Origin of the sequence: Rhizohabitans arisaemae (genome assembly GCF_025996515.1) — a bacterium.
GTDB classification, from domain to species: domain Bacteria; phylum Actinomycetota; class Actinomycetes; order Streptosporangiales; family Streptosporangiaceae; genus Rhizohabitans; species Rhizohabitans arisaemae.
Map to the genome: position 1 here is coordinate 903,335 of NZ_BLRH01000034.1, position 112,318 is coordinate 1,015,652.

The 112,318-nt window shown below is 70.9% G+C and carries 116 protein-coding genes and 1 pseudogene (1 of these 117 only partly in view); 61 read left to right on the forward strand and 56 right to left on the reverse strand.

Annotated features, from left to right (window positions below):
• Window positions 1–540, forward strand: the 3' portion of a protein-coding gene (locus RUR_RS19690; RefSeq protein ID WP_283136557.1) for an RNA polymerase sigma factor. It extends 69 nt beyond the left edge of the window; only the last 540 of its 609 coding nucleotides appear in the window; its start codon lies off the left edge, out of view; it ends in the stop codon at window positions 538–540.
• A complete protein-coding gene (locus RUR_RS19695; RefSeq protein WP_283136558.1) occupies window positions 537–1,169 on the forward strand; it encodes a hypothetical protein in 633 nt (210 codons plus the stop codon). Before RUR_RS19690 ends, RUR_RS19695 begins: the two co-directional genes overlap by 4 nt.
• Before the next feature lie 288 nt (window positions 1,170–1,457).
• On the opposite strand, the gene RUR_RS19700 is transcribed toward RUR_RS19695, so the two are convergent.
• Window positions 1,458–1,904: a MarR family winged helix-turn-helix transcriptional regulator gene (locus RUR_RS19700; protein WP_283136559.1), complete on the reverse strand. Its 447-nt coding sequence runs from the start codon at window positions 1,902–1,904 to the stop codon at window positions 1,458–1,460.
• Between the two features lie 153 nt (window positions 1,905–2,057).
• Here RUR_RS19700 and RUR_RS19705 point away from each other — a divergent pair, with 153 nt between their 5' ends.
• On the forward strand, window positions 2,058–2,405 hold the full coding sequence (locus RUR_RS19705) for a tetratricopeptide repeat protein (protein WP_283136560.1): 348 nt from the start codon (window positions 2,058–2,060) through the stop codon (window positions 2,403–2,405).
• Window positions 2,406–2,770: 365 nt separating this feature from the next.
• On the opposite strand, the gene RUR_RS19710 is transcribed toward RUR_RS19705, so the two are convergent.
• Window positions 2,771–3,592: an SDR family NAD(P)-dependent oxidoreductase gene (locus tag RUR_RS19710; RefSeq protein WP_283136561.1), complete on the reverse strand. Its 822-nt coding sequence runs from the start codon at window positions 3,590–3,592 to the stop codon at window positions 2,771–2,773.
• 119 nt (window positions 3,593–3,711) lie between these two features.
• Between RUR_RS19710 and RUR_RS19715 the strand changes: the two genes are divergently transcribed.
• The gene (locus tag RUR_RS19715; protein ID WP_283136562.1) at window positions 3,712–4,311 is read left to right on the forward strand and encodes a TetR/AcrR family transcriptional regulator; all 600 of its coding nucleotides are present in this window, start codon (window positions 3,712–3,714) and stop codon (window positions 4,309–4,311) included.
• A gap of 294 nt (window positions 4,312–4,605) precedes the next feature.
• Here the strand turns inward: RUR_RS19715 and RUR_RS19720 are convergent, their stop codons facing one another.
• Together RUR_RS19720 and RUR_RS19725 are read right to left on the reverse strand one after the other, a co-directional pair.
• Window positions 4,606–5,337: a TIGR03943 family putative permease subunit gene (locus RUR_RS19720; RefSeq protein ID WP_283136563.1), complete on the reverse strand. Its 732-nt coding sequence runs from the start codon at window positions 5,335–5,337 to the stop codon at window positions 4,606–4,608.
• The gene (locus RUR_RS19725) at window positions 5,334–6,368 is read right to left on the reverse strand and encodes a permease (protein ID WP_283136564.1); all 1,035 of its coding nucleotides are present in this window, start codon (window positions 6,366–6,368) and stop codon (window positions 5,334–5,336) included. The genes RUR_RS19720 and RUR_RS19725 overlap by 4 nt, the downstream gene beginning before the upstream one ends.
• 265 nt (window positions 6,369–6,633) lie before the next feature.
• Between RUR_RS19725 and RUR_RS19730 the strand changes: the two genes are divergently transcribed.
• Both RUR_RS19730 and RUR_RS19735 read left to right on the forward strand, forming a co-directional pair.
• Window positions 6,634–7,176, forward strand: a complete 543-nt coding sequence (locus RUR_RS19730) for an NUDIX hydrolase (protein WP_283136565.1) — start codon at window positions 6,634–6,636, stop codon at window positions 7,174–7,176.
• 52 nt (window positions 7,177–7,228) lie between these two features.
• Complete coding sequence (locus RUR_RS19735) at window positions 7,229–7,816, forward strand: TetR/AcrR family transcriptional regulator (protein WP_283136566.1); 588 nt, start codon at window positions 7,229–7,231, stop codon at window positions 7,814–7,816.
• Between the two features lie 147 nt (window positions 7,817–7,963).
• Here the strand turns inward: RUR_RS19735 and RUR_RS19740 are convergent, their stop codons facing one another.
• The 3 genes from RUR_RS19740 to RUR_RS19750 are packed head-to-tail and all read right to left on the reverse strand — an operon-like array spanning window position 7,964 to window position 10,022.
• Window positions 7,964–8,404 carry a hypothetical protein gene (locus tag RUR_RS19740; protein ID WP_283136567.1) on the reverse strand — a complete coding sequence of 147 codons (441 nt, stop codon included), beginning with the start codon at window positions 8,402–8,404 and terminating at the stop codon, window positions 7,964–7,966.
• Window positions 8,401–9,135, reverse strand: coding sequence for an SDR family oxidoreductase (locus tag RUR_RS19745; RefSeq protein WP_283136568.1), 735 nt, complete (start codon window positions 9,133–9,135; stop codon window positions 8,401–8,403). The genes RUR_RS19740 and RUR_RS19745 overlap by 4 nt, the downstream gene beginning before the upstream one ends.
• Window positions 9,132–10,022, reverse strand: coding sequence for an RNA polymerase sigma-70 factor (locus tag RUR_RS19750; RefSeq protein ID WP_283136569.1), 891 nt, complete (start codon window positions 10,020–10,022; stop codon window positions 9,132–9,134). Before RUR_RS19750 ends, RUR_RS19745 begins: the two co-directional genes overlap by 4 nt.
• A 570-nt stretch (window positions 10,023–10,592) precedes the next feature.
• Here RUR_RS19750 and RUR_RS19755 point away from each other — a divergent pair.
• Window positions 10,593–11,273: a lysophospholipid acyltransferase family protein gene (locus RUR_RS19755; protein ID WP_283136570.1), complete on the forward strand. Its 681-nt coding sequence runs from the start codon at window positions 10,593–10,595 to the stop codon at window positions 11,271–11,273.
• Between the two features lie 76 nt (window positions 11,274–11,349).
• Here RUR_RS19755 and RUR_RS19760 read toward each other — a convergent pair whose 3' ends face one another.
• From RUR_RS19760 to RUR_RS19785, 6 genes are all read right to left on the reverse strand, one after another.
• Entirely contained in the window at window positions 11,350–12,180 is an 831-nt protein-coding gene (locus tag RUR_RS19760; RefSeq protein WP_283137053.1) for a CPBP family intramembrane glutamic endopeptidase, read from the reverse strand.
• A gap of 259 nt (window positions 12,181–12,439) precedes the next feature.
• Window positions 12,440–13,258 carry a carbonic anhydrase family protein gene (locus RUR_RS19765; RefSeq protein ID WP_283136571.1) on the reverse strand — a complete coding sequence of 273 codons (819 nt, stop codon included), beginning with the start codon at window positions 13,256–13,258 and terminating at the stop codon, window positions 12,440–12,442.
• A 398-nt stretch (window positions 13,259–13,656) separates the two neighbouring features.
• Window positions 13,657–14,442 (reverse strand): carbonic anhydrase family protein, encoded by a 786-nt coding sequence (locus RUR_RS19770; protein WP_283136572.1) that lies wholly within the window; start codon window positions 14,440–14,442, stop codon window positions 13,657–13,659.
• A 649-nt stretch (window positions 14,443–15,091) separates the two neighbouring features.
• On the reverse strand, window positions 15,092–15,904 hold the full coding sequence (locus RUR_RS19775) for a carbonic anhydrase family protein (protein WP_346349052.1): 813 nt from the start codon (window positions 15,902–15,904) through the stop codon (window positions 15,092–15,094).
• A gap of 411 nt (window positions 15,905–16,315) precedes the next feature.
• Entirely contained in the window at window positions 16,316–17,119 is an 804-nt protein-coding gene (locus tag RUR_RS19780) for a carbonic anhydrase family protein (protein WP_283136574.1), read from the reverse strand.
• Window positions 17,120–17,546: 427 nt separating this feature from the next.
• Window positions 17,547–18,368: a carbonic anhydrase family protein gene (locus RUR_RS19785; RefSeq protein ID WP_283136575.1), complete on the reverse strand. Its 822-nt coding sequence runs from the start codon at window positions 18,366–18,368 to the stop codon at window positions 17,547–17,549.
• A 799-nt stretch (window positions 18,369–19,167) separates the two neighbouring features.
• Here RUR_RS19785 and RUR_RS19790 point away from each other — a divergent pair.
• From RUR_RS19790 to RUR_RS19800, 3 genes are all read left to right on the forward strand, one after another.
• Window positions 19,168–20,103 (forward strand): hypothetical protein, encoded by a 936-nt coding sequence (locus RUR_RS19790; protein ID WP_283136576.1) that lies wholly within the window; start codon window positions 19,168–19,170, stop codon window positions 20,101–20,103.
• 93 nt (window positions 20,104–20,196) lie between these two features.
• Window positions 20,197–20,889, forward strand: coding sequence for a hypothetical protein (locus RUR_RS19795; protein WP_283136577.1), 693 nt, complete (start codon window positions 20,197–20,199; stop codon window positions 20,887–20,889).
• 195 nt (window positions 20,890–21,084) lie between these two features.
• On the forward strand, window positions 21,085–22,041 hold the full coding sequence (locus tag RUR_RS19800) for a threonine/serine dehydratase (RefSeq protein WP_283136578.1): 957 nt from the start codon (window positions 21,085–21,087) through the stop codon (window positions 22,039–22,041).
• 270 nt (window positions 22,042–22,311) lie between these two features.
• Here the strand turns inward: RUR_RS19800 and RUR_RS19805 are convergent, their stop codons facing one another.
• Entirely contained in the window at window positions 22,312–22,821 is a 510-nt protein-coding gene (locus RUR_RS19805) for a DinB family protein (protein WP_283136579.1), read from the reverse strand.
• A gap of 104 nt (window positions 22,822–22,925) precedes the next feature.
• The gene (locus RUR_RS19810; protein ID WP_283136580.1) at window positions 22,926–23,243 is read right to left on the reverse strand and encodes an ArsR/SmtB family transcription factor; all 318 of its coding nucleotides are present in this window, start codon (window positions 23,241–23,243) and stop codon (window positions 22,926–22,928) included.
• A gap of 59 nt (window positions 23,244–23,302) precedes the next feature.
• On the opposite strand from RUR_RS19810, the gene RUR_RS19815 reads away from it, so the two are divergent.
• The gene (locus RUR_RS19815; protein WP_283136581.1) at window positions 23,303–24,325 is read left to right on the forward strand and encodes a questin oxidase family protein; all 1,023 of its coding nucleotides are present in this window, start codon (window positions 23,303–23,305) and stop codon (window positions 24,323–24,325) included.
• Between the two features lie 36 nt (window positions 24,326–24,361).
• Here the strand turns inward: RUR_RS19815 and RUR_RS19820 are convergent, their stop codons facing one another.
• Window positions 24,362–24,823 (reverse strand): hypothetical protein, encoded by a 462-nt coding sequence (locus RUR_RS19820; RefSeq protein ID WP_283136582.1) that lies wholly within the window; start codon window positions 24,821–24,823, stop codon window positions 24,362–24,364.
• A 206-nt stretch (window positions 24,824–25,029) separates the two neighbouring features.
• Between RUR_RS19820 and RUR_RS19825 the strand changes: the two genes are divergently transcribed.
• A complete protein-coding gene (locus RUR_RS19825; protein ID WP_283136583.1) occupies window positions 25,030–26,346 on the forward strand; it encodes a BTAD domain-containing putative transcriptional regulator in 1,317 nt (438 codons plus the stop codon).
• A 177-nt stretch (window positions 26,347–26,523) separates the two neighbouring features.
• The gene (locus RUR_RS19830; protein WP_283136584.1) at window positions 26,524–26,808 is read left to right on the forward strand and encodes a hypothetical protein; all 285 of its coding nucleotides are present in this window, start codon (window positions 26,524–26,526) and stop codon (window positions 26,806–26,808) included.
• A gap of 236 nt (window positions 26,809–27,044) precedes the next feature.
• Here the strand turns inward: RUR_RS19830 and RUR_RS19835 are convergent, their stop codons facing one another.
• Window positions 27,045–27,245 carry a DUF3073 domain-containing protein gene (locus tag RUR_RS19835; RefSeq protein ID WP_428847008.1) on the reverse strand — a complete coding sequence of 67 codons (201 nt, stop codon included), beginning with the start codon at window positions 27,243–27,245 and terminating at the stop codon, window positions 27,045–27,047.
• 228 nt (window positions 27,246–27,473) lie between these two features.
• On the opposite strand from RUR_RS19835, the gene RUR_RS19840 reads away from it, so the two are divergent.
• The gene (locus RUR_RS19840; protein WP_283136586.1) at window positions 27,474–27,656 is read left to right on the forward strand and encodes a hypothetical protein; all 183 of its coding nucleotides are present in this window, start codon (window positions 27,474–27,476) and stop codon (window positions 27,654–27,656) included.
• 2 nt (window positions 27,657–27,658) lie between these two features.
• Window positions 27,659–27,994 carry an ArsR/SmtB family transcription factor gene (locus tag RUR_RS19845; protein ID WP_283136587.1) on the forward strand — a complete coding sequence of 112 codons (336 nt, stop codon included), beginning with the start codon at window positions 27,659–27,661 and terminating at the stop codon, window positions 27,992–27,994.
• 8 nt (window positions 27,995–28,002) lie between these two features.
• Here RUR_RS19845 and RUR_RS19850 read toward each other — a convergent pair whose 3' ends face one another.
• Window positions 28,003–28,467 carry a hypothetical protein gene (locus RUR_RS19850; protein WP_283136588.1) on the reverse strand — a complete coding sequence of 155 codons (465 nt, stop codon included), beginning with the start codon at window positions 28,465–28,467 and terminating at the stop codon, window positions 28,003–28,005.
• Between the two features lie 102 nt (window positions 28,468–28,569).
• Here RUR_RS19850 and RUR_RS19855 point away from each other — a divergent pair, with 102 nt between their 5' ends.
• The gene (locus RUR_RS19855; protein ID WP_283136589.1) at window positions 28,570–29,256 is read left to right on the forward strand and encodes a response regulator transcription factor; all 687 of its coding nucleotides are present in this window, start codon (window positions 28,570–28,572) and stop codon (window positions 29,254–29,256) included.
• The gene (locus RUR_RS19860) at window positions 29,253–30,530 is read left to right on the forward strand and encodes a sensor histidine kinase (protein WP_283136590.1); all 1,278 of its coding nucleotides are present in this window, start codon (window positions 29,253–29,255) and stop codon (window positions 30,528–30,530) included. The genes RUR_RS19855 and RUR_RS19860 overlap by 4 nt, the downstream gene beginning before the upstream one ends.
• Before the next feature lie 294 nt (window positions 30,531–30,824).
• Here the strand turns inward: RUR_RS19860 and RUR_RS19865 are convergent, their stop codons facing one another.
• Window positions 30,825–31,655 (reverse strand): nitroreductase/quinone reductase family protein, encoded by an 831-nt coding sequence (locus tag RUR_RS19865; protein WP_283136591.1) that lies wholly within the window; start codon window positions 31,653–31,655, stop codon window positions 30,825–30,827.
• Window positions 31,656–32,098: 443 nt separating this feature from the next.
• Here RUR_RS19865 and RUR_RS19870 point away from each other — a divergent pair, with 443 nt between their 5' ends.
• A complete protein-coding gene (locus tag RUR_RS19870; protein ID WP_283136592.1) occupies window positions 32,099–32,437 on the forward strand; it encodes an ArsR/SmtB family transcription factor in 339 nt (112 codons plus the stop codon).
• Window positions 32,434–32,862: an SRPBCC domain-containing protein gene (locus RUR_RS19875; protein ID WP_283136593.1), complete on the forward strand. Its 429-nt coding sequence runs from the start codon at window positions 32,434–32,436 to the stop codon at window positions 32,860–32,862. Before RUR_RS19870 ends, RUR_RS19875 begins: the two co-directional genes overlap by 4 nt.
• 8 nt (window positions 32,863–32,870) lie before the next feature.
• On the opposite strand, the gene RUR_RS19880 is transcribed toward RUR_RS19875, so the two are convergent.
• Window positions 32,871–33,416 (reverse strand): GNAT family N-acetyltransferase, encoded by a 546-nt coding sequence (locus tag RUR_RS19880; protein ID WP_283136594.1) that lies wholly within the window; start codon window positions 33,414–33,416, stop codon window positions 32,871–32,873.
• Window positions 33,417–33,477: 61 nt separating this feature from the next.
• Between RUR_RS19880 and RUR_RS19885 the strand changes: the two genes are divergently transcribed.
• Both RUR_RS19885 and RUR_RS19890 read left to right on the forward strand, forming a co-directional pair.
• Window positions 33,478–33,951 (forward strand): MarR family winged helix-turn-helix transcriptional regulator, encoded by a 474-nt coding sequence (locus RUR_RS19885; protein ID WP_283136595.1) that lies wholly within the window; start codon window positions 33,478–33,480, stop codon window positions 33,949–33,951.
• A 132-nt stretch (window positions 33,952–34,083) separates the two neighbouring features.
• The gene (locus tag RUR_RS19890; RefSeq protein ID WP_283136596.1) at window positions 34,084–34,650 is read left to right on the forward strand and encodes a PepSY domain-containing protein; all 567 of its coding nucleotides are present in this window, start codon (window positions 34,084–34,086) and stop codon (window positions 34,648–34,650) included.
• A gap of 133 nt (window positions 34,651–34,783) precedes the next feature.
• On the opposite strand, the gene RUR_RS19895 is transcribed toward RUR_RS19890, so the two are convergent.
• Window positions 34,784–36,319, reverse strand: a complete 1,536-nt coding sequence (locus RUR_RS19895; RefSeq protein ID WP_283136597.1) for a choice-of-anchor I family protein — start codon at window positions 36,317–36,319, stop codon at window positions 34,784–34,786.
• A gap of 320 nt (window positions 36,320–36,639) precedes the next feature.
• Here RUR_RS19895 and RUR_RS19900 point away from each other — a divergent pair, with 320 nt between their 5' ends.
• Window positions 36,640–37,251 carry a hypothetical protein gene (locus tag RUR_RS19900; protein ID WP_283136598.1) on the forward strand — a complete coding sequence of 204 codons (612 nt, stop codon included), beginning with the start codon at window positions 36,640–36,642 and terminating at the stop codon, window positions 37,249–37,251.
• 122 nt (window positions 37,252–37,373) lie between these two features.
• Here RUR_RS19900 and RUR_RS19905 read toward each other — a convergent pair whose 3' ends face one another.
• The gene (locus RUR_RS19905; protein ID WP_283136599.1) at window positions 37,374–37,688 is read right to left on the reverse strand and encodes a hypothetical protein; all 315 of its coding nucleotides are present in this window, start codon (window positions 37,686–37,688) and stop codon (window positions 37,374–37,376) included.
• Window positions 37,689–38,063: 375 nt separating this feature from the next.
• Complete coding sequence (locus tag RUR_RS19910; RefSeq protein WP_283136600.1) at window positions 38,064–38,657, reverse strand: TetR/AcrR family transcriptional regulator; 594 nt, start codon at window positions 38,655–38,657, stop codon at window positions 38,064–38,066.
• A gap of 83 nt (window positions 38,658–38,740) precedes the next feature.
• On the opposite strand from RUR_RS19910, the gene RUR_RS19915 reads away from it, so the two are divergent.
• The 3 genes from RUR_RS19915 to RUR_RS19925 all read left to right on the forward strand — a co-directional run bounded on the left by RUR_RS19915 (window position 38,741) and on the right by RUR_RS19925 (window position 40,203).
• A complete protein-coding gene (locus tag RUR_RS19915; protein ID WP_283136601.1) occupies window positions 38,741–39,169 on the forward strand; it encodes a VOC family protein in 429 nt (142 codons plus the stop codon).
• A gap of 246 nt (window positions 39,170–39,415) precedes the next feature.
• Window positions 39,416–39,772 carry a hypothetical protein gene (locus RUR_RS19920; RefSeq protein ID WP_283136602.1) on the forward strand — a complete coding sequence of 119 codons (357 nt, stop codon included), beginning with the start codon at window positions 39,416–39,418 and terminating at the stop codon, window positions 39,770–39,772.
• Between the two features lie 68 nt (window positions 39,773–39,840).
• A complete protein-coding gene (locus tag RUR_RS19925) occupies window positions 39,841–40,203 on the forward strand; it encodes a hypothetical protein (protein WP_283136603.1) in 363 nt (120 codons plus the stop codon).
• An 819-nt stretch (window positions 40,204–41,022) separates the two neighbouring features.
• Here the strand turns inward: RUR_RS19925 and RUR_RS19930 are convergent.
• Together RUR_RS19930 and RUR_RS19935 are read right to left on the reverse strand one after the other, a co-directional pair.
• Window positions 41,023–41,856 (reverse strand): aldo/keto reductase, encoded by an 834-nt coding sequence (locus RUR_RS19930; RefSeq protein ID WP_283136604.1) that lies wholly within the window; start codon window positions 41,854–41,856, stop codon window positions 41,023–41,025.
• A 65-nt stretch (window positions 41,857–41,921) separates the two neighbouring features.
• The gene (locus RUR_RS19935) at window positions 41,922–43,079 is read right to left on the reverse strand and encodes a coiled-coil domain-containing protein (protein WP_283136605.1); all 1,158 of its coding nucleotides are present in this window, start codon (window positions 43,077–43,079) and stop codon (window positions 41,922–41,924) included.
• A 182-nt stretch (window positions 43,080–43,261) separates the two neighbouring features.
• On the opposite strand from RUR_RS19935, the gene RUR_RS19940 reads away from it, so the two are divergent.
• Entirely contained in the window at window positions 43,262–43,849 is a 588-nt protein-coding gene (locus RUR_RS19940) for a dihydrofolate reductase family protein (RefSeq protein ID WP_283136606.1), read from the forward strand.
• A 105-nt stretch (window positions 43,850–43,954) separates the two neighbouring features.
• On the opposite strand, the gene RUR_RS19945 is transcribed toward RUR_RS19940, so the two are convergent.
• The 5 genes and pseudogenes from RUR_RS19945 to RUR_RS19965 all read right to left on the reverse strand — a co-directional run.
• Window positions 43,955–45,391 (reverse strand): ATP-binding protein, encoded by a 1,437-nt coding sequence (locus RUR_RS19945; protein ID WP_283136607.1) that lies wholly within the window; start codon window positions 45,389–45,391, stop codon window positions 43,955–43,957.
• The gene (locus tag RUR_RS19950) at window positions 45,388–47,070 is read right to left on the reverse strand and encodes an NAD(P)/FAD-dependent oxidoreductase (protein ID WP_283137054.1); all 1,683 of its coding nucleotides are present in this window, start codon (window positions 47,068–47,070) and stop codon (window positions 45,388–45,390) included. Before RUR_RS19950 ends, RUR_RS19945 begins: the two co-directional genes overlap by 4 nt.
• Before the next feature lie 384 nt (window positions 47,071–47,454).
• Window positions 47,455–48,039, reverse strand: a complete 585-nt coding sequence (locus RUR_RS19955; RefSeq protein WP_283136608.1) for a fascin domain-containing protein — start codon at window positions 48,037–48,039, stop codon at window positions 47,455–47,457.
• 651 nt (window positions 48,040–48,690) lie between these two features.
• Complete coding sequence (locus RUR_RS19960) at window positions 48,691–49,200, reverse strand: EF-hand domain-containing protein (RefSeq protein ID WP_283136609.1); 510 nt, start codon at window positions 49,198–49,200, stop codon at window positions 48,691–48,693.
• A gap of 167 nt (window positions 49,201–49,367) precedes the next feature.
• Window positions 49,368–49,496 (reverse strand): annotated as a pseudogene (locus RUR_RS19965) (DNA-binding response regulator); the annotation flags it as partial.
• 139 nt (window positions 49,497–49,635) lie between these two features.
• Here RUR_RS19965 and pip point away from each other — a divergent pair.
• Window positions 49,636–50,598 carry a prolyl aminopeptidase gene (pip, locus tag RUR_RS19970; RefSeq protein WP_283136610.1) on the forward strand — a complete coding sequence of 321 codons (963 nt, stop codon included), beginning with the start codon at window positions 49,636–49,638 and terminating at the stop codon, window positions 50,596–50,598.
• A gap of 131 nt (window positions 50,599–50,729) precedes the next feature.
• On the forward strand, window positions 50,730–50,897 hold the full coding sequence (locus RUR_RS19975; protein WP_283136611.1) for a hypothetical protein: 168 nt from the start codon (window positions 50,730–50,732) through the stop codon (window positions 50,895–50,897).
• 61 nt (window positions 50,898–50,958) lie between these two features.
• Here RUR_RS19975 and RUR_RS19980 read toward each other — a convergent pair whose 3' ends face one another.
• Window positions 50,959–51,519 (reverse strand): DUF6506 family protein, encoded by a 561-nt coding sequence (locus tag RUR_RS19980; RefSeq protein WP_283136612.1) that lies wholly within the window; start codon window positions 51,517–51,519, stop codon window positions 50,959–50,961.
• A gap of 123 nt (window positions 51,520–51,642) precedes the next feature.
• The gene (locus tag RUR_RS19985) at window positions 51,643–52,743 is read right to left on the reverse strand and encodes a methyltransferase domain-containing protein (RefSeq protein ID WP_283136613.1); all 1,101 of its coding nucleotides are present in this window, start codon (window positions 52,741–52,743) and stop codon (window positions 51,643–51,645) included.
• A gap of 426 nt (window positions 52,744–53,169) precedes the next feature.
• Here RUR_RS19985 and RUR_RS19990 point away from each other — a divergent pair, with 426 nt between their 5' ends.
• Together RUR_RS19990 and RUR_RS19995 are read left to right on the forward strand one after the other, a co-directional pair.
• Complete coding sequence (locus RUR_RS19990) at window positions 53,170–54,402, forward strand: FAD-dependent oxidoreductase (protein ID WP_283136614.1); 1,233 nt, start codon at window positions 53,170–53,172, stop codon at window positions 54,400–54,402.
• 178 nt (window positions 54,403–54,580) lie between these two features.
• The gene (locus RUR_RS19995) at window positions 54,581–55,186 is read left to right on the forward strand and encodes a PadR family transcriptional regulator (RefSeq protein WP_283136615.1); all 606 of its coding nucleotides are present in this window, start codon (window positions 54,581–54,583) and stop codon (window positions 55,184–55,186) included.
• A gap of 136 nt (window positions 55,187–55,322) precedes the next feature.
• On the opposite strand, the gene RUR_RS20000 is transcribed toward RUR_RS19995, so the two are convergent.
• From RUR_RS20000 to RUR_RS20015, 4 genes are all read right to left on the reverse strand, one after another.
• The gene (locus RUR_RS20000; protein ID WP_283136616.1) at window positions 55,323–55,973 is read right to left on the reverse strand and encodes an LUD domain-containing protein; all 651 of its coding nucleotides are present in this window, start codon (window positions 55,971–55,973) and stop codon (window positions 55,323–55,325) included.
• Window positions 55,974–56,006: 33 nt separating this feature from the next.
• Window positions 56,007–56,360, reverse strand: coding sequence for a DoxX family protein (locus RUR_RS20005; protein WP_283136617.1), 354 nt, complete (start codon window positions 56,358–56,360; stop codon window positions 56,007–56,009).
• Window positions 56,361–56,497: 137 nt separating this feature from the next.
• Window positions 56,498–57,127 (reverse strand): hydrolase, encoded by a 630-nt coding sequence (locus RUR_RS20010; protein WP_283136618.1) that lies wholly within the window; start codon window positions 57,125–57,127, stop codon window positions 56,498–56,500.
• Between the two features lie 170 nt (window positions 57,128–57,297).
• Window positions 57,298–57,891 (reverse strand): TetR/AcrR family transcriptional regulator, encoded by a 594-nt coding sequence (locus tag RUR_RS20015; protein ID WP_283136619.1) that lies wholly within the window; start codon window positions 57,889–57,891, stop codon window positions 57,298–57,300.
• A 144-nt stretch (window positions 57,892–58,035) separates the two neighbouring features.
• On the opposite strand from RUR_RS20015, the gene RUR_RS20020 reads away from it, so the two are divergent.
• Window positions 58,036–59,790, forward strand: coding sequence for an ABC transporter ATP-binding protein (locus RUR_RS20020; RefSeq protein WP_283137055.1), 1,755 nt, complete (start codon window positions 58,036–58,038; stop codon window positions 59,788–59,790).
• 87 nt (window positions 59,791–59,877) lie between these two features.
• Entirely contained in the window at window positions 59,878–60,603 is a 726-nt protein-coding gene (locus RUR_RS20025) for a tyrosine-protein phosphatase (protein WP_283136620.1), read from the forward strand.
• 242 nt (window positions 60,604–60,845) lie between these two features.
• Here the strand turns inward: RUR_RS20025 and RUR_RS20030 are convergent, their stop codons facing one another.
• Together RUR_RS20030 and RUR_RS20035 are read right to left on the reverse strand one after the other, a co-directional pair.
• The gene (locus RUR_RS20030; protein WP_283136621.1) at window positions 60,846–61,199 is read right to left on the reverse strand and encodes a DoxX family protein; all 354 of its coding nucleotides are present in this window, start codon (window positions 61,197–61,199) and stop codon (window positions 60,846–60,848) included.
• A gap of 87 nt (window positions 61,200–61,286) precedes the next feature.
• Window positions 61,287–62,453: an NAD(P)/FAD-dependent oxidoreductase gene (locus RUR_RS20035; RefSeq protein WP_283136622.1), complete on the reverse strand. Its 1,167-nt coding sequence runs from the start codon at window positions 62,451–62,453 to the stop codon at window positions 61,287–61,289.
• A 175-nt stretch (window positions 62,454–62,628) separates the two neighbouring features.
• Between RUR_RS20035 and sigJ the strand changes: the two genes are divergently transcribed.
• Window positions 62,629–63,555 (forward strand): RNA polymerase sigma factor SigJ, encoded by a 927-nt coding sequence (gene sigJ, locus RUR_RS20040; protein ID WP_283136623.1) that lies wholly within the window; start codon window positions 62,629–62,631, stop codon window positions 63,553–63,555.
• Between the two features lie 193 nt (window positions 63,556–63,748).
• Window positions 63,749–67,090 (forward strand): AfsR/SARP family transcriptional regulator, encoded by a 3,342-nt coding sequence (locus RUR_RS20045; RefSeq protein WP_283136624.1) that lies wholly within the window; start codon window positions 63,749–63,751, stop codon window positions 67,088–67,090.
• On the opposite strand, the gene RUR_RS20050 is transcribed toward RUR_RS20045, so the two are convergent.
• The 7 genes from RUR_RS20050 to RUR_RS20080 all read right to left on the reverse strand — a co-directional run bounded on the left by RUR_RS20050 (window position 67,087) and on the right by RUR_RS20080 (window position 74,202).
• Entirely contained in the window at window positions 67,087–68,364 is a 1,278-nt protein-coding gene (locus RUR_RS20050) for a serine hydrolase domain-containing protein (RefSeq protein WP_283136625.1), read from the reverse strand. The two genes, RUR_RS20045 and RUR_RS20050, sit on opposite strands and share 4 nt — an antisense overlap.
• Window positions 68,365–68,665: 301 nt before the next feature.
• The gene (locus tag RUR_RS20055; protein ID WP_283136626.1) at window positions 68,666–69,610 is read right to left on the reverse strand and encodes a hypothetical protein; all 945 of its coding nucleotides are present in this window, start codon (window positions 69,608–69,610) and stop codon (window positions 68,666–68,668) included.
• A 137-nt stretch (window positions 69,611–69,747) separates the two neighbouring features.
• Window positions 69,748–70,707: a hypothetical protein gene (locus RUR_RS20060; RefSeq protein ID WP_283136627.1), complete on the reverse strand. Its 960-nt coding sequence runs from the start codon at window positions 70,705–70,707 to the stop codon at window positions 69,748–69,750.
• Window positions 70,708–70,720: 13 nt separating this feature from the next.
• Entirely contained in the window at window positions 70,721–71,668 is a 948-nt protein-coding gene (locus tag RUR_RS20065) for an ABC transporter ATP-binding protein (protein ID WP_283136628.1), read from the reverse strand.
• Complete coding sequence (locus RUR_RS20070; protein WP_346349053.1) at window positions 71,665–72,060, reverse strand: GntR family transcriptional regulator; 396 nt, start codon at window positions 72,058–72,060, stop codon at window positions 71,665–71,667. The genes RUR_RS20065 and RUR_RS20070 overlap by 4 nt, the downstream gene beginning before the upstream one ends.
• Window positions 72,061–72,210: 150 nt before the next feature.
• A complete protein-coding gene (locus RUR_RS20075) occupies window positions 72,211–73,089 on the reverse strand; it encodes an MBL fold metallo-hydrolase (protein WP_283136629.1) in 879 nt (292 codons plus the stop codon).
• Window positions 73,090–73,398: 309 nt separating this feature from the next.
• Window positions 73,399–74,202 (reverse strand): enoyl-CoA hydratase/isomerase family protein, encoded by an 804-nt coding sequence (locus RUR_RS20080; protein ID WP_283136630.1) that lies wholly within the window; start codon window positions 74,200–74,202, stop codon window positions 73,399–73,401.
• An 85-nt stretch (window positions 74,203–74,287) separates the two neighbouring features.
• Here RUR_RS20080 and RUR_RS20085 point away from each other — a divergent pair, with 85 nt between their 5' ends.
• From RUR_RS20085 to RUR_RS20130, 10 genes are all read left to right on the forward strand, one after another.
• Entirely contained in the window at window positions 74,288–75,091 is an 804-nt protein-coding gene (locus RUR_RS20085) for an enoyl-CoA hydratase/isomerase family protein (protein ID WP_283136631.1), read from the forward strand.
• Window positions 75,079–76,656: an AMP-binding protein gene (locus RUR_RS20090; RefSeq protein ID WP_283136632.1), complete on the forward strand. Its 1,578-nt coding sequence runs from the start codon at window positions 75,079–75,081 to the stop codon at window positions 76,654–76,656. The genes RUR_RS20085 and RUR_RS20090 overlap by 13 nt, the downstream gene beginning before the upstream one ends.
• Window positions 76,653–77,804 (forward strand): acyl-CoA dehydrogenase family protein, encoded by a 1,152-nt coding sequence (locus RUR_RS20095; RefSeq protein ID WP_283136633.1) that lies wholly within the window; start codon window positions 76,653–76,655, stop codon window positions 77,802–77,804. The genes RUR_RS20090 and RUR_RS20095 overlap by 4 nt, the downstream gene beginning before the upstream one ends.
• Window positions 77,805–77,868: 64 nt before the next feature.
• Window positions 77,869–78,612: an SDR family oxidoreductase gene (locus RUR_RS20100; protein WP_283136634.1), complete on the forward strand. Its 744-nt coding sequence runs from the start codon at window positions 77,869–77,871 to the stop codon at window positions 78,610–78,612.
• Between the two features lie 70 nt (window positions 78,613–78,682).
• Window positions 78,683–79,846, forward strand: a complete 1,164-nt coding sequence (locus tag RUR_RS20105) for a M20 family metallopeptidase (protein ID WP_283136635.1) — start codon at window positions 78,683–78,685, stop codon at window positions 79,844–79,846.
• Between the two features lie 9 nt (window positions 79,847–79,855).
• Window positions 79,856–81,448 carry an ABC transporter substrate-binding protein gene (locus tag RUR_RS20110; protein WP_283136636.1) on the forward strand — a complete coding sequence of 531 codons (1,593 nt, stop codon included), beginning with the start codon at window positions 79,856–79,858 and terminating at the stop codon, window positions 81,446–81,448.
• A gap of 2 nt (window positions 81,449–81,450) precedes the next feature.
• Window positions 81,451–82,416 (forward strand): ABC transporter permease, encoded by a 966-nt coding sequence (locus RUR_RS20115; protein ID WP_283136637.1) that lies wholly within the window; start codon window positions 81,451–81,453, stop codon window positions 82,414–82,416.
• A gap of 2 nt (window positions 82,417–82,418) precedes the next feature.
• Window positions 82,419–84,263: a dipeptide/oligopeptide/nickel ABC transporter permease/ATP-binding protein gene (locus RUR_RS20120; protein WP_283136638.1), complete on the forward strand. Its 1,845-nt coding sequence runs from the start codon at window positions 82,419–82,421 to the stop codon at window positions 84,261–84,263.
• A 94-nt stretch (window positions 84,264–84,357) separates the two neighbouring features.
• Window positions 84,358–85,122 carry an ABC transporter ATP-binding protein gene (locus tag RUR_RS20125; protein WP_283136639.1) on the forward strand — a complete coding sequence of 255 codons (765 nt, stop codon included), beginning with the start codon at window positions 84,358–84,360 and terminating at the stop codon, window positions 85,120–85,122.
• Window positions 85,119–87,044 (forward strand): CocE/NonD family hydrolase, encoded by a 1,926-nt coding sequence (locus tag RUR_RS20130; RefSeq protein WP_283136640.1) that lies wholly within the window; start codon window positions 85,119–85,121, stop codon window positions 87,042–87,044. The genes RUR_RS20125 and RUR_RS20130 overlap by 4 nt, the downstream gene beginning before the upstream one ends.
• 309 nt (window positions 87,045–87,353) lie before the next feature.
• Here the strand turns inward: RUR_RS20130 and RUR_RS20135 are convergent, their stop codons facing one another.
• Together RUR_RS20135 and RUR_RS20140 are read right to left on the reverse strand one after the other, a co-directional pair.
• Entirely contained in the window at window positions 87,354–88,028 is a 675-nt protein-coding gene (locus tag RUR_RS20135; RefSeq protein WP_283136641.1) for a TetR/AcrR family transcriptional regulator, read from the reverse strand.
• A gap of 10 nt (window positions 88,029–88,038) precedes the next feature.
• Entirely contained in the window at window positions 88,039–88,845 is an 807-nt protein-coding gene (locus RUR_RS20140) for a GNAT family N-acetyltransferase (RefSeq protein WP_283136642.1), read from the reverse strand.
• 209 nt (window positions 88,846–89,054) lie between these two features.
• Between RUR_RS20140 and RUR_RS20145 the strand changes: the two genes are divergently transcribed.
• The 5 genes from RUR_RS20145 (at window position 89,055) to RUR_RS20165 (ending at window position 92,539) form a co-directional block, all read left to right on the forward strand.
• Window positions 89,055–89,411 carry a hypothetical protein gene (locus RUR_RS20145; RefSeq protein WP_283136643.1) on the forward strand — a complete coding sequence of 119 codons (357 nt, stop codon included), beginning with the start codon at window positions 89,055–89,057 and terminating at the stop codon, window positions 89,409–89,411.
• Window positions 89,412–89,680: 269 nt separating this feature from the next.
• Entirely contained in the window at window positions 89,681–90,040 is a 360-nt protein-coding gene (locus RUR_RS20150) for a hypothetical protein (protein ID WP_283136644.1), read from the forward strand.
• A gap of 178 nt (window positions 90,041–90,218) precedes the next feature.
• Window positions 90,219–90,488: a metal-sensitive transcriptional regulator gene (locus RUR_RS20155; protein WP_283136645.1), complete on the forward strand. Its 270-nt coding sequence runs from the start codon at window positions 90,219–90,221 to the stop codon at window positions 90,486–90,488.
• Window positions 90,489–90,575: 87 nt separating this feature from the next.
• Window positions 90,576–91,916 carry an MBL fold metallo-hydrolase gene (locus RUR_RS20160; protein WP_283136646.1) on the forward strand — a complete coding sequence of 447 codons (1,341 nt, stop codon included), beginning with the start codon at window positions 90,576–90,578 and terminating at the stop codon, window positions 91,914–91,916.
• 35 nt (window positions 91,917–91,951) lie between these two features.
• Window positions 91,952–92,539 carry a rhodanese-like domain-containing protein gene (locus RUR_RS20165; RefSeq protein WP_283136647.1) on the forward strand — a complete coding sequence of 196 codons (588 nt, stop codon included), beginning with the start codon at window positions 91,952–91,954 and terminating at the stop codon, window positions 92,537–92,539.
• 20 nt (window positions 92,540–92,559) lie between these two features.
• On the opposite strand, the gene RUR_RS20170 is transcribed toward RUR_RS20165, so the two are convergent.
• The 3 genes from RUR_RS20170 to RUR_RS20180 all read right to left on the reverse strand — a co-directional run bounded on the left by RUR_RS20170 (window position 92,560) and on the right by RUR_RS20180 (window position 95,400).
• Window positions 92,560–93,177 (reverse strand): TetR/AcrR family transcriptional regulator, encoded by a 618-nt coding sequence (locus RUR_RS20170; RefSeq protein WP_283136648.1) that lies wholly within the window; start codon window positions 93,175–93,177, stop codon window positions 92,560–92,562.
• Window positions 93,178–93,197: 20 nt separating this feature from the next.
• Complete coding sequence (locus tag RUR_RS20175) at window positions 93,198–94,616, reverse strand: MFS transporter (RefSeq protein ID WP_283136649.1); 1,419 nt, start codon at window positions 94,614–94,616, stop codon at window positions 93,198–93,200.
• 235 nt (window positions 94,617–94,851) lie between these two features.
• Complete coding sequence (locus RUR_RS20180) at window positions 94,852–95,400, reverse strand: DUF6010 family protein (RefSeq protein WP_283136650.1); 549 nt, start codon at window positions 95,398–95,400, stop codon at window positions 94,852–94,854.
• A 443-nt stretch (window positions 95,401–95,843) separates the two neighbouring features.
• On the opposite strand from RUR_RS20180, the gene RUR_RS20185 reads away from it, so the two are divergent.
• From RUR_RS20185 to menC, 4 genes are read left to right on the forward strand one after another with little or no spacing between them, the layout of a single operon-like run.
• Window positions 95,844–96,884, forward strand: coding sequence for a dipeptidase (locus RUR_RS20185; RefSeq protein WP_283136651.1), 1,041 nt, complete (start codon window positions 95,844–95,846; stop codon window positions 96,882–96,884).
• Window positions 96,881–97,990 (forward strand): M20 family metallopeptidase, encoded by a 1,110-nt coding sequence (locus RUR_RS20190; protein ID WP_283136652.1) that lies wholly within the window; start codon window positions 96,881–96,883, stop codon window positions 97,988–97,990. The genes RUR_RS20185 and RUR_RS20190 overlap by 4 nt, the downstream gene beginning before the upstream one ends.
• Window positions 97,987–98,766, forward strand: coding sequence for a GNAT family N-acetyltransferase (locus tag RUR_RS20195; RefSeq protein ID WP_283136653.1), 780 nt, complete (start codon window positions 97,987–97,989; stop codon window positions 98,764–98,766). Before RUR_RS20190 ends, RUR_RS20195 begins: the two co-directional genes overlap by 4 nt.
• A gap of 47 nt (window positions 98,767–98,813) precedes the next feature.
• A complete protein-coding gene (gene menC, locus RUR_RS20200; protein WP_283136654.1) occupies window positions 98,814–99,914 on the forward strand; it encodes an o-succinylbenzoate synthase in 1,101 nt (366 codons plus the stop codon).
• A gap of 67 nt (window positions 99,915–99,981) precedes the next feature.
• Here the strand turns inward: menC and RUR_RS20205 are convergent, their stop codons facing one another.
• Complete coding sequence (locus RUR_RS20205) at window positions 99,982–100,623, reverse strand: hypothetical protein (RefSeq protein WP_283136655.1); 642 nt, start codon at window positions 100,621–100,623, stop codon at window positions 99,982–99,984.
• A gap of 160 nt (window positions 100,624–100,783) precedes the next feature.
• On the opposite strand from RUR_RS20205, the gene RUR_RS20210 reads away from it, so the two are divergent.
• Window positions 100,784–101,338 carry a hypothetical protein gene (locus RUR_RS20210; RefSeq protein WP_283136656.1) on the forward strand — a complete coding sequence of 185 codons (555 nt, stop codon included), beginning with the start codon at window positions 100,784–100,786 and terminating at the stop codon, window positions 101,336–101,338.
• A gap of 77 nt (window positions 101,339–101,415) precedes the next feature.
• Here RUR_RS20210 and RUR_RS20215 read toward each other — a convergent pair whose 3' ends face one another.
• Window positions 101,416–102,534: a serine hydrolase domain-containing protein gene (locus tag RUR_RS20215; protein WP_283136657.1), complete on the reverse strand. Its 1,119-nt coding sequence runs from the start codon at window positions 102,532–102,534 to the stop codon at window positions 101,416–101,418.
• 240 nt (window positions 102,535–102,774) lie between these two features.
• Here RUR_RS20215 and RUR_RS20220 point away from each other — a divergent pair, with 240 nt between their 5' ends.
• The 3 genes from RUR_RS20220 (at window position 102,775) to RUR_RS20230 (ending at window position 104,996) form a co-directional block, all read left to right on the forward strand.
• A complete protein-coding gene (locus RUR_RS20220; RefSeq protein ID WP_283137057.1) occupies window positions 102,775–103,581 on the forward strand; it encodes an SAM-dependent methyltransferase in 807 nt (268 codons plus the stop codon).
• Window positions 103,582–103,673: 92 nt separating this feature from the next.
• Window positions 103,674–104,465 carry a CHAP domain-containing protein gene (locus tag RUR_RS20225; RefSeq protein ID WP_283136658.1) on the forward strand — a complete coding sequence of 264 codons (792 nt, stop codon included), beginning with the start codon at window positions 103,674–103,676 and terminating at the stop codon, window positions 104,463–104,465.
• A gap of 9 nt (window positions 104,466–104,474) precedes the next feature.
• The gene (locus tag RUR_RS20230) at window positions 104,475–104,996 is read left to right on the forward strand and encodes a GNAT family N-acetyltransferase (RefSeq protein ID WP_283136659.1); all 522 of its coding nucleotides are present in this window, start codon (window positions 104,475–104,477) and stop codon (window positions 104,994–104,996) included.
• Window positions 104,997–105,000: 4 nt separating this feature from the next.
• Here the strand turns inward: RUR_RS20230 and RUR_RS20235 are convergent, their stop codons facing one another.
• Entirely contained in the window at window positions 105,001–105,777 is a 777-nt protein-coding gene (locus RUR_RS20235) for an SDR family oxidoreductase (RefSeq protein WP_283136660.1), read from the reverse strand.
• A gap of 34 nt (window positions 105,778–105,811) precedes the next feature.
• Complete coding sequence (locus RUR_RS20240; RefSeq protein WP_283136661.1) at window positions 105,812–107,152, reverse strand: DUF418 domain-containing protein; 1,341 nt, start codon at window positions 107,150–107,152, stop codon at window positions 105,812–105,814.
• A gap of 439 nt (window positions 107,153–107,591) precedes the next feature.
• Here RUR_RS20240 and RUR_RS20245 point away from each other — a divergent pair, with 439 nt between their 5' ends.
• The 3 genes from RUR_RS20245 to RUR_RS20255 are packed head-to-tail and all read left to right on the forward strand — an operon-like array spanning window position 107,592 to window position 109,961.
• Window positions 107,592–108,230, forward strand: coding sequence for a DedA family protein (locus RUR_RS20245; protein ID WP_283136662.1), 639 nt, complete (start codon window positions 107,592–107,594; stop codon window positions 108,228–108,230).
• Window positions 108,217–109,326: a sensor histidine kinase gene (locus RUR_RS20250; RefSeq protein ID WP_283136663.1), complete on the forward strand. Its 1,110-nt coding sequence runs from the start codon at window positions 108,217–108,219 to the stop codon at window positions 109,324–109,326. The genes RUR_RS20245 and RUR_RS20250 overlap by 14 nt, the downstream gene beginning before the upstream one ends.
• Window positions 109,317–109,961, forward strand: coding sequence for a response regulator transcription factor (locus tag RUR_RS20255; RefSeq protein ID WP_283136664.1), 645 nt, complete (start codon window positions 109,317–109,319; stop codon window positions 109,959–109,961). The genes RUR_RS20250 and RUR_RS20255 overlap by 10 nt, the downstream gene beginning before the upstream one ends.
• Here the strand turns inward: RUR_RS20255 and RUR_RS20260 are convergent.
• A complete protein-coding gene (locus RUR_RS20260) occupies window positions 109,956–110,588 on the reverse strand; it encodes an IMPACT family protein (protein WP_283136665.1) in 633 nt (210 codons plus the stop codon). The two genes, RUR_RS20255 and RUR_RS20260, sit on opposite strands and share 6 nt — an antisense overlap.
• A gap of 288 nt (window positions 110,589–110,876) precedes the next feature.
• Here RUR_RS20260 and RUR_RS20265 point away from each other — a divergent pair, with 288 nt between their 5' ends.
• A complete protein-coding gene (locus tag RUR_RS20265; protein ID WP_283136666.1) occupies window positions 110,877–111,860 on the forward strand; it encodes a tyrosine-type recombinase/integrase in 984 nt (327 codons plus the stop codon).
• 45 nt (window positions 111,861–111,905) lie between these two features.
• Here RUR_RS20265 and RUR_RS20270 read toward each other — a convergent pair whose 3' ends face one another.
• Window positions 111,906–112,145, reverse strand: coding sequence for an HGxxPAAW family protein (locus RUR_RS20270; RefSeq protein WP_283136667.1), 240 nt, complete (start codon window positions 112,143–112,145; stop codon window positions 111,906–111,908).
• Window positions 112,146–112,318 lie beyond the last annotated feature (173 nt).

Sequence of the window (112,318 nt, forward strand, 5' to 3'; positions counted from 1 at the left end):
GGATCCGTCTACGGATACGCCTTCCGCCACTGCGCGGACCGGACCGAGGCCGAGGACATCACCTCCATGACGTTCCTGGAGGTGTGGCGGCTACGCGGGCGGATCGACCCCGACGGCGGTTCGCTCCGGCCGTGGCTGCTCGGCATCGCCGTCAACGTCGCCCGCAACACCCGGCGCGCCGCCCGCCGATACCAGGACGCCCTCGCCCGGATGCCCCGGGAGGACCGCGTCCCCGATTTCGCCGACGACGTGGCCGGCCGCATCGACGACGCCGAACGGATCGCCGCCGTCAGGCGGGCCTACGCCGCGCTGCGCCGTCCGGAACAGGAGGTCCTCGCCCTCGTCCTCTGGTCCGGCCTCGACTACGCCGAGACCGCCGAGGCGCTCGGCGTCCCCGTGGGCACCGTGAAATCCCGGCTCTCCCGGGCGCGGGGAAAACTGGAGAAACTCGCCGCCCACCGGGAACCGGCGGCACCGTCCCGACAGGAAAGAGGTGACCGCGACACCGCGGTCCGGTCCGCCAAGGAGGCCTGCCGATGAACGCAGACGAGCGAGACGAGCACACCCGGCTGCTGCCGCATCCGGTGGTGCCGCCCCTGACACCGGACCGGCACCGGCAGCTCAAGGAGTTCATGATGACCGAGATCCGCAACGAAGCCCGGCCCACCGGATGGCGGCGCCTCCGGCCCGCCGTGGTCGTCCCGGCCCTGGCCGCCGCGGCGGCCGCGGCGGTCGCCGTACCGCTGCTCCTCGGCGGCACCGCGGCGCACGCCGTGGCCGAGCAGGCCGACGGCACCTTCCGGATCACCATCAACGAGGCCAACGACCCCAAGGGACTGCAGGAGGAGTTGCGGGAGGCGGGACTCAACGCCGTCGTGGACTACGTCCCGCAGGGCAAGCGGTGCAGCCCCCAGCCCCGGAGCACCGGTTACCTGCCCAACGAGGAGGCGGACCTCGTCAGCATCGCCACGGACGGGAACGAACCCGCCTACATCGTCGACCCAAGCGTCGTCAAGCCCGGCCAGACCGCGGTCCTGGAGTTCAACGTGACGACCGCCGGAGAGAACACGATGGCCAGTGTCTTCGGGCGTGTCTCCACCGGACCGGTGGCCGAATGCGAGCTCGTCGACAGCGACGAGGCCCCGCTCGGCCCCCTGCCCACCGGCTGATCGACGGACCGGCCACACCACCCCGATTCCGGGCCCACGGAGGCGCGGAACCCGTACGGAGGCCGGGTTCACCCTGACGGAGGCCGCGATTCGGCCCCGCGTCCGCAGGCCGTACCCGCTTCGAAACCTCAGGTGGGTACGGCCTGCGGGACGACTCGTCCGGCTCAGCAGGACTGTCCGTGGACGGGGACGCCGGATCGCGGGGCACCTGTACTTCAGCCGTAGCCGCCGATCGGCCGTACCATCCGAGCGTGAGCGGAGCCGTCCCGGGACGTACGCCGGCGGGGGTCAGCACTCGACGGAGGGCGGAGACCCTTCCTGGGCGATGCGGAGCAGGGCGAGCAACTGGGCCCGCTGGTCGGCGTCGAGGACCGAGACGACCGGCGCCCCGTCGAACAGGCGGCCCAGCAGCCGGTCCCGGATGTCCAGCCCGGTGTCGGTGAGGGTGAGCCGTTTCGCCCGGCGGTCCTCGGGGTCGGGCTCCCTGCGGACGTACCCGCACTCCTCCAGCAGATCGGCGATCCCCGTCACGTGGGAGGGTTCGCAACCGAGCTGCCCGGCCAGCTCCCCCATCCGCTGGGGGGCCGGCAGCAGCACGAGCGTCTGCGCCTGCGGGATGGTGAGCCCGAACTCGGCCGCGGTCCGCTCGAAGTGGAGGCGCAGCGCGGACTCCACGGCGAGCAGCCGTTCCACGATCTCCTGGCCCTCCGGATCCGGCCATTCGACACGCACCACGACACGGCTCCCCTGCACAGCGCTGTTTGACTTATTGAACTATCCCACGGCCCGGCTGATTCCACGACGCCTCCGGGAACGCACCGGAATACTTCGGGCGTCCCGCTGGTTGTCGGGTGACGATTCCACCCACGGCACCGCGAAGGGGTGACCATGACCACGACGACCGAGACCCTGGCCGAGCGCTACCGGCGTGGCCGCACCTACTTCGAGGCGCGTGACTACATCACGGCCGCGACGCTCCTTTCCGGCGTCGTCGAGGAGGCCCCGGACCACACCGGCGCCCGGCTGCTGCTCGCCCGCGCCTACTACCACTCCGCCCAGCTCAGGCGGGCCGAGGCCGAACTCCGCGTCGTCGTCGACCGGGACCCGGCCGACGCCTACGCGCACCTGCTGCTCGGCCGCACCCTGCAGCGGCAGAGCCGCCCCGGCGACGCCGTACGGCACCTGCGCCTCGCCGCCGCCCTCTCCCCCGACCCGGCGTACCAGGATTTCGCGTAGCGGGTATCCGGGGTTCGGCCCACAGGTGCGCGACGACAACCGGGCGACGGCTCGGGCGAGCACGCCCGAGCCGTCGCGGGACGTGCGGCAGGCGGTCTTCCCCGATCAGGCCGCGGTTCGAAGGCCTCACCCGGGAAGCCGGCTCAGCGCCTCCATGGCCTCCCGTTCGATGCGCGCGAGTTCACGAAGGATCGTGCCCGCCTGCGTGAGGTACGGCGTGTGGCCGGTCTCGCCGATCAGGGCCTAGTGCTTTTGCTTGTGCGCGGGGTTACAACCAACCCAGCACCTTTACAAAGTATGGTAGGATGATCTTCGTCGTTTCGGGCTCCGAAACCCGCCCGCAAGCCACTCCGCCCTACTCCCCGTCAGCCCGGGGCCATCCGGCTGAGGTGCTCCCACTCGTGGTAGAGCTCGGCCTGGGCTTTCCCCATCTCGTGGACGACGTCGTAGGACGCGCTCCCCACGATCAGCCGACGGGGCGGGTCGGGCAGCGCGGCCAGCTCCATGACGACCGGCGCGGCCGTGCTCGGGTCCGGGCCGGCTTCGTCTCCCCACATCTCCTCCATCTTCCGGCGCAGCGGCTCGTAGTCCGGGTGCGGCGTGGTCGCCGTGGTACCCGCCGTGAACAGACCGGTGTTGTAGCCGCCCATCTGCACGATCGTGACCTTGACACCGAACGACTCGACCTCCATGGCCAGCGCCTCGCCGACCGAGTCGAGCGCGGCCTTGCCCGCGCAGTAGAACCCGACCGTGGCCATGCCCCCGCCGGAGCCCATCGAGGTGACCTGCAGGATGCGCCCGCCGCCCTGGGCCCGCAGATGGGGCACGACGGCCTGGGACACCCAGACCGCGCCGAAGAAGTTGACGTCCAGGTGCGCCCTGATCTGGTCCTCGGTCGCCTCCTCCACCATGCCGTACAGGAACCCGCCGGCGTTGTTGACCACGACGTCGAGCCGGCCGAATGCGGCGACCGCCTTGTCCACGGCCGCGAACACGGCGTTGCGGTCGGCGACGTCCAGTGGCAGCCGTACAAGACGATCCTGATGTTTGTCGGCCAGGTCCTCGAGCGGTTCGACGTTGCGAGCGGCGGCCACGACCCGGTCACCGGCGTCGAGAGCGGCCTCGGTGAACGCCCGGCCGAGGCCCCGGGAAGCACCGGTGATGAACCATACTCTGGCGGTCGTCACAGGACCCCACCCCCTTCTGTGAAACGAGACGTCTCGTCTCGTGTTGCACCTATCCTGGATGCCGCATTCGGGTCTGTCAAGACGAACCGTTCCGTCTCGTTATCCGATAGCCTGAGCGCATGCCCGATAGCAGGAAGCCGGACCCCGCCCGCCGCAGCGAACGGTCACGGCAGGCGATCCTCGACGCCGCCCGCGAGCTGGTCTGCGAGGTGGGGTACGCGAAAGTGACCATCGAGTCCATCGCCGCACGCGCGGGCGTGGGCAAACAGACGATTTACCGGTGGTGGCCGTCCAAGGGTGCCGTGATCTTCGATTCCTTTCTGGCCCTCAGCGTGAACGCCGAGGACCAGGGGATCTCCCTGCCCGACACCGGAGACATCGAGGCGGACCTCAAGCTCGTGCTCCGCGCGACCGTGGCCGAGTTCGCCGATCCGGACTTCGAGGCACCGATCCGGGCGCTCAACTCCGAGATCGTCAACGACCCCGACCTGGCGACCCAGTACCGGGAGAGACTGGCCGCACCGGTGACCGAGGCCAAGAAGGCCCGGTTGCGCAGTGCCCAGCGAGCCGGCCAGCTCGCGGCGGACGCCGACCTCGATCTCCTCCTCGACGTGCTCTACGCCCCCGTCTTCCAGCGATGGCTCCACCGCTCGGGACCGCTCACGCCCGAGTTCGCCGACGCGCTCGTCGACGTCACCCTCAAGGCGTTCCGTCCCTGATCATCTCTCCGCAGGGGCCATCGAGACCCCGGACGACCATGCGGTACGGGCTGCGCCGGACCCTGGAGGCCGGTGCGGGATAGGCCCGGCTCAGCCCATACCGCACCGTGCCGTCGGCGGCCTGCCCGGCGTGGAGAATCCCCCGGTTTGCGTTGAGGTCGTCGCCGGTGCGCCGTGCCGAGAACGGGCCGCGCCGCCTTCAGGCCGTACCCGGCCAGGCGCAGGAGCCGCCGTAAGGCCGTACCCCTCCGGCGTCATCCGGAACCCGCCGATCGTCTCCGGGCGCGCGGCCCGTCACTCGTACGGCTCCTCCGGAGCGGGGATACGCTCCATGTCGCGGACGGTGAGCTCAGGCGCGTCCGGTCGCTCGTCGGCCCCCAGGACGACCCAGGAGCCGACCACCGTCACCCAGGTGTCGACGGGTGGCCGCTTGACGTTCTTCACCACGACCTTCCACGCCCGCGCGTCGGCCGCGCAGCAGTTCATCTGCATGCGGGTGAGATACCAGCCGCCCTTCTTGCGGGGCACGACGAAGCCGGTGAGCTCGACGTCCCAGCCGCTCAGCGACTTGTTCAACCAGGCCCGCCGGACGAACTCGCTCACCGGCATCGGCACCGGATTGCCGTCGTCGACCAGCGGCAGGTAGTCGTCCGCCTCCCAGGCGGCCGGGGCCGGCGGGGTCGGCTCACGCTCGGCCGCGAACGAGCCGAGGGCGGGCGGCGCGACCAGGAAGATCGCCAGCACCGGCAGGACGAGCAGCCACGCCACCCGTGACCCCCCTCCCCCGTGCTCGTCCCCGTCGCAGCAGTTCCCCTCGCCGCCGTGGTGCCCGCCGTCGGCCGTGTCTGTCGACCAGGATCGAACGAGGCCCACGACCCCCACGACGAGCAGGCAGAGCCCCGCGGCGATCAGGAAGAAGCGGAAGGAGGGCTTCACGTAGTTGAGATAGGACGAGGAGAACACGGAGATCCACAGCAGGGTTCCGCCGATCAGCGAGACCAGGAGGTTCCGCGCCAACGGTGTCACAGCAGCCACGCTCCCACGAGTACGCTCACGCCGACCGCGAGCACGAAGGTCAACGGCACGAAGCGGACCGCGAAGCGGCGGCCGAAGGTCCCGGCCTGCAAGGCGATCAGCTTCAGGTCCACCATGGGACCGACGACCATGAAGGTCAGCTGGGCCGTCGGCGAGAACGCCGACATGCTCGCGGCGACGAACGCGTCGGCCTCCGAGCAGATCGACAGCAGGACGGCGAGGAACGCCAGCACCAGTACCGACAGCCACGGGGAGTCGGCGACCGCGTTCGTCCACTCGGCGGGCAGGGCCACGTTCAGCGTCGCCGCGGCGAGCCCCCCGATCACCAGGAAGCCGCCCGCGCCGAGCAGGTCGTGCACCATCGTCTCCCGGAACACCGTCCACCTGCGCCCTGGCTCCACCGGCCGCCGTACCGGGATGCGCATCCAGGCCGTCCGCCCGAACCGAGCCCACACCCAGCCCACCAGCACCGCCACCGCCAGCGACGCGACGAACCGGGCGGCGACCATCTCCGGCCGCCCAGGGAACGCCACCGCGGTGGCGACCAGCACGATCGGATTGATCGCCGGGGAGGAGAGCAGGAAGGCCAGCGCCGCGGCCGGGGCCACCCCGCGGGACATCAGGCCCCCCGCGACCGGGACGGAGGCGCATTCACAGCCCGGCAGCACCGCCCCGGCCAGCCCGGCGACCGGGACCGCCGCCGCCGGATGCCGGGGCAGGGCACGGGTCCAGAACCCGGCGGGGACGAAGGCGGTGATCGCCCCCGACAGGGCCACCCCGAACACCAGGAACGGCATCGCCTGCACACAGATCGCCACGAAGACCGTCGCCCAGGTCTGAAAGCCGGGCAGCCGGATGCCGGGGGCGAGCCACAGCCGCCCGACGATCAGCACCGCCACGATCGCCGCGAACAGCCAGAGCATCCGCACCCGCGCCGAACCCGCCCGATCCGTTCCCCACGACGGGGGCGGAAGCAGATCGTCCCGTCCGGACGGCCAATCGGACGTGGTTTTGTTAGACACGGGGCAGCATCCTGGCACGCCCCCACGATCGAGACCATCGGAACAGAAGGTTCACCTCTGGACGATCACCCTCGCCTCAAGGCTCATCACACCGAGTTTCGACGGAGGCATGCCGCAGAACCACGCGCAGACGACGGCACCCACTGGACGGAGTGAGTACTCGCCCGCGTCGGGCACATCCCGGGTACGGCTTGCGATCCGGCATGCTTGAGGCGGGGCGTCCGGCGGGTGCGCCGGAACCGTGGCCGGGGTGGGAAGGTGTGACATGAAGTGGACCGTGCACGGCCGGCGTTCGATCTACGCGAGCGACTGGGTCAGTCTCGACTTCGTGGACGTCGAGCTTCCGGACGGGCAGCGGTTCGAGCAGCACGTGGTGCGGATGGCGCGACCGGTGGCGGGCACGGCGGTCCTGGACGAGGCGGACCGGGTGCTGCTGATGTGGCGGCATCGGCACGTGACCGACACCTGGGGCTGGGAGATCCCGATGGGGCGGGTGGAGGAGGGCGAGGACCCGGCGCAGGCCGCCGCCCGGGAGGTCGAGGAGGAGACCGGCTGGCGTCCCGGGCCGCTCCGTCCGCTCGTGGTGTCCCAGCCGTCCAACGGTTCGATCAAGAGTGTGCACCATCTGTTCCTCGCCGAGCACGCGGAACACATCGGCCCGCCCGTGGACGTCACCGAGGCCGAGCGGATCGAGTGGATTCCGCTCTCGGCGGTCTTCGGGCTCATCTCCGCCGGTGAGATCGTGAGTGGGCCGACACTGATCGCGCTGCTCTATCTGCTCGCCCGGCCGGTTCACGGTACCCGATGAACCCGATATAGTACTATGGACATAGTGGTATCGGCCCGGGAGTGAGATCACCATGCGCCAGAACCCGGTACGGCGGGCAGCCCTCCTCGACGCGGCCATCGAGGTCCTCGCCCGGGAGGGTGCACGGGGTCTGACCTTCCGCGCCGTGGACGTCGAGGCGAAAGTGCCGGGCGGCACCGCCTCCAACTACTTCACCGGCCGCGACGACCTGCTCACCCAGGTCGGCCACCGCTTCTACGAGCGGCTCGGGCCCGAACCCGACGTGATGGCCGCCGCGCTGGAGGGGCCGCGCGACCGTGACCGGGTGATCGAGCTCATGCACGACCTGGTGGACCGGGTCAGCCGTTTCCGCTCCGGCTACCTGGCCCTGCTGGAGCTGCGCCTGGAGTCCACCCGCCGCCCCGAGCTGCGCCGCCTGCTCACCGAACGCATCCGCGCCGACGTGGACGCCAACATCGCCCACCACGCCGAATCCGGCCTGCCCGGCGACGCGACCACCGTGGTCTCGCTGTATCTGGCGTTGAACTGGCTGATCCTGGAACGGCTCACGCTGCCCGACGTCTTTCCCGAGGACCGGATCCACGACATCGTCACCGACCTGGTGGAACGGATCCTGCCCGGCCCCCGCCGCCCCGCCTGACCACCGGAAGCCCGGGAGGGCGGGCACCGGCTCGACGCAGGTGTTCATTCGTTCCACGGCCGTGAACCGCTCGCGGCGCCGTACCGGATCCTCGGTCGTGGCCGGTGCTCCCGGTGGGGAGTCCGTCCGCCGGCGGCGTTCCGCCCCCTATGTCACCCCGCTTGCCTTCGGGCCGGGGTGCGGAGGCCGGAGCGCGAGGAGAAGCAGCCCCAGGGGAAGCAGCACGCCGACCAGCAGCACGACCGTCTGGGCGACGGCGTCGCCCGGCGGCAGCGCATCGGTGTGCGTCGCGTGGAAGACGAAGTGCGGCAGGTTGAACGCCAGGTTGGCCAGCGGCGCGACCTGGGTCAGCCGCCGGTCCATCGTGAACACCGCGGCGCCGTACACCACGGCCAGCGCCAGATGCAGGGCGCCCTGATCCCGGAGCAGATGCTCGTTGTACGGCGGCAGCGCCGCCACCCAGGCGTGCGCCGGCGTCGGAAGGTTGTCGTAGAAGTGCCGCGGAAAAAGAAGCTGCCACAGGCCGAGCACCGTCTCAACCAGCATGAACACGGCAAGCCCGAAGCGCAGCAGGCGACGGCGGCTCATGACGCGTCTCCGGTGAGGAACTCCGCGAAGGTCCGCCTGCCCACCGCCCGATCTGGGGCCAGGTGGACGCCGCGCCGGAAGGCGGAGGCGACCCTCCCGGGCACCCGGACGGGCACGACGGACCGTCGCGGTCCACGCACCCGCAGGTAGTCGCGCGCCAGGTCGGCCAGAGGACGGATCTGCGGACCGCCCAGGTCGGGCACGCGACCGGCCGGCGGGCGGCCGGTCAGTTCCGCCAGCCACCCGGCCACCTCGGCGGAGTCGATCGGCTGAAACGCGGTGCCGGCGGGCACCGGGACGAAGGGCAACCGGGCCAAGCCGCCCAGAACCCGGGCCACCAGGTCGTGGAACTGGGTGGTGCGCACGATCGTGTGGGGTGGACCGGCGGACTCGATCATCCGCTCGCAGGCGTGCTTCTCCCGGTAGTACCGGAACGGGTGCCGGTCCACGCCGACGATGGAGATGTAGATCAGGTGTGTGTCGCGACCGGCCGCCGCGAGGAGGTTGCGGGTGCGGGTCGGATCGCTCCCGCGTACACCCGTGGCGCAGTGGACGATCACGCCCGCCCCGTCGGCCGCCTCCGCGAGCCCCGAGCCGTCGTTCAGATCGCCGACCGTGCGGCCGGGGCCCGGCCGCCTGCTGAGCACCCGCACCCGGGCGGGGTCGAGCAGCGGAACGAGGTGCCGCCCCAGCGTGCCGGTTCCCCCGGTGACAAGAATGATGTCGTTCATGCGTCTTCAGACCGGATAGCCGGTCCGGAATGTGACAGCTGTCGCGCCGCGAATCGCAACTTTTCCGGATTGAGGATGGTGCGGAGTGCCGTGATGCGGTCCCCCTCGACCTCAAAGGTGACCACGGCCCACAGCACGCCGTCCCGGTAGGCCACGAGCGCGGGCGCACCGTTGATCTCCGCCGTCCCGAGCTCACCGCCCGCCGCCTTGGCGACCACGCGGAACACGGCCCGGACCAGCCGGTCCCGGCCGACCACGGGCCGCCGCGCGGCAAAGGCCTTCCCCCCGCCGTCGGACCAGGCGACGACGTCGTCGGCGAGCAGATCGTGCAGGCCCTGCAGGTCGCCGTGCCGCACCGCCGCGAGGAAGCGTTCGACGATCACCCGCTGGTGCTTCGGATCGACCTCGAACCGCCGCCGGTCCTCCCCGATCCGGCTCCTGGCCCTGCGGTGCAGCTGCCGTGAGTGGGCCTCGGAGACGTCCATGAGCTCGCCGATCTCCCGATGCGTGTAGCCGAACGCCTCACGCAGCACGAACACGGCTCGTTCCGCCGGGCTCAGCCGCTCCAGCAGGAGAAGCACGCCCGCGCTGACCGACTCCCGCTGCTCCACCGCGTCGAGGGGACCACCGGTTCCACCGGTGACGACCGGCTCGGGAAACCACGGCCCCACGTACCGCTCGCGGCGTGCCCGGGCCGAGGTCAGCCGGTTCAGGCAGAGGTTGGTCACGACCTTGGTGAGCCAGGCCCGCGGCGAGACGATCTCCTCGGCCGCGTGCCAGCGCAGGTAGGCGTCCTGGACCGCGTCCTCGGCCTCCGCCACCTCACCGAGCAGCTGGTAGGCCAGCGCGAACAGGCGGGGACGAAATTCCGCGAAATCGTCGTCCATCCCTCACGTCTACCACCCACCGGCTCCGAGCGGCTCCGACCATCCGAAGCCGGTACGGGCCCGCAGCCACCTCTGTTCCAGGTGATCGTTGTGGTGTGTGCCCACCCCGAGGCGCCCACACCACAACGATCACCGGCCCCACACCCCGTCGGTGTGGCACTCGGGTTGGTCGAGCGCCGGACGGCCGTGGAGAGAGCCGCGGTCCTCGCGCCGACCCCGGCCGGCGAGCGCTCCTGAGGGAGTTCGTGTAGACCGCGGCCGGTGGAAGGCGGGCACCTCGGCGTCGTCGTTCAGGCCGGTCAACGAATCGCGCCGGGCCGTCCACGAGGTGACGCGCGGCACCTCCGGCGGGCGCCGTGCAACCACCTTGCCGGCCTCTACCGGTCACTTCGGTTCCCGGCGGACCGGCGGCGACCTGGACGTATGCCGCGCGCAGAGTGGGTTCCCGAACGGCGTCCCAGCTAGCCGCGAATGTGCCTATTGTGGAGACACTTTCGCGCAAGCACCGTCCCACCGCCGTTTCATGCAGGCCGGTGTCTCGGTGGCGAAGCCGTACGGAGAAGGGACCACATGAACGCCGAAGGCTTGGTGTACCCGCTGTTCAAGCACGTGCTCCTCGGTCCGGCGATGCGGGCCGCCTTCCGGCCCCAGGTCAGCGGTCTGCACCACGTACCACGCCGCGGACCGGTGATCCTGGCGGCCAACCACCTGGCGATCTGCGACTCCTTCATTCTGGGGCTGATCGTCCCGCGGCAGGTGTTCTTCGTCGGCAAGCAGGAGTACTTCACCCGGCCGGGACGTACCGGCCGGGTCACGGCGACCCTCTTCCGCTCGCTCGGCGCGATCGGAGTCGACCGGTCCGGTGGCCGGGCCGCCCTCGCCGCGCTGAACGAGTGCGCCCGGGTGCTGGAGCGCGGCGACGTGTTCGCCATCCACCCCGAAGGCACCCGCTCCCCCGACGGACGGCTCTACCGAGGCCACACCGGCGTGGCCCGGCTGGCGTTACGCACCGGCGCACCCGTGGTCCCGGTGTCGTTGGAGGGCACCGACCGCGCCCAGCCGCGCGGTGCCACCGTTCCCCGGCCGACGCGGATCACCGTGAAGATCGGCCCGCCGCTGCGGTTCGCCGACCGAGGCCGACACTCCCACCGCGATGTCACCCGTACGGTGACCGACGAGATCATGCAGGCGATTCAGAAGCTGTCCGGTCAGCAGTACGTCGACGAGTACGCGTCAAGGAGCGAGCCGTAACCCCCCTGCGGCGAAGGGATCCACACGGCACCGTACGGGCTGCCGCCGCCGTTCCGGCGGCGAACGGCTTCACGGGTCAGATGTCGCCGAGGAGCATGTCGATGTAGACCAGGTTGACGACGCCGTGCGTGAAGATCACAACCCAGATGTTGCGGTAGCGCGCCCACAGATAGGCCTGCATCAGGCCGAACACGCCCTGGAAGGCGACGATCGAAGCGAGCCCGAGAGCGGGACCGAGCGCGTGCAGCCGGGTGGAGTGCATCACGGCGAACAGGAGCGAGGCGGCGAGGATCGCGGGCCATCGGCCGTACAACCGCTCCAGCCGGGTCTGCAGCCAACCCCGATAGAAGACCTCCTCCAGGATCCCCGCGGTCAGAAACGTGACCAAGGAGAGAACGGCGAGGGTGACCGGGTCGGGCAGCTTCGCGGTGAGCGGCGGGGAGAGCGGCCCGATCTCGGAGATGACGAACCAGACGGCCACCGCCGGGATCGGCGCCAGCCAGGTGACCGGGGTGGGGAAGGTCCTCGCCTTGGGACCGTCCTTGCGGAGCAGCCGGAACGCGATCAGCGGGACGGCAAGCAGGAAGAGCAACTTGAACAGGACGTACAGGTCTCCTCCGCCGACTGAAACCAGCGCGAAGACCACCACCGGGAAAAGGATCGCCATCGCGACGAGTACCTGTGTCTCCCGGACAAGCCAGGGTCGCGCCAGATCGGCCAGCGGCTCCGGTGGCGTCCGGCGCGGTGCGACCAGCAGCGTGAGCACCATCGCGGCACCGGTGGGCAGGACGGCCACCCAGAGGGAGACGTCGGGCGCGCCCTCGTCGGCGGAGAACGGGAACGCGGTGTTGCCGGTGAGCAGCAGCCAGGCGTAGGCGACGACGAAGACGGAGACCCCGGCAACCATTTGGATCACGTAACCGGGGCGTAGCACAGTGGATTTATCCCCATTTATCACAGCAGACAATTCTGCACCATTATGCGATCTTCCCCACAACCGGAGACCTCACCCGTTTTCCATGCCACCAATACGGACAGAATGCAATAAATGATACAAGGGCGTATTTATATCCGAAATACGAACATAGGCAATTCTCCGCAGACACGGGCGATCCCGCCGCCAGGTACAGCGACGGGATCAGAGGTCGGCCGATTTCAGCCGATGATCACGGCCAAGGCTTCTTGTAGATCGTCGCTAAAGGAGGACTCTCAGTCGGACTGTTACCGCCGACCGAGGAGAACACGTTCTGGTAGGCGGATATGTGAGCCGGATGGAGAGGGCGGCCGACCAAGGGGTCAAAGATCACCCAGTGGACCGGCCCCGGGTAGGGCGAGGTGACCAGCGAACCCTCATACCGGTACGACGTCGTGGTATTGGTCGGCAGCAGGTTCGCAAGATTGATGTCGAGGCGGTTCACCGACCCCGCGCACTCGGCGGGCGTGTTGTACAGCAGCTCGTCGTACTCGCTCCACCCGACGGCGGGGTAGAGGTAGACCGTGACCACCACGTACTTGGGCCTCGGCGAGGGGGCGCCGGCGTTGTAGTGGACCAGCTGCGCCTCGATCGGCTTGTAGATGCCGTTGAACCTGTGCGCAGCAGGCGTGTAGAAACGAACGCTTTCAAATGTGTAGGTGACGTTGGTAGGACCGGGGGGATCCAAGAAGGTGGCTGTGATCGTCGGCCTGGTCCCGCCCGGGGCCACCACGGCCCGGACGTCTTCCTCACGATCCTGGGTGCTGCACGAAGTCGGCAACGCGCCTTTGGAGTGATACTCCAGCTTCATCGTCTGCGAACCGACGACAAAGTAGTTGGAGAAATCGATCGCCGGCTTCAAGGTGCCGTCCGCCGGACTGGTGGTCACGATCGGCACCGGGCTCCGCGCGTAGCTAAAGACACCGGCATAGCTTGCCGCGTACAGCGAAGCCGTGATGAGGACGAGAGTCGCCACGCACCCCGAGAGAAGCAGAATGAGACGTTTGCGCATGCGGAGGCCTTTCTCGAACGGCCGAAACCGACTGCGTCACGCACACGACAAACGAAGATCTCCACCCGCATTCAGCCCGGCACCATCAGAAGGACACCCATTACGTAAGAACCAAACAGTGGCCAAATCAAGCGTTTTATCATGTTCAAAACGACCAAAACGACCAAAGATCTTAATAGAGAACAATCAGACAAGATGCACCGGCCCGGGCGCCACACTTCACCAGAGATCGAATACACGAACTTGTCACGAGGCTTGCCAGGCCGACAGAGACAGCACACACCGGCGATAGGACAGAGGAATCGCGTCTGGCCGAGTACGGATTCCCGGACACGGGTGATCCCGCCGCCAGGTGCGGAAGGCGGCGGGATCAGAGGTCAGACAGACTCAGCCGACCGTCACGGATAGGGCTTCTTGTAGATCGTCGTCGGAGGCTGTTCCGCTCGCCAGTTACCGCCGACCCCGGAGAACACGTTCTCGTAAGCGGTGATGTGACCCGACTGGAGGGTGCGCCCGACCGATGGGTCGAAGATCACCCAGTGGACCGGGCCGGGGTAGGGCGCGCTGCTCCCAGTGGTCAGCGAACCCTCATACCGGTACGAGGTCGTGGTACTGGTCGGCAGCAGGTTCGCCAGGTTGATGTCGAGGCGGTTCACCGACCCCGCGCACTCGGCGGGCGTGTTGAACAGCAGCTCGTCGTACTCGCTCCACCCGGCGGCGGGACGAAGGTAGACCGTGACCACCACGTACTGAGGCCTGCCTGCGCCGGCTGAGGCGTTGAAGTGAACCAGATGCGCCTCGATCGGCTCGTAGACGCCGGGGGCGCTATTGAACCTGTGTTCGGCATGGGTGTGGAAGTGAACGTTGTCAAAGGGGTAGTCGACGTCGGTGGAGGGTGAGCCCGGGAAGGTAACCCTGATGTACGGCTTGGTCCCGCCTAAGGGCACCTCGGCCCGGACGTCTTCCTCACGATGCCGCGTGTTGTTGCATGTTCCCTTGGAGTTGTACCTCAGCGTCATCGTCTGCGAGCCGACGGAGGAGTAGTTGGAGAAATTGATCGCCGGCTTCGAGGTGCCGTCGGTCGCGCTGGCGGTCATGATCGGCACCGGGCTCTGCACGTAGGTGAAGATGCCGGCGTAGCTCGCCGCGTACAGCGAACCTGTGACGAGGAGGATAAACGCCACAGACGCCGAGAGAAGGAGAACGAGACGTTTGCGCATGCGGAGGCCTTTCTCGAACGACCGAAACCGAATGCGTCACACGCGCGCGACAAAAACGAAGATCTCCACCCGCATTCGGCCCGGCACTATCAGAAGGACACCAAAACAGTAAATACACAACAATAGCCTAATCAAGCTTTTTGCCATGACCAAAACGAACAAAACGACCATATACCCAATGCACACTTATACAAATATACAAAAGCGGACAAGATAGGAAAATTAACGGAAGGCCACATCGACACGATCTTCCAATCCGGCAAACGAAGATCGAATTTATGCACCGACATCGGATGAAGATCCAGGAAATCATTCCAGCCCGCGCCGATCCAGACAATTCATCGCGAAAATGGGTGATCCCGCCGCCGAGTACTAAAGGTGACGGGATCGGCAGTTGGCCGCGGCTCGACCGAGAGGCTGACGGCCGAGGCTTCTTGTAGATCGATCTTCTCCGCAGTAAAGCTCATCCACGGGATCGCACAGATACCCCGCTGATCGATCCGAGGAATTCTGCCCCGGAAATCCGTCGGATGACCGCCTCGCGGACATGGGTGATCCCGCCGCCAGGTGCGGAGGGCGACGGGATCACAGGTCAGACGGATTCAGCCGGCCGTCACGGCCAGGGCTTCTTGTAGAGGGTATGGGCCGCACCGGTCACCGGTTTGGCGTTGCCGTTGGCGAGCCCGGACCAGATACCGATGTAGTCGTCCCGGTAGCCCGACTGGATGGTGCGTCCGGCTGACGGTGGGAAAATCACGAAGGCGACCGGCCCCGAGTAGGGCGATGTGGTCAGCGAACCCTCATATCGGTAGGTGACTGCGCTGGCGGATATGTCGACAGGCAGCAGATTCCTTGGGTTCACGTCAAGCCTGTCCTCCGCAGGCTGGCACTCGTTCAACGGAGGTGTGACGACCGGCGGATCGCTGATGATCTTGTCGTAATCGGTCCATCCACCGGCACCGGTGGAGTAGATGTAGACCACGATCACCACATACTTGGGCGTGGCGGAGTTGTTGATGTGAACGAGGTGCGCCTCGATCGGCTCATAGGTCCCGTTGAAGCTGTGCTCGGCCGGCGCGTGGAAATGAACGTTGTTCAGGTTGTAGGTGGTCCCCCCATAAGTAATCGACTGCGTGCTGGTGGTCACCTCGCCGCGCATGTCCTCTTCGGCGTCCCGGGTGCTGCACGAAGCCGGCAACGCACCCTTGGAGTGGTAGCTCATCCGGACGGTCTCGGTCGCGGCGTTGACGTAGCTGTAGGTGATCGCCGGCTGAGCATTGCCGTTCACCGCGTTCGCGGTCACGATCGCCACCGGACTCGACGCGTACATGAAGGCGTTGGCGGAGCTCCCGGCGTAAACGGAACCCGCGATGAGAAGGAGGATGACCGCTGCAGATCTTGAGAGGCGAGTAAGACGCGAGTGCATGCGGAGGCCTTTCTCGAACGGCCGAACCCGACTGCGTTATGCGCGCGCGAACAAACGAAGATCCCCAGCCGCATCCGGACCGGCACTATCAGAAGGACACCCAAAACACTAATTATATACCAATAGACCAATCAAGCTTTTTATCATGACCAAAACGAACATAATGACCAAAGATCTCAATAGTGACTTAGGTAAATACAAAGAAGGGGACAAGTCACACCAATTGCCCACAAACCAAAACATGACCTCCCCAATCTTTCTAATGAAGATCGAATTGCCGCACAGGCTCTGACAAAGATCAAAGAAGCGTTCCGCTCTTGCCGCTTCGGATGACACTCCCTGGACATGGGTGATCCCGCCGCCAGGGGGAGGCGGCGGGATCGGTGATCAGACGGCTTCAGGCAGCCGCTACTACCAGGGCTTCTTGTAGATCGTCGTCGGAGACTGTTCCGCTCGCCAGTTACCGCCGACCCCGGAGAACACGTTCTCGTAAGCGGTGATGTGACTCGACTGGAGGGTGCGCCCGACCGAGGGATCGAAGATCACCCAGGCGACCGGGCCGGGGTAGGGCGAGCTGCTCCCAGTGGTCAGCGAACCCTCATACCGGTACGAGGTCGTGGTACTGGTCGGCAGCAGGTTCGCGGGGTTGATGTCGAGGCGGTTCACCGCCGGATCGCACTCGGCGGGCGTGTTGAACAGCAGCTCGTCGTACTCGCTCCACCCGGCGGCGGGACGAAGGTAGACCGTGACCACCACGTACTGAGGCCTGCCTGCGCCGGCTGAGGCGTTGAAGTGAACCAGATGCGCCTCGATCGGCTCATAGGTCCCGTTGAACTTGTGCTCGGCATGCGTGTGGAAGTGCACGTTGCTCAAGGGGTAGGTGACGTTGGTGGGGCCCGGGAAGGTAACCGTGATCGTCGGACTGGTCCCACCCGAGGCCACCGAGGCCCGGACGTCTTCCTCACGATCCCGCGTGGTGTTGCATGTTCCCTTGGAGTTATACCGCAGCGACATCGTCTGGTTGCCGACGGAGGAGTAGTTGGAGAAATCGATGGCCGGCTGCGAGTTGCCGTTCACCGCGCTGGCGGTCGCGATCGGCACCGGGCTCTGCACGAAGGTGAAGACACCGGCGTAGCTCGCGGCGTACAGCGAGCCGGTGATCAGGAGAAGGGTCGCCACACATCCGGAGAGAAGAAGAACGAGACGTCTGCGCATACAGATGCCTTTCACGAACAGCCGACACCGACTGCGTCAAGCGCGCGCAATTGGCAAAAAGAAGATCTTCACCCACATTCGGCTCGGCTGCGATGGGAACGACATTTTTGACATTACGTACACACCAGAAGTCAAATCAAGCTTTTTATCATGACCAAAATAAACAAAAATACTACTATATGTATCGGTCACGAAATTTCGGACATAGCAGCCAACCCGTCACACCATGAACAGGGTGAACGCTATTAATCAGCTACTAAGACCGTAAAACCGGAAAATGACGCACCAAATCACCCGCAGACCCGGATGGAACTGCGGTGAGCAGGCGAAACATGCACCCAGGGCGCCCGAGCACAGCACAAAGATCCCGCCACCCCGACGGGGCTGGGGTGGCGGGATCGGCGGTTGCGGGATCAGCCCGCGCGGCTCATGGCGTCCGATAAGTGGTGAACTTCTGGCCCTGCACGAGCGGCCTGGCGTTTCCGTTGGGGAACGCCGACCAGATGTGCCGGAGGACGGCGGAGTGCTCCGCCCCGATGGGGAGCGGCCTCTCGAACACCACCCAGTGCACCGGCCGATGGTAGGAAGGCGGTGAACCGGAGGGGGTGGTGAGCGAGCCGGTGTAACGGTAGGTGACGGCGGTCTCCAGATCGGGAGGCAGCAGCCGCCACAGGTCGACTCCCTCGCGAACATCGCCGCCGTCGAGTTTCCGGCACTCGTCTCCACCGGTTTCCGGCTCCAGAACCGCGGGGTAGGAGACAAGCCGGCCGTAGGGGTCGTCGGCCAAGCGCAGGGTTCGGCTGGGGGTCAGGAAGACCGCCACCACCACCGGGTTCGGGTCGCCGGGCCTGATGTGGACGAAGTGCGCCTCCATCGCCGCGGACCCCGCCTCCGATTTGAACCTGTGCTCGGCGCCTGCGTGGAAGTGGATGTGGTCGAGCGTGTACTCGCGTCCCCCGAAGGTGACGAAGGACCTCGTCCGGTTCACCGGATCGGCCCAAAGCTCGGGAAGGAGCGGGATCGCGCGAATGTCCTCGGCGGCCTCGCGCGTCTTACACGAACCCTGGCTCTGATACTCCATCCGCATCCGGGACCGGGTGCTGGCGTTGTAGTGAAACGCGATCGCCGGCCGCGGCCCGCCGCCCACCGGCGTGACGTCGTCGAGTTCGACCGGGCTGAACACCGGGGGATCGGCGGCGGCACCTCCACCGAACGCCAGGGAAGACGCCACCACGAGCAGAGCGGCCACCGCCGATCGGGAGCACCGCACAACACCGGATCGCATAAACGGGCCTTTCGCTAACGGCCGTCACCGAATGCGTCCTGCACGGCAGGAAACTCCAGCCCTTCACCCGCATCCGGATCGGACGATGGGACCGACACCCACGACAGTAAATACAGTTTCCGCGCCAAGCAAGGAGATGCACAATGCACCAAATCACCGAAACAACCAGATGATCACGATAATCGACACGCAAATCATGGCATCAGATCGGAGGTATTATCGCACCTTTCCCCCACCAAACCCGAATCTCCTGACGGGTCCGATCCAGGGAAATAGACGACATGACGCACCCAGCTCTCATGACGATTACCGAAATCCTGGTGGATTACTGCATGACCCGCGAAATGGGCCTCCGCCGTGAAAGGGAAAACGGCGTTCACGCTCACCCACCGGTGACAAGAACACCCGGAACCCGGTACCTCTGAAGCCGGCAGACCATCGCCGGTTTGCGTGAACTCCCGCGATCCGCCTCTGCGGTCGCCCTTCTGACAGATCGGAGGGGTGACGGAGACCGTCTCCCAGCCCGATTTCCGCGGCCGGTCGGGACACGGTCCCACCGGACCCCGGGGCGGCCGGGCGCCGACACGCGCCGAACGGGCTCGGCGGGCCGACAAGATCGGGATATGGTCGTCACTGCCCATTCCCCCCGGTGACCTGGGGCGACACCTCTCCTGGTTCTTTGGGCCCGCACAGCAGGGGACCGGCGGGGCGCCGTGTCCCGGCCATCGGAGCCACACGCTTCGCAATCGGAAAGGGAATGGGCTTGAAGAGGTACCTGTTGTTTGACGGCGGCTGCCGGCTCTGCACATCCGTCGCCCGGGGGGTGGAGGAGGACGCCGGGCACTGGCTCCAGGCGCGGAGCCTGCACGATCCGGAGATGGCGGCGCTCCTCGGCGAACACCGCCCGAGTTCACGGACCCGCCCGGCTCTGGTGACGGACGACGGATCCCGCGTCCGGGTCTGGACGGGATTGGCGATGTCGATACGGCTCGCCGCCGGGGTCGGCCCGCGCCGCGCGGCCAGGATCGTCCGCCGGATCGCCCGGATGCCCGCGGCCGAGGGCGAGGGGACGTCCCGCCGTTCGGCGCTGCGCGCCACGGGTGCCGGGGCCCTGGCCCTGCTCGGGCTCACGTTCGGCTCGGGCACTGCGGCCGCGGTGACCGGGGACGGCGACGGGGGTCCGATCCTGATGGGCGAGGCGCTCTCGGCCGCGGTGGAGGCGGCGCAGGGGTCGCCGGAGGTGCGGAGCGCGCTGACCCGGGTCGCCGGACTGGGGTACGGGGCGGAGCCCGCCGAAGCGGTGGCTTTCACCACGGGGACCGGCTCCACGATCGTGGTGCTCTTCTTCCCGCTGGTAAGCGACCCACTCAATCAAGCCGCCGTGATATCTCATGAATTCGGTCCTGAAATCACCAATAAGACACTCGTCGAGTTCGTTGCCGCCAACCCCGACGCGTGGAAAAGCGGGGTTCTCAAACCCGGGGACATCACGGTCGCGAAGGCGAGACCCGGGGAGCTCGCGCCGGCCGGAGCGGGTGAATACATCTCCTGTCTGGTCTTCTGCGTCGGGGTGAGTTGCGCGGGACCCGCGTCCCGATGCCGCGGTCTGATCTTTATGTGGGCCGTCCTGGCCTGCATGGTCGCCGTCTGCGGATCAAAAGTCCGGGTTTGTCATGGCTCATGTAAGGGTGCGTGGTAACCCGGTTCCCGAGAATTGATTTCACCGCGGCATTCCGGCGATGAAGGGGTAGGCTAATTCATCGTCGGAATGCCGCACACGGAGGCCGCGAAGGTGAACGACGGTCCGATCTCCCGCGTCCAGCACGCGCTCAGGGAAACGCTCGATCAGGCGACATTTGATTTCGAGTGGTTTGTCGGCACCCGCGAAGGGGTCTCCATCGGGGGAGCCGGCACCGGCTACTGCGACCTCTCCGTCCCCCTGGTCGCCACCGAACTCGTCCTGGACGTCCTGCCCGACGCGGACGGCGACATCGTGACCGTGCGGGGGTTCTTCGCCGGGGAATCCCTCTACCAGCGGGTCGGCGGGGACGACCCGGAATGGGTGGAGCTCGAGGTGCACGGCGTCGGGGTGACCCCGGTGGCCGCGGTCCACTGGCTGACCGGCGTGGTCGACGCGCGCCCGACCGGGCCGGACTCCTTCGCCGTGGAGATCGACCTCGACCGCGCCGTGCGCTACTCCCCCGCCGAGCTGCGGGACACGATCCGGCTCGGCCTGGAGGAGAACCACGCCGGGCTCTCCCGTCTCCGGGTCCCGGCCGCTCTCTCCCTGGGGGAGACCGGGCTGGTCGCGAAGCTGGACGTCGAGATACCCGGTCTGCAGGACCCGGACCCCGGGCTGTCCCTGCCGCCGCGCCTGGTCACCCTGGAGCTGCGCCCCACCGGCCGGCGGCACATCGAGCTCCCCGTCGCCGACACCCGCATGCGCGTCCAGGACTTCATCGACGACCTGCTGCGCGACGACTAGCCGGTCCCCCTGAGCCGGGAACCCGTCACCGGCCCGCGGCATCCGCCGTACGGAGTCCGCTCGTGGCACGCGTACGGCCGCGGCGCGGCTGAAGGGGTCCCGTCCCGAAAACCGGGACCTATACCCACCCGGGTATAAGACCGGCCGATAGGATCACGAGGAAGGACACCTAAGGACCTTTGGGAGACTGCCACCGTGTCATCTTTGACCTACGCCGACGTGACGACCGCCGCGACCCGGATCGCCGGGCACATCCGCCCCGTCACGGTCGTCGAGGTCGACCCCGGGGTCTTCGGCAAGGCGCAGGTCTGGCTCGCCTGTGAGTACATGCAGCACTCGGGCTCGTACAAGGCCCGCGGCGCGGCCAACTTCACCGCCGTGCACACCGAATCCGGCGTCCCCGAGGCGGGGATCGTCATCGCCTCCGGCGGCAACGCCGGGCTCGCCTGCGCCTGGGCGGCCAGGCGGCACGGCGTCCCGGCGACCGTCTTCCTGCCCGAGACGGCACCCGCGGTGAAGGTCGAGCGGCTCCGCTTCTACGGTGGGCGGGTCCGCCAGGTCGGCACCGAGTACGCCCACGCGGCCGAGGCCGCCCGGCTGTACTCCGAGTCGACCGGCGCGATCCGATCCCACGCCTACGACCACCCGCTGATCGCCGCCGGGGCCGGGACCCTCCTCCCCGAGATCCTGGGCGAGATCGGCGGAAACCTGGACACGGTGGTCGTCGCGGTCGGCGGGGGTGGCCTGCTCACAGGGACGGCGATCGCGGCCGAGAAGCACCGGGTGCGGGTCGTCGCGGTGGAGCCGGAGAACTGCCGGGCGTTGCACGCCGCGCTGGCGGCGGGCCGGACGGTGGACGTCCCCGTCGACTCGGTCGCCGCGGACTCGCTCGGGGCCCGCCGGGTCTCCGAGGACGCGCTGCACTGGGCGGGGCGGGTCGGGGCCCGTTCGCTCCTCGTCACGGACGAGGCGATCGTCCGCGCCCGCCGGGCCCTGTGGGACCGCCGCAGGATCGTGGTCGAACACGGTGCGGCCACCGCCTACGCCGCGCTCCTGGACCGGGTTTACGTCCCCGAACCGGGTGAGCGGGTCGCGATCGTCCTCTCCGGCGCGAACACCGACCCCTCCGACCTCGTCCACGACCCGGCCTGACGAGACACCGCCGAGCCTGGCTCGACGGCCGCCAGGTGAGGTACGGCCTCAAGCGCGCCTGACCGCGATCCGCCGTACAGGAGCCGGATCGCCGTCAGGGTGGGCTGCCGCGGCCCGGTCCGAGGGTGGGTGCGGCCGCTCCCCGCTTCGGCGATCCAACGTCCGTGACACATCGTGAGAAATCCGATTTCACCAGGCGGAAGACCGGCGGAGTCAGCGAGACGGCCACCGGACACCTCCGCCCAACGGTCCCGCCGCTGACGGTGGCGGTCAGTAGTACCCCTTGGTGCCGTCGAGGAGCTCCCGGACCACGTCCAGGTGACCGGCGTGCCTGGCGGTCTCCTCGATCATGTGAAGCAGGATCCACCGCAGGCTGCCGGCGGCGGACTCGAAGTCCGGGTGGCGGCCCGTCTCGTCCAGGGAGTGGGCCGCGACGATCTCGTTCGAGACGGCGCACTGCCGGTCGTAGTCATCGAGCAGCCTGGCGATCGGGACTCCGTCGACCATCATGTCGGCGTCTTCCACCGTGTCGAACTGAGGTCCGTCGGCGGGCCCGCCGAGGAACATCACCTCGAACCAGGTCCTCTCCACCCAGCGGAGGTGGGAGACGAGGCCCGCCACGGTCATGAGCGGCGAGGACGGCAGTACCCGGCGGTGCGCGTCGGCGTCCGACAGGCCGTCGCACTTCCAGCGCACGACGGCTCGCTGCATGTCGAGCCAGCCGATGAGCTGGGTGCGCTCGTCGGCCGTACCGGGAGGGCGTGTTCGAGAAAGGACCATGGACCCCGAAACTACCCGCGTGACCTCGCAAAGTCATCGGGATTTCCGCCGGCCGAACCGTTCACGGCGGCCGCGCACCGGACTCCGGGCGACACCGGCCCCGTTCACACCGATGCGGTACGGGCGGCACGCCGCGAGGTTCCGGCCGGGAGCGGTGCCGCGGCGAGATCGCCCAGGATCCCGGCGACGCCGTCGAGCCCGTGCGGGGCGAGGGAGTAGCAGATGGTCGTCCCGTCGCGCCGGGTCGTCACCAGCCCGGCCTCGCGGAGCACTTTGAGGTGCGCGGAGACGGTCGGCTGGCTGACGTCGAACACCTCGGTGAAGTCGCAGGCGCAGATGTCGGGTTCGACGGCGAGCCTGCGCAGGATGCCGAGGCGTACCGGGTGTGCCAGCGCCTTGAGCACATCGATCTCCGTGGCCATATGGACAATATAGAGCCTTCTCTCTATATAGTGAGATTCCTATATAGAGAGAAGGCGATATGGATCTCCTCGACGAGGCGTTGGAACGCCTGCACCGGACCGGGCCCGAGTTCGCCGGCGGCCTGTCCAACCACGGACCCATGGCGGTCGAGGCCCTGGTCCGGCTCGGCCACGGAGGCGCGATCCCCCGGTGGGTGGACGGCTACCTCAAACAGCTCGACGAACTGCCCGGGACCGACCGGCGGATCACCGAGACGGATTGGCGCCAGGCGCTCGGCGAGCTCCGCCGGGTCGGGGACTGGACCGAGCTCTTCACCCGCCTCCTGGCCGAGGAGCCGTGGCGGGACGTCCTGGCCCGCTGGTGGCCCCGCCTCACCCCGGGCCTGGCCGCCGGGGCGACCCACGGGGTGATCCGCACCTCCCACGCGGTACGGGCGATCGCCGAGACCGAGACCCCGCAGCGCCGTACCGAACTCGCCCACGCCCTCGCCTACTGGGCCGCGGCCTACCAGCCGCTTCCCGGCGAGCCGCGCAGCTCCGGGCAGCTCGCCCTCCCCGAGGCGCTGGCCGCACTCCCGATCCTCACCGTCCCGCCCGCCCCCGGCTTGATCTCGACTCAGCTCGGCGACCTCGACGGCCTGCCCGGATTCCCCGGAGCGGTGCGGGCGCTCCGCCCGCCCGGCGACGTCCCCGAGGCCCTGGCGGAACTCGCCGACGCCTTCACCCGGATCTTCCTCACCCACGGCAGGGACGCGCCCGTCCGCTTCCTGCACGCGGTGACCGCCCCCGTGGCCACCGCCTCCGCGCTGCCGTACCTGCCGCAGTCGCTCTGGCGACCCACCTACGACGCGCTCTGGCAGCTCGGCGCCGGACTCTACGGCGCCTTCGCGGGCGAGGCCCGGGTGGAAGCCCTGCCCACCGGAGCACCCCCGGCGGCCGAAGAGCTCACCGCACGGGCCGTCGCCACCGGTGAAGAACACGCGATCAAGATGACCGAGGCCTGCCTGCGCCTGTACGCCCGCACCCCCGACCCCCTCCACCTGCACGCGGCGGCCCGAGCGGTGGAACTGCTCGCCCCCTGACTGGCCGCCGCGCACGCCGTTCCGGCGGAGGCGGGGTCAGGTGCCGCAGTTGCCGTACCCTCGGCTGCCCTCACCCCAGACGGTGGAGCCCGGGCTGTGGATGCCGCCCCAGAAGGCGACGCACCTGCCGCGGGCGTAGGCGGCGACGTTCGCGTAGTACTTGTACTCCTTGGAGTCCAGTTCGCCGGCGCCGTTCTGAATGAGCAAGTTGGCGGTGACCTTACTGGGCACCCCCACGTACTTCGACTTGATCGTGGTGACGCAGTTGTACCCGGAGGCGCGGTTGTAGAGGAGGTAGACGTATCCGAAGACCTCGCCGTTGAAGACCGATCGGACCGCCCGGACACCGTCGTCGACGACGGCGAACCCCGGCCCGCAGATCGCTTGCGGGGTGTACGGCGCGGCGTTCGCCGCACCGGCCGGTCCGGCGGTGAGCGCCGCCGCCGTCAACGCGCCCACCATGAGAACCTTGCCGAACATCCCCACTCTCACACCCATGGCCTGTGCCCTTCCTGTCGAAGGCGGCGACACGCCGCCGTGCTTGGATGCAGCCTGCACTCGAGGGGTGCACGATCCCTGTACGGCGCGGCTCGGGGAGCACAGGAAGAGTGCAGCCGCAGGCAGGCGGCGGGCGATCGTGAAACCGGGACGGGGTTTCACCTGAATAGGAAAGTTTATTTACTACTCTGTGAAATACTCCGCAGGTGGACTTCCTCGTGCTCGGCGCTCTCACGATCACGCACAACGGGCGATCCACCGCCCCCAAAGCGGCCAAGGACCGCGCGTTCCTCGGGGAACTCCTCGCCCACCCCGGTGAACCGATCTCCTCCGAGCACCTCGCCGACGTGCTCTGGCCCGACCGTCTCCCCGCCGATCCGGCCAACGCGGTCCAGGTCCGCGCCTCACGGCTCCGCGCGCTCCTGCGCTCCGTCGCCGGTGAGCAGGGGGAACAGGCGCTACGCACCCGATCCGGCGGCTACGAGCTGGACCTCACCCACGCCGACACGGACCTGGGCCGTCTCCAGGAGGCGATGTGCGCCGCGGAGGCGGCGGCGACCGACGAGCAGGCCGCCTCACTGCTCGCCGGCGGGCTCGCGCTGCGGCGCGGCGAACCGTTCTCCGACGTTTCCGCCACTCCGTGCGTGCAGACCCAGGCGACGCATGCGCAGGAGGTCCACCTGGCGGCGATCGAACGCTACGCGGACCTGGTCCTCTCCGGGCAGCCGCGACCGGCCACACTGATCGCGGACCTGACCGCGCTCGCGACCCGCCATCCGCTGCGCGAACCCCTCCACCACCGGCTGATGCGGCTGCTGCGCGCGGCGGGCAGACCGGCCGAGGCCCTCACCGTCTACGAGCGGCTGCGCACCACGCTCCGGGACGAACTCGGCACCGACCCCGGCCCCGAACTCCGCGCCCTCCATCAGGAGATCCTGGCCGCCGGGACCGCCGACGAGACCCAGGAACCCGCTCCCGTCCCCCCATCCGGGACGACCGGTGGGAATACGGTCCCCGCCGGGCCGCTCCGCCGGCTCCGGCGAGGACCACGGTGGCGGACGGCCGCCGTCGCGGCGGTCTGCCTGCTCGGTCTGGGCGCCGCCACCCCGCTGCTGTCCCGTGAGGGGAACCCGTCCGCGCCGCGGCCGCCCGAGCCCGTCCTCCCCGTCCCCGGCGACCGGTCCCGGTTGGACGCCGACGTCACCTATCCCGACGGCAGTCCCGTCAAGGTCGGCGAAAGGTTCACCAAGGCGTGGAAGCTCTCCAACATCGGCACGGTGCCCTGGCGTGACCGGCACCTTTACCGCCAGTACCCCTGGGAGGGGGAGGATCTGTGCCGGACACCGCGCAGCGTCCCGATTCCCGACACCGACCCCGGTGAAGCGGTGCTGGTCAGCGTCCCCGTCCAGGCTCCCGGGCAGCCGGGGATGTGCAAGGTGTACTGGAAGATGGTCGACGTGCACGGCAACCAGTTCTTCCCGCATCTCAGCGGGATCTTCTTCGACGTCCGCGTCGTGCCCTGAGCCGGGCGCACGCCGTACGGGCTCCGCCCGCCCGATCGGCGGACCCTGATCGCGAACGCCTTCGCCGCCGCGCGCCGTACCGGACGCCGTCCGGTGGGAAGCGGTGAGGCGCCCGCCGCATGCGTCGCGCGATATCGTCGAGCCGAACGTCCCCCGACAGGTTGTGGAGGAACCGAGGTGGATCGGCTGCGCCGCGTCGCCCGGGTGCTGGTCGCCCTGGCCGCCGCGGGCTATCTCCTCTACTGGTCGATGTTCCTCGCGGTCTGGTCCGGCGCGGCGTCCCGCTCCCCCGGCTGGGCGTCGCTCGGGCGGAGTCTTCCGACGCTGACGATCTCGCTGGTGGTGGGGCTGGCGGCGCTGGTGGTGTATCGATGGCTGCTGGACCTGCGGGTCCGCTCCCGGTGGCTCTGGCTCGCCTTCGTCTTCCCGCTCTGGCAGGCGGCCGAACGTCTCTGGGGATGACGCCGGGTCACGGCCCCCAGGCCGTACTCTCCGCCTTCGGCGACTTCTCCGCGACCGGGTTGTCCGCCGGGGCCGGGAAGGCCCCGGTCTCAGCGGGCGAGCGATGTGCTCACCCGGTCCTCCTCATGCTCCCGGTGCCTGGAAGTCCGGCGCCTGTGAGGGGGTCGCACCGCGGTCGGCAGGTTCCGGACCGCTCCGCGGGGAGTCGCCGAAGGCGGGCTTGACGCGATGACGGACTACTTGCCCACTCCGTCCGCGTGGGTGTGCGCCTCGTCGTCGCGGGAGGAGTCGTTCACCACTCCGAGATCCTCACGCAGCCGATCGAGATCGATGGTGGGGCTGCTGTATTTGAGTTCGCGAGCCACCTTCGCCTGCTTTGCCTTCGCTCGCCCTCGTCCCACGGGCTCCACTCCCTCACGTTGGCCGAGTCCGGCCACTCCCTGCTGGTACCACAACTGTCGCGATATCTCTCATCGCCGACATGTCTTCCCGGTGCAGCCGGCTCGCGCCGATCGGGCATGCCGATCGCGGACTCGGCCCCACCGAGCGGTTCTCCATCTTACCCAAGTACGAGAGGATTTGAAGAATTTTTCAATTCACCATATCTTGACATGCAACCACCTGCCAAGAACGCAATCGAAGCACCACGTGGGGTGAGCAGAGATATGAGTGAGTTCGCGGCCGAGCTCCAGGCCGGCATCGACGAGACGGGCGCCCGCATCCGGAGTGCCCGCCGGATCGGCGACGACTACACGGCGGACAACCTGCTCGGGCGGCTGGAGAATCTGCTCCGAATCGCCGAACAGCACGGCATCGAGGTACACGGTACGCCCGACGGCGGCGCCTGATCATGCCGGTCCCGCTCTACCACGCCAAAGCGGAGTTCTTCCGTACGCTCGGGCACCCCGTCCGCATCCGTGTGCTGGAGCTGCTCCAAGACGGGCCCCGGCCGGTCCGCGACCTCCTCGGCGAGATCGAGATCGAGGCGTCCAGCCTCTCCCAGCAGCTGGCGGTCCTGCGCCGCGCACAGATCGTGACCGCCGTCCGCGAAGGCGGAACCGTGGTCTACACGCTCTCCACCCCCGACGTGGCCGATCTGCTCGCCACGGCCCGGCGGATCCTCACCCAGCTCCTCGCCGGCCAGGGTGAACTGCTCGCCGAACTCCGCGCGGAACCCCGGCGGTGAGCCTCCCCCTAGTCGCGTTCGACTTTGGTCGTCCCGACCGCGACGCCCTTCGAACAGGTGATCTCCAGAGTCACCTGGACGTCCTCCGATTCGAACTCGATCGACGCCTTGGCGTCGGGCCCCTGCTTCACGTCGTCGATTCCGAAGCCCTGAGCCGGACTCCACGACCGCAGCGTCGCCTCCCCGCCCCGGCAGGCCGCGACGACCGAACCCCCCGGTGTGGTGAACGCCTTCACGCTCGCGGCGGTGTCCGGCCTCCCGGACGACGGCGGGGCCGGGGTGGCCCGAGGGGGTGTGGCGCCGCCGGGTGTCGCCCCCGCCAGAGCCGCCTTGACCTGCTCGGGGCTCATGGGTGAGACCACGTGCTGGGACAGGCCCGCCCCCAGCAGGGAGATCGCCCAGGTGCTGATCACAGTGACCAGGACCGCGACGGCCACCCAGGCGAGCACGGCGAGAAGAGAGCGGCGGTTCACCCCGCCAGGATGTCAGGCCGAGCGATAACGCCTTCCTAAACGCGGGCTAAACGACGGTCTCACCTGCTGGAGCACACCGGTTTTGTGGCTAACGTAATCCCCGTGGCCCAACTCCTACTCATCGAGGACGACCCCGCGGTCCGATCCGCGCTGATACGCGCCCTCACCGAACGCGGTCACGCCCTCACCTCCGCGGCCACGGGGATGTCGGGCCTGCGGATGGCCGTCGACGACCGCCCCGACCTGGTGATCCTCGACCTCGGCCTGCCCGATATGGATGGATTCGAGATTATTCGCATGCTCCGGGCGGTGAGCCGGGTACCGCTGATCGTCGCCACCGCCAGGGACGACGAGGGGGAGATCGCCCGGGTCCTGGACGCCGGCGCCGACGACTATCTGGTGAAGCCGTTCGGCGCCGTGCAGCTGGACGCCCGGATCCGGGCCGTGCTGCGCCGGTTGCACAGCGAGGACGACGGCGATCAGACCCTCGTCGTGGGCGGGCTGCGCATCGACCCCAGAAGCCGGGAGGCGACCATGGACGGCCGCCCGATCGGACTGCGACCCAAGGAGTTCGACCTGCTCCTGTACCTGGCGGCCCGGCCCGGGCAGATCATCAGCAAGCGCGAGCTGCTCACCCAGGTGTGGCAGGTGCCGTACGGCGGCGCGGACAAGACCGTGGACGTGCACCTTTCCTGGTTGCGCAACAAGCTCGGCGAGTCGGCCCAGGAACCCCGGTATCTGCGCGCGATACGCGGCGTCGGGGTCAAGATCGTGGATCCCGCCGGATGAGGCGACGCCTGCTCGTCCTGGTCGCCTCGACGGTCTCCCTCGCCCTGGTGGCGTTCCTGGTGCCGCTGGCGTTCCTCGCCCGTACCCTGGCCGCGGATCGGGCCACCGCGGACGCCCTGGTCCGCGCCCAGTCCCTGGTGCCGGTGGTGTCGGTGAGCACCCGGTCCGAGCTGGGCCTCGCCGTCCAGCAGGCGAACAGCGGAAGCGGGTTCCCGCTCACCGTCTTCCTCGGCGGCGACGGCGTCCTCGGCGTTCCGGCCGCCGAATCGGACGCGGTACGGCTCGGTCTCACCGGCCGGAGCCTCACCGCGGAGGCGCCCGGGGGCAGGGAGATCGTCGTCGCGGTCCAGGGCGGATCCGAGGGGACCGCGGTCATCCGCACGTTCGTCTCCGACGCGGACCTCACCCAAGGGGTGGCGAACGCGTGGATCATCCTCGGCCTGCTCGGCCTCGGCCTGCTCGTCATCGGCCTCCTGGTGGCCGACCGGCTCGCCCGCTCCGTGGTCCGGCCCATCGGGGATCTGGCCCGGGTCTCCCACCGGCTCGCGGCCGGTGATCTCTCCGCGCGGGCCGCGGCGGAAGGCCCGGCGGAGGTCCGCGAGGTCACCGGGGCCGTCAACCATCTGGCCGGACGCATCCAGGTGCTGCTCAAACAGGAGCGGGAGGCGGTCGCCGACCTCTCGCACCAGCTGCGCACGCCGCTCACGGCGCTGCGGTTGGAGGCCGAGGCGCTGCCCGCCGGGGAGCAGTCGAGCCGGGTGTGCGCGGCGGTGGAGTCCATGGAGCGGATGGTCACCCAGGTGATCAAGGAGGCGCGGCGCTCCCGCCGGGACGCGCCCGGCGAATGCGAGGCCGTTCAGGTGGTCTCCGACCGTCTCGACTACTGGTCGATGCTCGCCCGTGACCAGGAACGCGCCGTCGAACGGCGGCTGGCCGCGCCCCCGCTGCCGGTGGGGCTGACCGAGGAAGCCCTGACGACCTGTGTGGACGCCCTCCTGGAGAACGTCTTCGCGCACACCCCGGAGGGGACCGGACTGTCGGTCCGGCTCCGGCCGCGCCCCGGCGGCGGAGCGGTGCTGACCGTCGCCGACGAGGGCCCGGGGTTCAGCGGGCACGATCACGCCGAGCGCGGGGTCAGCGGCGGGGCGTCCACCGGGCTGGGTTTGGACATCGTCCGGCGGGCCGCGGAGCGCTCCGGTGGTTTTCTGCACCTGGCCACCGGTACCCCGTCGGGTGCCCGGGTCACGGTGGAGTTCGGTCCCCCGATACTCTGACCGGCCTCATGCGGCGACCTGGGCCGCGCCGGAGACGGGAGCACCGGAATCGCCGTCCGGCGATCGTCGGCGGCGGGTTCCGCCCTGGCGGACTTCCGCGGGCGCGGCCGACCGGGGTTTCCGGAGACGGGCGAGCCCGACGACCGGCCGGCCAGGCTCCGCGGCGCCCCCTCCGGCGCCGCGGAGAACCGGACCCGGGGTATCCGCTCGGGAAGCCGCCCGCACGGCCGCGCCGGTTCGATTCCGGTCACGGCCTCCGCGCCCCGGCGCCCCCGTCCCGGCCGTGCGCGCCGGTCAGGGGCTCACCTGGTTGAGGATCGCGACCAGCTCCCGCTCCTCGTAATCGAGGTGCGCCTCCAGCTGCTCGATGAGCAGGTCCACCTCCGCCAGGACGGCCTCGGTCCCGACATCCGGACCGGCGAGCACGGTGCGCAGGCGCTCCAGCAGTTCCGCCACCACCTCGTGTTCCCGGCCGAGCTTGGCCAGCACCTCGTCGAGCGCCGGATCCCGCCCCGCCAGAGCCGGGAACACCCCGCCGTCTTCGCTGCGGTGGTGGAACTCCAGGCCCTGGCAGAAGGTGAGGCAGTTGACCCGGAGCTGAGCACCGAGGCTCTTCCCCGATTCGGCGAGCTCCTTGCGGATAAGGGCGAGCTCCCGGCGGAACGCCTCGTGGATCTTCTTGAGACTGTCCCCGAACGGCCCGGGCGGCGGGCCGTCGGCTATCGGGTACAGCGCCACCACGGGGATGACGCGATCGATCCCGGCCTGGTACTCGGCCCACCCCGGGTCCGCCTCGGCGGCTCGGGCGAAGAGGCGGTCCCGCTCCTCACCCTCCAGGACGACCGCGTTCGCCGGGTAGGTGAAGACACCGTACTCCACCTTCACCTGCGGGTTCGCGCGGATGTTGTGGTACCAGGCCGGATGCGCGGGGGAGCCGCCGGCCGAACCGATGATCAGCATCCGATCCCCGTCCGGCAGATACCCGACCGGAGTGGTACGGCTGACGCCGCTCTTGGCGCCCACGGTGGTCAGCAGAAGGAGGCGGGCTCCTTCGAACCGGCCCGAGACCCGGCCTTCGTTGGCACGAAACTCTTCGATGATCTGCTGATTGAAGTCGGTGGTCATACTTTGTTCTGCTCCAGGCATGTGTGAGTCCGCATGACTGCGGTAAGGGAACAACGACTGATCCGGCGGCGGAAGCCGACCGGCCAAACGACGTACGGGCCGACGGACCTCAACTGTCGTGGGCCGTCGAAATCGGGTACACCTGCGGCGCGGGGTGCCTGGCATCGTCGGGAAACACGGCGACGTGCGGGCGCGAGGGATCAGGCGCGACCTGTGTGGTGAGAACTCACGACTTCATCCCCCTTGTCATCGGTGCCACCCGCATGCCAACGGCAGCCGACAACACGTCAGATATTAGAGTTGATCTGCCGGAAGGCTGTCAAGGCACACACACGGGCCCGATGCGGGGCAGGCGGCGTTCGATATGGCCCCGCGGGCGCCGGCTATCTCCCACCACGAAAGATGCCCTTGTAGTTATATAAGCCAGTCGGTATGTTCAAAGGGTGTCCACCGTGTTCGACGTCCTGAGCGACCACTCCCGGCGGCGGATCCTCGATCTGCTGCGGGAGCGGCCCCGGCTCGTCGGCGAACTCGTCGCGGAACTCGGCATGAGCCAGCCGACCGTCTCCAAACACCTGCGGACGCTGCGCGAGGCGGGTCTGGTCCAGGCCCGTCCGGAGGCCGGGCGTCGCCGTTACGAGCTGCGCGCCGAGCCGCTGGCCCAGCTGGACGCCTGGCTGGAGCCGTACCGGCGCCTGTGGTCCACGGGACTGGACGCGCTCGAACAGCATCTGGACACCATGCCCGACACCGGGCCCGACCCACAGGAGCAGCTTCCATGACCACGACCACCGTCAACGGCCGCCCCGCCCTACGGTTCGAACGACGTCTGGCCCACAGCCGCGACAAGGTCTGGCGCGCCGTGACCGACCCCGTCCATCTCAACCGGTGGTACCCGCTGACCGTCACCGAGATGGACCCGCGACGCGGCGGCCTGATCGTCTTCGACGACGGCGAGGGCACCCTCTACAAGGCCACGATCACCGACTTCGACCCGCCGCGGCTGTTCGCCTTCGACGAGCACGATCCCGCCGGCGGGGCACGCGACTTCGACGACCACATGAGGATCGAGTTGTTCGATCTCGACGAGGGGGGATGCCGGTTGGTGTTCACCCACGTCCTCACCGACCCCGCCACCGCGGAGGGCGCCGCCGAGGGCTGGCGGCGGTGCCTGGACCTGCTGGTCGCCGCAGCCGACCGGGTGTGACCCTCGGATCACCCCGTCTCGGGACCGAGGCGGCGGACGCGCACGGTGTTTCGCACCACCCGATCGTCGCGCTCCTCGGTGTACTCGGCGACCTTCGCGTAACCGTGCCGGTCGTAGAAGCGGTCCAGCTCGGGACTGCCGGCCCAGTGATCCAGGGCGACCGCGGACACACCGCGGGCGCGCGCCTGCCGCTCGGCTTCGGCCATCAGCGCCGACCCGACGCCCCGGTTGCCCGGACCACGGTCGGTCAGCACGGTCTGGACGAACAGCGCCCCGTCGGGAACCGTCCCGGCCGGGATCCGCGGCGGCGCCCCGGGCGCCAGGGCGATCAGGCCGACGCACCAGCCGTCCCGCTCCGCCACGGTGAAGGCGCCCTGCCCCGCCCATTCGGCGAGCCGGCCCGGGAAACCGGGCACCCGCGAGAAGGGCACCGTCCCCCACTGGTCCGGACGACCTCGGGCGACAAGCCAATCGAGGACGGAGTCCATCAGCGCCAGAATGGCGGGAACGTCCTCGGCCGTCGCCGGTCGCAGACGAACGTGGTCTTCCGGCATGGGAACCTCCTCGTAGGCTAAGCTGTGCCCGGTAACTTCATTCGATTATCTAAAGGTTAGATTGTCAAATCAAATTCAAGCCCGCGCCGTCTCCAGGGCCGTTCAGGAACTGCAGGACGCCACCGATCTCCTCGACGAGCTGGCGGCCCGCCGGCTGGGCGTCAACCGCACCGACCTGCGCTGCATCAGCCGGCTGTGCGCCAAGGGGCCGCAGACCGCCGGTGAACTCGCGACCGCCGCCGGACTCACCAAAGGGGCGACCACCACCGCCATCGACCGCCTCGAACAAGCCGGTCTGGCCCGCCGGGCCCGGGACACGGCGGACCGGCGCCGAGTCCTGGTCCACCTCACCGACGAGGCCGAGCAGGCCGTCGAGGAGATCTGGGGCCCGATCGTGGCCGACGCCCAGGCCGAGCTGGAGCGATTCGGCCTCGCCGAGCTCGAGGTCGTCGAAGCGTTCCTCACCCGCGCGCTCGGCGTCCAGACCCGCCACACCGAGCGGCTACGCGGCACGATCGAATCCGATCGCGGTTGAGGGGAGCGAGGACGCCGAACCCCGGGGCCTTCCGCGTTTAGGGTGCCGTTAGGACTCGCGCAGCGCCCCGCTATCCCCGGCTCCCGCACCCTGGGGACGTACACACGACACCGATCGCACGTGAGGTCCAGCATGCGCAAGTCCGTGATCATCGTCGGCCTGGCCACGGCCGCCACGCTCATCATCGGCGGTGGGATGGCTCTGGCGACGTCTCAGACCCAGACGCCCGTCTCCGCGGGTCCGTCCACCGGGCCGTCTACGGGACCGTCCACCGGGCCGGCCCCGGCGATCTCCCGCGACCAGGCCGAGAAGACCGCACTCGCCACTGTCCCCGGCCGCGTCGTCTCCGCCGAACTCGACCACGAAGACGGCCGCCTGACCTGGGAATTCGACATCGTCGGCACCGACAACCGCACCCACGACGTCGACATCGACGCCACGAGCGGCACCATCCTCAAAAACCGCGTCGACGACGACCACGGCGACGACGAATCGCGCACGACCCCGGCGATCTCCCGCGACCAGGCCGAGAAGACCGCACTCGCCACCGTCCCCGGCCGCGTCGTCTCCGCCGAACTCGACCACGAAGACGGCCGCCTGACCTGGGAATTCGACATCGTCGGCACCGACAACCGCACCCACGACGTCGACATCGACGCCACGAGCGGCACCATCCTCAAAAACCGCGTCGACGACTGACGTCCGAGGGAAACGCCGCCCGTCCGGGCGGCGTTTCGCGTGCGGGCGGTTCGAGGACCGCGGCCTCCCCGGACCCGGCCCGGGGCGACCGGGCCGGCACCACGGCGCGGGGAAGCGCCGTGGTGCCCCCTGGTCAGCGGATCTCGTACAGGGCGGTGGTTCCGCTCACCTCGTTCCCCACCACCAGCAGCGGGCGCCGGGTGGGACTGTCCGCCGCCGGGATGAACAGCACGCCTTCCGGCCCGGAGTCCCCGGCCGTCCCGGCGGGAACGGAGCCGGTGAAGTCACGGGTGGTGACGTATCCGGCGAACCGGGGGTCACGCGGGTCGCTCATGTCGTAGGCGACGATCCCGCCGATCCGCTCCAGTCCGGCGAACGCGTAGGTCCGCCCGCGCACCTCCCCGACGGTGAGGCCCTCCGGCTCCGGCCCCTTGTTGTCGCTGCGGGTGTCGAACGAGCCGTTGGCGGTGTTGTCGGCGTTGAAGTCCGCGGGCGCCACCCGGGCGATCAGCCGCTCCAGCTCGTCCCCGGAATCCCAGACCAGCTCCCCGGAGGCGGACCGGACCGAGATCGAACGGCCACCGAACGCGTGCAGCTCGGTGTAGGCGCCGGTCGCGTCCCTCGGTGAGTCGGCGGCGACGTTCAACCGGCCCAATTCGGCGTCCTGCTTGAGGACGGCCGCGTCGGGCATGGCCAGATTGAGCGACTTGACCCTGACCTCGTCGGCGTGGCAGCCCCAGTCCCGGCCGTCGCCCTCGTTCGCGGTGACCAGGTAGGTCCGTCCGCCGGCCCGCAGATGCCCGATCGAGTCCGGCTGATACATGCCCTTCACCGGCCGCGACCGAATGTCGATCTTCCCGTCCTTGTCGGAGGCGTCGAAGCCGCTCTCCGTCCAGTCCTTCAACCCCAGCGGGACGACGTCGCTGACCCGCACCCGGTCCAGATCGACGATCGCGAGCGCGTTGTTCTCCTGGAGCGTCACATAGGCGACATCGCCGTCCACGGTGATGTACTCGGGTTCCAGGTCCTGGGCCGCCGTGGCGTTCGGGCCGGTGATCCGCACCCCGTCGGCGCGGAGTTCGTCGGCGTCGAATCCGCCGAAGCCCGCGGTCCGGACCGTCCAACGGCGGACGTCGACCACGCTCACCGAGCCTTCGGGGTCGGCCACCTGCCCGGCGCAGTAGGACGAGGGCTCGCCTTCGTTGGCGACGACGACGCGGTTCCCGTCCGGGGTGAAGGTCACCATGTCCGGCAGCGCGCCGACGACGACCTCCTTCAGCTTGCGCCCGGTCCCGGCCGCGAAAAAGGCGACGGTCCCCGGATCGGTCTTGACCGGTGCCTGCTGGGCGACGGCGACGAGTCCGCGCCGTACCGCGACGCTGTTCGCCCCGGGGGTCAGGAGTGTGGCGACCTTGTGCGGCCGTCTCGGGTCGTTGACGTCGAGCACGTCGACGGTTCCGGCCTGCGCGTTGACGACGAAGACCCTGCGGGTGGACGGGTCGTACGCGGTGATCTCCGCGGCACCCGCGTCGAAGCTCCCGGTGCTGTATCGGCCGAGGAACGTGAGCTCCAGCCCGCGAGGGCCGGTCTCGGCCACGGCCGTGGCGGGCAGAAACATGAGTCCGGCGACCAAAGCGGCCGTAAGACGGGTGGGGGGTTTGTTACGCATGGGGCGGAGCTTACAGACTTTACTGACAGCCTAAGTGCCGAATTACGGCCACTTACCCTGAATCTTCCCTGAACGCTAACTGAGCGGTACGGCTGACGCACGACATGCGACCACCGTGCCGTCGCATCGTGGATGGAGTGCCGCGCGTACCGACGGCGGTACGGCCGATGCCCGGCCACGCGACGTGCGGACACCGGCCCACGGCCGGGAACGAGCCCGAACAAAGCTCTACGTGAACAACTTCATCGGCGATGGAGTCGGACTCTGCGAAAGCCGTAACCGACTGTTGACGACGGCCGGACTCCGATCTAAGGGGAAGAATGCTACGTCGATTGTCGTTCGCCGGATCCGCCCTGGTCCTGACGCTGTCCGGATGCTCGGCCGCGCCGACGACCCAGATCGCGGACTCCGGCGCGCCGACGCCGCCGTCCGCCGGCGTGACGGCGAAGCCGCCCGCTCCCGCCCCGCCGGACCCGTCGCCAGTCCCGAAAGGCGACACATCCCGTACCGTCCGCTGCGACAACCTGATCGCGTCGGAGAAGGAGCTGCCGCCGGGGTTTCCTCCGATCCTGGACTCGGTCGCCTTCCAGCGCGAGATCGAGTTCCGACGGCCTCAGGCGAACCCGCCGGACCCCTGGAGCTTTCACAAGTCCGGGCTCCCCGTCCGGATCGGCGCACGCGTGGAGCTCAGGGTGCCGCCCGAGCAGAAGAGCCGGCTGCGGATCAAATGGGGCAACCCTCCGGCTCCTTCCTCCGAACCGGGCGGCCTCATCGTCGTCGACGGATGCGCATCGCCCGACCCGGCCGCCGAATGGATCGTGTTCGCCGGCGGGTACGAGGTCCGCGGGCCCGGCTGCTACCCCCTCGACGTCACCGCCGGAGGCCGTACGGAACGAGTCCGGGTCGCCATCGGCGCGCGGTGCCCCGCATAGCGACGAGGGCACCACACGGTTTTGAGCGTCCCCCACGCCGTCAACGCGCTCTCCCATGGTTCCCGAACGCCCGACCGGGGACGCGTGGCGGTGCTTTCCACACCGCCACGGGGGGGTGACTTCTAGAACTCGTCGGCCGGCATCGAGCTCTTCTTCCGGTTGGACTTCACGCCCTCCTGACGGGCGACGAGGGTGGCCAGCAGATCCCTGATCTCGACCTGCCCGGCCTTCAGATCATTGACGTCCTCGCCCATCCGATTCATCCTCACCTCCATGCGGACCTGACTTGCCCGGAAGAGATTCATCTCCTCACGCATGGCGACCTGCTCCACGCGCATGGCGGCCTGCGAGGCCTTGATTTCTCCGACGTCCTTCTTGATATCGACGATATCGGTCTCGATCCGATCGACACGTTGGTCGATGCTCAGCGTTGGCATGGGGCCAGCCTAGGGAGGAACGGAGTGATCACATGGCGCTACGATGTGTGATCAGGAACGCGGTGTAAGGTCCCTTCAATCGCGTCGAAGATTTCCTATTCGCCGATCTGCACAAGGCCGGTCACGCGGTGGCTCCGGGGACCGAGCATGTTCCGATCACGTTTGTCCACCGACATGCGAGGTCACCGGCTCAGGCCGGAACCGGGCAGGCCGAGAGCGGGCGAGGCCGGATGGTTCGCCTGCCGCTTCGGCTCCGGCCGGATGCTCCCGGCCACAAGCTGAAGCCCTCGAACCGGGTCGCCGCCTCGGCGGGCGGCCCGGCTCCGCCCGTACCCGACGATGGTCGTCTCCGACTCCGCCCGTCCCAAGCCGGGGTCAGTCGCGGAGTGAGGCCAGCAGGCGGGACAACGCGGCGGCGGTGTCGGCGAGGTCGGCCGGATTCTCCGAGCGGGCCAGCCACAGGGCGGCCTCGTTCATCGCCCCGGACAGCAGACGGGCGAGGGGCGCGACCGGTTGCCGGGTGATCGTCCCGTTCTCCATGAGGGCGGTGAGCGCCTCGGCGAGATGCCGCGCCGAGGACGCCTCGTCCATGGCTCGCCACTCGTGCCAGCCGAGCACCGCGGGACCGTCGATGAGCATGATCTGCTGGACGTCGGGGTCGGAGCTCGCCGTCAGGAACGCCTCGCACCCCGCGATCAGCTGCTCCCACGGGTCGTCCCGGGCGTCGGCCGTGGCGGCCACCCTCGCTGCGACCTCCTGCTGGACCTGTGCCACGACGGCGCGGAACAGCGCGGCCTTCCCGTCGAAGTGGTGGTAGAGCGCCCCCTTGGTGACCTGGGCGTTCCGCACGATCTCGGCGAGGCTGACCGCCGCGTAGCCGTGCCGGGCGAAGAGTTTCCGGCCCTCGGCCAGCAGGGTGGCGATGGTCGCCAGCCGCTGCTCGGCCTTACTCCGTGATACCTGGACCACGTACACCCCCACTTTGACATACCGACGGTATGCATCTAGGTTAGCAACACATACCGACGGTATGTTAACCCTGAGGAGGACCCATGAAACTGACCGGCTTCTACCCCGTGGTGGGCACGACCCTGGTGGCCGAATCCCGCGACTTCTACACCCGATACTTCGGCTTCGAGATCACCTTCGAGGTCGACTGGTACGTGAGCCTGCGGCGGCCGGACGGATACGAACTGGCACTGATGGACCCGACCCATCCGAGGATCCCCGAGGGCTTTCGCAAGCCCGTCCAGGGACTGATCCTCAACTTCGAGGTGGCCGACGTCGACGCGGAGTACAAGCGGCTGGTCGACGAAGGCGGGCTCACACCCAAGCTCACCCTGCGCAGCGAGGAGTTCGGCCAGCGCCACTTCATCGTCGCCGACCCGAGCGGCGTCTCCATCGACGTCATCACCCCGATCGAGCCGACCGGGGAGTTCTTCGGCATGTACGTCGGCGAGATCCCCGGCCAGGACGGCTGACCGTCACTCCGGAACGTTCCACAAGGACCCGAGGCCCGCGCCGGTGGACACCCCCCACAGGGGTCGAGACCGGCCGGGCATCCTGTGTCCTTTCAGACCTGAGACAGGTATTGCACAGGAAACTTTCCTTATAGATACTTTGGGTGCACCAACTCGCAACACCTCGTTCGACGAACCACTCGCACGTCAGGCGGCAAGTCACCCCCTACCGCCTGAGTCATGTCTCCCTGGTTCACGGAGGTACCTATGCGTCGAAGTGTCATCACCCGTGCCCTCGCCGGAGCCGCCCTGGCCGGGCTGGCCGCCCTCACGGTGACCGTGCCCCCCGCCGGGGCCTCGGCCCTCGCGACCTACGACGAGGTCATCAGCCCCAGCTACATCGCCGATTACTGCAACGCGCACGTCGGCGCAAGTGACATCGGGTTCTACCGCAGCAACGGAACCCTCGGCTGCTACCGCCGCAACTGGCACACGGGAGCGTTCGCCTACGTGGGCGGCGCGAGCCCCTCCAGCGTCTGCCAGTACTACGCCCTCCCCGGCTACACGGTGTACAGCGTCTACCACGTCACGGGGGACGCGCTGGGCTGCAGGTTCCAGAACTGACGCCCCCCGGACCGCACCGAGGTGATCACGGCGACCCCTGATCAACCGTCTCGCGTTGTGGAGGATTCATGTTTCGACGTGCCCTGGCCGCCGCCGCCGGTGTCGCGCTGGCCGGGCTGGCCGCCCTCACGGTGACCGCGCCGCCCGCCCAAGCCGCCGCTCTCGACACCTACGAGACCGTCATCAGCCCCAACTATCTCGCCGACTACTGCTACACCCTCTACCCAGGCGTCGGGAACACCCCGGGTGCCAACATCGGGTTCTACACCGGATCCCTCAGCTGCTACTACCGCCACTGGAACGGGACGTGGTTCTACTGGGGCAGTGGAACCCCTTCCACCGCCTGCCAGTACTACGCCGTCCCCGGCTACACGGTGTACAGCATCTTCCAAGGTCCCTCGCAATCCATGGGCTGCAGATACCAGAACTGAGGTCTCCCCCTCGCGCGGCCGCCTCGGCCCGCCGGTCATCCGACCCCCGCTCCCCCTGATTCGGGTACGGCCGCAGCGGGCCGATCCGGAACGGTGACCGATTCGGTGTGGCGTGGCCCGGAAGCCGCCACACCGAATCCACCATGGCCGTGATCGGCCCGGTATAGGGCCCGAAACATGTGTCCGGTACGGCCTGGCGGCCACCACGCCGCGGAACCCCGGCGCAGCCGTACCGCGACGACGGGGTCCGGAACCCTCGGACCCGTACACGTCCCGGGTGGAACCGCCGGGCACGGACCCCCACCCGGAACGGCACCGGGCCCGCGGAACTCGCGCCCGCAGGCCCGGTGGCCCCGGGATCGCACCGTCCATCGCCGGACGGCCACCCCGGACTCGCGCCGCGTCATCCGGGCGAGGCTCTGAGGACACCCGGCGTCTCCAGCCAGGCGTCGTGAAGCCCTCGTCCGGCGGTCGACGGCCATGCTCGAAGGCACCGGTCGGCTGCCCGGCCACCTCTTTCCGGAACAGGACGGGTGACCCCGACGGGATGCCGACGCCGAACCAGGCGCCCGGCGAGACTCGCGGGCGTTCGACCGGTACCCCGACCCGTCGCCGACGGCGACCTGATCGCCACCCGCTGGACCATGCGATCCGTCCTCCGAGGGGGTCGCCCGGGCGACCACCCCCGCGGGCACCCGGATCTCCTTCAGCGGCCACGACATGCCACGCATCGCCGACGGCGAGATCATCCGTGCAGCGACACCCTGCACGGCCTCAGCCGGATCGCCGGACCCAACGGCCCCGCCTGACCGAAGCCGGTCAAAGGATCCGGTTGAACTCGTCCGGGTGCGGACCGACCCGCTCGTCCCGGTCGAGCGCCGAGATCTCCGCCATCTCCGGCCCGCTCAGCACGAAGTCGAACAGGTCGAAGTTCTCCCGCACCCGTTCCGGGGTGATCGACTTGGGGAAGACCACGTCCCCGCGCTGAAGCTGCCAGCGCAACGTCACCTGGGCGGGGGTCTTGCGATGGCCCGCCGCGATCCGCTGGATCACCGGGTCGTGCAGCACCTTGCCCCGGGCGAGCGGCGACCACGCCTGCGTGACGATCCCCTGCTCGACGTCGAAGTCCCGCACCTCGTCCTGGGTGAGATACGGGTGGACCTCGATCTGGTTGACCGCCGGGACCGTCTCGGTCTCCTCCAGCAGACGCCGCAGGTGGTGGATCTGGAAGTTGGACACGCCGATCGCCCGGGCCCGCCCGGAACGGTGGATCTCCTCCATCGCCCGCCAGGTCTCCACGAAGTCCCCCACGGCGGGCATCGGCCAGTGGATGAGAAACAGGTCGAGCACGTCGAACCCGAAGTCCTCCATGGTCCGGTCGAACGCCTTGAGCGCGTCGTCGTAGGCGTGGAAGCCGTTGTTCAGCTTGCTCGTGACGAAGATCTCGTCACGGGGGAGCCCGGATGCGCGGACCGCCTCACCTACCTGTTTCTCGTTCCCGTACATCTCCGCGGTGTCGATATGGCGGTACCCGACCCGCAGCGCCGTCAGGGTGGCCTCCTTGGTCTCCGCCGGCCGGATCTGGTAGGTCCCGAAACCGAGCTGCGGGATCTCGACCCCGTTGTTGAGCAGGATGCTCGGCACTACTGTCACGATCGGGCTCCTTAGGGCGTGATGAAGACGTACGGCGGCCGTCGCAGCACGCCACAACGAGGGACCTACCCCGCTTCGGGGCGGTCCTTCCCTCGTTTCGGACGGGACGTCCGTACCGCCGGCTCGGCCTGAAGACCCGCAGCGACGCGAACCTCGGCGGCCACGGCCCGCTCCCGGAGCCGCGCCGCCTCCGCCACGGCCTCCTCCAGACGGGAACGCAGATCCGCCGACCGCGCCTCCTCGATCCGCAGCTCCCCGGCCAGCCGATCCCGCTCGGCCACCGCCTCACGGGCCTGTTCCGACGCCTCGGCGGTCTGCGCCGCCGCGACCCGGCGGACCTCGGCGACCTGCTCGGACGCCTCCCGCTCCACGTCACGGGCCCGCTGATCGGCCTGTACGGCGTGCGCCCGGTGCCGGGCGGCCTCCGCCAGCGCCTCCCCCCGGGCCTGCTCCGCCTGCTCGGCCCGCCGGACCGCGCGCTCCCGCTCGGCGTCGGCGGCCTGCGCCCGGGCCAGCGCCGCGGCCGCCTCGTGCTCGGCTTCCTGCCGGGCCCGATCGGCCAGCTCCGCCTGCAACTCGGCGGCCTCCCGCCGCTTGGCGTCGGCCACCGACCGGTCACGGGCCTGTACGGCGTCGGCCTGGGCCGCCTCGGTCTGCGCCCGCGCCAGCTGGATCTCCCCTGCGGCGAGCCGTACCGCCTGCTCCCGCTGGGCGTCGGCGTCCCGGGCGTGCCGCCGGGCCTCCTCGGCTTCCGTCCTGGCCAGGACGGCGTCCTGCGCGGCCCGATGCGCGTCCTCGCGGGCGGAGGCGGCCTGGGCGAGCGCCGCCTGCCGCGCCTGATCGGCCTGTTCCGCCGCGGCCCGCACCGATTCCGCCTCGGCCCTGGCCTCCTCGGCGTCGGCCCGCGCCAGCCGTACCTGCGCCAGCGCCTGCTCCCGGTCGGCCTGCGCCACCGCCACCCGGGTGTGCGCCTCTGCGGCCAAGGCGCTCATCTTCGCCTCCACCCCGGCCGGGCTCAGCTCGTCGGCGAGCACCTGGGCGAGCGGGGAGATCGCGGCGGCGAGCCCCTTCTCCATCCGCTCGTACAGCTCCTCCGCCCGGGCGAGCGCCCCGTCCAGCCCCGGGGTGGCGCGGCGCAGCTCCCGCTCCCGTCTGGCCGCGGTCTGGCACTCCCCCTCCAGGCAGTACGCCCGGGGCCTGCCCCGGCCGGGACGCTGCTCCACAGGCGCACCGCAACGATTGCAAGGCCGCACGGCCGGAACACTCACGGCCCGCACCCTATCAGCGACGATCAGACGTCCGCGGTCCCGAGCGACGGCCTGTTTCCTGACGCGGCGATGAGTTTTGGTGCGCCACATGGTCTGTGCTATCGAAGTTCTGATCCACCGGAAAGGCGGGAGTGGCGATGGGCAGAGTCATCTATTCGATGCATGTGTCGCTGGACGGCTACATCGAGGACCACGAGGGCGGTATCGGGTTCTCCGCGCCGGACGAGGAGGTCCACCGGGCGGCGAACGAGGAGGCGAAGGACGCCGCCGCGTTTCTGTTCGGCCGGCGCCTCCACGAGTCGATGGAGGAATTCTGGACCACGGCGGCCCGCCGGGACGACCTGCCGGAGGTGGCGGCGGAGTTCGCCCACGCCTATGTGGCGACGCCCCGGGTGGTGTTCTCCGACACGCTCGAGACCGTCCCGGAAGGGGTCCGGCTCGTACGCCGCGCCGACGCGGTGGCCGAGGTGACCCGCCTCAAACAGGAGACCGGCGGAGACCTTTCCGTGGGTGGGGCGGACCTCGCGGCCTCTCTCCTGGACCTGATCGACGAGTTCCGGCTCTATGTGATGCCGGTGGCGCTCGGCCGCGGCAAACCATTCTTCGAACTCCAGAAGCACCTCAAACTCCGACTTATCGGACATCAGGTGTTCGCATCGGGCACCGTGTGCCTCCGCTACGAACCCGCGGACGGCGCGGCACCCGCCCCACCGGACGGCGCGTGACCAAGCGACGCCGCAGCCGCGGGAGGTCTGCGCCCGGTGGATCGGAGGCCGGGCCGGGCGCAGCCCGTACACCGTGATCGTCGAGCTGGGCGGCGGGCCCGCGGCTCAGGACTCCGGGCGGCCGTTGAGGGGGAGTCGGACGATGAAGCGAGTGTCGCCGGGTTCCGATTCGACGTACAGGTCGCCGCCATGCCTGCCGACCACGATCCGGTAGGAGATGTCGAGTCCGAGGCCGGTGCCCTGGCCGATCGGCTTGGTCGTGAAGAACGGCTCGAAGACCCGGCGGGTCAGCTCCGCGGGGACACCCGGCCCGGTGTCGCGGATCTCGACCCGCAGGCAGTCGCCCTCGCGGCGGGTGCCGACGGTGAGCCTGCCGGCGCCCTCCATGGCCTGGACGGCGTTGTCGATCAGGTTGGTCCAGACCTGGTTGAGCTCGGCGGCGTAGACGGGGATCGGGGGGAGCGACCGATCGTAGTCCGTGACGACCTCGACCCCGGAGAGCTTGCCGCTCAGCATGATCAATGTGCTGTCGAGGCCGGTGTGGACGTCGACCCGCTCGTGGGGCACGCGATCCAGATGGGAGTACTGCCTGGCGGCGCCGACCAGTGAGGAGATGCGGGTGATCGAGTCGGTGATCTCCCCCAGCAGCAGCTCGGTCTCCAGGGTGCAGGCCAGCCAGCGGATCGCGGCGCCGAGCAACTCGGGCGGCGTCGCGTCCGCCAGGCCGTCGAGAAGCCCGACGGAGACCCCCGCACCGACGAAGACCGGTGCCAGGTCCCATCCGCCGGGGATGTCGCGCTCGTCCAGCCAGTCGCCGATCTCGTCCTCGCGCTGGGACTCCTCCAACGCGGTCAGCCGGGGCGCCGACGCCACCCCCTCAATCATCTGGTTCTGAAAGCCGACCAGATGCTCAAGGATGCGCGCGTCGATCTCGCCGCCGGCCAGCATGCCCAGCGCGGAACGCATGGCCGCGATCTGGGTCCGCAGCGCCGACGTGGCCCGCAAGGCCGCCGCGGCCGGGTTGTTCAGCTCATGGGTGAGCCCGGCGGACAGCGCGCCCAGGGCGAGGAGCTGCTGCCGCTGGCCGACGATCCGCTGGGTGTTGCGCATACCCAGGAACAGCCCGTCCAGCAGGTGGACCGCCATCGGGAACCAGGTGCGCATCAGCGCGGCGAAATCCTCGCTGCGCAGCACGAAGAACCGGGCGTCGTCCACCACCCGCACACTGGCCGTGTAGACCTGCGGTCCCTCCCCGCCGACGTAGGAGCGCATGGCCCCCGCGTAGACGCCCACCTGGCCGGTCCGGACCGTCTCCACGTCGTCCCGGCCGACCCGGCCGCTCATCGAGATCACACCGCCGAGCAGAACGACCAGCACCTCGGCGGGCTCACCCTGCTCGAACACCGTCGCGCCGCCGGGCAGCTCCACCACCCAGCCGTGCTCGGAAAGCCAGTCCAGCTGCTCGTCGTCGAGTTTCTCGAACAGGAAGAGCTTGCGCAGCTCGTCCGGGGGGAGCCGTTCCCCGTGGCCGGCGACGCTCATGTCGCGTCCAGATACCGGTGTACGAGGGTCACGGCCATGGCGCCTTCGCCGACCGCCGAGGCGACCCGTTTCACCGAGTCGGCGCGGACGTCACCCGCGACGAACACGCCCGGCACGCTCGCCTCCAGCGGCCAGGGGTCGCGCTCCCCCGGCCAGCCCCGCGGCCGGCGGCGGTCGACCAGCAGGCTCGGGCCGGTGAGCACGAACCCCCGCTCGTCACGGTCGAGCACACCGGCGAGCCACTCGGTGTGCGGCCGCGCCCCGATGAAGACGAACAGGTGACCGGTGTCCAACCGCCGCACCGATCCCGACGGCACGTGCCGGAGGGTCACCGCCTCCAGGTACGCCTCACCGCAGGCCTCCTCGACGACGGTGTCCACCCGGACGCAGACGTTGTCGATCGCGTTCAGCTGTTCGATGAGGTAGTGCGACATGCCGGCCTCCAGCGAACCACCGCGGACGACCAGCGTCACCGACCTCGCCACCCTGGAGAAGAACACCGCGGCCTGACCCGCCGAATTCGCTCCCCCGACGATGACGACGTCACTGCCCTTGCAGTGCTCGGCCTCGGTCGAGGCGGACCCGTAGTAGACGCCGCGCCCGGTGAGCCCGGCCACCCCCGGCGCGTCGAGCTCCCGGTAGGAGACACCGGTCGCGACGATCACCGAGTGGGCCGCGACCTCGCCCCCGTCGGCGAAGGAGAGGACCCTGGCGGGTCCGTCCGCCCGCAACCCGACGACGTCGCGGGTCGTGAGGATCTCCGCGCCGAACTTGGCCGCCTGCCGGCGGGCCCGATCGGTGAGCTGAGCACCCGAGACACCGTCGGGGAAACCCAGGTAGTTCTCGATCCGGGCGGACTGCCCGGCCTGACCGCCGGTCGCCTGGCGCTCCACCAGGAGGGTGCGCAGACCCTCCGACGCGCCGTAGACGGCGGCGCCCAGCCCGGCCGGGCCGCCCCCGACGACCACGAGGTCGTAGAAGTCCCCGGCAGGCACGGTGGAGATCCCCACGGCGACCGCGAGTTCGGCGGCCGAAGGGGCGACGAGGACCTCGCCCCGCGAGGTGATCACCACGGGCAGCGTCTCGGCGTCCAGGCCGGCCGCCTGGAGCAGCCGGCCGCCCTCCCGTTCGTCCGCGGCGAACCAGCGGTACGGCACGGCGTTGCGGGCCAGGAAGTCACGCGCGGCGAACGACGGCGCCGACCACCGGTGCCCGATCACCTTGGCCTCGGAGACGTCCGCGCCCGGCTCGTCCGCGTAGGCCTGCAGCATCGCGTCCACCACCGGGTAGAACTTCTCCTCGGGCGGCTCCCACGGCTTGAGCAGGTAGTGGTCGACGTCCACGACGTTGATCGCGGCGATGGCCGCGTCGGTGTCCGCGTAGGCGGTGAGCAGCGCGCGCCGGGCCCGTGGGAAGAGATCCATCGCGGCCTCGAGGAACTCGATCCCGCTCATCTCCGGCATCCGGTAGTCGGCGAGCAGGACCGCCACCCGGCCACCGCGTAGTTTGACGTCCCGCAGTGCCTCCAGCGCCTCCGCCCCCGATCCGGCGCGCAGGATCCGGTACTCGGCTCCGTATCGACGTCGCAGGTCACGGGCGACGGCCCGGGAGACCGAGACGTCGTCGTCCACCGTGAGCACGACCGGTTTGGCGGCGCCGCCCGCGCTCTCCGCGGTCACGGGCGCCAAAGAGGGCTTCGCCCGGGGAGCGGGGCCCGCCGTCCCCCACCGTGCGGCGGGACGCCGCCGGGGACGAACGGTACGGAGACTCCCGTGGAGGAGAAGTGTGCAGCCACCGCGTCATCGTAACCGAATGCCCTGGAACCCCCCGCGCAGTTCCCGAAGCCCCCGTCGGCACCGCAGGAGACGACCGCTCGCGGGGTTCCGCGCCGGAGTCGATGGGACGGCGGACGCCCGTACCCGGCCTCGCCTCGGGCGCCCCCGGCGACGGGGTGGGCGAACCTGAGGACGGCCGTGGTGTGGCGCTCGGCGGGGCGCCACACCTCCGCACCGTGCCGGACGCCCGCCGCGCGGAGGCGGGACGCAGGCACCGGGGTGCCGGACCTACTGGAAGCGCTCCCACTCGCCGACCGCGGTGGCCCGCGCCCGCAACATCGCGTAGTCCGCGCCCGCGTAGCGCAGCTCGGCCGAGACGAGACGGCCGTTGGCGGTGGAGCGGATCACGGTGCACCGATCGCCGCAGGACTCGAAGGAGAACCGCTCCCAGGAGCCGACGACGGTGGCCCGCGCCCGCAACATCCCGTTGTCGGCACCGCCATAGCTCAGCTCGGCCGAGACGTAGCGGCCGTTGGCCTGGGACCGGATCGTGGAGTTCACCCCGTCGAAGCAGATGGTGAACCGCTCCCACGTGCCCTTCTGCCCGGCACGCGCCCGAAGCATGCCCTCGTCGGCGCCGGTGTACCCGAGCTCGGCGGAGACGAAGCGGCCGTTGGCGAGCGAGGTGAGCGCGATGTCGGGCACGCAAAGTGACCGCTTCGCCTGGAACAGGGCCTGGTGCCGGGAGAGCGTGGTCGCGCTCCGGTCCGCGGCGGCGGCGGGGACGGCCGCGCCGAGACCGAGCCCGGTCGACACGAGAGCGCCGATCAGGAAAAGTCGCCCGGTTCCAGGCACAAGGTGCATGAGGTTCATGGCGTATCGACTCCTTACCGAATGACGGCCGGAATTCGAGCGGGACAGCCTCGGATTCCGCTACTCGATAGCGACCTTGGCTTTACCGGCTCCCGGTGTCAATCAAAATAAAAATTCAGCAAGGATTCCAGCGCTTCATTTCCCCCGATCACTTTGTTTAGGGGTTAAGAAGCCATTTTGTAAATGGCACCAATCCAGGGACAAATCAGTTTCGGTATGACTATGTTCCCTACCCCACTCCCCTCCCAGACCAGCCAACTCTATACTCTTTCTACACTTCGTCACCGACACTTCGCGGTATGCACCACTCTTTCTACCGGGCCACATGAGTAAATGAGACACTCCCCCACAACCCCAACAGAGCCCTCGCACATCCGCTTTCCGATCGAGAAGTCGAAAACGGAAAACCAATCACGTCACCACCAATGCGAGAGCACTGGACCCACCACATGTTTTCCATCCCGACCACACCAATTCTCCCATCACGCTATTTATTCATGAATCAGGCGATCAGCCGAGAATCGGTGTTCTACTGTGCACGCCCTCGGCGCACACGGGCCGGAGACGACGATCCCCCGACCCGATCGGGGAACCGCCGACGGGCGGACCAGGCCGGGCGGGGGTGTCCGAAAGTCGCGTCGCCCGTACCGCTCAGAACCGGCCGAACACCCAGGTGCCGGGGGCGTCCGGGTCGTCGCCGGACCAGAACTCGGTCCAGAGCCGGGTGAACTCCTCGGCGGACAGGTGGCCGTCCCCGTCCAGGTCGAGCAGCGGGAAGACCTCGTCGGTGTCGACGGGGCGGCCGCTCCAGGTCTCGATGAGGCGGCGGTACTCCCCGACGGAGATCGACCCGTCGCCGTCCTCGTCGACGGCCTCGAACATCGCCGTCGCGGTGCCGACGACCGCCTCGGGCATCTCCCCCAGCCCGTCGACGACCCGCAGCACCTCGTCCAGGGTGACCTTGCCGTCACGATCGAGATCCGAGGCGGCGAGCAGGACGGGCCACCAGCCCAGCATGACGGCGGCCATCCGGGGCCGTCCCGTCCCGGCCCACCGCTTGGCCAGCGCGATGAAATCGGCTTCCTGGAGAAAGCCGTCGCCGTCGACGTCCATCGCGTCGAACACTCCAGCGATCTTGCGACGTTGAAACCCACTTGCCATGAGGTGTTCCTCCCGCCGGTCTGCCGGTCGACACATCGTGCCCGGACGACCACCCGGCCAACAGTCGCCCCACCGGTTCACCGACATCCCACCCGAGTGACGACATGGTTACCCATCGCCACATTCCGGCGTCGACCGCGAAGCCACCCGGCGCGACGGGACGCGGGTCAGGCCTGGCCCGGCTCGGCGGCGACCAGGCCGGACCGGTAGGCGAAGACGACGAGCCGGGCCCGGTCGCGGGCGCCGAGTTTGGCCATCGCCCGGTTCACGTGGGTCTTGGCGGTGACCGAGCCGATCACGAAGCCACCCGGGCCGGAGCACGTTCGGCCACACCGCCGTCCAAGGAGCGGCAGCCCGACGGCCGCGCGATCCGGGTGATCGTTCATGGGTAGGATGTAACAGCACTGTCATATTGAAGGAAGGGAGGGACATCGGGTGACCGGTTTCTATCCGGAGATCGAGCCGTACGACCGCGGGATGCTGGACGTCGGAGACGGCAACCGGATCCACTGGGAGGTCTGCGGAAACCCCGAGGGCAAACCCGCCGTCGTCCTGCACGGCGGGCCCGGGTCGGGGTGCGCCCCCGGCTGGCGGCGATGCTTCGACCCGCAGGCGTACCGAATCATCCTGTTCGACCAGCGCGGTTGCGGCCGGAGCACGCCGTCCGCCGGCGACCCCGGCACCGACCTCGGGGTGAACACCACCCCCCATCTGATCGCCGACATCGAACGGTTGCGGGAGCATCTGGACGTCGACCGGTGGCTCGTCCTCGGCGGATCGTGGGGTTCTACCCTCGCCCTCGCCTACGCGCAGCGGCACGCCGAGCGGGTCTCGGAGATCGTCCTGTTCAGTGTGGTCACCACCACCCGTCGCGAGGTCGAGTGGGTGACCCGTGACATGGGTCGGATCCTTCCGGAGGCGTGGGACCGGTTCCGCGACGGCGTTCCGCCGGCCGCGCGGGACGGCAGCCTGGTGGACGCCTACGCCGAACTGCTCGCCGACCCCGACCCCGCCGTACGGGAGCGGGCCGCGGCCGGGTGGTGCGCGTGGGAGGACTCGCACGTGGCCGTCGGACGCGACCACGAGCCCGATCCCACATACGCCGATCCGGCGTTCCGTATGACCTTCGCCCGGCTGGTCACCCATTACTGGCGGCACACCGCCTGGCTGGAGGAAGGGGAGCTCCTCCGCGGGGCGGGCGAACTGGCCGGCGTTCCGGGCGTGCTGATCCACGGCCGTATGGACCTCAGCGGCCCCCCGGACATCCCTTGGCGACTCGCCCGGGTCTGGCCCGACGCGACCCTCGTCCTCATCGACGAGGGCGGGCACGGTACCGGCCACCCCGGCATGGCCCGGGCCCTGATCGAGGCGACGGACCGATTCGCCGGGCGGCGCTGAGCGGGAGGACACGGGGGCGAATTCCACCCTCCGCCCTTGAGAGCGGCGGTATCGTGCGAACCGGCCGGGAGAGGGAGGAGAAGCGTGCTCCACACCGATGGTAATCCCTGGTGACGCCCGGGGATGAGCGGATGATCTGTCCCCGGTGCCACGGGTCCGGGCACGTCGTCATCGGGCGGATGGCGATCGTCGAGCGGCAGATCGTCACGGCGGGGGTCGAGGAGATGTGCAAGGCCTGCGGGGGAAGGCGCTACCTCGCCTGCTCCGTGTTCTCGGTGGACGAGATCGACCCCGGCTAGCCGTACCCCGGCCGGCACCCCTTCGGCGTCGGATCCGGCCGGGACACGTCGTCGCGACCCGTCACGGGCCGTAGACCGCGACGCCGACGGGGACTTCGGCCTTGATCGCGTCGATGACGACGGCGGCCGATCGCGGGGTGAACCCGCCGTACAGCTCGATGAGTTCGGCCTCGCCGCCGGCGACGAGGTCCACCGCGACGGCCGCCGCGGCCGCCACGTCGGGGACCGCCACGAAGAGGGCGGTGCCGCCCTCGTGCTCCCGCAGGTCCCGGTCTCCGGCCGGGTCGGCGCCCTCGTGCAGGTAGACGAAGGCGGCGGCCAGCCGTTCCCCGGCTTCGAACCGGGCCTTGTACGCGGCGACGCCGGTCAGCGACTCCAGGCCGAACAGCACAAGCCCGACGGGCACCGCACCGTCGACGGCCCGGTACACGGCGGCCGCCGCGGCCGGGCCGAACGCCCCGCACAGCTCGATGCGTCCGACGCCGTCGGCGATCAGGTCGAGCGCGGTCTTCGCCGCGGTTTCGGGGTCCGGCACCCCGATGATCGTGGTCCGGCCTCCGGCGTCCGCCCGTACCAGGGGCCCGACCGGGTCCAGGTGGATGATTGCCTTGTCGAAACCCATGGCGGTGCCTTTCAGCCTCGGCACGGCCGCGCGCGGGTGGGCGCGCAGCCGTACGGATGTCTCTCGAAGGCGTCGCCTGTCGTCGACGCCATGATCAGACTAGGACCTCTACCAAAGTAGAGGTCAATGATCTCTTCGAATCCGGTCGTCGGATCCGCCGGACGGCTCGCGCGGAACGAGCCGGACGACGGACGGACGGGATCCGAACAGGCTGACCTGCTGGACGTATGTGGGCACGAGCCCGTACCGGATGGCGGCGGCCAGGTCCCCGGTGTCGGGGATCAGCACCACGGCGCTCCCGGTGGGGGTGAGTACCCGGCGGATCTCGGCCCACCAGCGCTCGGGTGCGCCGGCGAGCCTGCCACCCGCCCTGACCTGGGCACCCCAGGGCGGATTGGCGACGACCCGGTCGACGCTCCCGTCCGCCAGCGGCAGGTCCCCGGCGTCCGCCGCGCCCACCCGGACCGCGGTGGAGCCGGCGGCGTTGACCCTCGCGGCCCGGAGCGCGGCCGGATCCAGGTCGTAGCCCTGGAAGCGGCCGAGGGGCTGCGCCCTCTCCGCCTCGATGAGCAGGGTTCCCGCGCCGCAGCACGGATCCAGGACCCGCTGGCCGGGGAGGACGTCGGCGAGGATGGCCATCGCCGCGGCCACCGGCGGGTGCAGGGTGCCCGGGATCGTGGCTCGCTTGTAGTCGCGCCGATGCGCGGGCCGGAGGCCGATCCGCAGCATCAGGGTGGCGTGTTCGCCGTCGAGGGTGAGCCGCCATCCGCCGTCGAGGTCCGGCGGCGGGGTGCCGTCCCGGCGGGAACGGTAGGGCACGCCGAGCCGCCGGGCCAGGGCCGACCCGATCACGTCTTCGGCGTCGTAGCGGTTGAAGTTCCGCCTGCCCAGAAAGGACGCCGAGACCTCGACCCCGGTGAGCCGGCCCCGGCCCCCGTAGGCCCGCCGACGTGCCAGCAGCGAGTCGAGGTCGAGCGCGGCGGTCAGCTCGGCGAGTCCGCCCAGTCCGGCTCTGACCCGCCCGATGTCGGGGATCCGGCCGGCGAGCAGGAACACGTCGTCGGCGGTGCGCGGCTCGATCCACCGGGCCGGGGGTGCCGCCTGGAACCGCACCTCGCGATGGCCGAGGCCGGTGACCGTGCCGAGTTCGGCCCGCAGGATCTCGGTGGCCGCGATGGGCTCCAGACCGCGGATGCACCGCGCCACCAGGCGCGCCGCCGTCACAGGACGGAGGGGGTGCCGGGCCGCGGAAAGGCGAGAAAGCGCACGGAGATGTGCACAGTGATCATTTCTCCCACGTCGCGATTCGGGGCAGCGCTCCGCCACCCCGCCTCGTCGGCGACGGGTTCTCCTCGTCTCGCCGACGGGTCGCTAACGCAGGAAGAAGAAGTTCACGGGGCGACCCTAGCAGGCCTGGACCACCGGTTGATCCCTGATTGTCCGCGTACGCGGGATATAGTTGACATCGACTATTCTATATTGGATAGTTGATATCAATCAAACACCCTTCTGGACGGCGGGCCGCCACCGGCAGCGACGTCCCCGGGGCCCTCTCATCGACGACGGAAGCCGCCTGGTCACCGGCCCTATCCGATCCCCGGGCCGGCTGGACCACCTCCAGACCTGCCAGGAGTACTTCAGGAGACGTCAATGGCACCTGTGAAGAACGCGTTGATCATCGGCGGGGGGATCGGCGGGCCGGTCGCTGCGATGGCGCTGCGCAAGGCCGGGATCGAGTCCACGGTCTACGAGGCGTACGACGACACGGCGGACGGCGTCGGCGCCATGCTCACCGTCGCACCCAACGGACTGGACGCCCTCCGGATCATCGGCGCGGACAAGTCGGTCCAAGCGATCGGCCTGCCGATGAAGGACTTGAACATGATGGACGGAAAGGGCCGGACCATGGGCGCCTTCCGGGCACTGGCCGGACTACCGCCCAGCCGAAGCGTCTGGCGATCGGACCTCCACCGCGCCCTGCGCGACGTGGCCACCGCGCAGGGCGTCCGGATCGAGTACGGCAAGCGCCTGGTCAGGGTGGACGAAAGGCCGGACGGTGTCGTGGCGTTCTTCGCCGACGGGAGCACCGCCGACGGGAACGTGCTCGTGGGCGCCGACGGCATCCACTCCACCGTCCGCTCACTGATAGATCCGCAGGCACCCGGCCCGAGCACCGTCCCCCTGCTCAACTTCGGCGCCGTCGCCGACTACTCGGTCCCGGGCGCCGCGTCCGACGCCGTCTACTTCGTGTTCGGCCGCCGGGCCTTCTTCGGCTACTGGCTCCAGCCCGACGGCACCACCGCGTGGTACGCCAACGTCCCGCACCACGCGCGCATGACCGCCGCGGAGGCGCGCAGAACACCGCCGTCCGAGTGGCTGCGCCGGCTCCAGGAGATCTACGCCGACGACGTGCCCGGCCGTGACCTGGCCGGACACACCCGGGCCGACCGGCTGTCCGCCTTCGGCACCAACGCGATCATGCCGTCGGTACCCCACTGGTACCGGGACCGCATGGTCCTGGTCGGAGACTCGGCGCACGCGCCCTCCCCCAGCTCCGGACAGGGCGCGTCGCAGGCCATGGAGAGCGCGGTCCAGCTGGCCCGCTGCCTGCGCGACATCCCCGACCTGGGGAGCGCGTTCGCCGCCTACGAAGGGTTGCGCCGGGGCCGGGTCGAGAGGATCGCCGCCCGTGCCGCCAGGACCAACGACAGCAAGAGCTACGGACCGGTCGCCAAGACGATGATGCGGCTGATGATGCCGCTCGCGACGAAGACCTTCCTGACCGCCGAGAAGACGCTCGGCCCCGAGCAGCGTTACCGGATCGACTGGGACGCCCCGGTCACCGGGGAGACCCCCGTCCCGGTACCGAACCGCCGAACGTAGCGATCGCCTACACCGACGGAGGCGACGCCGTTCACCTGAGCGGTCCCAGCCGACCCGGCCCCTGGTTGATCCAAGATTGCCCCCTTTCCCTCATAGTGGTAACCACAGTGGCAACCGGTGGTTGGCGCCAACTGGTTGGGCTTGGGTAGTCGAGAGTCGACCAAGAGATGAGGCTGTCATGGACAAGCGCCGCAAAGTGGCCAATCCACTGGCGCTCGCCGTGCTCGCCTGGCTGCTGACCGAGCCGATGCACCCCTACGAGCTGGGGCGCAGGCTGAAGGAGTCGGGCAAGGACCGCAACATCAAGTACAACCGGAGCTCCCTCTACATGGTTGTGGAGCAGCTGAACAAGGCCGGATTCATCGCCGCGCAGGAGACCCTGCGCGACACCCAGCGCCCCGAACGGACCGTCTACGGGCTTACCGACGAAGGCCGGGAGGAGCTCTACGACTGGATGCGCGAGCTGATCGCCGTCCCCCAGCACGAGTACCCGCGGTTCGGGGTCGCCCTCTCCCTGCTGAGCGTGCTCGCCCCCGACGAGGCGGTGGGGCTGCTCGGCCGCAGGCTGATCGCGTTGACGCTGGAGATCGACGAGATCCGCGCCGGGGTTCGGGCCGCCGTCGACGGCGGTGCCCTCTGGGTGTTCCTGATCGAGGAGGAGTACCGGCTGGCCCTGCTGGAGGCCGAGAGCCGCTTCGTCACGGGCCTCGTCGAATCGCTGAGCCGGCCGGACTACCTCCTGGCCTGGCAGGAGTACCTGGGAAAACGCGGACGGCGGCGGTGACAGGGGCATCGATCGCCGGTGGCGGCGCCGCCGGGCCGGTCACGGCGGCACCGCCGCGCGAGCCGCGATCGGGACGCTTTCCCGCCGGGTACGGCGAGGCGGACCGCTCCCGGGCCGCCGGGCCCGGGAGCGGCGGTCAGAAGCCGATCGCCTCGCGGACGAGGATCAGGGAACAGCGGTTCTCAAACATCTCGTTGTCGATGATGAGAATCTTGGACAGCAGCGCGGGGACGCCGTGCGCCGCCCGCATCCGGGCGTCCTCGCGGGGGTAGGCGTAGGTCTCGATCCGGCGCATCGCGGTGTCCAGGTCAGGGACGATCTTCTGGGCGCCGACCACCCAGACGACCTCCGCCGCACCGAAGCTGTAGAGGGCGAGCTGGCTTCCGCTGCCCGAGGCGGCGAGGAGCCGGCCGTCCTCGGTGACCGCGTGCAGGCTCCCGACCACCACGCCGGGGGCCCCGCCGAGGGAGCGCATCTCGTCGATCCGCCCCTCCTGCTGCAGCGCCACCAGCTTGGGGCGGAGCGCGTCGTACCGGCCGGAGGCGTTGATGTCCTCGTCCAGGCCGGAGACGCGGAGGGTCTCACTGGAGACGGTGAAGACGCTCCGGTCCGCGGGCAGGCGGTCGTTGACCAGGACGCGGGCCTGCTCCGGGGTGTCGACGACCTCGACGGTGTAGCCCTTGGCCCGCAGCGCGGCGGCGGCTCGCCGGATTTGCGACTCGTCGGCGGGCCGCTCGAACCGGGTGTCGAGGTCCAGGCCGGCCTCGGTCGTGGTGAGTGTGGTCATCGGGTTCCTCTCGGGGTTGAGGCGGGCGGAAGGTCAGAGGGTGGTCGCGACGATCACGCCGGTGACCGCGGAGAACACCAGGAGCGCGATCGAGGGGAAGGTGTCCTTGAGTCCGTCGCGATACCTGATGTGGTAGCCGGCGGCGCCGAGCATGAGCAGGGCCAGACCGGCCGCGGCGGCGACGCCGAGCACGCCGATCCACAGGCCGGTGAGGAGTCCGAGGGCGCCCAGCAGCTCCAGGGCGCCGATGGTCCGGGTGAGCCCGGCGGAGACGCCCATCCGGGCGAGGGCCTTCACGGCCTCGGCTTTGCCGGTGACCTTGGGGAACCCGGCCCCCGTGAAGGCGAGGGCGAGCAGAACGGAGAGGACGACGGCGGCTGTGGACATGGTTCGCGATCTCCCGCGGTGGAATATACTTCAATGAATGAACCATGTTTTAGCAGAAGTAATTCCGTCACGTCGAGCCGGGGCCCGAATTTCCCTGGTGACAGGGGTGGAGTACCACCGACCGGACAGAAGGAGCGCTAACTCTCCGTGAAAGTCAGGTACCAGCCCCAGGCGTCGCCCTGCTCCTTGGCGGTCTTCACGAAGTCCTGGACGGTCTCCCGGCGGGCCCAGTCACGCTGGAGTTCACAGGCGACCGAGTTCCAGGTGGTGAGCTGCGCGCCGGCCTGGTGGACCCGGGCGAGTGAGCTGCGGTGCGACTCGACCGTGGTGCCGCCGAGGGCGTCGACCACCGGGTAGACCTCGTAACCCTCACGAAGGGCGTCGAGGGTCGGGAAAAGGAGGCAGGCCTCGGTCCACAGCGCACCGATGATCAGCTTTCGCCGCCCGGTCGCCTTCACCGCGTCGACGAACTCCCGGTCCTCCCAGGAGTTGATCGAGGTACGGTCGATGGACGGGATCCCCGACAGCTCCCCGCGGAGCTGCGGGACCGTCTCCTCGTTCACCCCGGTCTCGACGTTGACCGTGGAAAGCACGATCGGCAGGCCGAAACGCCGCGCCGTCCTGGCCAGGGCGACCACGTTGCCGATCAGATCACCGGTCGGCATGGACCGCACCGTGTAGATCTGCGGCGGCTGATAGTCGATCAGGATCAGTGCCGAATTCTCCGGGGTGAGCAGGTGATCGGCCTCGGGATCGCGCCTGGGCATGCTCGTCATCGTGTCCCCCTGGGGTCCGCGACCCGGTGATCCGGATCGCCGCCGGTACGCGGCCCGACCGGCCACGCGGGGTCACGTTGCCGGGACGCCCGGCGGCAAACCCGGCTCGCGGCTTTCTTGGGGACGACGTGGGGAAACGCGGAGTCTGCGGGAACTCCGGACTAAAGGGCGATCAGCTTCTCCAAGGTGCGCAGGCACAGGCTGAGCGCCTCGTGTTTGGGCACACCCCCCTCGGGCGGCCGCTGCCAGGCGTTGCAGTGCTGCCAGGCCGCGTACAGCAGCGCCCAGAGCGTCATCTGCAGCCACTCGGCGTTCAGCGCCGGGTCGATCGTGCCTTCGGCCTGGCCTCTGCGGATCAGCTCGACGACGGTGCGATCGGAGTCGCTCTCCTCCTCCCACACCTCGCCCATCCCCAGGTTCGGCTCGTTGAACAGCAGCATGAGACCGCTGCCGAGCTCGAAGTACTCCTGGCAGAGCCGCTTGAGCGCGTCCTGCGCCGCACCCTCACCGGGCCTGGCCCGCGCGGTGGCGTTCTCGATCTTCTCCAGCACGTCGTGGCCGAGCGCGCTGATCAGGTCTGTGCGTTCGGGGAAGTACCGGTGGATCGTGGTACGCCCGACGCCCGCGGCCGCGGCGACGTCCCCCAGTGACGCGGCCGGGTCCTGGCCGAGGACGACGACGGCTGCGTCGAGGATCGCCCGGCGGGTTCTGGCACGCGTCCGGGTCTCGGCACCGGCTGGAGAGTCCACACTCACATGTGCATAGTAGGGGCCTGTTCCGCAATGGGTCAAAGTTGACACGAATAGAACATTGATGTTCTACTTTCGAGCATGTCTGCTCCGGAAAACGTCACCAAAACGGGGCCACAGCACGCCGCCCCGACGCTCCCGCGGCTCCGGATCCTGTGGTCGTTCGCCCGTCCCCACACCGGAAAACTGATCCTCGCGCTCCTGCTGGCGCTCGTCGTGACCGCGATGGGCCTGGTCACCCCGATGGTGACCAAGTGGGTCCTCGACACGCTCAGCTCGTCGGCCTCCCTCACCGGCCCCATCGTCAGCCTGCTGATCCTGCTGGTCGTCGGCGCCGGGATCGGGCTCTGGCAGTGGATCATCGTCGGCACGCTGGGCGAACGCGTCGTCCTGGACGCCCGGGAGTCCATGGTCCGGAGGTTCCTCCGCGCCAAGATCCCCGTGATCGCCAAACACCCCACCGGTGAGCTGGTCACCCGGGTCACCTCCGACACGCTGTTGCTCCGGGAGGCCGCCTCCTCCAGCGTCATCGGGCTGATCAACGGGGTCATCATGCTCATCGGCACCCTGGTGATGATGGGTGTCCTGGACCTGGTGCTCCTCGGCACCACCGTCGCCGCCGTGGTGCTGGTCTCGATCACCTTCGCCCTGCTCATGCCCTCGATCGCCAAGGCGCAGGAGCAGTCCCAGGACCACATCGGCCGGCTCGGCGGGCTCCTGGAGAGCTCGCTCCGGGCGATCCGGACCGTCAAGGTGAGCCGTGCCGAAAAGCGGCAGGGGGACCGGATCATCACCGAGGCGCGGGCCTCCACCCGGTTCAGCGTCCGCGCCGTGCGCAAGGAGGCGACCGCCATGACGGTCGCCTGGTCGGGGATCCAGCTCGCGATCATCCTCATCCTCGGCATCGGGGCCTGGCGGGTCGGCCTGGGCGAGCTGGAGGTGTCCAGCCTGATCGCGTTCCTGCTCTACGCGTTCGCCCTCATGGATCCGGTCACCCAGCTCAGCACCAACGTCACCGCCCTGCAGGCCGGGATCGCCGCCGCCGAGCGGATCAAGGCGATCGACGCGATCGACGTCGAGACCGACCCGCCGGGCGCGCACGGCGAGGTGCCCGCCGCAGACCGTACCGGCGGCCAGGTCCCGGTACTTGAGCTGCGCAAGGTCACCGCCGCGTACGGGCCTGAGGCCGAACCCGCGGTCAAGGCGGTGGACCTGGCCATCCCGCGGCACGGTCACACCGCGATCGTCGGCCCCTCGGGGGCGGGCAAGACGACCCTGTTCTCCCTCATCCTGCGGTTCCTGGAACCCCAGGGCGGGGAACTGCTCCTGGACGGCCGCCCGTACCGGGACTACACCTACGACGAACTGCGCGGACGCCTGGCGTACGTGGAGCAGGAGACCCCGGTGGTGCCCGGAACGATCCGGGAGAACCTGCTCCTCTCCGAACCCGACGCGGCCGAGGAGGAACTGCGCCGGGTCCTGCGGGAGGTACGGCTGGAGGAGCTGGTGGACTCACTGGAGGACGGACTGGACACGCCGCTCTCCTCCACCTCGGTCTCCGGCGGCCAGCGGCAGCGGGTCGCGCTCGCCCGCGCGCTGCTGCGCACCCCCGACATCCTGCTGCTGGACGAGGCGACCGCGCAGCTGGACGGGCTCACCGAGGCGGCGATCCACGACTGCATCCGGCACCGCGCCGAGACCGGGGCCGTCGTCACGGTCGCGCACCGGCTGTCCACGGTGATCGACGCCGACACGATTCTGGTGATGGAGGACGGCCGGGTCCGGGCCCGGGGCGACCATGCCACGCTGCTCGCGACCGACGAGCTCTACCGGGAGCTGGTCAAGGCGCTGCGCATCGCCACGGATGCCGAATCCGAGCGGGCGGACATCGTCTCCGTCCACTGAACCACGGCAACCGGGGCATCGGGCTCGTACGGCGGGGGCCGCGCCCGGTGATCACGTCACGGGGGCGGCCGCCGTAGGCTTGCCCCCGTGACCCGACACATCGTGTTCTCGCGTCTGCACAACTTCCGGGACCTGGGCGGCTACCACACCCACGACGGCCGCAGTGTGCGCTGGGGGTGGCTCTACCGATCCGACTCGCTCGGCAAACTCCACGGCGAGGACTGGGAGCGGTTCCTCGCCCTCGGCGTGGGCACGGTGATCGACCTGCGTTACCCCTGGGAGATCGAGCGTGCGGGCCGGGTGCCGGAGAGCGACGGACTCGACTACCACAACCTGAGCGTCGAGCACCGGCCGTATCGCCAGGAGGCGCTGGGCGCCGACGTCGAACTCGGCCGGTTCCTGGCCGGCAAGTACGCCGAGGTCGCCGCCGACGGGGTCGCCGAGCTGCGGCGGGCCCTGGAGGTGATCGCCTCGGCCGGCGACGCCCCGGTGGTCTTCCACTGCGCCTCCGGCAAGGACCGGACCGGCCTGCTCGCGGCGCTCATCCTCTCCCTGCTCGGCGTGTCCGAGGACGACGTCGTCGCCGACTTCGCCCTCACCGAACTGGCCACCGAAGGCCTGGTCGCCGATTGGCTGGCCGAGAATGGCCGCCTGCCGCGGTGGCCCGGATTCGGGCGGGCACCCGCCGAGATCATGCGGCTCTTCCTGGTCGGCCTGGCCGCCGAGCACGGCTCCGTACACGGCTACGCGCGCGACCGGCTCGGGGTGGACGAGGAGCTGATCAACACACTGAAGAAGCGGCTCCTGATCTGACCTTCCTTCCGAGTCCGGTACGGGGCCTGAACAGCGGCCGAACGCTCAGCGGCGTCGGCGAGCCGGGGCGGGGCGGGATTGCCGCCTTCCCGCGGTCCGGCAGGCGGAGCTGCGAAAGGATGCTTCCGCGGCGGGCACGCCGACCTCCCAGACCTTCGTCGCGCTTGCATCGTTCGTCGTCGGGTATCAGCAGGCCCAGCGAGACCGCCCGCGCCACCGATACCCAACCCCGGTCTCCGGGATCACGCCCAGTGGTAGGCGAGGTTCATGCCCAGGGCGGCAACAGCGGTGGCGAAGAACCCCGCCCAGTTCACGAGGTCGCGCGAACCCACTCGCAGGTGTGCAAGAAGCGCGCCGACGAAGTACAGCACGAGGCCGCTCGCAGCGAGTGTCCCCAGCATCGGCACGCGGAACCCGCCCAGCAACCCCAGGGAGCCCGCCGCCAGCATCATGCCCAGCACCGGCACCCACGACCGTGGCAAGCGCTTCATGTCCGCCTGCGCCTTGGGAAACTCGTGTCCGATCAGGTAGACCACGGCTGCGCTGCCGAACAGCAGCGAGGCGAATATGGTGACCGTGACGTAGGCAGCGAACATGCGTACTCCTCTATGGTTGATTGTTGCCCCCGTGTCTCATTAGTCCGACGAAACAACAGCCGGAAATGTCAGGCGACTCATCGAGCGTCAGCTCCCTCGTATCGAGGGCGCCGACTGTTCGAGGCGCGGGCCGCCCTTCAGCCACATGGCCGAACCCGGCCTGCCGGCCTCGCGGCGGATCCTGGTCACCGCGAACTTGCAGGTGAACTCCTTGATCACTGCACCCATGCGGCCGCCCACGTAGGCGTTCATCGCGGTGTCGTCCTTGCGGGCGATCTGCCGTACGGCCATGCGCCGGCCGAGGCTGACGCACGCCCCCGAGAAGGCCAGGTTGATCACCGCCGGTTCGGTCCCGGCGATGCGGCTCAGCACGGTGTCGGCGGCCTGTGCCCCGAGCGGCCCGGCGGCGTAGCAGCTCATCCGCAGCGGCCGGCCCGACGGGGCGGCGGCGTCGCCGGCCGCGACGATGCGATCGTCGTCGACGCTGGTCAGCGTCTCGTCGGTGAGCAGCCGGCCGAGTCCGTCGGTCTGCAGGCCGCTCGCGGCCGCCAGCCCCGGCACACCGAAACCGCCCGCCCAGACGGTCAGCGCGCTTGTCTGCGCCGCGCCGCCGGCGAAGACGAGCGCGTCCGGCCGAACCTCGCCGACCATGACATCCTCGAGCACCGCGACACCGTGCCGGGACAGCCACCTGGCCACGGCCCGGCGGCCTGACGGGCTGAACGACGGAGCCAGGCTCCGCCCGCACACCAGCGTGACCGCACGTCCTTGCTCGGCCAGCTCGGCGGCCGTCTCGATACCGGTCAACCCGCCGCCGACCACGGTGACGGGAGCGTCCGGGGGCAGCTCCTCCAGCCTGGCGCGCAGCCGCCGGGCGGACTCGAACTCGGCGACGCCGTACGCGAACTCGGCGGCGCCGGGCACCGACGGCGGTATCGTCGCGGTGCTGCCGACCGCGTAGATCAGGTAGTCGTAGTCCAGCGTGCGGCCGGACGCCAGGAGCACCGTGCGGGCGACGATGTCGATGCGCACGGCGCTGTCGACGACCAGCCGGACGCCCTCGCCCAGAAGCGTGCCGTAGTTCACGATGACCTGGCCGGTACCGGCCGCGAACTGGTGCAGCCGGACCCGTTCGACGAACTCCGGGCGGGGATTGACCAGGGTGACGTCGACGTCGGCACGCATCCGCAGGCGGTTGGCCGCGAGTGCTCCGGCGTAACCGCCACCGATGACGACGACCTTGTTGTCGGACATGGCGAGGTTCCCTTCTCGATCACAACGGTGTGGTGAGGCCTTGGCCGGCGGGGGTGCCTCACCGGTACGACGACGCACCCCGGTTGAATGTCAGGCGGCGCGTCGGCCTGACATTCCGCGCCGCTGCCTCGTCGTACCGATGAAGGCGGAGACGAGGAAGGAAGTGCGACACCCGATGACAACCCCGGACCCGAACGTGAGCGCGGTCATGAGCGAACGGGCTCTGCTGATCAATGTCGCCTACCGGCTTCTCGGCTCCATGGCCGAGGCCGAGGACGTCGTCCAGGAGACCTACGCCCGCTGGTACTCCATGTCCCCCGCGCAACAAGAGGCCATCGGATCCCCCGGCGGCTGGCTGACGAAGGTCGCCACCCGGATCTGCTTCGACCTGCTCGGCTCGGCACGGGTCCGGCGCGAGAGCTACGTGGGCGAGTGGATTCCCGAGCCGCTGCCCGACCTCACGGAGTGGGGCGGCGAACGGCCGGGCGGCATCACCGCCGACCCGGCCGACCGGGTCACGCTCGACGAATCGGTCACCATGGCCTTCCTCGTCGTGCTCGAATCGATGACCCCGGCCGAACGCGTCGCGTTCATCCTGCACGACGTCTTCCGCTACCCCTTCGCCGAGGTGGCCGAGATCGTCGGCCGTACGCCCGCGGCATGTCGCCAGCTGGCCTTCTCGGCGCGCCGCCGCATCGGCGCGGCGCAGGTTCCCGTGACTCCGGCGGTACGGCAGGCCCGCATCGTCGGGGAGTTCAAGCGGGCCTGGGAGGCCAAGGACATCGACGCCCTCATCGCGCTCCTCGACCCCGGCGCCACGGTGACCGCCGACGGCGGCGGCCGGGTCGGCACCGTACTCCGCCCGGTCGAGGGCGCCGCGCAGATCGTGCGCATGCTGGTCAACCTCGCCGGCAGGCAACGCGGCCTGACGCTCCTGGAGCGGACGGTCAACGGCAGGCCCGGCCTGGTGGCCGAGCAGGACGGCGCCATCGTGACCGTGGTGGCGTTCGACGTCGAAGGCGATCGGATCACGCACATCTGGGCGGTGCGCAACCCCGACAAGCTCCGGTCGTGGACGGCGCGTTCCTCGGAAGGTTCATGAACGGCCGGCTCCCACAACATCGCCTCCGGCAGGAGGTTCCTCCGGGAACGCCCCGGTCCACCGGACGGTCACGAGCCGAAGGCCGAACCCGAGCTTCATGTGATCGCCGGGGGTGAGCCGTCCGAGGGCACTTCCCGAGGGGCTCGAACCTTGCCTGTCAGGGAACACGTCGCCATCTGACAGACTCCCGGCCATGGCAGATGCGGTCGAGTCGGGCGGCGACAGCGGACGGATGCGCGTCGGCATCCTCGGTTCCCTGGTGCTCGACACCGCTGCCGGCCCGGCGCGGGTCGGGGGCGCGCGGCTGCGGGCGCTGCTGGCCCGGCTGGTGATCGACGCCGGGCGTGCCGTCGGTCCGGCCACCTTGGCCGAGGCACTGTGGGGTGATGAGGCACCGGCCGACCACCTGCACGCGCTGCAATCCCTGGTGTCCAGGTTGCGGCGCGTCCTTGGCGACCCCGGGCTGCTCACCTCGGGCCCGGCCGGGTACCTGCTCGCCGTCGAGCCGGACGCGGTCGACGCCATCAGATTCGAGCGACTCGCCCGTGCAGGACGGCACGCACACGCGCGATCCCACCCCGCCGAGGCAGCCGCCACCCTGCGCGAAGCCCTGAACCTCTGGCGCGGCCCCGCCCTGGCCGACGTGCGCGAAGCGCCGTTCGCCGGTGCCGAGGCCGAACGGCTCGAACGGGCACGCCTGGCCGCCCTGGAGGACCGGATCGAAGCCGACCTCGCGCTCGGCGCCGGCCTCGACCTGGCCGCCGAACTCGAAACCCTGACCACCGCCCACCCCCTGCGCGAACGGCTCCACGCCCAGCTGATCCGGGCCCTGGCGGTGGAAGGTCGCCGCGCCGAGGCACTGGACGCCTACCAGCGGATCCGCCACCTGCTCACGGACGCCTTCGGCACCGACCCCGGGCCGCGACTCCAAGAAGCCCACCTGGCGGTACTCCGGGATGAACTCCCCCGCCCCGGCCGATCACACGGCGCCCTGGACGCCTCCGGCCCCCGGCTTCAGGAGGCGACCGGCGGCCCCCTCCCCCGCCGATCACACGGCAACCTGGACATCCCCCTCACCGGCTTCGTGGGCCGCGACGACGACGTGCACCGCGTCACCGGCCTGCTGGACAGGGTCCGGCTCGTCACCCTGACCGGCCCCGGAGGCGCGGGCAAGACCCGGCTGGCCAACACCGTCGGCCACAGGCTCACCCCCTCCGGCGGAGTGTGGTTCATCCCCCTGGCACCGGTCGACGCCGACGACGTACCCCGCACGGTGCTCGACCTGCTGCGGGCACGCGACCGGAGCACGCCGCAGCGGCCCCTCACCCCGGAGGCGATCCTGCACCACCTGGCCGAGACCCTCGCGGACGACGACCTGGTACTGGTCCTGGACAACTGCGAGCACGTGATCGGGGCCGCCGCCACACTCATCGGATCCCTGCTCGGCCGCTGCCCGAGGCTGCGGGTACTGGCCACCAGCCGGGAACCCCTGCGCATCGACGGCGAAACCCTGCACCCGGTGGCGCCGCTGGAACTCCCGGAACCGGGGGCGACGGCCGAGCAGGTCCGCACCTGTGCCGCGATCCGGCTGTTCCACGACCGGGCAGCCGCCGTACGGCCCGGCTTCGCCCTTGAAGGCGGCGCCCTGACGGCGGCGGCCGAGATCTGCCACCGCCTGGACGGCCTGCCGCTGGCGATCGAACTGGCCGCGGCGCAGCTGCGCGCCCTGCCCATCGAGGCGGTCGCGGCACGACTCGACGACCGCTTCCGGCTGCTCACCGGCGGCAGCCGTACGGCACTGCCACGGCACCAGACCCTGAACGCCGCGGTGGCCTGGAGCTGGGACCTGCTCACCCCCGGCGAGCGAGCACTACTGGAACGGCTCGCGATCGTGCCCGGCGGCCTCTCCGAGGACACGGCGGAAGCGATCGGCCGCGCCGGCGACATCCGGGAACTGCTGACGGCACTGGCCGACAAGTCCCTGCTGCACCCGGTGGAGCCCGCCGACCCGGCCGAGCCGCGCTACCGCATGCTGGAGACCATCCGGGAGTACGGCCTCGCACAGCTGGCCCGGCGCGGCGAGGCCGACGCCCTGCGAGAGCGGCACGCCAGGTTCTTCCTCCAGCTCGCCGAGACCGCCGACCCGCACCTGCGCACATCCGGCCAGCTGCCCTGGCTGGCCCGTCTGGCCGCGGAGCGGGACAACCTGACGGCCGCGATCCGCTGGGCGGCCGAGTACGGCGACGCCGACCTGGCGACCCGGTTCGGCGTCGCGCTGAGCTGGTACTGGTTCCTGCGGGACCACCCGCCCGAGTCGCTGGACCTGCTCGGCCGGGTGCTCCAGGTCCCCGGCCCGGCCGAACCGCAGGCACGCGCGGTGGTGGCCGCCGCGCACGCGCTCGCCACCACCGAGGCCATCAGCCGGCCGGAGGAGGCGGAAGCGGCCTTCGACCGGATCAGGAAGGCGCTGGCGGACGCCGTCTCCGGCACCCACCCCATTCTGGAGATGGCCCGGCTGGCGCTCACCCTCGGCTCAGGACACGAGGAAGCCGAACCCGCCGAGCCCAAGGGCTTGCCCGTGCGGCTTGGCCGTACCCGGGATCAGGACGCAGCCGGACCCGGCGAGCAGGCGGATCCCTGGAGCCGTTCACTGGCCTTGATGGCCGGCGGCGTACGGCTCATGAACACCGGGGACGCCGCCGAGGCGACACACGTGCTGTCGCACGCGCTGACGGGCTTCGAGGAACTCGGTGAACGGTGGGGCCTGGCCACCACGCTGAGCACCCTGAACTCCGCGATGCAGCGGGCCGGCGAACCGGCCGGAGCGCCCGCCCTGGCCGAGCGGGCCACCCGCTACTTCCAGGAGCTCGGCATGCCTGAGCACTCGATGGAGAACGAGGTGGCGGCCTCGCTGCACCGCGCCGAAGCCGGCGACACGGACGGCGGGCGGCGGCAGCTGACGCACCTGCTCGACCAGGCCGAGCGGACCGGGTCGGCCGAATCGCGAGCCCAGGCGCGCCTGGGCCTGGCACGCCTGGAGTTGCGGGCCGGGCGGCCCGGGCCGGCCCGCGAACACGCCCGGACCGGTCTGGCCGAATCGCCACCCGGCCGGTCGACCCCGCACCTGACCGTGTTGCTGCTGAGCGTGCTCGCCCAAGTGGACGCCACGGAGGGGCGCCCGGACAGGGCGGTACGCCGGCTCGACCACCCGGCTGTGCACATGACGCTGACCTGGCATACGCAGATCGCAGCCTCGATCGCGGTCGTGATCGCCGAGATCGAGCTGTGCCGTGACCGGCCGGAACGGGCGGGACTGCTGCTCGGGGCCGCCGCCGTACTGCGGGGCCGGGACGGCCTCGGCGACGCCGGCGTGCGAACGATCACACAGCGCGCCACGGCCGCCCTGGGCGCCGCCGGGTTCGCCGCCGCCCGCGCCCAGGGCGCGGCGATGTCACGGGCCGAGGCCGAAGCGTTGGTGTCCGCGGCCATCGCCGCACCGGCCGGTCGGCGGACGCAGGGGGGAGCGGCAGGCTAGCGGGAGGCCGGCACCGGCTTGCCGAACATCGTGCAGGTCACGGCCAGTTGAAGAGCCTGGGCGGCCTTGGCGATCTTCGGGTCGGCCTCGAACTCGGCCCACGACTGCGTCGAGATGAGGACGGTCGCCGAGCGGGCGCCGGTGCGGTCGGTGATGCCGGTGGTGAGGTAGCCGGGGATGCCGCCGTCGTGACCCCAGAACGTGCCGCACGGGTGGGCACCGGTCTGGACGCCCAGCCCGTAGCCGGGCCCGTCCGGCTGCTTCGGATCCACCGGCACGGTGGTGCGCATCTGCGCCAGCCGGCCGGCGGGCAGCAGCTCGCCGGACATCAGCGCGGTGGTGAACCGGGACCAGTCCTGCACGGTGGACACCACCGCCCCGGCCGGCCCGCCCCACCCGGGATCATTGCCGGACACGTCCACGTGCCCGTGGCGGCGCGGCCCGGCGAAGTGCCGGAACCCGGCCGGCACACCCGGTGGCATGTGGGCGGCGTCCGGTTCGTAGCCTCGGGCGTAGGGGCCGCGCCAGGTGGAGTCCGTGGCGTAGTAGGTGTGCTTGAGGCCGAGCGGCCGGGCGATCCGGTCCCGGACCAGCTCGGCCAGGCCCGCCCCGGTGACCCGCTCCAGGACGGCGCCGATCGCGGCATAGCCGGTGTTGCTGTACGACCACTTCGTGCCCGGCGCGAACAGCGGCTTGTGCTTCACCCCCGCGGCGAGCAACTTCGCCGGGGTCCACCGGCGCCGGTCCTTGCCGAGGACCGACGGCCGCAGCGCGGGATCGTCGGTGTAGTCGAACAGGCCGCTGGTGTGGTTCAGCAGCATGCGCAACGTGATCGCCTCACCGCCCGGCACCTTGCCCGGCAGCCACTTCTCCACCGAGTCGGTCAGGGCGAGCCTGCCCTCGGCGGCCAGCTGCAGCACGAGCGTGGCCATCATGGTCTTGGTGTTGGACGCCACCCGGAACTCGTCCCCCGCCTTGAGCAGGTGATCCCGTCTGGTCCAGGTGGCCTGTTCGACGATCTCGACAGGCGTGCCGCGGCCGTCGTCGACCCGCACGATCACCCCCGGCGCCCCGGCGTCCACCAGCTTCCGCGCCAACTGCTGGAGCTGGGCGCGCGGCGCCGTGGTGCTGCTCGATGCCGCGGACGGCGTGGCCGCGACGGCGCCCGGGAACAGTGCGGCCAAGGCCAGACTCGCGGCCAGAGCCGAAACCGTGACCATGCGCGGCCGACGTGGCGGCAGCACATGAGCGGACGAAAGTATGCGTGGGGACATTTACCCGTCCCTCCCGGTGAACAAGTGATACGGACGTCCCCACGCTCCAGCTCACCGCTCACAAACCGCACTCAGACCGCTGCCAGCCGCAGGACAGGGGTGTAGGCAGGGACCGGCGGACGCCCCTGTACGCGCGTCGGCCCGGACGTCAGTCGTCCGCGGGGCCGGTGAAGACCGGGGGATGCCGTTCCCGGGCCGCGGCGCCGCCCTCGACGGCGTCCGGGCCGGGGAACGGGATCACGTGGAGGTACAGCGGAGAGTGCGGCCAAGCCGAGGGCCCCGGCCGCCTCGGTGGAGGTGGTCAGCGGGTGCGGCGGACCGTACGGGCCACGGTGAAGCCGAACAGCAGGGCCGAGCCGGCGAGCAGGATGCCCGCCTCGGTCCACTGGAACCGCCAGAACCGGCTCGGGGGATGGAGGTAGGAGGCGAACCGGTACCCCTTCTCGAGCAGGCAGTGCGCTTGGCCGTCCACTCCCCCGACCGGCCTGACGTCGGGCCCGTCCGGGCAGACGTCGAGAGGCGGGGACTCGGTCTCCGCGCCGGACAGGGCCACCCAGGCGTCGCCGACCCACCGGACGTCCTGGAAGTGGTCCATCCGCTCCTCGACCATCACGCGGACCGGCTCGGCGTAGTGGTCGCTCAGGCTTTGCAGGCTGTACACGGCGAGAACGATCCCGGTCACCGTCACCGCCATCGCGGGGAGCATCTTGCGGAGCAGCGCGCCGGAGGCCGTGCCGAGCGCGAACGCGAACAGCCACCAGAAGGCCGGGGCGACCCCCACCATGTGGAACACGCCGAGGTCGCTGAACCACTTTCCCCCCCTCGCTGGGGTGAACGCCGCGTACCACGCCGAGGCCATGGCCGACAGGGCCAGCCCTCCGAGCATGAGCAGGCCGCCAAGAACCCCGAGCTTGGTCAGCAGCCAGCGTCTCGGCGGCACGGCCTGGGTCCAGGCGAGCTGATCGGTACCCCGTTCGAACTCCCTGGCGAGCAGCGGCGCCCCCCAGAAGGCGCCGATCAACGCCGGGATGAGCAGCGATATCCATCCGTAAGAGTGCTCGGCCAACAGGTACAGCTCGGTCGACCCCGCCGTGAACCATGGACAGGCGTCCACGGCCGAAGCCGCGCATTCCCGGACACGGCTCTTCCCGATGCTGGAGACCAGGAGCAGGGCGCCGTAGGCGAGGAGGAACCCCGCGGTGGTGAGAATCTGCCCGCGGTGCTGCCGCCAGGTCAGCCAGATCATGTACGTCGTCCTTTCATCGCGTGGAGGTAAGGGCCGGGCGGTGTGGCGGCATGACGGCTCGGGCCGCCTGAGGTGGGCGAGGAACGACGGAGAGTACGGCCACCGAGGCGGGCCCCGGCCGCCCCGGCGCCGGGCGGTCAGCGGGTACGGCGGACCGTACGGGCTACGGTGAGGCCGAACAGCAGGGCCGAGCCGACGAGCAGGATGCCCGCCTCGGTCCACTGGAACCGCCAGAACCGGCTCGGGGGATGGTGGTACACGGCGAGCCGATAGCCGTTCTCGAACAGGCACTGTTCCTGGACGTACCGCTCCCCGTCCGGTCTGACGTCGGGTCCGACCTGGCAGACGCGGAGGGGCGGGTCGGCGGTCTCCTCGCCGGAGGGTGCCACCCAGGTGACGCCGACCAGCCGGATGTCCTGAACGAAGGCGTCCCTGCGCTCCGCGACAACCTTCCGGACCGGCTCGGCGTAGAAGTCGCTCAGGCTGAACAGGCCGAACATGGTCAGCGCGACCCCGGCCGCCGTCACCGCCATCGCCGGAAGCACCTTGCGCAGCAGCGCGCCGGAGGCGGTGCCGAGCGCGAACGCGAACAGCCACCAGGCGGGCGGGGCCACCCCCACCATGTTGAACACGCCGATGTTGCCGAACCACGACTCGCCCAAGACGGCGTCGAAGGCCACGCGCCACGCGGAGGCCATGGCCGACAGGGCGAGCCCGCCTAGCGTCACCAAGCCGCCGAGGACCGCGAGTTTGACGACAATCCAGCGCTTCGGGGGTACGGACTGGGTCCAGACGAGCTGATCGGTGCCACGCTCGAACTCACGAGCGAGCAGCGGCGCTCCCCAGAAGGCCCCGATCAGCGCCGGGATCAGCAGCGGCATCCATCCGTAGACCTGGTAGACGCCCTGGTACAGGCCGTCGATCTCGGTCACGAAGACCGTGCAGAGGTCTCCGGCGCTGTCGGAGCAGTTCCGCAGGCTCTCGCTGATCCGGTACCCCTGGAGGCCGGAGACCAGCAGCAGGGCGCCGAGGGCGAGGAGGAACCCCGCGGTGGTGAGGATCTGGCCGCGATGTTGCCGCCAGGTCAGCCAGATCATGTGCGTCGTCCTGTCATCGAGCGGAGCTGAGGATGGGCGGTACGGCCACGGCGGCGTCGGGCCGCCGGAGGTAGGCGAGGACCAGTTCCTCCAGGCCCACCGGGTGCGCCGTCCACTCCGGGGGAAGGAGCGGCTCCGTAGCCTGCACGAGCAGGGTGTCCTGCCGCTCGGTGCCACTGCGTGCGATCACCGGGAACCTCTCGGCGAGCGGGCCGGCGCCTTCGGCGGGGCCGGTCAGCCGGCGGTGCCCGGCGAGCAGCCGGTCGACGTCGCCGTTGAGCTGGACGCGGCCCCCGTTGAGCACGACCAGCCAGTCGCACACCCCCTCCAGGTCGGAGACGACATGCGAGGAGAACAGCACGGTGACCCCGGTGTCGGCCACCCCCACCATCAATCCGCGCAGCACGTCGTGCCGGGCGAGCGGGTCGAGGTCGGCCAGCGGCTCGTCGAGCACCAGCAGATCCGCGCGTTTGGCGATCGCCAGGGTGAGCGCGACCTGCGTCCGCTGCCCGCCCGAGAGCCGGCCCACCTTACGGTTCAGGGGGATGCCGAGCTCCTCAAGCCGTCCGGTCGCCAGGTCCTGATCCCATCGGGGGTTGGCGATCCGCCCGAACCGCAGCGTCTCCGCGACGGTGAAGCCGGGGTAGAGCGGCTTGTCCTGGGCGAGGAAGGCCACCCGGGCCATGGACTCGGGTTCGGGCCGCAGCGGCTCGCCGAGCACCTTCACGCTCCCCTCGGTCGGCTCCAGGAGACCGACGACGAGCTTGAGGAAGGTGGATTTTCCCGCGCCGTTCGGGCCGACCAGCGCGACGACCCGCCCGGCGGGGACGGACAAGGAGCAGTCCCGCAGCGCCTCGTTCCGGCGGTAGCTCTTGCTCAACCCGGTGGCCTCCAGGGCCGTCGGTCCCGGATCGTCCGCCGGACCGGTCCCCGGCATGCGCACCACCGTCTCGCCGCTCACGCGGTCTCCCGCCGGGACGCCTCGTCGAGCACCGAGCCGACGAGCGCCTTCACGTCCTCGTGGTCGAGCCCCGCCTCACCGCAGGCCCGTACCCAGCGGGTGAACTCCCCGCGCAGCCGCGTGTACTCCGCCGGGGCCGCGCCGCCCAGGGTGCGCTTGATGAACGTACCGAGCCCCGGCCGACCGACCACCAGGCCCTCGCGCTCCAGCTCGCGGTAGGCCTTGAGCACGGTGTTCGGATTGATCGCGAGCTTGTCCACCACCTCCCGCGCGGTGGGCAGCTGATCCCCGGGCCGGAGCATCCCGAGCCGGAGCGCCTGCTTCACCTGATGGACGAGCTGAAGGTAGGTCGCCACCCCGGACCCCCGGTCCAGATGAAATTCGATCACCATAGACCCTTTCACTAATTAATTAGTGAAAGGATGCGACGCGGGCTTGATCTTGTCAAACCACCCGGTGTCCGCGCGTATGCATGGCCGCGCGCCGAAGTTGGCGGAACCGGCGCCCTCACCTGCGAAGGAGGCGCGCCGGTCCCCGAAGGATCACCAGCGGATTCGGGAGAAGTCCGGGGCACGTGGGGGCAGGTCCCGGATGCGGGCGGTCAGGGCGCGCAGGCGTCCGGCCATCTCCGCGGCGGGGAGCCGCACCCCCTGCCCGTGGCCGGGGAGGAGCCGTTCGAACCGGAGGACCTCCGACGACCGGGTGAGGGAGGCGGCCAGGACCGGGATGGAGTACCAGGTCACCGACTCGAAGATCTCCACGTCACCGGTGGTGCGGGACCAGTACAGGGTGTCGCCGCTGAAGCAGTACCGCTCGTCCACGACGTACAGCACGCTCCCCGCGGTGTGGCCGGGGACCGGATGGGCGATCACTCCGTCGGCGATCGGAACGGGCTCGGTGCCGCGCAGCACCCGGTCGGCGTCGGGCGCGGCGTCCAGGTCTCCCTCGTGGATCCAGAGCCGGGCGCCGAACCGGTCGGCGTAGCGACGGCCGTGCGCGGCGTGGTCGCGGTGGGTGAGCAGGACGTCGGTGACCGGGCCGAGCCGCTCGTACCGCGCCGCCAGCGACTCGGCCCAGCGCGGCGTGTCGATCATCAGATTGCCCGCCGGGCGCACCACCAGGTAGGAGTTGGCGCCGGCGGTCTGCGTGGCGTTGTGACCGCACAGGTGGACCCCGTCGTCCAGGAGCAGCGGGAACGGGTCGAGTTCGGTGTCGAGCCGCCCGGCCGGGTAGCGGATGGAGCGGGTGTGGCAGGCGAAGGCCGCGGTGTGGAGGATCGCCGTCTCCACCTCGTCACGCGGCTGCCGCAGCATGACGGACCGGCCTCCGGCCTCACCGACCAGCCCGGGGGCGAGTTGGCGGGAGACATCGCAGTTGGTGCATCGATCGTCCACATACCAGCCTGCTGATCTGTCGGACATGCCGGGCTCCTCCTGGGTGACGGAAGGGCCGTGCCGCGTGTGCCCGCACGCGGCCGGCCCGGAGCATGCGAAAGCTGACCGCCGGCGTCGAGGCGTCGTCCCGCCTGCGGCGCCGGAACATCCCCGCGAACCGGAGCCAAGGCTCCCCACGGTCTTCGTGCCGCGAAGTGATCGACCCTCCTCGTACGACATCGTGTCCACCGGCGACGTCAGGATTCTTGCCTGCCCGGAGTGATCCCGCATCCCCTCAGGTCACAGGCGCGCCCGGACGGGTACGGCCGTGGACGGCGCCATCCCCGGCCCGGCGGGTCAGTCGTCCGCAGGGCCGGTGAAGACCGGGGAACGCCGCTCCCGGGCCGCGGCGATGCCCTCGACGGCGTCCGGGCCGGTGAAGCCGAGGAACTCCATGCCGAGGGACGCCTCGAACGCGGGGCCCGCCGCCCGCAGCCAGTGGTTGAGCGCGTGCTTGGTCCAGCGGATCGCGGTCGCCGAACCGGTCGCCAGGCGGGTCGCGACCTCCCGGGCCTCCGCGAGCAGGTCGTCGTCGTCGACGCAGCGGGCGACCAGGCCGATCCGCTCGGCGGTCTCCCCGTCGATCTGCTCGCACAGGAGCAGGTGGTAGCGGGCCCGGGCGAGGCCGCACAGGATCGGCCAGGCCAGCACGGCGTGGTCCCCGGCCGCCACGCCGATGCGGGTGTGCCCGTCGAGCAGGCGGGCCGACCGCCCCGCCAGGCTGACGTCGGTGAGCAGCGCGACCGCGAGGCCCGCGCCGACCGCGACCCCGTTGATCGCGGAGACGGTGGGTTTGCTGCAGTTGACCAGGTTGTAGACGAGGTCCCGGGCCTCCCGGAAGGCGGTGGCCCGGGCTCCGAAGTCCTCGGTGAGCCGCCGGACCCAGGCCAGGTCTCCCCCCGCGGAGAAGGCGCGGCCCCGCGCGTGCAGCAGGATCGCCCGCACCCGCGGGTCGGCGTCGGCGTCCCGCCACACCTGCGCGAGGGCGCGATGGAGGTCTCCGTCGACGGCGTTGAGCTTTCCGGGGACGTCGAGGACCAGCTCAAGGACGCCTTCGGGGGTGAGGTGCGGGTGCAGCGCGCCGTACGTGCCCATGTCCATTCTTTACTCCTGGATATTGCCGATCGATCGATCGATCGCTACCGTACCTCATATCCGGACGGCCAAGGCGAGGAGGAATCAGCCAGTGATCGAGACCGCAGCGGGCGCAACCCCCGAGGACGACCGGCCGGGACTGCTGACGTCCCGGCGGGGGAACGTCGCCGTGCTGACGTTGAACCGGCCGCACATCCGCAACGCTCTGAACGGCGCCATGCTCGACGCCCTGGAGGAGCGGCTGACCCTGATCGCCGAGGACGACTCGCTGCGGGCCGTCGTCCTGACCGGCGCCGGGACCTCCTTCTGCAGCGGCGAGGACCTGGCGGTGGCCAAGGAGGGCGGCGAGACGTTCGCCCGGTCCATCCGCAGCCTGCAGCGGGTCACCCGGCTCTTCTTCAACCTCGGCAAGCCGGTGGTCGGGGCGCTGAACGGGCCGGCCGTCGGCGGCGGCCTGGAGCTCGCCCTCTCCTGCGACGTCCGGCTGGCGTCCCCGGCCTTCTTCTGCTCCACCCCCGAGACACGGCTCGGCCTGATCCTCAGCAACGGGGCCTCGGTCCTGCTCCCGCTGCTGATCGGCCAGTCCCGGGCGCGCAGAATGCTGTTCAGCGGCGCGCGAATGGACGCGGACTGGTGCCACCGGGCCGGGCTGATCGACGAGATCGTCCCCGGTGACCTGCAGGCCCGAGCCCTGGAGATCGCCGCCGAACTGAGCTCGGGCGGTCCCCTGGCGACCGCCGCCACCAGGCGGCTGCTCAACGCGCCCCTGTACCGGGCGCTCACCGCCGCGCTCGACGACGAAGAGGAGACCTGCATCGACATCCAGCGGACCGCGGAGGCGGCCGAGGGACTCGCCGCGTACCGCGGTGCCCGGGAGCCGTCGTGGCGGACCTGACCAACCTAGCCGGCGCGCTGCGGGCCAAGGCGGCCGCGATCCCGGGCAAGGACGCGCTGCGGATCGAGGGGGACACCCTCACCTACGGCGAACTCGACGAGCGGGTACGGCGGCTGGCCGCCGGGCTCGCGGCCCTCGGCGTCGGACCGGGGCACCCGGTCTGCATCTTCGCGGGGACGAGCTGCGACTACGTCGCAAGCTGGCTGGCGCTCACCCACCTCGGCGCGGTCGAGGTGCCCGTCAACACCGGCTTTCGCGGCGAGGCCCTGGCGCACGCGCTCCGCCTCACCGGGGCCCGCGTCCTGCTCCTGGACGCCGAGCACGCGCCGATCGCCGCCGCCGTACTCGCCGACGCACCCCTCATCCGCGAGGTGGTCCTGCTCGGCGACGCCCCGGCCGGGGTCCGGCTCCCCGGGGTGACGGTCCGCTCCGTCCGGACGCTCACCGAGAAGGGGCACTCCCCCGTCTCCCCGGCGCCCACCGGGCCGGGGGACACCGCGATGCTCATGTTCACCTCGGGGTCGACCGGCCCGAGCAAGGCGTGCCGGATCCCGCATCGGTACACGCTGCGCCAGACCGAGATCTTCCGCGAGCAGCTCGGCATCGGGGCCGACGACGTGCTCTACGCGCCGTTCCCGCTCTTCCACGTGGACGGCGCCGTCTTCACCGTGGCCGCGGCCCTGACCGCGGGCGGCACCGCGGCGCTCGCCCCCCGCTTCTCGGTGTCGCGCTTCTGGGCGGACTGCCGCAGGCACGGCGCGACCGTGTTCGACTTCATGGGGGCGACGCTCGCCCTGCTCCACCGGCAGCCGCCGCGGCCGGACGACGCCGACAACCCGGTACGGCTGGCCTGGGGCGTCCCCATGCCGTCCTGGGCGGCCGAGTTCGAGCGCCGGTTCGACCTGGAGCTGGTGGAGATCTACGGGCTCACCGACGCGGGCATCGTCCTCTACAACCGGCCGGGCGAACCGGGGCCGCCCGGCAGCTGCGGACGGGCGGTGCCCCCCTTCGACGTCCGGGTGCAGGACGCCGACGGCTTCGAGGTGCCCGACGGGGAGGCCGGCGAGCTCGTGGTCCGCTCCGCGGAGCCGCACACCGTCATGTCCGGCTACCACGGCGACCCCGAGGCGACCGCCGACGCCTTCCGCGGCCAGTGGTTCCACAGCGGGGACCTGGTCCGGCGGGACGGGCGCGGCCACTTCTTCTTCCTGGGGCGGCTCAAGGACGTCATCCGCCGCCGGGGCGAGAACATCTCGGCCTTCGACCTGGAGCAGGCCCTGCTGGAGCACCCCGACCTGGTGGAGGTGGCGGCGTACGGCGTGCCGAGCGAACTCTCGGAGGAGGACGTGATGGTCACGGCCGTCGCCCGCGAGGGGGCCGCGACCACGGCAAAGGACATCTGGGCCTGGGCGTCGGCCCGGCTGGCCCGGCACATGGTCCCGCGCTACCTTCGGCTGGTCGGCTCCATGCCCAAGACCCAGACCGAGAAGGCGGCCAAGCACCTGCTGCGCGAACTCGGCGTCACCCCCGACACCGCCGACCGGGAGGAGGCGACCCGCACGTGATCGACCTGACGCCCGGGCAGCGGCTGCTCCGCGACACCGCCAGGGACTTCGCCGACCGCGAGCTCGCGCCGTACGCCCGGGAACGGGACCGGCGCGAGGAGCTGCCCCGCTCGGTGGTCGGGCAGCTGGCCGAGGTCGGCGTTCTCGGCCTGGGCCTGCCCGAGCGGTACGGGGGCGTCGAGGCCGGCACCCTCTCCTACTGCCTGGCCATGGAGGAGCTCGGCCGCGCCGACGCCTCGGTGGGCGGCATGGTCGCCGCCAGTCTGGGCCTGGTGGCCGGGGCGATCCTGCGATGGGGCGCCGAGGAGCAGCGAGCGGCCTGGCTGCCCCGCCTGGCGAGCGGGGAGTCGGTGGGCTGTTTCGCGCTGACCGAACCGGAGTGCGGCTCCGACGTATCCCGGCTCACCACCCGGGCGACCCTCGGACCGGACGGCTGGCGGATCACCGGTGTCAAGACGTTCATCACCAACGGCACCTGGGCGGATGTGGCGCTGGTCTTCGCCCGGGTGGACCCGGACCAGGCCGGCCCCCGGGGGGTCGGCTGCTTCCTGGTCCCCACCGACCTGCCCGGTTTCTCGGCCCGGCCGATCAAGAACAAGCTGGGACTGCGCGCCCAGGACGTCGCGGAGGTGGTGCTGGAGGAGGTCCGGGTTTCCCGCGACGCGCTGCTCGGCTCCCCCGGCGACGGCTTCGCGGTGGCCGTGACCGCGCTCGACCGGGGCCGGATCTCGCTGGCCGCCGGCTGCGTCGGGATCGCCCGGGCCGTGCTGGACGCGGCGCTCGGCTACACCGGGCAGCGGCACGGGCCCGGCGAGCCGGCAGCCGACATACAGCCGGTCCGGCGGCTCCTCGCCGTCATGGACGTGGAGATCACCGCCGCCCGGCTCCTCACCCACACGGCGGCACACCTCGCCGACCGGGGCCTGGACCATTCGCTCGCCGCCTCCCGCGCGGGGCTCTACGCCTCCGAGGTCGCGGTGCGCGCCACCGGCGACGGGGTACAGGTGTTCGGCTGCAACGGCTACATCGACGAGTTCCCGCTGGAGCGGCTGCTGCGGGACGCCCTGATGGCCACCCGCTACGAAGACGCCGGGCGGGCCCGGCGGCTCCTGCTCGGCCGGGGCCTGACCGGGATGAGCGCGCTGTGAGCGGACCGCACGGGATCGACGCCGCCGGCCGTACCGAAATCGGATTCAAGGGAGTGTGGACGCTGTGAACGGACCGCGGCAGCCGTACGGACGGCTCGCGATCGTCACCGGCGGGGTGAAGGGGATAGGCGCGGCGATCGTGGCGCGGCTGGCGGACTCGGGGTTCGCCGTGGCGGTCCTCGACCGGGACCCCGCGGGCGAGGACCTCCCGTGCGCGCGGGCCTACCGGGTCGACGTCGCGGACCACGACCGGGTGGCCGAGGCGGTGCACGCGGCCACGGCGGAGTTCGGGCCCCCGGCGGTGGTGGTGAACAACGCGGGGTGGGACCGGGTGCAGCCGTTCGTCGAGAACGAGCCGGAGCTCTGGCAGACGTTGATCGGCGTCAACCTGGTCGGGGTGCTCAACGTGACCCACGCGGCGCTGCCGTCGATGCGGGAGGCGGGCGGCGGGCGGTTCGTGAACGTGGCCAGCGACGCGGGCCGGGTCGGTTCCTCCGGCGAGGCCGTCTACTCGGCCTGCAAGGGCGGCGTGATCGCGTTCACCAAGGCGATCGCCCGGGAGGGCGCCCGCCACGGCGTGCTCGCCAACTGCGTCTGCCCGGGGCCGACGGCGACGCCGCTGCTGGAGTCGATGCGGTCGGACCCGGCCACCGACAAGATCATGGAGGCGATGGTACGGGCGACGCCGCTGCGCAAGCTGGCCACCCCGCAGGACGTGGCCGCGGCGGTGGGCTTCTTCGCGGAGGAGCCCGGGCACGTGACCGGTCAGGTGCTCAGTGTGAGCGGCGGGCTGACGATGTCCGGCTGACCACGGCGCGCGGATCCGGTCGGGGGGCCGTCTCAGATAACACGATCGATCGATCGATTGAGGAGTGGACATGGATGACCCTGGAATCGAGGAAAACCGGCTGGCCCGCACCCTGATGGAGCTCATCGCGGTGCCCAGCGTCAACCCGTTCGGCGAACCCGGCGGGCCCTGCGAGGTCGCGGCCGCCGACTACCTGGCCGGGCGGCTCGCCTCGCTCGGCTGGCGTACCGAGATCACCGAGTACGCCCCCGGCCGCGCCAACGTCCTGGCGACCCTCCCCGGCGCACGGGGGGACGGCCGTCCCCCCGTCGTCCTCGCCGGGCACCTGGACACCGTCGGCGTCGAGGCGTACGACCAGCCCTTCCGGGCCCGGCTGGCCGACCGGCGCATCCACGGCCGGGGCGCCTGCGACATGAAGGCCGCGATCGCCTGCTACGTGGAGGTCGCCGAAGTCCTCGCCGAGCGGGGTCTGCCGCTCGCGGGCGACCTGATCATCGCCGGGGTGGGCGACGAGGAGTACCGGCAGGAAGGGGCGAAGGCCGCCCGCGCCGACCTGCCCGGCGACGCGGTCGTGATCATCGGCGAACCGACCGAACTGCGGATCTGCACCGCCAGCAAGGGCCTGGCCGTCTACACCCTGACGACGACCGGGCAGGCCACCCACGGCAGCGTCCCCGGCTCCGGCCGCAACGCCATCCTCGACATGGCCGAGGCGCTGCGGGCCGTCACCGGGCACGCCCAAGACCTCGCCAAGACCGCGCACCCGCTGCTCGGCCCACCGGTCCTCAACGTCGGGGTGATCCGCGGCGGCACCCAGGCCAACGTCGTCCCGCCCCGGTGCGACGTCGAGATCTCCCGGCGGCTGCTCCCCGGGGAGACCCCCGAGTCGGCCCGCGACCTGCTGGACGCCGCGCTCACCGCGCACCTCGGCCCCGCCGGGGACTGGGAGCTGTCGCCGGCCTGGTGGTCGGTCGACCCGTACGAGAACCCCGACGCCGAATTCCTCGCCGACCTGCGGCGCTGCGTGGCCGGCTCCCCCGCTCCCGTCGGGTTCCCCGCCAGCTCCGACGCGCCCTACTTCGGCGCCCCGGCCATCATCTACGGCCCCGGATCCCTCGACCAGGCGCACAGCCTCGACGAATGGGTCGACCTCGACCAGATGATCACCGCCACCTCCGTCTACCTCGAGTTCATCACCGCACGACTCGGCTCCCCGGCGCCGGGTACCCCGTAGGAGCACACCGTGAGAAAGTCCCCCACCCTGGCGGTGCTCGCCGCCGCCGCGGTCCTCCTGACCGGCTGCCAGGCCGGTCGGGAGGCCGCGGGATCCCCGGGAGCCGACGTCAAGGACGGCACGTTCACGATCAGCCTGCCCGCCGCGCCGGGCAACCTCGACCCCCACCAGAACGCCACCTACGTGCCGGCGTTCCTCACCTCGCTCGCCTACGAGAGCCTGGTCTTCGTCGGCGGGGACTCGGTGATCCGCCCCCGGCTGGCCGAATCCTGGACGCAGACGCCGACCTCGGTCACCTACAAGCTCCGCAGCGGGGTGACCTGCGCGGACGGCACCCCCCTCACCGCGAAGGACGTGGCCGCGAACTACGCCTACGTCGCCGACCCGAAGAACAAGTCGCCGCTGCTCGGCGGAGGCCTGCCCACCGGCACCAAGGCCGTCGCCGACCCCGCGGCGGGCACCGTCACCCTCACCACGCCGGCCCCCAACAGCTTCCTGGTCCAGGCCACCGGCTCCATCGGGATCGTCTGCCCGGCCGGGCTCGCCGACCGGTCCCGGCTCACCCACGGCACCCTGGGGACCGGACTCTTCCAGCTCAGCACCGCCGTCGACAACGACAACTACACCTTCACCCGCCGCCAGGGGTACACCTGGGGGCACGACGGGACCACCTCCGACACCCCCGGGGTGCCCAAGACCGTCGTCGTGAAGATCATCCCCAACCAGACCACCGTCGCCAACCTCCTCCTGTCCGGCCAGCTCACCGCCGGGCCCGCCACCGGCCCCGACCGCACCCGGCTGGAGGCGGCCGGGTTCACCGCGGTCCCGAGCCGGGGGCCGACCGTGCAGATGTGGTTCAACCACGCCCCGGGCCGGGTCACCTCCGACGAGCGGGTCCGCCGCGCCGTCGCCATGGCCTTCGACGTGCCGCGCATCGCCAAGGTCGCCGGAGGCGGCTGGGGACTCGCCCCCAAGCGGCTCACCGCCGCCGAACCGCCCGCCTGCCCGCAGGACACGGTGACGGGCAACACGCCGGCCTTCGACGTCGCCGGGGCGAACGCCCTCCTGGACGAGGCAGGCTGGCGGAAGGGACCCGACGGCATCCGGGTCAAGGACGGCCGCAAGCTCACCCTCTCCCTGATCTGGGGGCGGGACCTGGGCGACCCCACCGCGGTCTCCGCGGCGGCCGACCTGACCGCCGGCGACCTCAAGGCCATCGGGGCCGAGGTCGTCCCCCGCGGCGTCACCGACGTCGCCACCGGTGAGATCCTCTTCGGCACGAGCGACTACGACATCAGCTGGATCCCGATCTTCGTCTCACTGCCCACCCGGTTCCTCGGTTTCGTCTCCGGGCCCAAACCGCCGAACGGCACCAACTTCCCGAACACCGACCTGTCCGAGGTCCCGGCGCTGGCGAAGAAGGCCAACGGGCTCACAGGCGCGGAGTCGTGCGAAACCTGGAACGAGATCGAACGGCTCTACCTGCGGTCCACCGCGGTGGTGCCCGTCCTGGACTCCGACAACGCCGTGCTCACCCGGGGCGCCACCTTCGAGCTGAGCAACCTGCGCATCGTGCCCACCACGATCCGGATCACCGGCTAGCCGTGGCGACCCCGACCGCGGCCCCCTCCAGGGGGCGGTACCTCGCCCGGCGGGTCCTCCGGCTGCTGGTCTCGCTGTGGATCGTCCTGACGCTGTCGTTCCTCATGGTGCACCTCATCCCCGGCGACCCGGCCCGGGCCTCGCTCGGGCTCACCGCCCCGCAGGAGCTGGTGGAGTCCCGCCGGGCCGAGCTCGGCCTGGACCGGCCGCTGCCCGTGCAGTACCTCACCTACCTGGGTGATCTGGCCCGAGGAGACCTCGGCGTCTCCTTCACCTCCCGGCTCCCCGTAAGCCGGCTGATCGGGGAACGCATCCTGGCCACCCTGCACCTCGCCGGGCTCGCCCTGGTGGTCGTCCTGATCGCCGGGGTCGCGGCCGGGCTCCTCGCCACGGTCGTCGCCCACAGCGGACGGCATCGCGGCACCGACCTGGCGTTCTCCGGCGGCAGCGGGGTCCTCGTCGCGATGCCCGAGTTCGTGACCGCGGTCGGCCTGGTGGCCGCCTTCGGGGTGACCCTCCGCTGGCTGCCGGTGGCCGGGCTGGCCGGCCCCGACTCCTACCTGCTGCCGGTCCTCGCCCTCGCCTCCGGACCCGCCGCCGCGCTCGCCCGGATCGTCCGCGCGGAGGGGCTGCGCGTGCTGGACCTGGAGTACATCCGCACCGCCCGGGCCAAACGCCTCACCCGGTCGCGGCTCTACCTCCGGCACGCGCTGCCGAACTGCCTCACCGCGACCCTCACCGTCGCCGGGCTCACCCTCAGCAGTCTGGTGGCCGGGACCGTGCTCATCGAGAACGTCTTCGCCTGGCCCGGCCTCGGCTCGGCGATCGTCTCCTCCATCACCCAGAAGGACTACCCCCTCACCCAAGGCCTGATCCTGGTCTTGAGCGGCATCGTCCTGCTCGTCAACTTCGCCGTCGACCTGCTCATCATGGCCGTCGACCCGCGCTCGGCGCTCGGGGAGGTGTGACGGTGTCCCCGCTTGCCCGGTTCACCGCCTGGGCGGGACTGGCGATCCTGGTCGCCGTCGCCGTGCTGGCGCCGATCCTGCTGGACGGGCCCGCCGGTCGGATCGACCCGGCGAACGCGCTGCTGCCGCCCGGCGGCGGCCACCCGCTCGGCACCGACGAACTCGGCCGGGACGTGCTCGCGCGGGTCCTGGTCGCCACCCGGCTCTCCCTGGGCATCAGCGTCACCGCGACCGCGCTCGGGGTCGCCCTCGGCGTGCTCGTCGGGGCGCTCCCCGCGGTCGTCGGCCGCCGGGCCGCAAGGCTGATCGGCGCGGGCGTCAACCTCGCCGTGGCCTTCCCCGCGCTGCTGCTCGCCCTCTTCGTCGCCGCGATCACCGGCGGCGGGGTGTACGGGTCGACCCTGGTGATCGCGCTGGCGCTCGCCCCGGTCTTCGCCCGGCTCACCCAGACCCTCGCCGCGTCGGTGCAGGGCGCCGAGTACGTGGCCGCCGCCCGGCTGCTGGGCGTGGGCCGCGCCCGGCTGCTTCTGCGGCACGTCGTCCCCAATGTGGCCGGGCCGATCCTGGTCACCGCCATGATCGGCATCAGCGGCGCGCTGATCGTCCTGTCCGGCCTGTCGTTCCTCGGCCTCGGCGTCCAATCCCCCGACGTCGACTGGGGCGTGCTGCTCAACCAGGCCCTCAACCGCATGTACACCAACCCCGCCTACGCCCTGGCGCCGGCGGCGGCCGTGGTCGTCGGCGGGCTCGTCTTCAGCCTCGTCGGGGACGCGCTCGCCGTCACGCTCGGCCTGCAGCCGCCGCCGCCGCGCCGCGGCGGCCGTACCCCGCGGCGGGCCGCCGCCGTCGGCGACCCCGGCGGGGCGCTGGTCCACGCCGAGCGGCTGGCGGTGACCGTCCCGCTGCCGAACGGCGCGGACGTCCGCGCCGTCCGCGACGTCACCTTCACCGTGGCGCCCGGCGAGCGGGTCGGCGTGGTCGGCGAATCCGGCTGCGGCAAGACCATGACCGCGCTCGCCGTCGCCGGGCTCACCGGACCGGAGGCCAGGATCGGGGCCGACCGGCTGGAGGTCCTCGGCGAACCCCTGCCGCCGGGCGGCCGGGGGGCCGGGCGCAGGCTCCGGCGGACGCTCGGCACCTCGCTCGCCTTCGTGTTCCAGGACCCGCTCGGCTCGTTCAACCCGGTGTCCCGGATCGGCGGCCAGCTCGCCGAGGTCGCCGTCGTGCACGCCGGGCTCACCCGGCGGGACGCGCTGCGCCGCGCCGTCACCCGGCTCGCCGACGTGCGGATCGCCGACCCCGAACGCGTCGCCCGCCGGTACCCGCACGAGCTCTCCGGCGGCATGCTGCAGCGCGGCATGATCGCCATGGGGCTGATGAACCGGCCCCGGCTGATCGTCGCCGACGAGCCCACCACCGCGCTCGACGTCACGGTGCAGCGGGAGGTCCTCGCGCTCCTGGACCGGGTGTGCGGCGAGACCGGGGCGGGGCTCCTGCTCATCTCGCACGACCTCGCGGTGGTCGCGCAGACCTGCGAGCGGGTCCTGGTCATGTACGCGGGCCGGATCGTGGAGGACCTCCCCGTCGCCGCGCTCACCACCGGCCCGGCCCACCCCTACACCCGGGTCCTGCTCGCCTCCGTGGTGGACATGGCCACCGACCGGTCCCGGCCGCTGGCGGCGATCCCCGGCCGGCCGCCCGACGCCACGGCCGACCCGCCCGGATGCGCGTTCGCGCCGCGCTGCCCGCGCGCCGCCGGCCGGTGCGCGACCGAACTCCCCGAACTCATCCCGGTCGGCGACGGCCACCGCGCCGCCTGCTGGCATCCGATCGGAGACACCGCATGAACCCGCGCCCGTCCCGCGCCGCCGAAGCCGGGTACGGCGAGCCCGCGCGAGCCCGTACCGCGCCCCGCCACTCCGGTCGCGGAGGAGGTGCGGCGTGCGCGGCGACGACCTGCTGATCGACGACGTGACCGTCCGGTACGGCGGATTCACCGCGGTGGACGGCGTCACCCTGCACGTGCCCGCCGGGCAGGCGGCCGGGCTGGTCGGCGAATCCGGCAGCGGCAAGTCGACGCTCGCCCGCGCGGTCATCGGGCTGGTCCCGGCGGCCTCCGGGCGGATCCTGGTCGGCGGGGGCGCGACGACGGTCCGGCGCGGCGGCCCGTCCCCGGTCCAGCCGGTGTTCCAGAACCCGTACGCCTCGCTCAACCCCCGGATGACCGTGGGCGACTCCATCGGGGAGGCGCTGCGCTGGCGGCGTCCCGGCCGGGAGGGGCTCCGCCGGCTGATCGGGGAGGCGCTCGACCGGGTGGGGCTGGAACCCGGCCATGCGAGGCACCTGCCGCGGCGGCTCTCCGGCGGGCAGCGGCAACGGGTGGCGATCGCCCGGGCCCTCGCCGCCGAGCCGCGGGTCCTGGTCGCCGACGAGATCACCTCCGCACTGGACGTCTCGGTGCAGGCCGCCGTGCTGAACCTCGTCAACGAGCTGCGGACCGGGCTCGGCCTCACCCTGCTCTTCATCTCGCACAACCTGGCGGCGGTCCGCTACGTGTGCGACTCGGTCACCGTGCTGCACGGGGGCCGGGTCGTGGAGAGCGGTCCGACGGAGGAGCTGACCCGCTCCCCCTCCGCCCCCTACACCCGAGCTCTGCTGGAGGCGGTGCCGCGGCTGCCCGCCCCGGACAAGGAGGCAACCACGTGACCCCCGACTTCCGCGACGTCGTCGTCCCCCTACCGGACGGAACCGCCCTCGCCGGGCGGCTTCTCCTCCCCGAGGGGGACGGGCCCTTCCCGGTGCTGCTCAGCCTCTACCCCTATCGCAAGGACGACTTCATCGGCTCGTCCAACGCCTACTCGGCCGCCTACTTCGCGCAAGCCGGGTACGCCTCCCTCCTGGTCGACCTGCGCGGGCACGGAGGTTCCGGCGGGCGGGCCTACCAGGCCTGGGATCCGCGGGAGCACCTCGACGGCGAGGAGGTGGTCGCCTGGGCCGCCGCCCAGGACTGGTCCACCGGGAACGTGGGGATGTGGGGGGCCTCCTACGGCGGCGCGACCTCGTTCGGCGTCGCCGCGCGCCGGCCGCCCGCGCTCAAGGCGATCGCGAGCGTCTACGGCGCCGCCGACATCTACCACGACTTCGTCTACCCCGGAGGCTGCCCCAACGCGCTGGGCGCCTCCGCGTGGGGGGCGCTCATGCTGGCGCTCGAACTCGCCCCGCCCAGCCTGCAGGACCCCGGCGGGCGGTGGCTGGAGGCCTGGCGGGAGCGGCTGACCCGGCTCGACGACGGGGACTTCTCCCATCTGGTCTGGCCGGCCCACCCCGGCTACGACGAGTACTGGCGGGAGCGGGCCGTCCCCATCGAGAAGATCACCGTGCCCAGCCTCTTCGTGTCGGGCTGGCGCGACCTGCTCTGCCAGGCCATGCTGCACGCCTATGCGCGGTGCACCGCCCCCAAGCGCCTGCTCGTCGGACCGTGGACGCACACCGCGCCCGACATGGCGGCGGAGGCCCCGTACGACTATCTGCGCGAACTGCGGTACTGGTGGGACCGCTGGCTGATCGACCCCGACGAGCCCGACGACCGCCCGGGCGTCGTCTACTACGTGCAAGGCGCCGGCGAGTGGCGTTCGGCCGACCGGTGGCCGCCCGGCCCCGAGGACACGGTGCTCCACCTCGGCCCCGGCTCCGGGCTGACCGCCGGGGAACCGGCGGAGGAGGTCCGCGACGAGTACGCCGCCACCGCGCTCGTCGGCACCGAGGCCGGGCTCTGGTACCCCATGGGCGTGGCGTTCGCGGCCTCGGTGCTGAACCAGGCCGCCGACGACGCCAGATCCCTCGCCTACACCACCGGCGAACTCCCCCAGGACCTCGACCTCTGCGGCGCCCCCCGCGCACGGCTCCGCGTGGCGCGCCGCGCCGGGGAGCAGGTCAACCTGGCCGTCAAGCTGTGCGCGGTGGCACCGGACGGCGCCTCCGTCCTCATCACCTCCGGCTGGCACCGGATCGCCCCGTCCGAGGACGCGGGCGCCGCCGAGGTCGAGGTGGAGCTGTATCCCACCGCGTACCGGATACCGCTCGGGCACCGGCTCCGCCTCACCGTCGCCTGCGCCGACTTCCCCCGGATCTGGCCGACGGCGCAGACTCCGGTCATCACCGTGCTCTCCGACGCCGCGCACCCCTCCGGCCTGCGCCTGCCCCTGCACGCGCCGGGCGCCGACGGCTCCGCGCCGCGCGCCGTACCCCTGCCCGAACCCGGGGTGAACCGGGCTCCGCAGGTCGTCCGGGCCGCGCCCGTCTACCGGATCACCCGGGACGTCGCCCGGGACGGCTTCTCGGTCACGGCCGGGATGAGTGTGGAGCTCGCCCTCGCCCAAGGCGGGACGTTCGCCCTGGAGCACGAGGTGACGGCCTCGATGGAGAACGCCCGGCCGGCGGCGGCGTCGGTCCGCACCCGGGCCGCCCTGGTGCTGCGGCTCGCCGGGGGCGAGGAGTTCACGGTGCACACCGGCGGCCAGGCCGCCGCGGGCCGCCGCCACCTCAGCGGGCGGGTCGCCGCCGGCGGGGAGACCGTGTACGAGCGGCGGTGGACCACGATCAACGGAAGGCCGGTGGGGTCGTCCTGACCGCGGGCTCGACGCCGTGGTCCTCCCGCGCGGGAGGACCACGGCGTCGGTGCCCCGCAGAAGGACCGGGCGGCACGGTCGAGTCGGGCCGCTCGTCGTCCGCCCCATGCCTTCGAACCGCCGCAGGCCGTACCTGTCACCCGCAACCCGGCGAGAACGACCGGAGCGTGTACGGGCTGCGCCGGCGCGGCGAGCCTTCAGGTTCGAGCCGCCGCAGGCCGTACCGGATCGTCGCGGTGCGAAGCCGTGACCGACCGCGTCGGCCGCCTCCGGCGGAAACGGCCTCGGGCCGTACCCCGCTCCCGGCGATCAGGTGGCGGGGCGGTCCGGCAGGTAGTGGGTGGGGGCGGGGAGGGTGAGGTCGTCGCGTCGGATCGGCACGCCGCCCGGCCGCGAGGCGCGCACCAGCCCCAGCGCCAGGTCGGAGTAGGCGTGGCAGAGCCGGGTCAGGGAGAGCTCGCCCCCGGCGGAGAACCAGTGGGAGACCCCCGTCGCCATCTGCACCAGGGAACGCGCGGTGAGGTCGGGGTTGAGGGTGTCGAACACCCCGGTCTCCACCCCGCGATGGATCACGACGTGCCAGGACCGCTCGTACTCGTCCCTGAGCCGGACCATCTGGGCGCGTCGCTCCGCCGGGAGTGCACGCAGCTCGGTGTCGCTGACCAGGGTGCCGAGGGTGTCGCTCGCGTGCAGCCAGACGTGGTGCTCCACGAGCGTGGCCAGGCAGACCGACGGGTCGTCGATCTCAGATATGATCTTGAGGGCGGCGTCCCGCAGCGGCGTGATCGTCCCCAGCATGACCTCGACCAGCAGGTCGTCCTTGTTGGTCATGTAGTGGTAGAGGGTCGAGGTGGTCAGCCCGGCGGCGGAGGCGATGTCGCGGATGCCGGTGCCGTTGAACCCGCGCTCGGCGAAGAGGCCGACGGCGGCCCTGGTGACCCGTTCTCTGGTCGAGCGATCCTCCCCGTGACCGGCACGCACCACAGGAACTCTCCTAATGACGGACTGGGCCGACGGATCGATCGAAGGCTAGCACGTCCGAGGTGCCGCTCCAGATCGTCTGACGCTCCAGCAAACGGAAGCCGAGCGCCTCGTAGACGCCCATGCCCATCGGCGACGATTGCAGGAACGCGCGCCGGGAACCCCGGGTGAAGGCGTCCGCGAGCACGGCGGCGGTCAGCGCCGCGCCGTACCCCCGGCGGCGGTGGGCGGGGTCGGTCACGATGCCGCCCACCGACACGTGTTCCCGCGCGGCGAACCCCAGTCCCGTCACCACGGCCCGCCCGCCGACCTCGCCCACGTAGGCGGCGTTGCCGGGGAGTTCGAAGAGCCGGGGGCTGAGGTAGTCCCGGGCGACCGCCGGGGACAGGCCGAGACCGTCGGCGACGAAGCCGGCGACGATCCCGGCCTCCCCCGGGTCCAGCCGCCGGACGGTGAGCTCTTCGGGTTCGGGCGGCCGGCGCAGGTCGTCCCGGTCCAGGACGAGCAGGGGCAGTTCCCCAAGGAGGGTGAACCCGCGGTCGGCGGCCATGGCGCGGAGCGCGTCGCCGGCGCCGGGACGGAGCCGCAGCGAGTGCGGGAGCCCGGTGGCGGCGATCCGGTCCAGCAGGCCGGCGACCACCTCGGGGTCGGAGTCGGCCCGGAGCGCGAACACCCCGTTGAGGGACGCGTCGTCGAGGTTGCTCACCGATGCGACGGCGCCGTCCGCCTTGGTGATCCAGCCGCCGGGGCGGATCCGGACCGCCGCTTCGCCCAGGGCGATCTGTGCCGCCGCCACTTCCGCCGCGACCGTCTCGGACATGCTCCCGCCTCCTTGCCGATCGATCGATCGATCGATCGGAACCTATCATGCCACACACCCACCCGATCGGGCCAGGGGACCCCCCCTTGCACCGGCGATCGTCTCCGCGCACACTCGGGAAGCGACCCCTCCGAGAGAGCCGGGAACAGTGGCGCCCTCCCGGCGCGGGGAGGCCGCGGAGAGATGAACCGCCCAACAGGAGGATCGTGATGCGCAAACCCCCCGCCGCTGTACGCCGTCGTCTCACCGCCCTCGGCATCGCTCTCGTCACCGCCGCGAGCGGGCTCCTCGCGCTCCAGTCACCCGCGCAGGCCACCCCGCCGGTCTGCGACCGGGTCCGGCACTACGAGATCGCTCCAAGCCAGGATATTTACGCGTACAACTACCTGATCTGCGAGAACAGACCAACGCGTTTCAGCCCGGTGGCCATTGAGCGCTACGACCCGGCCACCGGAACATGGTCGGAGGTCGCACGGGGTTCGGGGACCGCGGTCTACTCCTGCAACGGCTATTCGCCCAACCTCTACCGGTTCATGAGCCAGGTGTTCGCCCACAACTGTGCCTGATCAGCCGCCCCCGCACCGTTTCGTCCGCCCGGCCTGATCGAATCGGACTCCGTCCAGGGCGATCCCGCTGGACGGAGGGCCGGGCGACGCACGGCTCGTCGGTCCGCACACCCACCCGATCGGGCCGGGGGGACTCCCCTTGCGCTGAAGATCGGTTGGACGCACACTCAGGGAGTGGCTTCCCACCGAGACGGGTGAACAGGGTCGCTTTCGCACTGAGGACGGATGTCGCGAGAAAGAGGAATCGTCCAAGGGAGGAAAGGATCGCCATGCGCAGACCCCCGGCCTCGGCCCGCCGTCACCTTCTTGCCGCCGGCGTCGCGCTCGTCACCGCCGCGACCGGGCTGCTCGCGCAGCAGTCACCCGCGCAGGCCGGATCGGCCAACTGCCGGCCGACCAGGTACTTCCAGGTCGACCCCGCAACGCATGACATCACCGCACACAACTACGTGAACTGTGCGAACGGGACGAAGTATGTCCTGCCGGTGAGCATCGACCGCTGGAACCCGGCCACCGGAACGTGGTCGACGGTGGCGAGCGGTCACGGGACCGTCGTCTACCACTGCAACGGCTGGTCCCCCAACGTCTACCGGTTCATGACCCAGCAGTTCTCCCTCGCCTGCTCCTGACATCGTCCGCCACCGGACGCCGTACAGGTACGGCCGCGCGGCGCGCCGACGGTCCGCCCCTCGCGGCCGACACCCGAGCGCGCCGCATCCCGGAGCCCGGCAGGTCCCTCCCGTCCGGGCCGGATCGAGGGACCGGGGCCGTTTTGCCGCCTGGTACCCCCCTGGGTATATTTGGGATATGGAGATAGATAAGTCGACAATCGGCGACGCGATCTCCCGCCTGCGCCGAGCGCACGGTCAACTCGGCGGCGTCATCGCGATGATCGAGGCCGGAGAGGACTGCGCGAAGGTGCTCACCCAGCTCGCGGCGGTCTCCAAGGCGCTGGACCGCGCCGGGTTCAAGATCGTCGCCAGTGGGTTGCGACACTGCCAGGCCGCCCGGGAGCGCGGCGACGACGCCCCGATGAGCGTCGAGGAGCTGGAGAAGCTGTTCCTCTCCCTCGCCTAGAACCGGCGCCGACACGGCGACGGGTCCGGCCCGGCAACCGCCTTCCAGATACCCACCGGGGTATATAGCACGTTGAAAGGGTCCGCGATGAAGATCACCTCGTTCCGCACCCCAGGCCTCGGGGACCAGAGCCACCTGCTCGTCCACGAAGGCCGAGGGATCCTCGTCGACCCCCAGCGCGACATCGACCGCTTCCTCGCCGCGGCGGCGGAACAGGACGTGGAGCTCCGTTTCGTCCTCGAAACCCACCTGCACAACGACTACGTCTCCGGCGCCGAGCAGGCGGCGCTGCGCACCGGCGCCGAGCTCGTCCTCCCCGCCGCGGCGGCCCCGGCCTACCCGCATACCCCCGCCTTCCACCTGGAGGACATCCACGGCGAGGCCGGGCTGAGCATCCGCCCCGTCCACACCCCCGGTCACACCCCCGAACACACCAGCTACCTCGTGCTCATCGACGGCGAGCCGGTCGCGGTGTTCTCCGGCGGAAGCCTGCTGGTCTCCTCCGCCGGCCGCCCCGACCTGCTCGGCCGGGAGCGTGCCCGGACCCTCGCCAAGCTGCAGTACGGCTCGCTGCACCGGCTGGCGGAGCTGCCCGGCGAGGTACGACTCCTCCCCACCCACGGCGAGGGGTCGTTCTGCACCGCCACCGGCGCAGGCCGCCACACCTCCACCATCGCCGCCGAGATCGCGGGCAATCCGCTGCTCGCCATCGGCGACGCCGAGACCTTCGCCGACGAGCTGCTGGCGGCGCCCCTGCCGATCCCCGCGTTCTACCGGTACATGGGTCCCGCCAACATCCTCGGGGTTCCGCCCATGCCGCCGCTGACCGTGCCCGAACTCACCGTAGCCGACCTGCCCGGCCTGCCCGAGGGCACCCGGCTCGTCGACATCCGGCCCCGCGCCGATCAGGCGGCCGGGCTGATCCCCGGCTCGCTCGGGATCGAGCTCAGGGCCGACTTCGGCAGCTGGGCGGGGTGGCTGCTGCCGTACCGGACGCCCGTGGTCCTCGTCGCCGGCCCCGGTCAGGACACGGCGGAGGCGATCGTCCAGCTCGCCCAGATCGGCGTCGACTCCGTGCTCGGTGTCCTCGCCGACACCGGGGACGCCGCCGTGCAGACGTTCGAGCTGCTGGACCCGGTGGCGTTCGCCGCCCGGCTGACCGGGCCCGACGCCCAGCTGCTGGACGTCCGGGCCCCCGCCGAGCACGCGGCCGTCGCGCTGCCCGGCGCGATCCACCGGTACCTGCCCGACCTGGTCACCCAGGGCATCCCCGCCGAGCTCGATCCCACCCGGCCCGTCCTGGTCGCCTGCGGGACCGGCCGCCGCGCGAGCATCGCGGCCACCCTGCTGCTCGCCGCCGGATACCGCCCGGTCGTCCTCGACGGAGCCGGCGTCCCCGACCTGGCCGAACGGCTCGCCACCACCTGACGTCCCGTCACCCCGAGAAAGGAACCGTCCCCGCCATGTCCGCACCGACCGGAGTCGACGTCCCCACCGCCCGCTCCCTGATCGAAACCAACCCGGAGGTGCTGCTCGTCGACGTCCGCACCCCCGGCGAGTTCGCCGCCGGCCACATCCCCGGCGCCGTCAACCTCCCCCTTGACCAGGTGAACCGGTACCCGCGCCGCATCGCCCAGGAAACCGAGGGCACCCTGCTGCTGATCTGCCAGACCGGCGGCCGGGCGCGCCAGGCCCAGCGCACCCTGACCCAGGAGGGCCGTGACGGCACCCTGGTCCTTGAGGGCGGGATGGCCGCGTGGACCGCCGCGTCCGCGCCCGTCGCGTCCCAGCCCGGCGGACGACCCCGCTGGGCGCTGGACCGTCAGGTCCGTCTCGTCGCCGGCGGCGTGGTCACCGCTTCGCTCCTGGTCGGCCTGCGCCTGCCCCGGGCCCGGCTCGTCGCCGGGTTCGTCGGCGCCGGACTGGTCTTCTCCGCCGTCACCGGAACCTGCGCGATGGGCGCGGCACTCGCCAAGCTGCCCTACAACCGCGACCCCGGCTTCGACCTCGACAAGGCCCTGGCCCTGCTCACCCCCGGCCGGACACGCTGAAGGCGGGTACGGGAAAGCCGTCAGGCCGGAGGGGACAGCGCCGACCCCAGGGTGGACCTCAGCAGGCCGGGGGCCTCGCCGGAGGACAACCGACCGGCCTCGACCTCGTCACCCGCCGTGTGGATGAGGCTGAAGACGACGGTGACCATCCAGCCGATCGGCTGGTCCCGCCGGAAGACGCCCTGCTCCCGCCCTCGGGCGATCAGCTTCTCCACGCGCTGGAACACGGGGTCGTGCTGCTCGGAAAGCCACTCCGAGCCGAGTTCGGACAACGCGTGGACGCGTAACTTGCGGTACCGGTCGAGGACCCGCCAGGTGGCGCCGATCACCCGCGCCAGCATCCGGTCCGCGGGCGCGTCCCCGTCGGTGAGCTCGGCGTCCATCGACTGCTCGGCCTGGGCCATCGAGTGCCGGACGAGAGCTTGGAGCAGCGCCGCGCGGGAGGGGAAGTGCGCGTAGACGGTGACGCGGCCGAGCCCCGCCGAGCGCGCGACGTCGGCCATGCTGACGCCGGCGTTGGTGCTGAACAGCTCAAGGGCCGTGGCCATGATGGTGGAGATGTTGCGCTCGGCGTCGGCCCGGCGGGGTGAGGTGTCCTCATCCTGCCGGGCCGGCGGCATACGGCTCGCGCGTCCCATGGTCGCCAAGTTTAGGCGCCTCAGTGGACGTGGGACCCCTGGGGCAACGTGGCCTTGCCGCGCGGGACCAGCACCGTCGCGACGACCGCGGCCACGGTCGCCGCGATCGCCGCGACGGTGTAGGCATCGGTGAAGGCCGGTACCGAGCGGTACTGGATGCCGGCGGCGGCGACGGTGGAGACGACGGCGACTCCGAGGGCCCCACCCACCTCGTGGAAGGTGTTGACGATCCCCGAGGCGATCCCGGCCTCGTGATGGGGGACGAAGCCCAGCGCGGTGGTGGTGGCGGCGACGAACACCGGGACGACCCCGCTGGCTCCGACGACCAATCCGACGACGATTCCGGCCGTGTCCTCGAGCAGGATCAGCAGTACGGCGCCGATCGCCGCCACAAGCAGCCCGGCCACCGCGGTGGAGCGGGCCCCGATCCGGCCGATCAGCCGCCCCGCCAGATGACCGCCCACGGCTGTGGCGAGGGCGACCGGCAGGAACAGCACCCCGGTGACCATGGCCGACAGGCCCTTGAGGTGCTGAAGGTGCAGCGAACCGAGGAAAACGAAGCCGAGCAGCAGCCCCGTACCGATCAACATCAGGAACGCCCCGGTCGCGACGGGCCGCCGGATCAGGACGCGCACGTCCGTCAGAGGCACCCTGACCACCCGCTCCACCAGGACGAACGCCGCGTACAGGACGATCGCTCCGGCCAGGGGGACCAACACGGCGGCCGAACCCCAGCCCGCGTCGCCGACCTTGACCACACCGTAGATGAGCGCTCCGGTCGCGCCGGTGACGAGTACCGCGCCGGGCAGGTCGATCCGCCGGGAGCCGTGCGCCGTCGCGGTGGGGATGAGGCGGGGCAGCCAGGCGAGCACGACCAGTCCGACGGGGATGTTGACGAGGAACGCCCATCTCCAGCCGGGGCCTGCGGTGAGGACGCCGCCGAGCAGGGCACCGGCCGCGAATCCCACGCCGCCGAGCGCGGCCCAGACACCGAGTGCCTTGTTGCGCTCCGCCCCGTGGAAGCGGCGCGTGATCGTGGCCAGGGCGGCCGGGGACAGCAGGGCGGCGCCCACGCCTTGGGCGAGTCGCCCGCCGATGAGGACGGCGGCCGTATCGGCCCAGCCGGTGACCAGGGAGGCGAGGGTGAAGACGGCCAGCCCTGCCACCAGAACCGGCCGGGGACCGAAGGCGTCGGTGAGACGGCCGCCCAGGAGCATCAAGCCGCCGAAGCACAGGGTGTAGCCGGTCACCGCCCAGGTCATCGTCTCCCGGTCGAGGTCCAGCTGGGCTCCGATGCCGGGCAGGGCGACGTTGATCACCGTCACGTCCAGGATCAGCATGAACTGCGCGACGCACAGCAGAACCAGCGCGGTCCACCGGCGTGGATCCGGTGGTGCCGGAGCGGTGTGGGGATCGGCGGCAGGGGTGGGGTGGGACATCGGAACTCCCTCTGGACCTAAACCGTACAGGTGTGTACGAGTTATTATCCACATTAACCCGTACAAGTGTGTACGGGTTTTCGGTGAGTTCTCGTCGATCAGCCGCTCAGGCCGGACAAACATCCGTCCGAGTCGCCAAAGCCGCCGGCGTGACGGGGATGAAGGCCGGCGCGAGCCGTACACACGGGCGGTACGGCGGACGCGCACCCCGCGGCGACGCCCAGGGCGTCCCCGGTCAGGTGAGGCGGGGGTCGGCCCCCTCCGATGCGGGGCCCGGACCGGCATGGGGAGCCGCCTCCCCGCGAGACCGGCCGAAGGAGACCAGGCGCCGCCGGTGTGTTCGGTAGGCGAGGTATCCGGCGACCACGAGGTCGTAGTACACGCATGCGACCGGGAGATCGATCAACACCGGCGCCATGTGCCGCGCGACGGCCAGGTCCCACACGGGATGCAGCGTCCACGCGGCGACCAGGAACCACGGGGTCCGGAACACCCCCAGCACGGCGAGGAGCGCCACAACCGCAAGCGCCGCGTACTCCATCCCGCCGTGCCCGAGGTACGTCGGCGCGAGGATCACCACCGTCACCCCCGCCCAGGCCGCGAGCTCAACCCGGTCGGGCAACAGGCTCAGCGCGGCCGTGATCGCCACCCCCATCGGCACCGCGAACGGGATGAGCAGGCCCGCCCGCGCGGCCGCCCCGATGCCGTACGACGTCGCCACCGCGACCGCCGCGACGTACAGCACCTGTCCGGCAACCGGCCATGCGCGTGCCGTCACCCTCATGCCGACGCTCCGTGGCACCATGCCTCCCTGTCGTCCCGCGCGACGACGATCCGCCGACGCCGATCACCGAGATGTGAACACAGACTCCGGAGAGCCTGTCCGTGTCGGTTCAGTCGCCTGCGGAACCCTTTTGGTTCCCGGCATACGAGTGATGACGCAACCCGCTCCCGCAGGGAGGCGGCACCATGCGGGGGGACGGATCAGGATGGGCGGGCGGCCCGTACCGGGAGGACGGTCCGGGCGACGACTAAGCCGCCCACCGGCCGTACCCCCGCGGAGAACCCGGCCGGAGGCGTCACCCGTTCCGGAGAAGCCCCCCGCCGGAAAGCCGGTGATCTTTGGCCGACTGGACGAATAGTCGCCCACGTCTTGAGCATTCTCCATGAATCATCACCGGCGGCTCTGCCCTACCGTCGGAGGAAACAGTCATCGGAGGGTGTCACGTGTTCGCCGAGCTCCACCACCGCGCCGTCGTCGCGGATACTCACAACGACCTCTTGATGTCGGTCGCCGCCCGGCCGCCGGAGCGGTGGGCGTCCTACTTCCGGGACCGGTGGCTGCCCCAGCTCCGCGACGGCGGGGTGGACCTGCAGGTCCTGCCGGTGTTCATCGACGATCGGTACCGGCCGGACGGCGCCCTCCGGGAGACCCTGCGGATGATCGAGGCCGCGCACACGCTGGCCGAGGGCAACCCCGGCGAGGTGCGGCTCTGCCGGGATGGGGCCGAGATCGGCGCCGCGCTGGCCGACGGGAGGATCGCGCTGGTCCTGGCGCTGGAGAGCGCGCCCGGGATCGACGCCAACGTGGAGCTCTTCCCGACGCTGCACCGGCTCGGGGTGCGGGTCGCCTCGATCGCGCACTGGGGTCGCACCCCGCTGGCGGACGGCAGCGGCGAGGACGCCGCCGGGAGCCGGCTCACCTCCCACGGGGTGGAGGCGGTCAAGGAGATGGAACGCCTCGGCATGGTCTTCGACGTCTCCCACCTGGGCGTCGGCGGCGTGGAGCACGTGCTGGAGCTGGCGACCAGGCCGGTCATGGCCACCCACTCCGCGGCCCGCGCGCTCCGCGACCACCACCGCAACCTCAGCGACGCGCAGCTGCGCGGGGTCGCCGCCACCGGCGGGGTGGTCTGCGTGAACTTCTTCCCCGGCTTCCTGTCCGACGACCCCGGCGACTACACGGTGGAGCGGATCGCCGACCACATCGAGCATGTGTCCACGGTCGCCGGGATCGACCACGTGGGCCTGGGCCCGGACTTCGTCCACGAGGTCACGGTCGACCTCACCCCGCCGTGCTGCGAGGGGGACCTCGCCTACGGGGACATCGACCCGCTGGCGATCGTGCCCGGCCTGGAGGGCCCGCGCGGGCTGCCGCTGGTCACCGAGATCCTGGTCAAGCGGGGCCTCCCCGACGAGGACATCGTCAAGATCCTCGGCGGGAACGTGCTGCGGCTGTTCCAGGCGGAGCTGGGACGGCCGGCGTGACCCTCGAACGGATGCTGGCCGACCTGGAGGAGCTGGTCGTCTGCGAGTCCTTCTCCAGCGACCTGGCCGCGGTCGCCCGGAGCGCCAAGGTCGTCACCGAGACGGGCACCCGCCTGCTCGGCGCGCCCCCCGAGACGCTCGTCGTCGACGGCGTCACCCACCTGAAGTGGTCGTTCGGGACGCCGCGGGTGCTGCTCCTGGGCCACCACGACACGGTCTGGCCGATCGGCTCCCTGCAGACCCACCCGTGGTCGGTCGTGAACGGGATCGCCCGGGGCCCGGGCGTCTTCGACATGAAGGGCGGCCTGGTGCAGATGTTCCACGCGCTCGCCGCCCTCCCCTCACTCGACGGCGTGTGCGTCCTGGTCACCGGGGACGAGGAGCTCGGCTCCCTCACCTCCCGGTCCCTGATCGAGGACACGGCGCGGGGCTGCCGCGCGGCGTTCGTCCTGGAGGCGAGCGGGCCCGGCGGGGCGTTGAAGATCGCTCGCAAGGGCACCTCGATGTACCGGGTCGCCGTGCGCGGACGGGCCGCCCACGCGGGGCTCGACCCGGAGAAGGGCGTCAACGCCGGGGTCGAGCTCGCCCACCAGGTCCTGGCGATCGGGGAGATCGCCGCGCGGGTCGCCCACGCGGAGCCCGGGCCGCTCGGACCGGTCACGGTCACGCCGACCGTGTTCTCCGCCGGGACCACCACCAACACCGTCCCGGCCGAGGCGAGCGTCGACGTGGACGTCCGTACCCCCACGGTGGACGCCCAGGACCAGGTGGACGCGCTGATGCGGGCGCTCACCCCCAAGCTCGCCGGCGCCCGGCTGGAGGTGCTCGGCGGACCGAACCGGCCGCCGCTTGCGGCCGAGTCCTCCCGGGAGCTCTTCGCCCTCGCCCGGCGGATCGCGACCGAGCTGGAACTGGCGCCGATCACCGGTATGGGGGTGGGCGGGGCCTCCGACGGGAACTTCACCGCCGGGGTCGGCTGCCCGACCCTGGACGGGCTCGGCGCGGTCGGCGGCGGCGCCCACGCCGACGACGAGCATCTGGTTGTCGCCGAGCTGCCGGGCCGGACGGCGCTGCTGACCGCTCTGGTGGCGGCGGTGCTCCGATGAACGACATCGCGGTGCGCGTCCTGCACACCTCCGCGGAGTTCGAGGAGGCCTGCCTGTTCTTCGGCGGCATCTGGAGCGCCGACCCCGGCGGCGGGCCGTTCCCGGCCGATCTCATGCGCGCGATGGCCCACGCCGGGAACTACGTGGCCGGGGCCTTCCGCGGCGGCCGCATGGTCGGCGCCTCCGCCGGGTTCTTCGGCGCCCCCGTGGGGGAGGTACTGCACTCGCACATCACCGGGACCCTGGCCGGGCAGGGGATCGGGTTCGCGCTCAAGTCGCACCAGCGCGAGTGGGCGCTCGCCCGGGGTCTGAGCCGGATCACCTGGACCTACGACCCGCTGATCCGGCGGAACGCCTACTTCAACACGGTCAAGCTCGGCGCGCTCCCCGAGGAGTACCTGCCCTCGTTCTACGGGGTGATGACCGACTCGATCAACGCGGGCGACGAGTCCGACCGGATGCTGATGGTGTGGCGGCTGTCCGAGCCGCACGTGGCCGCCGCGGTCCGGGGGGAACGGTGGGCCGTCCAGGCCCCGCCGGACGCCGTGTACGGGCTGACCGAGGAGGCCGGGCTCCCGGTGCTCGGCCGTACCGACGCGTCCACGGTCCTGGTGTCCCTCCCCGCCGACGTCGAAGGGCTGCGCCGGACCGACCCGGGAGCCGCCAGGGCGTGGCGGTACGCGCTGCGCGAGGTCATGACCGGGCTCCTGGACCAGGGCGCCAAGGTCATCGGTTTTCACGACAAGTCCGCCTACATCGTTCAACGGACCGCCTAAGCAGGCGGGCAGATCGGAAGGAGTCGCGGCGTCAGCCGTACACCACCATGAAAGTCACCGGAATCGAACTGCGCCGGATCGCGATGCCGCTGGTCGCCCCGTTCCGCACCTCGTTCGGCGTCGAGCACGACCGCGACGTCCTCCTCGTCCGGGCCGTCACGCCCGACGCCGAGGGCTGGGGCGAGTGCGTGGCCATGACCGAACCGCTGTACTCCTCCGAGTACGTCGACGGCGCCGCCGAGGTGCTCCGCCGATTCCTGATCCCGGCGCTCCCCGAGGACGTGGACGCGTACCGCGTGGGCCGCGCGCTGGAGCCGTTCAAGGGGCACCGGATGGCCAAGGCCGCCCTGGAGACGGCGATCCTGGACGCCTGGCTCCGCACCTCCGGGGAGTCCTTCGGCCGTTTCCTCGGCGCGGCGGCCGATCGGGTGCCCTGCGGGGTCTCGGTCGGCATCATGGACTCCGTCCCCGAACTCCTGGACGCGGTGGCCGGGTACATCGACGAAGGGTACGTCCGGATCAAACTCAAGATCGAGCCGGGCTGGGACGTGGAGCCGGTCCGCGCGGTCCGGGAGCGGTTCGGCGACGACCTGCTCCTGCAGGTCGACGCCAACGCCGCCTACACCCTGGTGGACGCCCCGCACCTGGCCAGGCTCGACGCCTTCGGACTGCTCCTGATCGAGCAGCCGCTCGCCAACGACGACCTGGTGCAGCACGCGCAGCTCGCCAAGCGGCTCACGACCCCGATCTGCCTGGACGAGTCGATCGAGTCGGCCGAGCACGCCGCCGCGGCGATCACCCTCGGCGCCTGCTCGATCGTCAACATCAAGCCCGGGCGGATCGGCGGCTACCTGGAGGCCCGCCGGATCCACGACCTGTGCCGGGCCCACGGGATCGCGGTCTGGTGCGGCGGCATGCTGGAGACCGGTCTCGGCCGCGCCGCCAACGTCGCCCTCGCCGCGCTGCCCGGCTTCACCCTGCCCGGGGACACCTCCGGCTCCCGCCGGTACTACGCGACCGACATCACCGAGCCCTTCGTCCTGGAGGACGGCCACCTGCGGGTCCCCACCGGCCCCGGCCTCGGCGTCGATCCCATCCCCGCCGTTCTGGACGAGGTCACCGTCTCCACCGAGTGGATCACGCTGTAGCCCGGCCTCGTCACGCCTCCCCGTCTCCCCCTCGGGGAGGCGTGCCCGGTTTCACCGCGGGTACGGCCTAGGCGCAGACCCCGCGGATCGCGCAGACCTTGGCCGCCATCTTCCGGGCGGACTTCTCGAAGGGCTTGACCTGGGTCCAGGTCGTCCGCCCGATCTCGCCGCCGTCGGTGTAGAAGATCAACGCCTTGCCGCGGCGTACGGCGACGCCCCGCTCCCCGTGTACGCCGTACTTACCCGTCTCGTGGGCGCGGACGCGCAGGCCCCGGTCGCCGACGGCCAGACCGCTCGTCCAATAGGTCTGCACGCGGCCGGGGGCGAGCTTCTCGGTGCGGCAGCGGCGCAGATCGGCCTGGAGCCCGGCGAACGCGGCCTTGGCCGCCGCGGTGCTCCGATAGACCACCAGCTGTTCGTACTCACCGTAGGTCGGCTGGAAGTGGCCGATCGTCCGCGCGGCGACCCTGCCGACGTCGCGGGCCTTCCGGTACGCACACGGGTTGATCGGGAACGGGGTGCTCAGCTTGCTGTCCACCTCCCACCGCTCCTCGTCGCCGGGCTTACTCGGCTTCACCTTGGGCTCCAGCAGCAGGAAGCCCTTCGGGATCGCCGTGAGCTCCGCCTGCTCGGCCACCGCCGCGCCGCCGCCGAGCACGGTGATCAAGGTCGCGCCGACCGCCGCGATGGTCGTTCTCCGTCGAAACACTGTCGTCATCCTTTCCTCCGCCGGTTGGACTCCGGCCGAGGTTCTGAAGTTCACGGGGAACTTTGCCCGATCCGTCTGGATGCGGGCTTGAGGAAGCCCTGCAGCGCACCCCCAGCCGTTTACAGGTGGGCTGCAAGTACCGGCGGCCAGCGTGGGCGTCATGCCCCGGAAGAGAAGAACGCCGACAGGGACCGACCAGGGGCGGCAGGGTGCCGCGAAGCGGCCGTCCGGCACCGGTGGAGGCGGCGGGGCGACGGTCAACCTGATCCTCTGCGGCCTCCTGCTCGTCGTCCTGGTGGGCGCGGGCATCGCGATCACCGCGACCGACGTGCGGCTGGCGCTCGGCCACACGGGCACCCTCGGCACCGCGACCGTCACCTCCTGCACCCCCGTCCGCAAGGGGCTCCACTGCACCGCGCATTTCGCGTTCGACGACCGGGCAAGGGAGCCCATCCTCGTCGACACCGTCGCGGACGTGCAGGTGGGCGAGGTCTTCCCGGCCGTGCTCACCCCCGAGGAAGACCTGGTGCTGCCCGCGGGGACGCGCGGCGTATGGCGGGCGATCCTGCCCCTTGTCGCCATCCCCTTCGGCATCGCCCTCATCGCGTTCCTCTCCGCCCTGGTGATCCGCTCCAGAAAGGGGATCCTGTGGACGGGGGCGCTGCTCCTGCCGCCGACCATCGCGATGATCATCGGGTTCGTCGCCGGGTCGTGAACCCCTCCGAGGAGGTGCCTGAGGCCCCACGCCGACGGGGTACGGGCCGCGCCGGATCGCCGGGCCCGCCGCCCGAGTCAGGCGAGGGCGTCGCGGACGACTTCGCCGAGGTGGTTGAAGGTGCTGTAGTCGCCGGAGGAGACCCGGTTCTTGGTCACCGCGATCACCACGCCGGTGGCGGTGTCGGCGTAGGCGGCCGTCCCGCCGCTCCCCGCCATCCCGAACAGGGTCGGCCCGTCCAGCGGCCCGAAGAAGCCGATGTCGTAGCCGAGTCCCCGGGTGACCGGGAACCCGATGACCTCGTCGGTCCCGGAGACCGCCGGCGTGGTGACCTCGCGCAGCCGCTCGGGGGAGATCAGGCGGACGCCGTCCACCTCGTCCATGAGCGCCGCGTACATCCGGGCGATCGCGCGGGCGGAGAAGGTGCCCCCGGCCGGGATGTCAGAGGTGAGCACGTCGGTCCGGTTGCCGAACTCCGCGCTCGGGAGCGCCGCCATCGGGGCCGCGGTGTAGCCGTCCACCACCCGGAAGAATGGGATCTCCGACAGGTCGGGCATCTCACCCATGTCCATGGGGACCTCGTCGAGGACGGCCACCCGTCCCAGCTCGGCGGCCGGGACGCCGAAGAAGAGCTCGCCGTCCACGCCGAGCGGGAGGGCGATCTCCTCCCGCAGCACCTGCGAGATCGGCTTGCCGACGGCCCGGCGGACGATCTCCCCGATCAGGTAGCCGTAGCTCTGGGGGTGATACCCGGTCTTGGTGCCCGGCTCCCACCAGGGCTTGGCCGCGGCGACCGCGGCGACCATCTTGTCCCAGTCGCACAGGTCCTCCGGCGTGGTGTCCGCCGGAAGCCCCGGCACACCCGCCGTGTGGGTGAGGGCGTGCCGGATCGTCGCCTTGTCCTTGCCGTGGGCGCCGAACTCGGGCCAGAGCTCGGCGATCGGGGTGTCGTATCCGAAGACCCCGCGCTCGGCGAGGACGTGCACGACGGCCGAGGTGACGCCCTTGCCGGTGGAGGTGCCGTAGACCAGGGTGCCGGAGGCGACCGGGCGGCCCGTGGCCGGGTCGGCGACGCCGGCCGCCACGTCGGCGAGCGGCTCCCCCCGCCGGTAGACGGCGACCTGCAAGCCCGTCTCCGCACCGGACTCGACCAGCCGCTCGGCGGCTTCCCGAACCCGCTTCGCCACATCAGTCATGATCAATGCTCTCCCGCCCTCCGGGGCCCTCCCGGGCACCCGTCTTGTCGATAACCACTTGGTTAATTAACCAATGTGTTAACTATAGCCCACGATCGGGTGGCGTCAACCCGTGACCCACCCGAAGAGCGCATGCTGAAATATCGCTATAAGATCCACTTCAGCCCATACCTGCTGAAGATGTCTGCACCCACCGCAAGTAGCGCAAGTACGACATGGACGGAATCTCCCATGAGCACTATGAGTGACCCGGAATGGCAGCCAATCGACCTCGGAGTCGACCGACCACACTCCGCGCGAATCTGGAACTACTGGCTCGGTGGGAAGGACAACTACGCGGCCGACCGTGACGCCGGGGACATGGTCGCCCAGCTCATCCCCGGGATCACCGACTCGGCCCGCGCCGACCGGGCCTTCCTCGGCCGCTGCGTCCGCCATCTCGTCGCCGACCTGGGCATCCGCCAGTTCCTCGACATCGGCACCGGGCTGCCCACCGCCGACAACACCCACGAGGTCGCCCAGCGACTCGCCCCGGAGAGCCGGATCGTCTACGTCGACAACGACCCGCTGGTCCTGGCGCACGCGCGGGCCCTGCTGGTGAGCTCCCCGCAGGGCACCACCCGCTACATCGACGCCGATCTGCGCGAGCCGGCCCGCATCCTCGAATCCGCCCGGGAGACCCTCGACTTCAGCCGGCCTGTCGCGATCATGCTCCTGGGGATCCTGCACCACATCGTGGACGACGACGAGGCCTACCGGATCGTCCGGCAGCTGATCGACGCCGTTCCCCCGGGCAGCTGCATGGTGCTCGCGCACGCCACCGCCGAAGTGCACGGGGAGGCGATGCACGAGGCGATGCGGCGGTTCATGGAGATGGGCGGCACCCCGATCGTGGCCCGCGACCGCCACCGCCTCGCCGGATTCTTCGACGGCCTGGAGCTGCTGGAACCCGGCGTGGTCTCCTGCTCCCGCTGGCGCCCCGAGACCGGTCCCGGCGAGGCGCCCGCCGAGGTCTCCCAGTTCTGCGCCGCCGGGATCAAGCGCTGACCCGGGCCTGACGGGCGTACCGCACACGGGACACGGCCCGCGATACGGCATGGCTCCGGGCGGGTCGGACCTTCTTCGTCAATCCTGTCCTCATGGGGTGTCCAGAAGATCGAGATTCCGGCGAAAGCGCCGTACTCCCAGTTCAGGGATTCGGTGGCACGCGTACCGCGGCGGCACGGCTCGCCGTCGCGGTCCTGTTCGCGGCGGGGACGGTCGCGGGGACGGCGGCGCCCGCCGAGGCGGTGTCGCGTGGCACCATCGTATCCGCCGCCTGGGGCGAGTACGGCGACGTGTCCCGCAACGCCGAGTATCCGCCGGGCAGCAACTGCAACTTCTACACCGGGGTCCTGCGGCGCTGGAACCCCTCGGCCCGGTGCCCGGCCACGGGCGGGGTCCGCTGGCGGGCCAGCCCCTGGTGCGCGGACTTCGCCAGGTACGTCTGGGGCGGCAGCGGGGTGTACCACGTCGACGTCCCCGCCTACCGCGGCGCCGCCCTGACCGGGCTGGCGAGCTCGTTCCGGGACTACGGCCTCGCCTACGGGACCTGGTATCCGCGGTCCGGCGGGTACACCCCGCAGCCCGGGGACGCGATCAGCTTCGACTGGAACGGGAACGGCCGCATCGACCACGTGGGGCTGGTCACCTCGGCCACCTCGGACACGGTGTACACCGTCGAGGGCAACCGGGGGAACCGGGTGAGCGCCCGCACCTACTCCCGGCACAACACCACCATCGCCGGCTACACCGCACCCGTGCGGACCTCCTACGACCCGGGGTACGGCGGCCCGGAGGGCTACCCGCCCTACTCCCCCTACACCCGATGCCTCGGCTTCCGCCGCCGCGACGGAAATCCGATGTGGAAGTTTGGCGGGACTAAGGCATAGTCGAGTGCTATGTCAGATTCAGTGGATATCCAGGTGCTTGATCCGGACGATGTCGACGAGGTCGGACCGCTGTGGAAGGCGCTGCACGAGCACCACCACCAAACGGCCCCCCACGTCGGCGAGGTCCTGACGATGAACGACCCGGACGAGTCCTGGCGCCGGCGGCGGCTGCGGTACGCCGAGTGGCTCGCGGCACCCGGGGCGTTCGCGCTGGTCGCCCGGGAGGACGGCCGGGTCCTGGGCTACACCGTGGTGCGGATCGAGGACCCCGAGCAGGGGGCGATGTGGGGCCGTACGGGCCGCGCCGCCGTGGTGGAGACGCTGTCGGTCCTGCCCGGGGCCCGCGGCACCGGGGTGGGCGGCGCGCTGATCGGCGCGATCAAGGATCGGGTCCGCGCCGAGGGGGTGCGGACCCTGGACCTTCACGTGCTCGCGAACAACCACGACGCGATCCGCTTCTACGAGCGGCACGGGCTGCGCCCGGTCGTGACGTTCATGGTGGGCCACCTCGACGCGGGCGGCCCGTCGTAGCCGGCTAAGGGCGGAGCAGGGCCTCCGCGCCGCCGTCGGCGTAGAGGATCTGCCCGGTCATGAACGAGTTGCCGGGACCCACCGTCCAGGCGAGCAGCGAGGCGATGGCGTCCACGGGGCCGGGGAAGCCCAGCGGCTGCGGCATCATGGCCGCCACCAGTTCCCGGGCGGTTGGCTCGTCGAGGATGAACCTCCTGGCGGTGGCGGTGTCCACGACGCCCGGGGCGACGGCGTTGAGCGGGATGCCGGCCCCCGCCCAGTCGGGGCCGACGGCGGCACGGCGCAGCCACCGGTTGAGCGCCAGCTTGCTGGAGGCGTAGACGGTCTGGCCGTACCCGGCCGCGACGACCTTGGCCGCCGCCTCGGCCGCCGCCTCCTCGTCCAGCGTCAGGCACGCCTCGGCCAGGCCCTCGTCCGCCGCGACGACGGCGCTCAGCGAGGAGACGACGACGGCGCGGGGCCGGTCGGAGCGGGCCAGGAGCGGACGCACCGCGTCGAGGGTGGCGAGGGTGCCGAAGAAGTTCACCCGGACGGGGGCCGGGCTCAGGGCGCCGAGCCCGGCCACGGCCACCAACCCGTGCACGGTGCCGCCCGAGACGGCGGCGACCCCTTCGGCCAGCCGCTTCCGGCCTTCCCGCGTGCCCAGGTCGGCGAGCACGTCGCCGTCGTTCAGGTCACAGCGGATCACCCGGTCGCCCCCCGCGGCGAGGAGATCGGCGGTGGCGGCGCCGATGCCGGAGGCGGCGCCCGTGACGACGTAGGTACGCGGTTCGTGGTTCATGTCCACTATGAATACACCGAATGTATTTATTCAGTCAATGTACCGATCTGCCGGACGCGGACGACCCGTCCACCGGACCGGCCCTTTCCGGCTGAGAACGGTCCGCCGAGCGGTACACCAGGCGGCGCAACACCGTCTCGGCGGGCCCCCGGCGCCCGGCGCGTTCCAGGGCGTAGGCGGCGGCGACCGTCACCAGCCAGACCCCCACCGCGAACAGCGCCATCGAGGCGCTGGTGAGCTTCCCGCCGAGTCCGAACCCCCAGGCGGCCAGGACCGGGGAGAAGATCAGCGAGTGGGCCAGGTAGCTGGACAGGGAGCGTTTTCCCACCGCGGCCACGGCGACGACCGGGCGGCTGCGCCGTACCCGCTCCGACATGCGGTGGGCGATCAGGGTGATCAAGGCGACGTACCCCAGCCCGCCGGCGACGCCCGTCGTGGCCTGGATCGCGGCGAACGGCCCGTCGAGCGCCACCGCGCCCGCCGGGACGTCAAGCACCCCGATGTGCGCGAGGGCCTGGGGCAGGCCGCCGAGCCAGCCGACGGCGATGCCGAGCACGGCGGTCCGGCGGAGCAGCGGCAGATGGCTGCCCGGCTCCTCCAGGATGCGCCGCCGCGCCGCCCAGAACCCGAGCAGCAGGACGGCCTGGGCCGTGAACGCCGGCAGCGGGCTCACGATGGCCACAAAGACCCAGGTGGCCATCCGCGTGCCCGCGGCGGTGAGCGCGTTCTCCTCCCCGGACGCGTACGCCACCCGGCCCGTGTCCCCGGCCGCGGTTCCCACCTCCGCCACGTTTCCGCCCGCCAGCTCCAGGATCGAGGGAAGGCCGCTCAGAACCTGAAGGGTCAGGACGGCCCCGGCCGCGATCAGCAGGACGCGGTTGCCCCGTCGCAGGAACAGCCAGCCGAAGATCAGGCTCAGCAGGCCGTAGAAACCGATGATGTCGCCGGCCATGAGCAGCGCCGCGTGCGCGAATCCGACGACGATCAGCCACAGGCTCCGCCTGCGCAGCAGGGCGACGGCGCCCTTCTCCGAGGTCCCCGCCTCGGTCTGCCGCCGGTACAGCTGCATCATCCCGTAGCCGAACAGGAAGGCGAAGAGCGGATAAATCCGCAGATCGAGCACGACGATCATCAAGAACTGCACGACGCGGTCCGCCGTGGACCCGTCGACGGCATGCCATCCGGAGGGGCCCAGCTTGGCCGCCCACAGGTGGAAACCGGTGTTGGACAGGACGATGAGGAGCAGCATGAGGCCGCGGGCGAGGTCGGGGGCGAGGGACCGCTCAGCGGGGAGCACCCCGCCGCGGGCCACCCGCCGCCGCGACGTGCGGCCGGCCACGGGATCGGCCTCCGCCTGCCGAATGGGTTCAGACATGACCGGAAAGCTAAGGATGACCATGGTCGGCGAACCATCGGCCGCCGGTATCGCGACCGGGTGACCGAAGTCGCCGCGGGCGACGACTTCGGTCGCTCGCCCTGGTCGGCACCCATGTCCGGTACGGCGACAAGCGGGCCCGGGGCGCCGACGCCTTTCCCCGCCGCGGGGAGGGTTCCCGGCGAATCCGATCCCGCCTTCCGGCACGCGTCCGACGGACGGATCGGATCCCCGGAGCTCAGGGTTCCGCCCGGCGACGCGCCGACCCGTCCGTGCCCGGTACGACGCGGCGCGGGCGACGCCCACCAGGCCCGGTCGAGGCCGGGCCCGTCCCGGGGACCTGGATCACCGCTCTCCGGCGGGCACCTGTGGTTTTCCGCAGGGCGATCGGATGGATCACCGCATTACCCCAGGTAGGCGGCGTTTCTAGGGTTTTCACATGACAGAGGACTTGGGTGCCGTCGCGGAGTGGGCGGTCGGATTGATGGAGACGCTGGGGGCGCCGGGGGCCGGGCTGGCGATCGCGCTGGAGAACCTGTTTCCGCCGCTGCCGAGCGAGGTGATCCTCCCGCTCGCGGGGTTCGGTGCGAGCCGGGGCACGTTCAGCCTGGTGGAGGCGCTCGTCTGGACCACCCTGGGCTCCGTGGTCGGGGCGCTGGCGCTGTACGCGGTCGGCGCGCTGCTGGGCCGGGAACGGGTGATCGCCATTGCGGCGCGGCTCCCCCTGGTCAAGGTGGGCGACATCGTCAAGACCGAGGCGTGGTTCGCCCGGCACGGCGGGAAAACCGTATTCTTTGGGCGAATGATTCCGATATTTCGGAGCTTGATCTCGATACCGGCCGGGGTCGAACGGATGCCGCTTGGCCGGTTCACCCTCCTGACGACCGCGGGAAGCGCGATCTGGAACACCGCGTTCGTGATGGCGGGCTATCTGCTGGGTGAGAACTGGGGAGTGGTGGAGACCTACGCGGGAGTCGGGTCGAAGGTGGTGCTCGGCCTGGTCGCGCTCGCCCTCCTCGTCTTCGCCGGGGTGCGGCTGGCCGAACTCCGCCGCAAAGGCCGTCATGTCGCTCGCTAGGAAGCTGCTCGCGCTCGTCCTGGGCACCCTGGCGACCCCCCTGGAACTGCTCTGGGTGCTCCTGACGGCGGGCCCGCTCGCCGTACCCGCCTGGCGGGGGCCGATCACGGCCGCGTCGGCCGAGCTGGTCCGGTGGCACGCCCCCCGGCTCGCCCTCCTGGACGTCCGGCCCGGGCCGATCACCGGAGCCCAGGCCCACCTCTACCTCACCGCCCGCTGCGCGGTGGGCGTCCTCAGCATCCTGGTGCTGAGCCTGCTGCTGTACGGACTGGGGTCGGTGTACTGGCTGTTCGGCGGCTGGGCGATCGGGGAACGGCCGGACAACATCGAGCCGCACCCGTGGAACCTCGCGTACATCCTCCTCGGCGGGGGTGTCCTGTTCTTCCTGAACCTGTCCGGCATCGCAGCCCTCATCGTGCTCGAACGGCACCTGGCGCTGCGCCTGCTCACCCCGGACCCGGCCGAGGCGCTGCGACGGCGCATCGCCGAACTCGCCGAGAGCCGGGCCGGGATCGTGACCGCCGTCGACGCCGAACGGCGCAGGATCGAACGCGACCTGCACGACGGGCTCCAGCAGCGCCTGGTCGCGCTCGCCATGCTGATCGGCCGGACCCGCCGGGGCCGATCGCCCGAGCAGCTCGACGCGCTGCTCGCCCAGGCCCACGACGAGGCCCGGCAGGCGGTGGCCGACCTGCGGGAGGTGGCCTGGCGGGTGTACCCGACCGGCCTGGACACCCTCGGCCTGGCCGAGACCCTGGCCACCCTCGCCGAACGCTCCGCCGTCCCGGTGCGGATCCGCTGCGAGGTGGCCGGCCACACGGTCGGGGCCGTGGAGACGGCCGCGTACTTCGTCGTGTGCGAGGCGGTGACCAACGCCGCCAAGCACGCCGAAGCCACCCGGATCACCGTGGACGTCGTCCGGAACGGGGACACCCTGGTGGTGGAGGTGACCGACGACGGGCGCGGGGGCGCCGACCCCTCCGGGGGCGGGCTCTCCGGGCTCGCCCGCCGGGCCGCCGCGCTGGACGGCCGGCTCCTCGTCGGCAGCCCGCAGGGCGGGCCGACCGTGATCAGAGCGGAGTTGCCGTGCGCGTGATCCTCGCCGAGGACTCGACCCTGCTGCGGGAGGGCCTGGTCCGCCTGCTCGCCGAGGAGGGCCACCAGGTGGCGGCCGCGGTCGGCGACGGCGAGTCGCTGCTGACCGCGGTCGCCGAGCACGGCGCCGACGTGGTCGTGGCGGACGTGCGCATGCCGCCGACCCACACCGACGAGGGGATCCGCGCGGCGCTGCGCATCCGGGCCGATTACCCGGGGATCGGGGTGCTCGTGCTCTCCCAGTACGTGGAGCACCGGTACGCGGCCGAGTTGATGCACGGCGGCCTGGACGGGGTCGGCTACCTGCTCAAGGACCGGGTGGCCCAGGTGGGCGACTTCCTGGACGCCCTGGAGCGGGTCGCGGCGGGCGGCACGGCCTTCGACCCGGAGGTGGTGCGCCGGCTGCTGGCCCGGAGCACCCGCGCCGACCCGCTGGCCTCCCTGACCCCGCGGGTGCGCCAGGTGCTCGAACTCATGGCCGAGGGGCTGACGAACGCCTCCATCGCGCAGCGCCTGCACGTCTCGCAAAGCGCGGTGGAGAAGCACATCAACGCGATGTTCGACAAGCTCGCGATCTCCCACACCACCGGCTACAGCAGGCGGGTCCTGGCGGTCCTGCGCTTCCTGGGCTCATAGCCCCGGCGCGCGCAGGTACATCGCCTCCCCGGGGGTGGTCGTCGCGCCCCCGCCGGTCCGGGTGGCCACCCAGTCGGCGAAACCGGCCAGTTCCGGCTCCCGCACGGCGACCTCCACGCGCACCCGCGCGCCGTACTCCACGCTCAGGACCCGGTACGGCGACGCGCGCAGGTCGTTCTCCAGACGTCCGGCCCGGTCGTGGTCCACGGTCACCTCGACGACCCGGGCGGGGACCATCTCCACGAGTTCCGCCCGGTCCAGCGTCGCGCCGACGGTTCCGCCGTACGCCCGGATCAGCCCGCCCGCGCCGAGTTTCACCCCGCCGAAGTACCGGGTGACCACCGCCGCCACATCGCCGAGCCCCCGCCGGACCAGCATCTCCAGCATCGGGATCCCGGCGGTGCCGCCCGGTTCGCCGTCGTCGTCGGCGCGCCTGGTCCGCCCGTCGCCGAGCACGTAGGCCGAGCAGTTGTGGGTGGCGTCGCCGTACCGCCGCGCGATCCCGTCGACGAACGCCCGCGCGTCCGCCTCCGAGGCGACCGGCGCCACCGTGCACAGGAACCGGGACCGCTTGACTTCGACCTCGTGTTCGACACGGCTTGCCAGGGTGAAGTAGGGAGCGGCCACCGGATCAGGCTATCGGCACCCGGCGGGCCGGAAACGCGGCAGGTCCAGGTGTATCGCCGTCCTTCCCGAAGCCGGTACGGACATCGCCGGACCAGTTCCCGCAGGCGAACGCGCCGCCTTCGGCCGTACCCGCGCCCATCGATCCCGGTTACGGGATCACGGGGGAACACCACCGCCACGCCGGGACCGCCCGCCTTCGACCCCGGCGAGCGGGCCACCGCAGGCCGTACCGGATCCGGGGGGGCGACGGCCCCGCACAGCGGAGGATGATCGGCTACGGTGGTGATCGTGAGTTTCGTCCCCGCGGTGCCGGAGCGGCTGCCGGAGGCGCACGGCGCCGACCCGTACCGGGTCTATCTGGACTCGCTGGCGAACGGGGAGTCCCGGCGGACGATGCGGGGATGCCTGGACCGGATCGCGCGGCTGCTCACCGGGGACCCGGCCGCGACCGGGTCGGGCCAGCCCTGGCATCTGCTCCGGTACGAGCACACCACCAGGATCCGGACCCTGCTGCTGGAGCAGTCCCCGGCGCCGTCGCCGTCGCACGTCAACAAGCATCTGGTCGCGTTGCGCCGGGTGCTGCGGGAGGCGTGGCGGCTCGGCCTGATGACCGCCGAGGAGCACGCGCGGGCCTGTGACCTGCCGATCGTCGTCCACACCCGGCTGCCCGCCGGGCGGCACGTCCCGGCCGAGGGGATGGGGGCGGCGCTGGCCGGGTGCGACGCCGACGACTCCCTCGCGGGCCGGCGAGACGCGGCCGTGCTCGCGGTGCTGTACTCCACGGGGTGCCGTCGCGCCGAGCTCGCCGGCCTGGCGCTCGCGGACTACGACCGGCGGGAGCGGTCGCTGACGGTGCTGGGCAAGGGCGACAAGCAGCGGATGGTCTATCTGACGGCGGAGGCGACGGCCCGCCTCGACGCCTGGTTGCTGGTGCGGGGCGAGACGCCGGGGTCGCTGTTCTCGCCGATCAGCCGGGGCGGCCGGATCCGGGCCCGCGACGGACGGCCCGTCCCGATGACGGGTCAGGCCGTCGCCGACATCGTGACCCGCCGGTTGGCCGGGGCCGGGGCCGCGCCCCGTACCCCGCACGATTTCCGGCGGACGTTCATCGGTGAACTGCTGGACGCCGGGGTCGACTTGGCGACGACCCAGGCTCTGGTCGGGCACGCGTCCCCGACCACGACGGCGCGGTACGACCGCCGGCCCGAGCGCCGCAGGCGGGAGGCGGTGGACCGGTTGCGCATCCCCGATGCCCGCCCGCTGACCGGCTGAGGCGGGATCGGCCCGCCTCAGGCCGTACGGCGCTCGGCGCGTCCACTAGCGCGCGGGGGTCTGGCTCTCCGGGGGATCGGCGAGGATCACATCGGAGAACGCGTCGAAGACGAGCAGGAGAAGGCCCCCGATCACGGTGACCCCTGCTCCGACGCCGAACATGAGCCAGTTGAAGTCCATGACCAGAGCCAAACCGCAGATCGTAAAGCCCAGCAGCATCACGATGACCGCCACCCACGATTTGGGGCTTCCGGCGTGACTACCCTGGTTTCCCTGTGCCGACATGGGGCGCTCGCTGTCCTATCTATTGTTTGCCGTTGCCTTACGAACTTAGCCGACGTAGACCCCGGGCCCATAGTCAGCCCGGCACCCTGACCCCCGATACTGGATGAAAACACCCAAGTGTCGACGTTGACTCTAAAGAACGCGGCAATTTCCCCAAGCCATCGGGAGAGACC

Coding starts and splice junctions, on each gene's coding strand:
- RUR_RS19695 (WP_283136558.1), top strand. CDS start 537: ATGAACGCAGACGAGCGAGACGAGCACACCCGGCTGCTGCCGCATCCG.
- RUR_RS19705 (WP_283136560.1), top strand. CDS start 2,058: ATGACCACGACGACCGAGACCCTGGCCGAGCGCTACCGGCGTGGCCGC.
- RUR_RS19715 (WP_283136562.1), top strand. CDS start 3,712: ATGCCCGATAGCAGGAAGCCGGACCCCGCCCGCCGCAGCGAACGGTCA.
- RUR_RS19730 (WP_283136565.1), top strand. CDS start 6,634: ATGAAGTGGACCGTGCACGGCCGGCGTTCGATCTACGCGAGCGACTGG.
- RUR_RS19735 (WP_283136566.1), top strand. CDS start 7,229: ATGCGCCAGAACCCGGTACGGCGGGCAGCCCTCCTCGACGCGGCCATC.
- RUR_RS19740 (WP_283136567.1), bottom strand. CDS start 8,404: ATGAGCCGCCGTCGCCTGCTGCGCTTCGGGCTTGCCGTGTTCATGCTG.
- RUR_RS19745 (WP_283136568.1), bottom strand. CDS start 9,135: ATGAACGACATCATTCTTGTCACCGGGGGAACCGGCACGCTGGGGCGG.
- RUR_RS19750 (WP_283136569.1), bottom strand. CDS start 10,022: ATGGACGACGATTTCGCGGAATTTCGTCCCCGCCTGTTCGCGCTGGCC.
- RUR_RS19755 (WP_283136570.1), top strand. CDS start 10,593: ATGAACGCCGAAGGCTTGGTGTACCCGCTGTTCAAGCACGTGCTCCTC.
- RUR_RS19760 (WP_283137053.1), bottom strand. CDS start 12,180: ATGGTTGCCGGGGTCTCCGTCTTCGTCGTCGCCTACGCCTGGCTGCTG.
- RUR_RS19765 (WP_283136571.1), bottom strand. CDS start 13,258: ATGCGCAAACGTCTCATTCTGCTTCTCTCGGGGTGCGTGGCGACTCTC.
- RUR_RS19775 (WP_346349052.1), bottom strand. CDS start 15,904: ATGCACTCGCGTCTTACTCGCCTCTCAAGATCTGCAGCGGTCATCCTC.
- RUR_RS19780 (WP_283136574.1), bottom strand. CDS start 17,119: ATGCGCAGACGTCTCGTTCTTCTTCTCTCCGGATGTGTGGCGACCCTT.
- RUR_RS19805 (WP_283136579.1), bottom strand. CDS start 22,821: ATGGTCCTTTCTCGAACACGCCCTCCCGGTACGGCCGACGAGCGCACC.
- RUR_RS19810 (WP_283136580.1), bottom strand. CDS start 23,243: ATGGCCACGGAGATCGATGTGCTCAAGGCGCTGGCACACCCGGTACGC.
- RUR_RS19815 (WP_283136581.1), top strand. CDS start 23,303: ATGGATCTCCTCGACGAGGCGTTGGAACGCCTGCACCGGACCGGGCCC.
- RUR_RS19820 (WP_283136582.1), bottom strand. CDS start 24,823: ATGGGTGTGAGAGTGGGGATGTTCGGCAAGGTTCTCATGGTGGGCGCG.
- RUR_RS19840 (WP_283136586.1), top strand. CDS start 27,474: ATGAGTGAGTTCGCGGCCGAGCTCCAGGCCGGCATCGACGAGACGGGC.
- RUR_RS19845 (WP_283136587.1), top strand. CDS start 27,659: ATGCCGGTCCCGCTCTACCACGCCAAAGCGGAGTTCTTCCGTACGCTC.
- RUR_RS19860 (WP_283136590.1), top strand. CDS start 29,253: ATGAGGCGACGCCTGCTCGTCCTGGTCGCCTCGACGGTCTCCCTCGCC.
- RUR_RS19865 (WP_283136591.1), bottom strand. CDS start 31,655: ATGACCACCGACTTCAATCAGCAGATCATCGAAGAGTTTCGTGCCAAC.
- RUR_RS19875 (WP_283136593.1), top strand. CDS start 32,434: ATGACCACGACCACCGTCAACGGCCGCCCCGCCCTACGGTTCGAACGA.
- RUR_RS19880 (WP_283136594.1), bottom strand. CDS start 33,416: ATGCCGGAAGACCACGTTCGTCTGCGACCGGCGACGGCCGAGGACGTT.
- RUR_RS19890 (WP_283136596.1), top strand. CDS start 34,084: ATGCGCAAGTCCGTGATCATCGTCGGCCTGGCCACGGCCGCCACGCTC.
- RUR_RS19895 (WP_283136597.1), bottom strand. CDS start 36,319: ATGCGTAACAAACCCCCCACCCGTCTTACGGCCGCTTTGGTCGCCGGA.
- RUR_RS19900 (WP_283136598.1), top strand. CDS start 36,640: ATGCTACGTCGATTGTCGTTCGCCGGATCCGCCCTGGTCCTGACGCTG.
- RUR_RS19905 (WP_283136599.1), bottom strand. CDS start 37,688: ATGCCAACGCTGAGCATCGACCAACGTGTCGATCGGATCGAGACCGAT.
- RUR_RS19915 (WP_283136601.1), top strand. CDS start 38,741: ATGAAACTGACCGGCTTCTACCCCGTGGTGGGCACGACCCTGGTGGCC.
- RUR_RS19920 (WP_283136602.1), top strand. CDS start 39,416: ATGCGTCGAAGTGTCATCACCCGTGCCCTCGCCGGAGCCGCCCTGGCC.
- RUR_RS19925 (WP_283136603.1), top strand. CDS start 39,841: ATGTTTCGACGTGCCCTGGCCGCCGCCGCCGGTGTCGCGCTGGCCGGG.
- RUR_RS19940 (WP_283136606.1), top strand. CDS start 43,262: ATGGGCAGAGTCATCTATTCGATGCATGTGTCGCTGGACGGCTACATC.
- RUR_RS19945 (WP_283136607.1), bottom strand. CDS start 45,391: ATGAGCGTCGCCGGCCACGGGGAACGGCTCCCCCCGGACGAGCTGCGC.
- RUR_RS19955 (WP_283136608.1), bottom strand. CDS start 48,039: ATGAACCTCATGCACCTTGTGCCTGGAACCGGGCGACTTTTCCTGATC.
- RUR_RS19960 (WP_283136609.1), bottom strand. CDS start 49,200: ATGGCAAGTGGGTTTCAACGTCGCAAGATCGCTGGAGTGTTCGACGCG.
- RUR_RS19975 (WP_283136611.1), top strand. CDS start 50,730: ATGATCTGTCCCCGGTGCCACGGGTCCGGGCACGTCGTCATCGGGCGG.
- RUR_RS19980 (WP_283136612.1), bottom strand. CDS start 51,519: ATGGGTTTCGACAAGGCAATCATCCACCTGGACCCGGTCGGGCCCCTG.
- RUR_RS19990 (WP_283136614.1), top strand. CDS start 53,170: ATGGCACCTGTGAAGAACGCGTTGATCATCGGCGGGGGGATCGGCGGG.
- RUR_RS19995 (WP_283136615.1), top strand. CDS start 54,581: ATGGACAAGCGCCGCAAAGTGGCCAATCCACTGGCGCTCGCCGTGCTC.
- RUR_RS20000 (WP_283136616.1), bottom strand. CDS start 55,973: ATGACCACACTCACCACGACCGAGGCCGGCCTGGACCTCGACACCCGG.
- RUR_RS20005 (WP_283136617.1), bottom strand. CDS start 56,360: ATGTCCACAGCCGCCGTCGTCCTCTCCGTTCTGCTCGCCCTCGCCTTC.
- RUR_RS20010 (WP_283136618.1), bottom strand. CDS start 57,127: ATGCCCAGGCGCGATCCCGAGGCCGATCACCTGCTCACCCCGGAGAAT.
- RUR_RS20030 (WP_283136621.1), bottom strand. CDS start 61,199: ATGTTCGCTGCCTACGTCACGGTCACCATATTCGCCTCGCTGCTGTTC.
- RUR_RS20035 (WP_283136622.1), bottom strand. CDS start 62,453: ATGTCCGACAACAAGGTCGTCGTCATCGGTGGCGGTTACGCCGGAGCA.
- sigJ (WP_283136623.1), top strand. CDS start 62,629: ATGACAACCCCGGACCCGAACGTGAGCGCGGTCATGAGCGAACGGGCT.
- RUR_RS20045 (WP_283136624.1), top strand. CDS start 63,749: ATGGCAGATGCGGTCGAGTCGGGCGGCGACAGCGGACGGATGCGCGTC.
- RUR_RS20050 (WP_283136625.1), bottom strand. CDS start 68,364: ATGTCCCCACGCATACTTTCGTCCGCTCATGTGCTGCCGCCACGTCGG.
- RUR_RS20055 (WP_283136626.1), bottom strand. CDS start 69,610: ATGATCTGGCTGACCTGGCGGCAGCACCGCGGGCAGATTCTCACCACC.
- RUR_RS20060 (WP_283136627.1), bottom strand. CDS start 70,707: ATGATCTGGCTGACCTGGCGGCAACATCGCGGCCAGATCCTCACCACC.
- RUR_RS20070 (WP_346349053.1), bottom strand. CDS start 72,060: ATGGTGATCGAATTTCATCTGGACCGGGGGTCCGGGGTGGCGACCTAC.
- RUR_RS20075 (WP_283136629.1), bottom strand. CDS start 73,089: ATGTCCGACAGATCAGCAGGCTGGTATGTGGACGATCGATGCACCAAC.
- RUR_RS20080 (WP_283136630.1), bottom strand. CDS start 74,202: ATGGACATGGGCACGTACGGCGCGCTGCACCCGCACCTCACCCCCGAA.
- RUR_RS20105 (WP_283136635.1), top strand. CDS start 78,683: ATGGATGACCCTGGAATCGAGGAAAACCGGCTGGCCCGCACCCTGATG.
- RUR_RS20140 (WP_283136642.1), bottom strand. CDS start 88,845: ATGTCCGAGACGGTCGCGGCGGAAGTGGCGGCGGCACAGATCGCCCTG.
- RUR_RS20145 (WP_283136643.1), top strand. CDS start 89,055: ATGCGCAAACCCCCCGCCGCTGTACGCCGTCGTCTCACCGCCCTCGGC.
- RUR_RS20150 (WP_283136644.1), top strand. CDS start 89,681: ATGCGCAGACCCCCGGCCTCGGCCCGCCGTCACCTTCTTGCCGCCGGC.
- RUR_RS20155 (WP_283136645.1), top strand. CDS start 90,219: ATGGAGATAGATAAGTCGACAATCGGCGACGCGATCTCCCGCCTGCGC.
- RUR_RS20160 (WP_283136646.1), top strand. CDS start 90,576: ATGAAGATCACCTCGTTCCGCACCCCAGGCCTCGGGGACCAGAGCCAC.
- RUR_RS20165 (WP_283136647.1), top strand. CDS start 91,952: ATGTCCGCACCGACCGGAGTCGACGTCCCCACCGCCCGCTCCCTGATC.
- RUR_RS20170 (WP_283136648.1), bottom strand. CDS start 93,177: ATGGGACGCGCGAGCCGTATGCCGCCGGCCCGGCAGGATGAGGACACC.
- RUR_RS20175 (WP_283136649.1), bottom strand. CDS start 94,616: ATGTCCCACCCCACCCCTGCCGCCGATCCCCACACCGCTCCGGCACCA.
- RUR_RS20180 (WP_283136650.1), bottom strand. CDS start 95,400: ATGAGGGTGACGGCACGCGCATGGCCGGTTGCCGGACAGGTGCTGTAC.
- RUR_RS20195 (WP_283136653.1), top strand. CDS start 97,987: ATGAACGACATCGCGGTGCGCGTCCTGCACACCTCCGCGGAGTTCGAG.
- menC (WP_283136654.1), top strand. CDS start 98,814: ATGAAAGTCACCGGAATCGAACTGCGCCGGATCGCGATGCCGCTGGTC.
- RUR_RS20210 (WP_283136656.1), top strand. CDS start 100,784: ATGCCCCGGAAGAGAAGAACGCCGACAGGGACCGACCAGGGGCGGCAG.
- RUR_RS20215 (WP_283136657.1), bottom strand. CDS start 102,534: ATGACTGATGTGGCGAAGCGGGTTCGGGAAGCCGCCGAGCGGCTGGTC.
- RUR_RS20220 (WP_283137057.1), top strand. CDS start 102,775: ATGAGTGACCCGGAATGGCAGCCAATCGACCTCGGAGTCGACCGACCA.
- RUR_RS20225 (WP_283136658.1), top strand. CDS start 103,674: ATGGGGTGTCCAGAAGATCGAGATTCCGGCGAAAGCGCCGTACTCCCA.
- RUR_RS20230 (WP_283136659.1), top strand. CDS start 104,475: ATGTCAGATTCAGTGGATATCCAGGTGCTTGATCCGGACGATGTCGAC.
- RUR_RS20235 (WP_283136660.1), bottom strand. CDS start 105,777: ATGAACCACGAACCGCGTACCTACGTCGTCACGGGCGCCGCCTCCGGC.
- RUR_RS20240 (WP_283136661.1), bottom strand. CDS start 107,152: ATGTCTGAACCCATTCGGCAGGCGGAGGCCGATCCCGTGGCCGGCCGC.
- RUR_RS20245 (WP_283136662.1), top strand. CDS start 107,592: ATGACAGAGGACTTGGGTGCCGTCGCGGAGTGGGCGGTCGGATTGATG.
- RUR_RS20250 (WP_283136663.1), top strand. CDS start 108,217: ATGTCGCTCGCTAGGAAGCTGCTCGCGCTCGTCCTGGGCACCCTGGCG.
- RUR_RS20270 (WP_283136667.1), bottom strand. CDS start 112,145: ATGTCGGCACAGGGAAACCAGGGTAGTCACGCCGGAAGCCCCAAATCG.